Annotated in this window: 112 protein-coding genes and 4 tRNA genes (2 of these 116 cut by a window edge); 41 read left to right on the top strand and 75 right to left on the bottom strand. The window is 63.9% G+C overall.

All coding sequences use genetic code 11. The annotated features are described in order from the left end of the window. The 12 genes from nuoF to JJE66_RS17700 all read right to left on the bottom strand — a co-directional run. A protein-coding gene (gene nuoF / locus JJE66_RS17755; protein WP_200515602.1) for an NADH-quinone oxidoreductase subunit NuoF crosses the window boundary here: on the bottom strand, positions 1-937 show its 5' portion. The gene continues 389 nt to the left of window position 1, outside the view; the window shows 937 of its 1326 coding nt (coding positions 1-937); its start codon is at positions 935-937; the stop codon falls past the left edge of the window. Positions 938-952: 15 nt separating this feature from the next. After that, positions 953-1153 (bottom strand): hypothetical protein, encoded by a 201-nt coding sequence (locus JJE66_RS17750; protein ID WP_200515601.1) that lies wholly within the window; start codon positions 1151-1153, stop codon positions 953-955. Beyond that, entirely contained in the window at positions 1153-1764 is a 612-nt protein-coding gene (gene nuoE / locus JJE66_RS17745) for an NADH-quinone oxidoreductase subunit NuoE (protein ID WP_200515600.1), read from the bottom strand. The genes JJE66_RS17750 and nuoE overlap by 1 nt, the downstream gene beginning before the upstream one ends. A gap of 11 nt (positions 1765-1775) precedes the next feature. Beyond that, positions 1776-2738, bottom strand: a complete 963-nt coding sequence (locus JJE66_RS17740; RefSeq protein WP_200515599.1) for an FkbM family methyltransferase — start codon at positions 2736-2738, stop codon at positions 1776-1778. Beyond that, on the bottom strand, positions 2738-3934 hold the full coding sequence (locus JJE66_RS17735; RefSeq protein ID WP_200515598.1) for an NADH-quinone oxidoreductase subunit D: 1197 nt from the start codon (positions 3932-3934) through the stop codon (positions 2738-2740). Before JJE66_RS17735 ends, JJE66_RS17740 begins: the two co-directional genes overlap by 1 nt. A gap of 2 nt (positions 3935-3936) precedes the next feature. Then, on the bottom strand, positions 3937-4548 hold the full coding sequence (locus JJE66_RS17730) for an NADH-quinone oxidoreductase subunit C (protein WP_200515597.1): 612 nt from the start codon (positions 4546-4548) through the stop codon (positions 3937-3939). An 11-nt stretch (positions 4549-4559) separates the two neighbouring features. Continuing rightward, positions 4560-5141 carry an NADH-quinone oxidoreductase subunit B family protein gene (locus JJE66_RS17725; RefSeq protein WP_200518550.1) on the bottom strand — a complete coding sequence of 194 codons (582 nt, stop codon included), beginning with the start codon at positions 5139-5141 and terminating at the stop codon, positions 4560-4562. Further along, on the bottom strand, positions 5138-5503 hold the full coding sequence (locus JJE66_RS17720) for an NADH-quinone oxidoreductase subunit A (RefSeq protein WP_200515596.1): 366 nt from the start codon (positions 5501-5503) through the stop codon (positions 5138-5140). Before JJE66_RS17720 ends, JJE66_RS17725 begins: the two co-directional genes overlap by 4 nt. A 262-nt stretch (positions 5504-5765) precedes the next feature. After that, positions 5766-5972, bottom strand: a complete 207-nt coding sequence (locus tag JJE66_RS17715) for a hypothetical protein (RefSeq protein WP_200515595.1) — start codon at positions 5970-5972, stop codon at positions 5766-5768. Next, positions 5972-7108, bottom strand: coding sequence for a PepSY domain-containing protein (locus tag JJE66_RS17710; RefSeq protein ID WP_200515594.1), 1137 nt, complete (start codon positions 7106-7108; stop codon positions 5972-5974). The genes JJE66_RS17715 and JJE66_RS17710 overlap by 1 nt, the downstream gene beginning before the upstream one ends. A gap of 34 nt (positions 7109-7142) precedes the next feature. Then, positions 7143-9404 (bottom strand): TonB-dependent siderophore receptor, encoded by a 2262-nt coding sequence (locus JJE66_RS17705; protein ID WP_200515593.1) that lies wholly within the window; start codon positions 9402-9404, stop codon positions 7143-7145. A 184-nt stretch (positions 9405-9588) separates the two neighbouring features. After that, the gene (locus JJE66_RS17700; RefSeq protein WP_200515592.1) at positions 9589-10104 is read right to left on the bottom strand and encodes a MarR family winged helix-turn-helix transcriptional regulator; all 516 of its coding nucleotides are present in this window, start codon (positions 10102-10104) and stop codon (positions 9589-9591) included. A gap of 189 nt (positions 10105-10293) precedes the next feature. Here JJE66_RS17700 and JJE66_RS17695 point away from each other — a divergent pair, with 189 nt between their 5' ends. Next, a complete protein-coding gene (locus tag JJE66_RS17695) occupies positions 10294-11484 on the top strand; it encodes an aromatic ring-hydroxylating dioxygenase subunit alpha (protein WP_200515591.1) in 1191 nt (396 codons plus the stop codon). A 60-nt stretch (positions 11485-11544) separates the two neighbouring features. Further along, positions 11545-12837, top strand: a complete 1293-nt coding sequence (locus JJE66_RS17690; protein WP_200515590.1) for an MFS transporter — start codon at positions 11545-11547, stop codon at positions 12835-12837. Between the two features lie 5 nt (positions 12838-12842). Here the strand turns inward: JJE66_RS17690 and JJE66_RS17685 are convergent, their stop codons facing one another. Next, complete coding sequence (locus JJE66_RS17685) at positions 12843-13745, bottom strand: alpha/beta fold hydrolase (RefSeq protein WP_210349836.1); 903 nt, start codon at positions 13743-13745, stop codon at positions 12843-12845. A 215-nt stretch (positions 13746-13960) separates the two neighbouring features. On the opposite strand from JJE66_RS17685, the gene JJE66_RS17680 reads away from it, so the two are divergent. Next, complete coding sequence (locus tag JJE66_RS17680; RefSeq protein WP_200515589.1) at positions 13961-14164, top strand: hypothetical protein; 204 nt, start codon at positions 13961-13963, stop codon at positions 14162-14164. 109 nt (positions 14165-14273) lie between these two features. On the opposite strand, the gene JJE66_RS17675 is transcribed toward JJE66_RS17680, so the two are convergent. Then, on the bottom strand, positions 14274-16499 hold the full coding sequence (locus tag JJE66_RS17675; RefSeq protein ID WP_210349835.1) for a tetratricopeptide repeat protein: 2226 nt from the start codon (positions 16497-16499) through the stop codon (positions 14274-14276). A 200-nt stretch (positions 16500-16699) separates the two neighbouring features. Here JJE66_RS17675 and JJE66_RS17670 point away from each other — a divergent pair. From JJE66_RS17670 to pepT, 3 genes are all read left to right on the top strand, one after another. Then, a tRNA-Asp gene (locus tag JJE66_RS17670) sits at positions 16700-16776 on the top strand. Between the two features lie 234 nt (positions 16777-17010). After that, positions 17011-17310 carry an HU family DNA-binding protein gene (locus JJE66_RS17665; protein ID WP_200515588.1) on the top strand — a complete coding sequence of 100 codons (300 nt, stop codon included), beginning with the start codon at positions 17011-17013 and terminating at the stop codon, positions 17308-17310. A gap of 104 nt (positions 17311-17414) precedes the next feature. Next, positions 17415-18662 carry a peptidase T gene (pepT, locus tag JJE66_RS17660; protein WP_200515587.1) on the top strand — a complete coding sequence of 416 codons (1248 nt, stop codon included), beginning with the start codon at positions 17415-17417 and terminating at the stop codon, positions 18660-18662. 10 nt (positions 18663-18672) lie between these two features. Here the strand turns inward: pepT and JJE66_RS17655 are convergent, their stop codons facing one another. Next, positions 18673-19566 (bottom strand): hypothetical protein, encoded by an 894-nt coding sequence (locus tag JJE66_RS17655; RefSeq protein ID WP_200515586.1) that lies wholly within the window; start codon positions 19564-19566, stop codon positions 18673-18675. Positions 19567-19931: 365 nt separating this feature from the next. Between JJE66_RS17655 and JJE66_RS17650 the strand changes: the two genes are divergently transcribed. From JJE66_RS17650 to JJE66_RS17630, 5 genes are read left to right on the top strand one after another with little or no spacing between them, the layout of a single operon-like run. Beyond that, on the top strand, positions 19932-20297 hold the full coding sequence (locus JJE66_RS17650; RefSeq protein ID WP_200515585.1) for a hypothetical protein: 366 nt from the start codon (positions 19932-19934) through the stop codon (positions 20295-20297). Positions 20298-20353: 56 nt separating this feature from the next. Further along, entirely contained in the window at positions 20354-21628 is a 1275-nt protein-coding gene (gene ihpA / locus JJE66_RS17645; protein WP_200515584.1) for a divalent metal ion exporter subunit IhpA, read from the top strand. Continuing rightward, a complete protein-coding gene (gene ihpB / locus JJE66_RS17640) occupies positions 21625-22602 on the top strand; it encodes a divalent metal ion exporter adaptor subunit IhpB (protein ID WP_200515583.1) in 978 nt (325 codons plus the stop codon). The genes ihpA and ihpB overlap by 4 nt, the downstream gene beginning before the upstream one ends. Further along, positions 22595-25807, top strand: coding sequence for an efflux RND transporter permease subunit (locus tag JJE66_RS17635; protein WP_200515582.1), 3213 nt, complete (start codon positions 22595-22597; stop codon positions 25805-25807). The genes ihpB and JJE66_RS17635 overlap by 8 nt, the downstream gene beginning before the upstream one ends. A gap of 2 nt (positions 25808-25809) precedes the next feature. Further along, positions 25810-26784: a cation diffusion facilitator family transporter gene (locus JJE66_RS17630; protein ID WP_200515581.1), complete on the top strand. Its 975-nt coding sequence runs from the start codon at positions 25810-25812 to the stop codon at positions 26782-26784. 9 nt (positions 26785-26793) lie between these two features. Here JJE66_RS17630 and JJE66_RS17625 read toward each other — a convergent pair whose 3' ends face one another. The 10 genes from JJE66_RS17625 to JJE66_RS17580 form a co-directional block, all read right to left on the bottom strand. After that, on the bottom strand, positions 26794-27654 hold the full coding sequence (locus JJE66_RS17625; RefSeq protein ID WP_200515580.1) for a class I SAM-dependent methyltransferase: 861 nt from the start codon (positions 27652-27654) through the stop codon (positions 26794-26796). Between the two features lie 16 nt (positions 27655-27670). Next, a complete protein-coding gene (locus JJE66_RS17620; RefSeq protein ID WP_200515579.1) occupies positions 27671-29089 on the bottom strand; it encodes a cytochrome P450 in 1419 nt (472 codons plus the stop codon). Positions 29090-29694: 605 nt separating this feature from the next. Then, positions 29695-29997: a hypothetical protein gene (locus tag JJE66_RS17615; RefSeq protein ID WP_200515578.1), complete on the bottom strand. Its 303-nt coding sequence runs from the start codon at positions 29995-29997 to the stop codon at positions 29695-29697. Between the two features lie 73 nt (positions 29998-30070). Next, a tRNA-Val gene (locus tag JJE66_RS17610) sits at positions 30071-30147 on the bottom strand. Positions 30148-30207: 60 nt separating this feature from the next. Further along, a complete protein-coding gene (locus JJE66_RS17605) occupies positions 30208-30612 on the bottom strand; it encodes a GFA family protein (protein ID WP_200515577.1) in 405 nt (134 codons plus the stop codon). A 69-nt stretch (positions 30613-30681) separates the two neighbouring features. Next, positions 30682-33105: an endopeptidase La gene (lon, locus tag JJE66_RS17600; RefSeq protein ID WP_200515576.1), complete on the bottom strand. Its 2424-nt coding sequence runs from the start codon at positions 33103-33105 to the stop codon at positions 30682-30684. 320 nt (positions 33106-33425) lie between these two features. Next, a complete protein-coding gene (gene clpX, locus JJE66_RS17595; protein ID WP_200515575.1) occupies positions 33426-34697 on the bottom strand; it encodes an ATP-dependent Clp protease ATP-binding subunit ClpX in 1272 nt (423 codons plus the stop codon). Between the two features lie 462 nt (positions 34698-35159). After that, on the bottom strand, positions 35160-35792 hold the full coding sequence (locus JJE66_RS17590; RefSeq protein ID WP_200515574.1) for an ATP-dependent Clp protease proteolytic subunit: 633 nt from the start codon (positions 35790-35792) through the stop codon (positions 35160-35162). Positions 35793-36086: 294 nt separating this feature from the next. After that, positions 36087-37448 (bottom strand): trigger factor, encoded by a 1362-nt coding sequence (gene tig, locus JJE66_RS17585; RefSeq protein ID WP_200515573.1) that lies wholly within the window; start codon positions 37446-37448, stop codon positions 36087-36089. Positions 37449-37631: 183 nt separating this feature from the next. Further along, positions 37632-37716 (bottom strand) — tRNA-Leu (locus tag JJE66_RS17580). A 153-nt stretch (positions 37717-37869) separates the two neighbouring features. On the opposite strand from JJE66_RS17580, the gene JJE66_RS17575 reads away from it, so the two are divergent. Continuing rightward, positions 37870-39186, top strand: a complete 1317-nt coding sequence (locus JJE66_RS17575; RefSeq protein WP_200515572.1) for a multicopper oxidase family protein — start codon at positions 37870-37872, stop codon at positions 39184-39186. Positions 39187-39196: 10 nt separating this feature from the next. Here the strand turns inward: JJE66_RS17575 and JJE66_RS17570 are convergent, their stop codons facing one another. Genes JJE66_RS17570 through JJE66_RS17555 form a run of 4 tightly spaced genes read right to left on the bottom strand, consistent with a single transcriptional unit; the run spans position 39197 to position 41755 of the window. Continuing rightward, positions 39197-39484 (bottom strand): addiction module antidote protein, encoded by a 288-nt coding sequence (locus JJE66_RS17570; RefSeq protein WP_200515571.1) that lies wholly within the window; start codon positions 39482-39484, stop codon positions 39197-39199. A 1-nt stretch (position 39485) separates the two neighbouring features. Then, positions 39486-39782, bottom strand: coding sequence for a type II toxin-antitoxin system RelE/ParE family toxin (locus JJE66_RS17565; RefSeq protein ID WP_200515570.1), 297 nt, complete (start codon positions 39780-39782; stop codon positions 39486-39488). A 24-nt stretch (positions 39783-39806) separates the two neighbouring features. Next, entirely contained in the window at positions 39807-40256 is a 450-nt protein-coding gene (locus JJE66_RS17560) for a GNAT family N-acetyltransferase (RefSeq protein ID WP_200515569.1), read from the bottom strand. Further along, the gene (locus JJE66_RS17555; RefSeq protein WP_200515568.1) at positions 40256-41755 is read right to left on the bottom strand and encodes an NAD(P)H-hydrate dehydratase; all 1500 of its coding nucleotides are present in this window, start codon (positions 41753-41755) and stop codon (positions 40256-40258) included. The genes JJE66_RS17560 and JJE66_RS17555 overlap by 1 nt, the downstream gene beginning before the upstream one ends. Before the next feature lie 376 nt (positions 41756-42131). Here JJE66_RS17555 and JJE66_RS17550 point away from each other — a divergent pair, with 376 nt between their 5' ends. Further along, the gene (locus JJE66_RS17550; RefSeq protein WP_007603495.1) at positions 42132-42470 is read left to right on the top strand and encodes a P-II family nitrogen regulator; all 339 of its coding nucleotides are present in this window, start codon (positions 42132-42134) and stop codon (positions 42468-42470) included. A gap of 152 nt (positions 42471-42622) precedes the next feature. Beyond that, the gene (glnA, locus tag JJE66_RS17545; RefSeq protein WP_200515567.1) at positions 42623-44032 is read left to right on the top strand and encodes a type I glutamate--ammonia ligase; all 1410 of its coding nucleotides are present in this window, start codon (positions 42623-42625) and stop codon (positions 44030-44032) included. A gap of 114 nt (positions 44033-44146) precedes the next feature. On the opposite strand, the gene JJE66_RS17540 is transcribed toward glnA, so the two are convergent. From JJE66_RS17540 to JJE66_RS17515, 6 genes are all read right to left on the bottom strand, one after another. After that, complete coding sequence (locus tag JJE66_RS17540) at positions 44147-44683, bottom strand: REP-associated tyrosine transposase (protein ID WP_200515566.1); 537 nt, start codon at positions 44681-44683, stop codon at positions 44147-44149. Between the two features lie 69 nt (positions 44684-44752). Then, on the bottom strand, positions 44753-45514 hold the full coding sequence (locus tag JJE66_RS17535; RefSeq protein WP_200518537.1) for a slipin family protein: 762 nt from the start codon (positions 45512-45514) through the stop codon (positions 44753-44755). Then, complete coding sequence (locus JJE66_RS17530) at positions 45511-46884, bottom strand: nodulation protein NfeD (protein WP_246756605.1); 1374 nt, start codon at positions 46882-46884, stop codon at positions 45511-45513. The genes JJE66_RS17535 and JJE66_RS17530 overlap by 4 nt, the downstream gene beginning before the upstream one ends. Before the next feature lie 53 nt (positions 46885-46937). Beyond that, positions 46938-47090: a hypothetical protein gene (locus JJE66_RS17525; protein ID WP_200515564.1), complete on the bottom strand. Its 153-nt coding sequence runs from the start codon at positions 47088-47090 to the stop codon at positions 46938-46940. Between the two features lie 532 nt (positions 47091-47622). Further along, the gene (locus JJE66_RS17520; protein WP_200515563.1) at positions 47623-48492 is read right to left on the bottom strand and encodes an outer membrane protein; all 870 of its coding nucleotides are present in this window, start codon (positions 48490-48492) and stop codon (positions 47623-47625) included. 379 nt (positions 48493-48871) lie between these two features. Then, positions 48872-49645 (bottom strand): gamma-glutamyl-gamma-aminobutyrate hydrolase family protein, encoded by a 774-nt coding sequence (locus JJE66_RS17515; protein WP_200515562.1) that lies wholly within the window; start codon positions 49643-49645, stop codon positions 48872-48874. A 266-nt stretch (positions 49646-49911) separates the two neighbouring features. Between JJE66_RS17515 and JJE66_RS17510 the strand changes: the two genes are divergently transcribed. Then, positions 49912-51060 carry an AI-2E family transporter gene (locus JJE66_RS17510; RefSeq protein WP_200515561.1) on the top strand — a complete coding sequence of 383 codons (1149 nt, stop codon included), beginning with the start codon at positions 49912-49914 and terminating at the stop codon, positions 51058-51060. 61 nt (positions 51061-51121) lie between these two features. On the opposite strand, the gene JJE66_RS17505 is transcribed toward JJE66_RS17510, so the two are convergent. The 6 genes from JJE66_RS17505 to JJE66_RS17480 all read right to left on the bottom strand — a co-directional run bounded on the left by JJE66_RS17505 (position 51122) and on the right by JJE66_RS17480 (position 54805). Beyond that, entirely contained in the window at positions 51122-51418 is a 297-nt protein-coding gene (locus JJE66_RS17505) for an antibiotic biosynthesis monooxygenase (protein ID WP_063708861.1), read from the bottom strand. 98 nt (positions 51419-51516) lie between these two features. Then, positions 51517-51753 (bottom strand): hypothetical protein, encoded by a 237-nt coding sequence (locus JJE66_RS17500; RefSeq protein WP_200515560.1) that lies wholly within the window; start codon positions 51751-51753, stop codon positions 51517-51519. A gap of 56 nt (positions 51754-51809) precedes the next feature. Next, the gene (locus JJE66_RS17495; protein ID WP_200515559.1) at positions 51810-53042 is read right to left on the bottom strand and encodes a GGDEF domain-containing protein; all 1233 of its coding nucleotides are present in this window, start codon (positions 53040-53042) and stop codon (positions 51810-51812) included. 229 nt (positions 53043-53271) lie between these two features. Beyond that, positions 53272-53751 carry a 30S ribosomal protein S9 gene (rpsI, locus tag JJE66_RS17490; RefSeq protein WP_007611021.1) on the bottom strand — a complete coding sequence of 160 codons (480 nt, stop codon included), beginning with the start codon at positions 53749-53751 and terminating at the stop codon, positions 53272-53274. A gap of 2 nt (positions 53752-53753) precedes the next feature. Then, positions 53754-54218, bottom strand: coding sequence for a 50S ribosomal protein L13 (rplM, locus tag JJE66_RS17485; RefSeq protein ID WP_091965253.1), 465 nt, complete (start codon positions 54216-54218; stop codon positions 53754-53756). Positions 54219-54376: 158 nt separating this feature from the next. Further along, on the bottom strand, positions 54377-54805 hold the full coding sequence (locus tag JJE66_RS17480; RefSeq protein WP_200515558.1) for a PaaI family thioesterase: 429 nt from the start codon (positions 54803-54805) through the stop codon (positions 54377-54379). Positions 54806-54891: 86 nt separating this feature from the next. On the opposite strand from JJE66_RS17480, the gene JJE66_RS17475 reads away from it, so the two are divergent. From JJE66_RS17475 to JJE66_RS17460, 4 genes are all read left to right on the top strand, one after another. Continuing rightward, complete coding sequence (locus tag JJE66_RS17475; protein WP_200515557.1) at positions 54892-55716, top strand: enoyl-CoA hydratase; 825 nt, start codon at positions 54892-54894, stop codon at positions 55714-55716. A 16-nt stretch (positions 55717-55732) separates the two neighbouring features. Next, the gene (locus JJE66_RS17470; protein ID WP_200518535.1) at positions 55733-56317 is read left to right on the top strand and encodes a CoA-binding protein; all 585 of its coding nucleotides are present in this window, start codon (positions 55733-55735) and stop codon (positions 56315-56317) included. A 150-nt stretch (positions 56318-56467) separates the two neighbouring features. Beyond that, positions 56468-57748 carry an O-acetylhomoserine aminocarboxypropyltransferase gene (locus tag JJE66_RS17465; RefSeq protein WP_200515556.1) on the top strand — a complete coding sequence of 427 codons (1281 nt, stop codon included), beginning with the start codon at positions 56468-56470 and terminating at the stop codon, positions 57746-57748. A 120-nt stretch (positions 57749-57868) separates the two neighbouring features. After that, positions 57869-58213, top strand: a complete 345-nt coding sequence (locus JJE66_RS17460) for a hypothetical protein (RefSeq protein ID WP_200515555.1) — start codon at positions 57869-57871, stop codon at positions 58211-58213. 19 nt (positions 58214-58232) lie between these two features. On the opposite strand, the gene JJE66_RS17455 is transcribed toward JJE66_RS17460, so the two are convergent. After that, complete coding sequence (locus JJE66_RS17455) at positions 58233-59315, bottom strand: COX15/CtaA family protein (protein ID WP_200515554.1); 1083 nt, start codon at positions 59313-59315, stop codon at positions 58233-58235. A 108-nt stretch (positions 59316-59423) separates the two neighbouring features. Here JJE66_RS17455 and JJE66_RS17450 point away from each other — a divergent pair, with 108 nt between their 5' ends. Beyond that, a complete protein-coding gene (locus tag JJE66_RS17450; protein WP_200515553.1) occupies positions 59424-59645 on the top strand; it encodes a DUF2842 domain-containing protein in 222 nt (73 codons plus the stop codon). Here the strand turns inward: JJE66_RS17450 and JJE66_RS17445 are convergent. Further along, entirely contained in the window at positions 59635-60678 is a 1044-nt protein-coding gene (locus tag JJE66_RS17445) for a polysaccharide deacetylase family protein (protein WP_200518533.1), read from the bottom strand. The two genes, JJE66_RS17450 and JJE66_RS17445, sit on opposite strands and share 11 nt — an antisense overlap. Positions 60679-60806: 128 nt before the next feature. On the opposite strand from JJE66_RS17445, the gene JJE66_RS17440 reads away from it, so the two are divergent. Continuing rightward, the gene (locus JJE66_RS17440; protein ID WP_200515552.1) at positions 60807-61988 is read left to right on the top strand and encodes a GNAT family N-acetyltransferase; all 1182 of its coding nucleotides are present in this window, start codon (positions 60807-60809) and stop codon (positions 61986-61988) included. A 6-nt stretch (positions 61989-61994) separates the two neighbouring features. On the opposite strand, the gene JJE66_RS17435 is transcribed toward JJE66_RS17440, so the two are convergent. After that, positions 61995-64226, bottom strand: coding sequence for an exopolysaccharide transport family protein (locus tag JJE66_RS17435; protein WP_200515551.1), 2232 nt, complete (start codon positions 64224-64226; stop codon positions 61995-61997). Between the two features lie 202 nt (positions 64227-64428). Between JJE66_RS17435 and JJE66_RS17430 the strand changes: the two genes are divergently transcribed. The 3 genes from JJE66_RS17430 (at position 64429) to JJE66_RS17420 (ending at position 68655) form a co-directional block, all read left to right on the top strand. After that, entirely contained in the window at positions 64429-65562 is a 1134-nt protein-coding gene (locus tag JJE66_RS17430; protein WP_200515550.1) for a glycosyltransferase family 4 protein, read from the top strand. A gap of 119 nt (positions 65563-65681) precedes the next feature. Beyond that, positions 65682-67229 carry an undecaprenyl-phosphate glucose phosphotransferase gene (locus JJE66_RS17425; protein WP_200515549.1) on the top strand — a complete coding sequence of 516 codons (1548 nt, stop codon included), beginning with the start codon at positions 65682-65684 and terminating at the stop codon, positions 67227-67229. A 169-nt stretch (positions 67230-67398) separates the two neighbouring features. Continuing rightward, a complete protein-coding gene (locus JJE66_RS17420; RefSeq protein WP_200515548.1) occupies positions 67399-68655 on the top strand; it encodes an O-antigen ligase in 1257 nt (418 codons plus the stop codon). On the opposite strand, the gene JJE66_RS17415 is transcribed toward JJE66_RS17420, so the two are convergent. Continuing rightward, positions 68624-69100, bottom strand: a complete 477-nt coding sequence (locus JJE66_RS17415; protein WP_200518523.1) for a MarR family transcriptional regulator — start codon at positions 69098-69100, stop codon at positions 68624-68626. The two genes, JJE66_RS17420 and JJE66_RS17415, sit on opposite strands and share 32 nt — an antisense overlap. Positions 69101-69248: 148 nt before the next feature. On the opposite strand from JJE66_RS17415, the gene JJE66_RS17410 reads away from it, so the two are divergent. Continuing rightward, positions 69249-70445 carry an FAD-dependent monooxygenase gene (locus tag JJE66_RS17410; protein ID WP_200515547.1) on the top strand — a complete coding sequence of 399 codons (1197 nt, stop codon included), beginning with the start codon at positions 69249-69251 and terminating at the stop codon, positions 70443-70445. Between the two features lie 67 nt (positions 70446-70512). Here JJE66_RS17410 and JJE66_RS17405 read toward each other — a convergent pair whose 3' ends face one another. From JJE66_RS17405 to JJE66_RS17395, 3 genes are read right to left on the bottom strand one after another with little or no spacing between them, the layout of a single operon-like run. After that, on the bottom strand, positions 70513-71691 hold the full coding sequence (locus JJE66_RS17405) for a trans-acting enoyl reductase family protein (protein WP_200515546.1): 1179 nt from the start codon (positions 71689-71691) through the stop codon (positions 70513-70515). 15 nt (positions 71692-71706) lie between these two features. Then, positions 71707-72489, bottom strand: a complete 783-nt coding sequence (locus JJE66_RS17400) for a DUF169 domain-containing protein (RefSeq protein WP_200515545.1) — start codon at positions 72487-72489, stop codon at positions 71707-71709. A gap of 54 nt (positions 72490-72543) precedes the next feature. Continuing rightward, complete coding sequence (locus JJE66_RS17395; RefSeq protein WP_200515544.1) at positions 72544-73311, bottom strand: YdcF family protein; 768 nt, start codon at positions 73309-73311, stop codon at positions 72544-72546. A 215-nt stretch (positions 73312-73526) separates the two neighbouring features. On the opposite strand from JJE66_RS17395, the gene JJE66_RS17390 reads away from it, so the two are divergent. The 3 genes from JJE66_RS17390 (at position 73527) to JJE66_RS17380 (ending at position 75416) form a co-directional block, all read left to right on the top strand. Continuing rightward, on the top strand, positions 73527-74468 hold the full coding sequence (locus JJE66_RS17390; RefSeq protein WP_200515543.1) for an acetamidase/formamidase family protein: 942 nt from the start codon (positions 73527-73529) through the stop codon (positions 74466-74468). 201 nt (positions 74469-74669) lie between these two features. Continuing rightward, positions 74670-74867: a hypothetical protein gene (locus tag JJE66_RS17385; RefSeq protein ID WP_007603456.1), complete on the top strand. Its 198-nt coding sequence runs from the start codon at positions 74670-74672 to the stop codon at positions 74865-74867. Between the two features lie 72 nt (positions 74868-74939). Continuing rightward, positions 74940-75416: a GcrA family cell cycle regulator gene (locus JJE66_RS17380; protein ID WP_200515542.1), complete on the top strand. Its 477-nt coding sequence runs from the start codon at positions 74940-74942 to the stop codon at positions 75414-75416. A 285-nt stretch (positions 75417-75701) separates the two neighbouring features. Here the strand turns inward: JJE66_RS17380 and JJE66_RS17375 are convergent, their stop codons facing one another. After that, positions 75702-77231: a porin gene (locus JJE66_RS17375; protein ID WP_200515541.1), complete on the bottom strand. Its 1530-nt coding sequence runs from the start codon at positions 77229-77231 to the stop codon at positions 75702-75704. A 409-nt stretch (positions 77232-77640) separates the two neighbouring features. Here JJE66_RS17375 and JJE66_RS17370 point away from each other — a divergent pair, with 409 nt between their 5' ends. Next, the gene (locus JJE66_RS17370) at positions 77641-78147 is read left to right on the top strand and encodes a MarR family transcriptional regulator (protein ID WP_200515540.1); all 507 of its coding nucleotides are present in this window, start codon (positions 77641-77643) and stop codon (positions 78145-78147) included. Between the two features lie 48 nt (positions 78148-78195). On the opposite strand, the gene JJE66_RS17365 is transcribed toward JJE66_RS17370, so the two are convergent. The 3 genes from JJE66_RS17365 to JJE66_RS17355 all read right to left on the bottom strand — a co-directional run bounded on the left by JJE66_RS17365 (position 78196) and on the right by JJE66_RS17355 (position 81605). Next, positions 78196-79311 carry a dienelactone hydrolase gene (locus JJE66_RS17365; RefSeq protein WP_200515539.1) on the bottom strand — a complete coding sequence of 372 codons (1116 nt, stop codon included), beginning with the start codon at positions 79309-79311 and terminating at the stop codon, positions 78196-78198. A 276-nt stretch (positions 79312-79587) separates the two neighbouring features. After that, positions 79588-80559, bottom strand: coding sequence for an SDR family oxidoreductase (locus tag JJE66_RS17360; protein ID WP_200515538.1), 972 nt, complete (start codon positions 80557-80559; stop codon positions 79588-79590). 137 nt (positions 80560-80696) lie between these two features. Further along, positions 80697-81605, bottom strand: coding sequence for a dihydrodipicolinate synthase family protein (locus JJE66_RS17355; protein ID WP_200515537.1), 909 nt, complete (start codon positions 81603-81605; stop codon positions 80697-80699). Between the two features lie 327 nt (positions 81606-81932). On the opposite strand from JJE66_RS17355, the gene JJE66_RS17350 reads away from it, so the two are divergent. Next, entirely contained in the window at positions 81933-82172 is a 240-nt protein-coding gene (locus tag JJE66_RS17350) for a hypothetical protein (RefSeq protein ID WP_200515536.1), read from the top strand. A 136-nt stretch (positions 82173-82308) separates the two neighbouring features. On the opposite strand, the gene JJE66_RS17345 is transcribed toward JJE66_RS17350, so the two are convergent. Further along, positions 82309-83283 (bottom strand): alpha/beta fold hydrolase, encoded by a 975-nt coding sequence (locus JJE66_RS17345; RefSeq protein WP_200515535.1) that lies wholly within the window; start codon positions 83281-83283, stop codon positions 82309-82311. Between the two features lie 116 nt (positions 83284-83399). Between JJE66_RS17345 and JJE66_RS17340 the strand changes: the two genes are divergently transcribed. After that, the gene (locus tag JJE66_RS17340) at positions 83400-84029 is read left to right on the top strand and encodes a TetR/AcrR family transcriptional regulator (RefSeq protein ID WP_311979929.1); all 630 of its coding nucleotides are present in this window, start codon (positions 83400-83402) and stop codon (positions 84027-84029) included. A 515-nt stretch (positions 84030-84544) separates the two neighbouring features. On the opposite strand, the gene JJE66_RS17335 is transcribed toward JJE66_RS17340, so the two are convergent. The 7 genes from JJE66_RS17335 to JJE66_RS17305 all read right to left on the bottom strand — a co-directional run bounded on the left by JJE66_RS17335 (position 84545) and on the right by JJE66_RS17305 (position 89272). Further along, positions 84545-84622 (bottom strand) — tRNA-Pro (locus tag JJE66_RS17335). A gap of 107 nt (positions 84623-84729) precedes the next feature. Then, positions 84730-85314, bottom strand: a complete 585-nt coding sequence (locus JJE66_RS17330; protein ID WP_200515533.1) for a MerR family transcriptional regulator — start codon at positions 85312-85314, stop codon at positions 84730-84732. A 24-nt stretch (positions 85315-85338) separates the two neighbouring features. Then, a complete protein-coding gene (locus JJE66_RS17325) occupies positions 85339-85680 on the bottom strand; it encodes an integration host factor subunit alpha (protein WP_018456841.1) in 342 nt (113 codons plus the stop codon). Positions 85681-85813: 133 nt separating this feature from the next. Continuing rightward, complete coding sequence (locus JJE66_RS17320; protein ID WP_200515532.1) at positions 85814-86794, bottom strand: beta-ketoacyl-ACP synthase III; 981 nt, start codon at positions 86792-86794, stop codon at positions 85814-85816. Then, positions 86791-87852, bottom strand: coding sequence for a phosphate acyltransferase PlsX (gene plsX / locus JJE66_RS17315; protein WP_200515531.1), 1062 nt, complete (start codon positions 87850-87852; stop codon positions 86791-86793). The genes JJE66_RS17320 and plsX overlap by 4 nt, the downstream gene beginning before the upstream one ends. A gap of 296 nt (positions 87853-88148) precedes the next feature. Continuing rightward, positions 88149-88724, bottom strand: coding sequence for a DUF177 domain-containing protein (locus JJE66_RS17310; RefSeq protein ID WP_200515530.1), 576 nt, complete (start codon positions 88722-88724; stop codon positions 88149-88151). Continuing rightward, a complete protein-coding gene (locus JJE66_RS17305) occupies positions 88721-89272 on the bottom strand; it encodes a ubiquinol-cytochrome C chaperone family protein (protein WP_200515529.1) in 552 nt (183 codons plus the stop codon). Before JJE66_RS17305 ends, JJE66_RS17310 begins: the two co-directional genes overlap by 4 nt. Positions 89273-89370: 98 nt before the next feature. On the opposite strand from JJE66_RS17305, the gene JJE66_RS17300 reads away from it, so the two are divergent. Both JJE66_RS17300 and JJE66_RS17295 read left to right on the top strand, forming a co-directional pair. Next, complete coding sequence (locus tag JJE66_RS17300; protein ID WP_200515528.1) at positions 89371-89856, top strand: outer membrane protein assembly factor BamE; 486 nt, start codon at positions 89371-89373, stop codon at positions 89854-89856. Positions 89857-89979: 123 nt separating this feature from the next. Next, a complete protein-coding gene (locus JJE66_RS17295; protein WP_200515527.1) occupies positions 89980-90981 on the top strand; it encodes a tripartite tricarboxylate transporter substrate binding protein in 1002 nt (333 codons plus the stop codon). A gap of 314 nt (positions 90982-91295) precedes the next feature. On the opposite strand, the gene JJE66_RS17290 is transcribed toward JJE66_RS17295, so the two are convergent. From JJE66_RS17290 to JJE66_RS17235, 12 genes are all read right to left on the bottom strand, one after another. After that, positions 91296-93416, bottom strand: a complete 2121-nt coding sequence (locus JJE66_RS17290) for a sodium-translocating pyrophosphatase (protein WP_200515526.1) — start codon at positions 93414-93416, stop codon at positions 91296-91298. Between the two features lie 238 nt (positions 93417-93654). Next, the gene (thiL, locus tag JJE66_RS17285; RefSeq protein WP_200515525.1) at positions 93655-94653 is read right to left on the bottom strand and encodes a thiamine-phosphate kinase; all 999 of its coding nucleotides are present in this window, start codon (positions 94651-94653) and stop codon (positions 93655-93657) included. Between the two features lie 139 nt (positions 94654-94792). Continuing rightward, positions 94793-95290: a transcription antitermination factor NusB gene (gene nusB, locus JJE66_RS17280; RefSeq protein WP_200515524.1), complete on the bottom strand. Its 498-nt coding sequence runs from the start codon at positions 95288-95290 to the stop codon at positions 94793-94795. A gap of 3 nt (positions 95291-95293) precedes the next feature. Further along, entirely contained in the window at positions 95294-95785 is a 492-nt protein-coding gene (gene ribH / locus JJE66_RS17275) for a 6,7-dimethyl-8-ribityllumazine synthase (RefSeq protein ID WP_200515523.1), read from the bottom strand. 74 nt (positions 95786-95859) lie between these two features. Beyond that, positions 95860-96483 (bottom strand): riboflavin synthase, encoded by a 624-nt coding sequence (locus JJE66_RS17270; protein ID WP_200515522.1) that lies wholly within the window; start codon positions 96481-96483, stop codon positions 95860-95862. Between the two features lies 1 nt (position 96484). After that, positions 96485-97633, bottom strand: a complete 1149-nt coding sequence (gene ribD / locus JJE66_RS17265; RefSeq protein ID WP_200515521.1) for a bifunctional diaminohydroxyphosphoribosylaminopyrimidine deaminase/5-amino-6-(5-phosphoribosylamino)uracil reductase RibD — start codon at positions 97631-97633, stop codon at positions 96485-96487. Then, positions 97630-98112: a transcriptional regulator NrdR gene (gene nrdR / locus JJE66_RS17260; protein WP_200515520.1), complete on the bottom strand. Its 483-nt coding sequence runs from the start codon at positions 98110-98112 to the stop codon at positions 97630-97632. Before nrdR ends, ribD begins: the two co-directional genes overlap by 4 nt. 32 nt (positions 98113-98144) lie before the next feature. Continuing rightward, entirely contained in the window at positions 98145-99443 is a 1299-nt protein-coding gene (gene glyA / locus JJE66_RS17255; protein ID WP_200515519.1) for a serine hydroxymethyltransferase, read from the bottom strand. A 309-nt stretch (positions 99444-99752) separates the two neighbouring features. After that, positions 99753-99974, bottom strand: a complete 222-nt coding sequence (locus tag JJE66_RS17250; RefSeq protein ID WP_200515518.1) for a hypothetical protein — start codon at positions 99972-99974, stop codon at positions 99753-99755. A gap of 37 nt (positions 99975-100011) precedes the next feature. After that, positions 100012-100248, bottom strand: a complete 237-nt coding sequence (locus tag JJE66_RS17245) for a hypothetical protein (protein ID WP_200515517.1) — start codon at positions 100246-100248, stop codon at positions 100012-100014. 198 nt (positions 100249-100446) lie between these two features. Continuing rightward, positions 100447-100965 carry a transcriptional regulator LdtR gene (gene ldtR, locus JJE66_RS17240; protein ID WP_027529973.1) on the bottom strand — a complete coding sequence of 173 codons (519 nt, stop codon included), beginning with the start codon at positions 100963-100965 and terminating at the stop codon, positions 100447-100449. A gap of 490 nt (positions 100966-101455) precedes the next feature. Continuing rightward, positions 101456-101950: a DUF6163 family protein gene (locus JJE66_RS17235; protein ID WP_200515516.1), complete on the bottom strand. Its 495-nt coding sequence runs from the start codon at positions 101948-101950 to the stop codon at positions 101456-101458. A 139-nt stretch (positions 101951-102089) separates the two neighbouring features. Here JJE66_RS17235 and hemB point away from each other — a divergent pair, with 139 nt between their 5' ends. From hemB to JJE66_RS17215, 4 genes are all read left to right on the top strand, one after another. Next, positions 102090-103148, top strand: coding sequence for a porphobilinogen synthase (gene hemB / locus JJE66_RS17230; RefSeq protein WP_200515515.1), 1059 nt, complete (start codon positions 102090-102092; stop codon positions 103146-103148). 120 nt (positions 103149-103268) lie between these two features. Beyond that, the gene (locus JJE66_RS17225) at positions 103269-103820 is read left to right on the top strand and encodes an RDD family protein (protein ID WP_200515514.1); all 552 of its coding nucleotides are present in this window, start codon (positions 103269-103271) and stop codon (positions 103818-103820) included. Positions 103821-103939: 119 nt separating this feature from the next. Continuing rightward, the gene (locus tag JJE66_RS17220; protein ID WP_200515513.1) at positions 103940-104716 is read left to right on the top strand and encodes an arginyltransferase; all 777 of its coding nucleotides are present in this window, start codon (positions 103940-103942) and stop codon (positions 104714-104716) included. Positions 104717-104789: 73 nt separating this feature from the next. Then, positions 104790-105137: a hypothetical protein gene (locus tag JJE66_RS17215; protein ID WP_200515512.1), complete on the top strand. Its 348-nt coding sequence runs from the start codon at positions 104790-104792 to the stop codon at positions 105135-105137. Positions 105138-105141: 4 nt separating this feature from the next. Here JJE66_RS17215 and JJE66_RS17210 read toward each other — a convergent pair whose 3' ends face one another. Further along, on the bottom strand, positions 105142-106494 hold the full coding sequence (locus tag JJE66_RS17210; RefSeq protein WP_200515511.1) for an Nramp family divalent metal transporter: 1353 nt from the start codon (positions 106492-106494) through the stop codon (positions 105142-105144). A gap of 168 nt (positions 106495-106662) precedes the next feature. On the opposite strand from JJE66_RS17210, the gene JJE66_RS17205 reads away from it, so the two are divergent. Continuing rightward, the gene (locus JJE66_RS17205) at positions 106663-107907 is read left to right on the top strand and encodes an MFS transporter (protein WP_200515510.1); all 1245 of its coding nucleotides are present in this window, start codon (positions 106663-106665) and stop codon (positions 107905-107907) included. On the opposite strand, the gene JJE66_RS17200 is transcribed toward JJE66_RS17205, so the two are convergent. Beyond that, the gene (locus JJE66_RS17200) at positions 107904-109163 is read right to left on the bottom strand and encodes an adenylate/guanylate cyclase domain-containing protein (RefSeq protein ID WP_200515509.1); all 1260 of its coding nucleotides are present in this window, start codon (positions 109161-109163) and stop codon (positions 107904-107906) included. The two genes, JJE66_RS17205 and JJE66_RS17200, sit on opposite strands and share 4 nt — an antisense overlap. Positions 109164-109318: 155 nt before the next feature. Between JJE66_RS17200 and JJE66_RS17195 the strand changes: the two genes are divergently transcribed. After that, complete coding sequence (locus JJE66_RS17195) at positions 109319-110476, top strand: MFS transporter (protein WP_200515508.1); 1158 nt, start codon at positions 109319-109321, stop codon at positions 110474-110476. 31 nt (positions 110477-110507) lie between these two features. Next, positions 110508-110696, top strand: a complete 189-nt coding sequence (locus tag JJE66_RS17190; RefSeq protein WP_200515507.1) for a hypothetical protein — start codon at positions 110508-110510, stop codon at positions 110694-110696. A gap of 8 nt (positions 110697-110704) precedes the next feature. On the opposite strand, the gene JJE66_RS17185 is transcribed toward JJE66_RS17190, so the two are convergent. Beyond that, positions 110705-111547, bottom strand: coding sequence for an N-acyl homoserine lactonase family protein (locus JJE66_RS17185; protein WP_200515506.1), 843 nt, complete (start codon positions 111545-111547; stop codon positions 110705-110707). Positions 111548-111789: 242 nt separating this feature from the next. Here JJE66_RS17185 and JJE66_RS17180 point away from each other — a divergent pair, with 242 nt between their 5' ends. After that, a protein-coding gene (locus JJE66_RS17180; protein WP_200515505.1) for a chromate resistance protein ChrB domain-containing protein crosses the window boundary here: on the top strand, positions 111790-112090 show its 5' end (the start). 518 nt of this gene lie beyond the right edge of the window; 301 of the gene's 819 nt are visible here — the first part of the coding sequence; it begins with the start codon at positions 111790-111792; the stop codon falls past the right edge of the window.

The raw sequence follows: 112090 nt of genomic DNA, 5'->3' as shown, positions 1-112090 counted from the left end.
GCAGCTTGCTTAAGGAGTCGAAATCCATCGGTGTGTCGATGATCTGCTCGGCCGGCACCATGCGCACCGAGGAGCCGCCGGGGATCACGGCCTTGAGGTTGTCCCAGCCGCCGCGGATGCCGCCGCAATGCTTCTCGATCAGCTCACGGAACGGAATGCCCATGGCCTCTTCGACGTTGCAGGGACGCTCGACGTGACCGGAGATGCAGAACAGTTTGGTACCGACATTGTTCGGACGGCCGATGCCGGCAAACCAGGCCGCGCCGCGGCGCAGGATGTCGGGTGCGACCGCAATCGACTCGACGTTGTTGACGGTGGTCGGGCAGCCGAACAGGCCGACATTGGCCGGGAACGGCGGCTTCAGGCGCGGCTGGCCCTTCTTGCCTTCGAGGCTTTCGAGCAGCGCGGTTTCCTCGCCGCAGATATAGGCGCCGGCGCCGTGGGCGACGTAGATGTCGAACGGCCAGCCGTTGATATTGTCCTTGCCGACCAGCTTCGCCTCATAGGCCTGGTCGATCGCCGCCTGGAGATGCTCGCGCTCGCGGATGAACTCGCCGCGGACATAGATGTAGCAGGCATGCGCGTTCATCGCGCAGCTCGCGATCAGGCAGCCCTCGACCAGCAGATGCGGATCGTGCCGCATGATCTCGCGATCCTTGCAGGTGCCGGGCTCGGATTCGTCGGCGTTGACGACGAGATAGCTGGGACGACCGTCGGTCGATTCCTTCGGCATGAACGACCATTTCAGGCCGGTCGGGAAGCCGGCGCCGCCACGGCCGCGCAGACCGGAGGCCTTCATCTCGTTGATGATCCAGTCCCGGCCCTTGTCGATGATGGCCTTGGTGCCATCCCAGGCGCCGCGGCGCCGCGCCCCCTCGAGGCCCCAGTCATGGAGGCCGTAGAGGTTCTTGAAGATGCGGTCCTTGTCCTCGAGCATATCAGTGCTTTCCGATCAACGGTTGGCTTGCTTGTAGGCAAGCCCGGCGGCGCAGACGGCGAAGGTCAGCGCCCAGAGCAGGCTGGATTCCAGCGACGCGCTCAGGGTGAAGCGCTGCAGCAGGAAGATGAAGGCCGCCGCCGCAGCGGCATGCATGGCGATGTAGCCCCACTTCTTCACGGCCGCGTTCCCTCCAATCGTGGGGAGATCCCGCATCAGGAGGTCTCCTTCAGCGTGGTCGGTCCGCCGATCGGCGCCGAGAACTGGCGGCCGTTCTGCGGGCCGGGCTTGGGCGGGCTGCCCGACGCGAAGCCGTCGAGCACCTTGCCGAAGCTCTCCTTGGTCAGGTCCTCGTAGGTGTCCTTGCCGATCAACACCATCGGTGCATTCACGCACGCGCCGAGACACTCCACCTCTTCCCAGCTGAAATTGCCGTCCTTGGAGAGGTGGAACGGATCGTGGTGGATCCGGCTCTCGCAGACATGGATCAGATCTTCGGCACCGCGCAGGCGGCACGGCGTGGTGCCGCAGACCTGGACATGGGCCTTCTTGCCGACGGGTGCGAGCTGGAACATCGTGTAGAAGGTCGCGACCTCGAGCACACGGATGTAGGGCATGTCGAGCATGTCGGCGATGACGCGGATCGCGGCTTCCGAGACCCAGCCGTCGTGCTGCTCCTGCGCGCGCCACATGATGGCAATGACAGCGGAGGCCTGGCGTCCGGCCGGATATTTCGCGATCTGCTGCTTGGCGAATGCGAGGTTCTCGTCCGTGAACGCAAAGCTCGCGGGCTGGACTTCCTTCGGTGCTAATCGGCGGACGGACATCTCTTATTCTCTCACTGCATACGGCGCGCGTTTTTTGCATTCAGGGCATTGATCCTGTCGTGCCAGAATGCGCTTGCGGTGCCGAAAACGTTATAGCCGACGTGGGTCGAGACCTTGATGCGATCGAGGATCGACAGCTCGGTCACAGTCTCCAGCCGGTTGGTGCGGGGATCGAGCACGATCAGCTTCAGCGGGGTCTGTTCGAGGATGTAGCGCGACACCGCATGAGTGCGGTCGCTGCCGTGCTCCTCGCACATGATGACGCTGTCGGTCTGGAGTAGCCGGGCACCGCCCCTGATCGCCTCGATCTCGACGCCCTCGACGTCGAGCTTGATCAGGTACTTGCCGTTGCTTGCGACCTTGCCGTCGTCGATCAGGTTGTCGAGCGCGAGCACCGGAACCTCCTCCCCACCCGCCGTTTTATCGCCGGCGATGCTGAAGGCCTCGTGTTTGGTGCCGGACAGCCGCGCGGTGCCGCGGGTCGCGCCGATCGCGCATTTCATGGTCTCGAAGCGGCCACCGTTGACGCGCGCATTGTTGGCGAGCTTCGGATAGTTCTGCCCCGACGGCTCGATCGCGATCGACTTGTGCGAGCCGAACGGCTTGCTCGAGACCAGCACCGACCAATAGCCATAATTGGCGCCGCAATCGAGCAAGGTGTAATCGACGTCGATGGAGTGGGCGAACAGCAGCTCCAGTTCGTCTTCGTAGCTGTAGGAGCGGTTGAGCAGCTTGCTCCAGTAACCGTCGCCGTAAGGGAATTCGAACACGGCGTCCGGGTTGAGCTTGATCGCGATGTTGCGCTCAGGCAGCGTTTTCCGCAGCAGATTCGCGCAGGCGATGTAGCCCATATGCGAGAAGTGCGACGAGATCTTCGATCCCGTCACCAGCGCCAAGGCAGCCGTCCGCTCCCACAGGTTGGCCCCTTCAAGGGCCCCCGAGGCACGGTCAAACTGGATGGGCGCCTGCGCCATCACCGATCGACCTCTCCGAACACAATGTCGAGCGAGCCAAGGATCGCCGAGACGTCGGCGAGCAGGTGGCCACGGCAGATGTGGTCCATCGCCTGCAGATGCGCAAAGCCCGGCGCGCGGATCTTGCACTTGTAGGGCTTATTGGTGCCGTCGGAGATCAGATAGACGCCGAACTCGCCCTTGGGCGCCTCGACTGCGGCATAGACTTCGCCGGCCGGCACGTGGACGCCTTCGGTATAGAGCTTGAAGTGATGGATCAGCGCTTCCATCGAGCGCTTCATCTCGCCACGACGCGGCGGCGCGACCTTATTGTCCTCGACGACGACGGGGCCCTTCCCGTCGGCTGCGTTCAGCTTCTGGATGCACTGCCTCATGATGCGCACGGACTGGCGCATCTCTTCCATGCGGATCAGATAGCGGTCGTAGCAGTCGCCGTTCTTGCCGATCGGGATGTCGAAATCCATTTCGGCGTAGCATTCATAGGGCTGCGACTTGCGCAGGTCCCAGGCCGCGCCCGAGCCGCGCACCATCACGCCCGAGAAACCCCACTCCCAGGCTTCCTTCAGCGGCACCACGCCGATGTCGACGTTGCGCTGCTTGAAGATGCGGTTGGCGGTGAGCAGGCGGTCGAGGTCGTCCACCACTTTCAGGAACGGCTCGCACCAGGCGTCGATATCGTCGACCAGCTTCTGCGGCAGGTCCTGATGCACGCCGCCGACGCGGAAGAAAGCCGCATGCATGCGGCTGCCCGAGGCGCGCTCGTAGAACACCATCAGCTTCTCGCGCTCTTCGAAACCCCACAGCGGCGGGGTCAGCGCGCCGACGTCCATCGCCTGCGTGGTGACGTTGAGCAGATGCGACAGGATGCGGCCGATCTCGCAATAGAGCACGCGGATCAGCTGGCCGCGGCGCGGCACCTCGATGCCGAGCAGCTTCTCGGCGGCGAGGCAGAAGGCGTGCTCCTGGTTCATCGGCGCGACGTAGTCGAGCCGGTCGAAGTAAGGGATCGCCTGAAGATAGGTCTTCTGCTCGATCAGCTTCTCGGTGCCGCGGTGAAGCAGGCCGATATGCGGATCGACGCGGGCAACGACTTCGCCGTCAAGCTCCAGCACCAGACGCAGCACGCCGTGCGCGGCCGGATGCTGCGGACCAAAGTTGATGGTGAAGTTTCGGAGGTTCTCAGGTTGTTCATTCATGATCAGACCTTCGGCCCCGCCTTTTCATCGCCGGGCAGCGGATAGTCCGCGCCTTCCCATGGCGACAAGAAATCGAACTTGCGGAATTCCTGGTTGAGCCTGACGGGCTCGTACACCACCCGCTTCTCCTGATCGTCGTAGCGAACCTCGACGAAGCCCGTGAGCGGAAAGTCCTTGCGCAGCGGATGACCCTCGAAGCCGTAATCGGTGAGGATGCGGCGCATGTCGGGATGGCCGACGAAGAACACGCCGTAGAGGTCGTAGGCCTCGCGCTCGAACCAGTCGGCGCCCGGGAACACCTCGATCAGCGACGGCACTTGCGTGGTCTCGTCGGCTTGGGCCTTGAGCCGGATCCGCGCGTTCAGCGTCGGGGACAGCAAGTGATAGATCACGTCGAAGCGCTTTTCGCGCGACGGATAATCAGCGGCGGTGATGTCGGTGAAGTTGATAAAGCGGCAGTTCGGATCGTCACGGAGGTACTTGACCACCTCGACGATCTTGTTGGCCTCGACATCAACCGTGAGCTGGTTGAAGGCCACCGAATGACTGATGGCGGCGCCCGGAAGCGCGCTCACGATCGTCTGCCCCAGGGCGTCGAGCTTGGCGTCGTCCATGACGTAAAACCTTAGCGTTCGATGGTGCCGGTGCGGCGGATCTTCTTCTGCAGCAGCAAGATGCCGTAGAGCAGCGCTTCGGCCGTGGGTGGGCAGCCCGGCACGTAGATGTCGATCGGCACGATGCGGTCGCAGCCGCGCACGACCGAGTAGGAATAGTGATAATAGCCGCCGCCATTGGCGCAGGAGCCCATCGAGATGACGTAGCGCGGCTCCGGCATCTGGTCGTAGACCTTGCGCAGCGCAGGCGCCATCTTGTTGGTCAGGGTGCCGGCGACGATCATCACGTCGGACTGGCGCGGCGAGGCGCGCGGGGCGAAGCCGAAGCGCTCGACGTCGTAGCGCGGCATCGACACCTGCATCATCTCGACCGCGCAGCAGGCGAGACCGAAGGTCATCCACATCAAGGAGCCGGTGCGCGCCCAGGTGATGAGGTCGTCGGTCGCGGCCACGAAGAAACCCTTGTCGGACAGCTCGTGATTGACCTCGAGGAAGAACGGATCATTGGCTCCGACCGGCCTGCCGGTCGACGGATCCAAAATGCCATTGGGGGCCGGCGCTACGACCGGACCGCCGGATGGTGCAGGGTTCAATCCCATTCGAGTGCCCCTTTCTTCCATTCATAGGCGAAGCCCACCGTCAGCACGGCGAGGAACACCACCATGGACCAGAAGCCGGTCGCGCCAAGCTTGCCGAACGCCACTGCCCAGGGAAACAGAAACGCCACCTCGAGATCGAAGATGATGAAGAGGATGGCAACCAGATAGAAGCGGACGTCGAACTTCATGCGGGCGTCGTCGAAGGCGTTGAAGCCGCACTCATACGCGGACAGTTTTTCCGGGTCCGGCTGCTGGAACGCCACGATGAAGGGCGCGATCAGCAGCACCAGGCCGATGATGGCCGCTACCCCTATAAAGACGACGAGTGGAAGATAGTTCTGTAGAATGCCGCTCATTGACGAGCCCTTTTTCCCGCAGCCTCGGGACAGCCACGGATTCGTCCAGTTTGGAATTGTTCTGAGCCTTAGCGCAGTGCACCAATGGGCGCAAGACACGCTCTTTTCAGGCCCTTTGCTGCTCCCAGACCGGTGGAAATCCCGGAATCACCCCAAGCTGGTATGGAGCAGATCGGCAAACCCAGCAAGGGCAGCCCATCGGCCTCCCCACCGCAGGACGACGGCTCCGCGGGAGCATTTTCCCGAGGGGGCGGCCACAAGTCTAGGACGATTTTGCTTTCTTGCTGCGACGCAGCCAGACCCTGAAAACGACAAGCACGGGACAGCCCACCGTCACCCAGGCGACATATTGGCCGAGCGCGCCCCAGAGCAACGCAGCCAGCAGGCCGGTGATGGTCGCAGCCGCGAGCAGGATAGGTGCAGCAAAGACACGTATCCACAGATGCGCACGGTCAGAGGAGCCATGCATCACGACGGGACCGGGGCTCGTCTGGCGAATGTGTCAATGCGGTGAAGGGCCCGCTTCCGCCGCCGTGCCAGCCAGAGATAGAGGCCGCTGCCGATCACAACGATGGTGAGCCCATCGAGCGCTGCCCAGATCACCTTGAGCGGCATGCCGCCATAGTCGCCGAAATGCAGAGGCTGCGAGATCAACAGCGCCTGGAGATAGAGCGGCAGCGCCCGGCTGTCGGCGACCTCCCCGGTTTCACCGTCGAGCAGCACCGGCTGCAACAGCCGTGACGTCAGGGCCGTATCACCGCGCATAAAGGCGGCGAAATGGTGCGAGGACGTGAACGGCGTGCCCGGGAAGGCGATGAAGGCGACCTCCATCCCCGGCACCGCCTGCTTCGAACGCGCGACCACATCATCGAGCGAGGCGAGATGCGCAGGCGGCGGCTTGCCGGCATAAGGCGCAACCATGCTGGCGAGCTCGGTCGTCTTCCACTGGTTCAGCATCAGCTCGGCCCAGGTGTTGACGACGCCGGTCAATCCCACCACCAGCGCCCAGGCCACCGTCACGACCCCGATCAGATTGTGCCAGTCGAGCCAGCGGACTCGGCGCGCGGCGCTGTGACGAATGGTGGCAAAGCGCAGGCGGCGGTTGAACGGCCAGTACAGCACCACGCCGGAGATGATGGCGACCGCAAACAACAGCCCCATCGCGCCAAGGAACAGCTTTCCGGCTTGTCCGGCGAACATGTCGGTGTGCAGCTTCAGCACGATCAACATCGGCCCAACGCCGACCGGCCCGAGCAGCCTGGCTGAGACCGCGTCGAAGGCGCGGACGGTCGCGTTGTCGGGCGCACCGTCAGGGGCATTGTTGGTGAACGCCATGACGATCCCGGGCTCGTCCTTGTCCCAGGACAGATATTGCAGGACCCTGCCGGGATCGGCGGCGAGCGCGGCCTCGGCGACGACTTGGAGCGTCGCGCGCGCCGCGCTGGCATGAGCTTCGGGCTGAGGGGCGTAGCCGAGGCACTCATCGATCTCGTGATGAAAGATCAGCGGCAGGCCGGTCAGGCAGAGTAACAGCAGGAACAATGTCGAGATCAGGCTGGTCCAGGTGTGGACCACGGACCAGAGCCTGACCGTGCGCGCCTTCACAAGACCCTCCCCTCGCCGGAACTGACCTTTTGCCTCACCATTTGTAGGAGACGCTGGCGGTGACGCGGCGACGGTCGCCGTAGAAGCAGGATGACCCCGAGGCACAGCTCGCGACATAGATCTTGTCGGCCAGATTGATCACGTTGATGGCCGTGCGCCAGTTCTGCCATTCGTAGTGGACCGCGAGATCGCCGAGCACCACCGCGGGAACTTCCAGCGTATTGGCCGTGTCGGCCCAGGACGAACCGACATAACGCACGCCGCCCCCGAAACCGAATCCCTCCAGCGGTCCGTCCTTGAAGGTGTAATCCGCCCAGCCCGAGATCAGCATCTCGGGCGCATTGGTCGGCGTCTTGCCGATCAGCGACTGATCGAGGTCCTTGCTGGTGAAGAGATGATAGGCGGTGAAGGCGCCGATCAGCTTCAGCTCCTTGGTGGCGTTGGCGACCGCTTCGAGCTCGATGCCGCGCGAGGTCACTTCACCGGTCTGGTTCTGCAACAGGACATTCGACGGATCGGTGGTCGCCACGTTCTGGCGTTTCAGATCGAAAACTGAAGCCGTGAAATAGCCATCGAACCCCTTGGGCGCGACCTTCACGCCGATCTCGGCCTGCTTGCCGGTCTCCGGCAGGAACAGCTGGTTCTGCGCGTTGAGGCCGATGATCGGATTGTAGCTCGTCGCGTAGGAGACGTAGGGCGCAATGCCGTTGTCGAAATTGTAGATTAGCCCGGCACGCCCGCTGAACCTGCTGTCCTCACGGCTGGCGACATTTGCGCCGGTGTCGCGGGCAGCCTGCGTCGTCTCGACCCAATCATTGCGGCCGCTCAGCACCAGCGTGAAGTTGCCGAGCTTCATCTGATCCTGAAGATAAGTCCCGGCCTGCTTCTGCGTGATCAGGAAGTTACGGAACGGAGCGGTCGGCAGCGGAACCTCGGCTGCTCCATAGGAGGGATTGAGGACGTTGATCGAGGATACCCCGAACCCGAAGGCCTGATAATCGTCGATCTGATAGCCTTTCAAATCGACCCCGAACAGCATGGTGTGCCTCACCGGACCGGTGTTGAAGCGGTACTCCAGCTGGTTGTCGAGATCGGCCTGGCTGGCGGTGTTCTTCGCATACCAATTGTAGCGGCCAAGCGTGGCCGTGTTGACGTTGGTCCAGCCGCTGCCGACATAACCGCGATAGGTCAGATCAACATGCGCGAAGCGCGCATTCTGCCGGAACGTGAGGTCGTCGGTGAGATTGCGCTCGAACCGATAACCGAGCATCTCCTGCTCGCGCGTGAACTTGTCGACGCTGGGATCGCCGGCGAAGAAGCTGGTCGGGATCTTGCCGAACGGCGCGTTGGTCACCGTGCCCTGATAAGGCAGGAAGTTGATGCCGCGGGTGTCCTGCTTCGAGGCCGAGGCGAGTACGGTGAATGTCGTGTAGGCATCCGGCTTCCACGTGAACGACGGCGCGATGAAGTAATTATTGTCGGGCGTGAAGTTGACCTGGGTATTGCCGTTCTGGACCTGGCCGACGACACGATAGAACAGCTTGCCGTCCTGTTTGCCATCCTGGGGCTGTGTCGCGACGGGACCACCGACGTCGAAGCCGACATAGGCGTCGCCGAAATTGTTGACGCCGGTCTCGATGGTGCGGACCGGTTCGGTCGGCGGCATCTTGCTGATGACGTTGACGATGCCGCTCGGGCTCGATCCGCCATAGAGCACGGCCGACGGACCACGCAGCACCTCGACCCGCTCCATGTTCGGTGGCTGCAGCTTCCAGCTCGCATAAGACGTGTAGAACAGCTGCATGCCGTCGAGGAACAGTCCGATGTCGTCGGACTTGAAGCCGCGGATCAGCCACCAGTCGTTGCGGGTATCGGCGCCGAAGGTCCCGGCGCGCACGCCGGCGGTGTAACGCAGCACTTCGTCGAGCTTGTTCGGCTTCTGGTCGCGGATCTGCTCGGCGCCGATCACCGACACCGCCTGCGGCGTTTCCATAATCGGCGTGTTGGTCTTGGTGCCTGACGAGCTGCGACCGGCGACGTAGCCATGCACGGGACCACGCGGGTTCTCGACGGCGCCGACATTGCGTTGAGGCTGCGGTTTGCGGCTGTTGGCCGTCTGCACCTGGCTCTGCGCGCGACGCGGCGCGGGTGCGGCTGCACGGCGGCGTTGTTCCGGCGCCGCGACGTCGATTGGCGGCAAGCTCTGCGCGCCGCCCTGCATCGACGATTGCGCAAGTGAAATCTGCGGCATCAAAACCCAAGCGGACGCGGTCGCCAACACGGCCGACCGCAGCATTCCAAGACTGTTCAACGCGTCACCCCAATGTGCACTTGATCCGTCATGCCGCTGGTCCCAGGACGGCATGCGATTGGGAGACGCTTAGGGGAGCGCGCGCGATATCGCTAATTGAAAGGCTCTTAGAGAAACTCTTAGAGAGTCTCTTAGAAGCACTCCAACGTGTCCGGATATTTCCGAGCGATCAGCGCGGAGCCTTCTCAGCTTCGAGCATCGCTTCCGCAGCCGCGGTGAGACGATCGATCTGCGCGAGCAATTTTTCAAGTTCGTCGTTGCCCAATTGCTCGAGCAGCATCCGGTTGCGCTCCTGCGCGCCTTCGACGATCGCATCATGCGCGGCGAGCCCGGCCTGTGTCAGCGACACCAGCACCTCGCGGCTGTCTTTCGGATTTGCCGATTTCGCGATCAGCTTGCGCGAGACGAGCTCGGCCAGCGCGCGACTGATCTGTCCCTTGTCCTGGCCCACGGCTTCGGCAAGCCGGGCCACGCTCATCGGCGGCCGCCGGCCGAGCGAGGCGACCAGGCCGAACTCGACCGAGGACAATCCGGCGAGACGCTTGTAGCGCAGGATCGCGCCACGCTTGAGCAAATTGGCCAGCACGATCAGCCGCGACGACAGCATCACGGTGATCGGCGCCCGCGAGTGATTGTCGTCCGCGTCGGACGCTGCGCGCCCGTCCCTGCTCGATCTCTGGCTCATGGTCCACCTCTGCCAAGAAAGCCAAGACGTGCCAAGCCTCGGTAGCGTCTTGGTAGCGCAACCTCCCCAACCTGATCCGAATGCGACTGAGGGTACTTAGAAGATCGTTGACATTGTCATCGAATTATTTTTCATTGGATCAACATATGAAGACGACCGGGCCATCAAGGCTGCGGCGGGAGGAAGCTGATGACGATGACCCAGCGGGATCGCGACCTCGGCACGGCCTACGCGATGAAGCCGGCGCAGACGCGCACCGAGCTCACCTCGGTCGCGCGCGGCACGCCGATGGGCGAATTGCTCCGCCGCTATTGGCATCCGGTCGGGCTCGCCGGCGACGCCACCGACACGCCGAAAAAGGTGCGCGCGTTGGCCGAGGATTTGATCCTGTTCCGCGACAAACACGGCCGCGTCGGCCTGCTCCACGCCCGCTGCTGCCATCGCGGCACCACGCTCTACTATGGCAAGGTCGAGGAGGACGGCATTCGCTGCTGCTATCATGGCTGGAAATTCGACACCGAAGGCCATTGCCTGGAGCAGCCCTGCGAGCCCGACGGCGGCCAGTTCAAGGACAAGGTGCGCCAGCCCTGGTATCCGGTCGAGGAGCGCTACGGGCTGATCTTCGCCTATATGGGCCCGGCCGAGAAACGCCCGGTGCTGCCACGCTACGAGTGCCTCGAGAACATGGACGACGGCGAGTTCGTCGAGGCCGACGATTCCTCGATCGGCGGCGGCGGACCGGCGGTCATCCCCTGCAGCTGGCTCCAGCATTTCGAGAACGTGGTCGACCCCTACCACGTGCCGGTGCTGCACGGCTCGTTTTCGGGCCCGCAATTCACCAACCTGATGGCCTCGATGCCGGAGGTGACGTTCGACAAGACGCCGCGCGGCATCGCCGTGCGCTCGATCCGCAAGCAGGACGGCGGCAAGGTATTTTATCGTGTCACCGAAGCCGCCCTCCCCACTTTGCGCGTGGTGCCGAACCCCCGCGTCGCGCAGTTCGCCCGGGTCGAATCGATCGGCTGGACGCTGCCGATCGACGACACCTCATTCCGCATCTACGTCGCCGGCCGCGTGAAAAACTCCGGCGACATCGGCCGCATGCGCTCGAAGTTCAACGACAAGTTCTGGTGGGACATGACGGAGCAAGAGCACCAGCAATTTCCCGGCGATTACGAGGCCCAGGTCGGCCAAGGCCCGGTGACGGTGCATTCCGAGGAACATTTCGGCCAGAGCGACCGCGGAATCCTGATGATCCGGCGCATGCTGAGCGAGCAGATCGACGCGATGGAAGCGGGCCGCGACCCCGTCGGCATCTCATTCGACGCAAGCGCCGCGCCGGTCGAGTTCGAAGCGGGGAACTACATCAGGGAAGGCTGAGCTGCCAGCTCCAGCGAGAGCTGGACCCACAACGATAGCAAAGCCAAATTGGGGGAAGCGATGGTCGATGTGACGTCACAAATGTCGGTGCAAACGGCCGCCGCGGCAAAGCCCATGGCGCGGCGCTATTACGTGCTGGGCCTGCTCACTATCATCTACGCACTCAACTTCCTCGACCGTACGATCTTCAATGTGCTGATCGAGCCGATCAAGAAGGAGTTTTTGCTCAGCGACACCATGATGGGCCTGCTCGCGGGCTTCGGCTTCGCGCTGTTCTATTCCCTGCTCGGCATTCCCATCGCGCGCGTCGCCGACCGGCTCAACCGCCGCAACATCGTCGCCCTGGCGTTTGCGTTCTGGAGCGCGATGACGGCGCTGTGCGGCATGGCCTCGAGCGTCACCGCGCTGGCGTTCGCCAGGATCGGCGTCGGCATCGGTGAATCCGCGGGCTCGCCGGCCTCGCAGTCGATCGTCGCCGATCTCTTTGCCAAGAACGAGCGCCCGCGCGCACTCGGCATCTACGCCATCGGCACCTATCTCGGCGTCTTCCTCGGCTATTTCGTCGGCGGCACTATCAACCAGCACTATGGCTGGCGGGCGGCGTTCTATGTCGCGGGCGTGCCGGGCATCTTGCTCGCATTGATCCTGTGGCTGACGATCTCCGAGCCGAAGCGTGGCGCGATGCAGGAGAACTTCGTGCCCGAGCCGCTCGGGCCGACGCTGCGCTTCCTGGCCTCGCAGCAAAGCTTCATCATCGTGCTGATCGGCTTCTGCCTGACCACTTACACCAATTACGCGACCGCGGCTTGGATCCCGCCGTTCCTGGCGCGCGTGCACCATCTGTCGAGCGCCGAGATCGGCACCTATGCCGGCACCTTCAAAGGGCTCGCCGGCATGGCCGGCACCCTGTTCGGCGGCATCGTGGTGGCGCGAGTCAGCCGCCGCGACGACCGCTGGAAACTGTGGGCGCCGGCGATCACCTCGGGGCTTGCCGGCCCCGTCTTCGCCGTGTGCATGCTGACGCAGAATTTCACGATGATGGTCGCGATGCTGGCGCTGACCTCGTTTCTGGTCGGCTTCCATCTCGGCCCGATCTTCGCGATCGCGCAGACGGTGGCAAAGCCCAGCATGCGCGCGCTGGCCTCGGCGCTGATCGCGCTCACTGCGACCTGCTTCGGCCAGGGTGTCGGCCCGCTCGCCGTGGGCGTGGTCAACGACGCCCTCAAGGGCAGCTACGGCGCGGACGCCGTGCGCTATTCCCTGCTCTCGGCGGCGGTCACGACCACGCTCGGCGCTCTGTTGTTCGTCTGGGCGGCGCGGACCATCCGCACCGACATCGCACGAGCGAGCTAGGGCGCTCACGCATTCATGAACGCGAGCATGTCCGCAATCAGGCGCTCGCCATGCGTCAGCGGGAGCGGGTGCGGCGCGCCCTCGTAGACGGTCAGCTTGCTGCCCTTGATCAGTTTTGCGGTCTTGGCACCCGTCAATGGCAGCGGCGCGCTGGCATCCTTGTCGCCCTGAAGGATCAGGGTGGGGCGATCGATCCCGGCGGCAGCCGCTCGCAGATCCGCGAACGCCATGCTCTTGCGACAGGCCATTGCCACCGGCAGCGGCACGCTCAGCATCATCTGGCGAATCCAAGTCCGCGTGATCTCGGGCGTCTCGGGCAGGAAGAACGGCGCTTCGTTCGCTGAGATCCATTTGACGAAGTCGCGGGCGACAGCCGCCTGGTCAGTCTCGATCATGGCCTTCGGGAGCGCATCCGGATTGTCCTCGGTCTTGACAAGGAACGGCGTCGTCGGCGCGACCAGCACCAGCCTTGCGATGCGGTCCGATCCGTATCGTGCGAGATAGTTCACCGCCTCGACCGACCCCATGGAGAACCCGACCAGCGCAACATCGCGCAGGTCGCGCGCCTCGATCACCGAGGCGACGTCGTCGGTCAGGGTCTCCAGGTCATAACCTGCGGACGGCATCTCGGACCGGCCATGCCCGCGCCGGTCAAGCGCAACGCAACGAAAGCCTTTCGCAGTGAGAGCTTCAATCTGGCTGCCCCAGGTGGTGCCATCGAAGGTCCAGGCAGTCAGCAGCAGCACCGGTTTCCCGTTGCCCCAATCCTGCACGAACAGCCTTGTGCCGTCCTTCGCGGTCACATAGGGCGATCGTGCAATCTGCTGGGCCGCTGGCGCACTGGCGCCTGACACCGCCGCCAAGGCGGTTCCAAGCAACGTGGCTTCGAGGACGTTTCGACGGTTCATGGTGCTTCTCCCTTGCCGGATTGTTCGCGGCCGATGGAAGCAATCATGACGGAGCGATTTGGCCGCCGCGATTACGCGGCAGGTAAGACTGCTTAAGCCGAAACGGCCAAATGCCCAGATGAAACCATTTTGCGGAACCCGCGAAACGATCCGGAAACAGATGCTCCTTAAGACATCAACCGACAGACGGCGCCAAAGCCCGTCGGGAGGCTCTGATGAACCACTCAATTCACTCTGCAGATCGGGGTACCCACCTGAAGATCGTGGTGGTGGCGCTGGTGGCCGGCATAGTCGTGGCCGCCTTCGGGATCGCAGCTCGCACCAACGCCGATTACAGCCAGACCGCCCAGTCCACCCACGTGCTCAAGGCCGGCAAGCCGGTAGCGATCACGAGCGCGGGCACCTCTGAGATCCGCTAACAGCGGTAAAAAGGTCCGGTTTGAGACGAAACGGCCGCCTCGGGGCGGCCTTTATTTTTGGCAGAACCTGACGAGCCAGGATCTGAACAATTCGGGCCAAGCTCTTGAATCACTTGCCTTGCGCCGCGCAATAGTCGCGCCAGAACTGGCGATACGCCGCCTCCACATGGCGAGTATAGGTCGCGCCATTTCCCGCCGCCGAAGCCGCGATCCGGGCCGGCAGCTCCTCCCGCAGCGCTGCCAGCGCAGCCGGGGCCCCCGCAAACCGCTTGGCAATCGCGATATAGGTTTCGTCATCCGCCGCGACCCAGTCGTCGAGGCCGATCGCCCTGAGAATGCCGCCCGCCGCCCGCCCCGAAGTCGTGAGGCCGAGCTTGGCGATCACAGGCACGCCCATGTGAAGGGATTCCCAGGTGCCGGCGCCACCGTTCTGCGGGAACGGATCGAGCGAGATGTCGATCTCTGCGTATTCGGCGAGATGCGCGTCGCGCGGACTCGCCCCCAGGCAGACCACGCTGTCCGGGCTGACGCCATGCTCGACGAAACGGGCGACCAGGCCATCGCGGAGGCCGGCATCGTCGAGCGCACCGTGCTTGATGACGAGCTTCGATCCCGGCAGCTCGCACAGCAGCCTGGACCACACCGGCAGCACCTCGTTCGAGATCTTGTCGATCCGGTTGAAGCTGCCGAAGGTGACGTAGCCGTTGCGCAGCATCGGCAAGTCCGGCCGGTACAAGCCCGGCGCAGGCTCTGACATCGTCAGCATGCACGGCAGATCGTGGATCTTTTCGGCGAACTCAGGCCGCGCGGCTTTGGGAATCGCGACCGGGTCCGCAAAGATATAGTCGATGGTCTTCAGACCCGTGCCGGTCGGCGCGCCCCAGGCCGACACCTGGATCGGTGCGGGCTTGCGCGAGAACATCCCGAGGCGACTGCCGCCGGAGTGACCGGAGAGATCGACCAGGATGTCGATCCCGTCTTCCTCGATGCGATCCGTCAATTGTTCATCGGACAGCAACACCGCATCGACCCAGCGATCCGCGAACGAGCGGAACTCGTCGGTCATCTCATCCTGCAGCGGAGACGACGAATAGCAGACGACCTCGAAATTGGTGTGATCGCAATGCCGCAGCACCGGCATGAAGATGAAGCCGGCGGAGTGGCGCCTGAAATCGGCAGACACGTAACCCACCACCAGGCGCCTGTCGGGATCGAGCTCCCGCGGCCGAAGGGGTCGCTGCGGAATCCTGCCGCCGATATTGTCCCACCAGTATTTGCGCGCGGCCTGCAACATCGCGAAATCCGCGCCGGGCAGGAAGTCGAGCGCGAAGATCTTCCTGTTGATCGCATCCTCGAAGTCGGGCTTGAGCTCCAGCGCCCGGTCGAAATGCTCGATCGCGGTTGCGATCTCGCCGTGGCTGGCGAAACACGATCCCATCAGGCTGATCGCGATCTCCGATTTTGGACTCTGCTCGAGCAGCTTCTTGCAGGCCGCCATGGCCTGCGTCGGCTTGTTCAGGAGCAGACTGATGAGCGCCTTTTCGCGCAGCGCCAGTTCGAGCGTCGGAGCGATCGCGAGCGCCGCGTCGACGTCGCGTTCCGCCTGTTCGAGGCGCAGCAGCCGGATATGCAGCCGCGCCCGATGGGCCAGGACCTTGGCATTGCCCGGCCTCAGCGTCAGGGACGTATTCAGGGCGGTTTCCGCGGCCGCGTAATCGCGCATCTCCAGCAAGGCCATGCCCCGGCCGGCCAACGCCTCCTGATGCTTCGGTTGAAACGCCAGCGCGCGCTCGAAGCTTTGCGCGGCCTGCTCGGAGTGCCAGATCCGCAGCTCGACCATGCCGCGATTGCAATAGGCATCGGCATAGTCGGGCTTCAATCGGATGGCGCGCTCGTGCAGTTCGATCGCCTCCAGCGGCAGCGCCAGATGCATCAGCGTATTGCCGAGATTGGTCAGGGCCATCGGGAAATTCGGATTGAGCGCGATCCCCTTCTCCTGAATGGCCCGCGCATCGTCATAGCGCTTGAGGTCGAACAGCACCGTGCCGAGATCGCAATAGACGTTGGCCGCGCGCGGGCTCATCGCGATCGCGGCGCGCAGGACCCGCTCAGCCTCCTCAAGCCGCTTCGGATCGCCGCTGAGACAGACCCCGAGCAGATGCAGCGTGTCGAAATGATCCGGAAGCACCTCGAGGATCCGCCGGCACAGCGTTTCGACGTCGGCGAACCGCCCGTTGCCATAGGCCTGATGGGCCGCCGCCAGCGCGGCGTCCGCGTCCTTCTTGAATTTCTTCTGGAGCCTTGCGTTCTGGAAGGCGCGCGAGCCGACGGTCAAGCCAATTGTCCCCGGAAATTGCCTGTGGAGCTTGTAACATCATTGATTGATTCGAAGCCCCGAGGCAGCCGTCCCGGCCGTAGCGATACGGTCCTGCCCGGCTCGATCCGGCGTTTGGTCGCCGTGAACGCAACGTCCTTGACTTCACCATGTCCCCCCTTTAAGTCCCCCCTCGTTCCGCGCGGACACATACGCGTCACGCGGGAGTAGCTCAGTTGGTTAGAGCGCCGGCCTGTCACGCCGGAGGTCGCGGGTTCGAGCCCCGTCTCTCGCGCCATTTTTGGCAATATCTTCAAAAACTTAGCAACACATCCTCAGCCTCATCGACGGTATGGTGCCGCAGATCGCGCGAACGGCGCTAGCCAACGCGTGGATTCGCCTGACAAATCGCATGACAGTGCCCCTCGCCGGACGGCCGGCGTAGTCAGTCGCATCCCGAATCGTCTAGGCCTGCCGGAACTTGGCAGTTTGGGAGCCAGCAGGCTTCCGCGCGCCCCCGAGGAGACCAGACATGGCGAAGAAGGCAGCTGCTCCAGCCACGATCACGCTCAAGCACCTGGCAGCCGACATCGCGGAAAGCCAGGACCTCTCTAAGAAGCGCGCCGAGGCCGTCCTCACCGACATGGTCGACCTGATCGCCAGGCACCTCAAGAAGGGCGACCGCGTCCGTATCGTCGGTCTCGGCATCCTCCAGGTCCGCAAGCGCGCGGCCCGCACCGGGCGTAATCCGGCGACCGGCGAGCCGATCCACATCAAGGCGAGCAAGAAGGTCGCATTCCGCCCCGTCAAGGAACTGAAAGAGGCGATCTGACGCTACCTTTCGTAAAGCCTGATCCGCCCATGTCCGGCCGCAACCTGGCCCGCTTTTCTGCTATACTGCCCACTTCCCCCAAAGACCCGGCGGTTTGACCAGACATGTCCCTGACCTTCGCGCATACCGTGACCGAGCGCTTCTTGCGCTACGTCACTATCGACACCCAGTCCGATCCGAATTCCCCGGCCTCGCCGTCGACCGAGAAGCAGAAGGATCTCGGCCGCGTTCTCGTCACCGAGCTCAAGGCCATGGGCGTCACGGATGCCCATCTCGACGATTACGGCTACGTCTACGCAACGATCCCGGCCAATACACCTAAGAAGGTGCCGGTGATCTGCTTCTGCTCGCACATGGACACATCGCCCGACGTCACCGGCAAGAACGTCAAGCCGCAAGTGCTGAAGAACTATCGCGGCGGCGACATCACCTTGCCGGGCGATACGACTCAGGTGATCCGCTTCGCCGAGCACCCCGCGCTGAAGAACCAGATCGGCAACGACATCATCACCACCGACGGCACCACGCTGCTCGGGGCCGACAACAAGGCCGGTGTCGCCGAGATCATGGATGCCGCGCATTTCTTCATCAACAACCCCGATGTGAAGCACGGCACCGTCAAGATCCTGTTCACGCCCGACGAGGAGATCGGCCGCGGCGTCGACAATGTCGACATCAAGAAGCTAGGGGCCGATTTCGGTTACACCATGGACGGCGAGAGCGCGGGCAGCGTCGAGGACGAGACGTTCTCGGCCGACGGCGCCACCGTCGTCATCACCGGCGTCAGCGCCCATCCCGGCTATGCCAAGGGCAAGATGGAACACGCGATCAAGATCGCGGCTGCCATCGTCGAGCGTCTCCCCAAGGAAGGCTGTTCGCCGGAGACGACGTCGGGCAAGCAGGGATTCCTGCACCCGGTCGGCATTGAGGGCGCGCTGGAACAGGCGCGGCTCTCCTTCATCGTACGCGACTTCACCGAGGAGGGGCTGAAGGAGAAGGAAGTCCTGCTCGAGGGCATCGTCAAGGACGTGATGAAGGACTATCCGCGCTCGACCTACACGTTCGAGGTGCGCGAGCAGTACCGCAACATGAAGCAGGTGATCGACCGTCACCCTCACATCCTCGAATACGCCATCGAGGCGATCCGCCGCGCCGGCCTGCGCCCGATGCGCACCGCGATCCGCGGCGGCACCGACGGCTCCCGCCTCTCCTTCATGGGCCTGCCCTGCCCCAACATCTTCGCCGGCGAGCACGCATTTCACTCGCGGCTGGAGTGGGTCAGCCGGCAGGACATGGAGAAGGCGGTCCAGACCATCGTTCATCTGGCGATGATCTGGGAGGAGAACGCGTAAGCTTGGTCCGCTACGGCACCGGCATCGCGCGACGGCCGCGATGAAAGCGGTTCGAGCTCGCCATCCAGTTTGGCAGCGGCTCGCCATCGCGATGCCGGCCGCCGGCGACGGCCGCAGCCCAGGCGACGGCGGCACCGATCAGGGCCGCCGCCGCAACCGAGAATGCGACGATCACCGAATTACGCCGGGCGCGGCTGATTGCCGTCTGAGAGGCGGCGATCGACCCATCGACCCGACGCTCGGCATCCGGCGCAGACAGCCCCGTCAAGGCAACGACCTGTTGCACGAGATAGGCGCGATCATCGGTGCCGACGCCGCTATGGCTGGATGACGTCATCAGGATGCGCCCAGCTTCAGCACGGGCTTCCCGCATGTCGGTGTTGGCCGCCCGCCGGGGCGCGCGGAACAGCTTGTCGAGCTCGTAGCTCAATAGCGGCTCTGCGGAGCTCGCATTCCCGGCTGAGCTGCGCATCGGCGAGCGGTCGATCGCCGCAGCACCAATGATCGCCAGCAGCGCCGCGCCGATGAGCATGGCGAGCGCCCAGGACGTCAGCCCATGAAGCCCGTCGCGCCGCTCGCCGTCATCCTCGATCGTTGCCAGCGCAGGCGCCGGTCGTGCCGTCCGGCCGGCGATGTAGCCGCCGAAGCCGAAGCTGACGATCGCCTGGATGATCAGATAAAGCCCCGACAACAGCGCCAGCGCCGCCGATGCATCGCGCCAGGTCGGCGAGGCCGAGCTCACGCCAAGGCCGATCGCCACGCCAAAGCCGACAAGGATGAATGACATTGCGCCGGCTGCGAAAGCGCCAGCGATGATGGAGCTCCACTGGATGCTCCAGCGCTCCTCAGCGGCCATGAGACCGCCTTCCGTCACGTCTTCCTGCACGAAAGTCTCGATTGCCATCGCAGCTCCCTCAGCGCAGGCCGAAGAACGACAAAATCGCCATGATCACGACGATCAAGCCGATCAGATAGATCAGTCCGTCCATAATCCCATCCTCCTCAAAGGCTCCGGGGCGCTAATGAGGGGGACCGGCGAACGTTCCTAATTTCGGTGGTTCGCAGGGAACGAACCCGCGAGACCTGAATTGTCACTGCAAGTCCCAAGGATGAAGTTTGTGAGCACAAAGGCCTCAGCCGGTCAGCCCCGGGCTGGGGCCTTTTCCTCTTGGGCCCGTGCGACATCGAGTTCCCCACACGTAACAATGTTGCGGGTCGACACTGTTCCAGCCTCCGTGCTACCGCAGGCAGGTCAGATTGAGTAACCTCATGGTCGCAACCTACCGCCCTCTTAGCTTTTGGTCCGAGCGCAACTGGCGCGGGCTTGTGGCTGTGCTGGTGGCAAGCATGTACCTGCTGTCGGGCGCGCTGCACGGCGCGCACGATATCGACGTGACCAGCCCCGCGGGCGGCTCTGAGATCGCCGTGATGCTCGATGACGGCGGAGCGGGTCACAGTGACCACAAAGCCATCGGCGGTCATCACTGCCATGGCTGTTTCTCCATTGCTGTCACGCAGCTGGTGCAGTCTGAAGCCACGCGCGACATCGTTGCCGCGCCGGTCCCGCAGCGTGCGCCTGCGCTGATCGGCATCGCGCCCGATACCGACTCCCCGCCCCCCAAACATCTGACCTGAGCTGATCAGCCGGGCGCCACGCGCGCCCACGATGCTATTGTTCACAGGTCACCTTCATGTCTTGCAGACGAACGGCTGCGCGCCTCGCGTGCGCGATGGCGATTGTCGTCAGCCCCTGGCTGACACAGCACGCACACGCCCAGACCCTGACCATGCGCGCCGCGCTCACGCGGGCATTGGCCGCGAGCCCGCGCCTGACCGCGGCGGAGCGCGATGTCGGCATCGCCACGGGCCAGCGTATCCAGGCCGGCGCCCTCATCAATCCGGAACTGTCCTATGAGCAGGACAATTCGTTCGGGTCCGGCAGCTATCGCGGCATCAGATCGGCCGAGACCACGCTCCAGATCAGCCAGGCATTTGAATTGTTCGGCAAGCGCGACGCACGGATCGCCGCGGGCGCGGCCGGCATCGAAGTCGCGGCGATCCAGCGCAAGGCCATCAGGCTGGAGGTGTTGTCGGAGACCGCGATCGCCTTCCTCGGCGTGCTCGGCGCGCAGCGGCGCATCCAGATCCTCGACGAACAGATTACGGCGATCGACAAGCTGACGCCGCTGCTCCGCCGCCGCGTCGAGGCGGGCGCCTCCTCCACCGCCGAGACCGGCCGCGCCGAGGTTGCCTCCGCGCTGGTAAAGGCCGACCGCGAGCGCTTCAAGGCGACGCTGGCGAGCGCTCGGCGCGAGCTCGCGGTGCTGATGGGTGATCCCACTGCGAAATTCGGCGAGGTCTCCGGCAGGCTGGAGACGATGGGCAAGCCCCCGACATTCCAGTCGGTGGTCGCCGCGATCGATGCCAATCCGCAGCTGGTGCGCTGGACCGCTGTGTATGCCCAGCGCAATGCCGAGCTGTTGCTGGCGCGGCTCAGGCCCTATCCCGACGTGCGGATCGCCGCCGGCTGGCGCCATTTCAACGAGACCAATGACGATGCCGTGCGGCTCTCCGTCTCGGTGCCGATCCCCGTGTTCGATCAGAACCAGGGCAACATCCTCTCGGCGCAGGAAAGCCTCGCCAAGACCCGGGCGGAGCGCGAGGCCAACCGCAACACGCTGATCGTGGTCGCCGGCCGCGCCTACGACTCGCTCCAGGGCTCGCTGCGCGAGCTCGCAGTGCTGCGCGAGACCGCGATCCCCAAGGCGAGCGAAGCGGTGGAGGCGATCTCGCAGGGCTACGGCCAGGGCCGCTTCACCCTGCTCGAAGTGCTCGACGCCCGGGCGAGCGTGACGCAGGCGCGGCTGCGCGAGCAGGAGGCGCTTTCGAACTTCCATGCCGGGGTTGCCACCATCGAAGGCCTGGTCGGCAACCCATTTGCGCTGGCCCGGGAGAGCGCGCGATGAAGACATCCTCCGCCATCCTCGTCGCCATCGTTGCCGCCGCGCTTGGTGCTTACGGCTATTCCCTGCTCGCGCCGGCCAAGGTCGCGCCGACCGAACATGCCGCGGACAAAAAGCCGGAAAAGCCGAACGACCATGTCGAGCAGGACGAACATGGCGCCGACCGCATCCGCATCTCCGACGTCAAGCTTGCCGCCGCCGGCGTGACGCTGGCGGCAGCGGCGAGCGCCACTTTGACCGATACGCTGTCTTTCAACGGCATTTTGCGCGCCAACCAGGAAGCCGTGGTGCAGGTGACGCCACGCTTTCCGGGTCTGGCCAAATCGATCCAGAAGCGCATCGGCGACAACGTCGGCAAGGACGAACCGCTCGCCACCATCGAGAGCAATCAGAGCCTCACCGTCTACGAGCTGAAGGCCCCGATCGCCGGGACCATCATCGAACGGCAGATCTCGCTCGGCGAATACGCCTCCGAGCAGAAGCCGGCTTTCGTCGTCGCCGATCTCTCGACCATCTGGGTCGACCTGTCGATCTACCGGCAGGACCTCAAACGCGTTCGCATCGACGACGAGGTGCTGATCGATCCCGATGACGGCCGGGGCGAGATCAGGGGCACGATCTCCTATATGGCGCCGATCGGCAGCAGCGAGACCCAGACCGCGCTCGCCCGCGTGGTGCTGGCGAATCCCGACGGACGCTTACGACCTGGCCTGTTCGTCACGGCGCGGCTGATCCTCGCCGCCCGCAACGTCGCGGTCGCCGTACGCCGCAGCGCGATCCAGACATTGGAAAACAGGACCATCGTGTTCGTGCGCGAGGACAACGACAAGATCGAGGCGCGCCCGGTGGAGCTCGGAGAGGCCGATCCGCGTTTCGTGGAGGTCCGCGCGGGGCTCTCGGCAAACGAGCGCTACGTCGCCGAGAACAGCTTTGTCGTAAAGGCGGAAATGGGCAAGGGGGAGGCCGAGCATGATTGACGCGCTCCTCACCGCCTCGATCCGCCAGCGCTGGCTGGTGGTGCTGCTCGCGCTCGCGGCCGGTGCCTTCGGCGCCTGGAATTTCACACGCCTGCCGATCGACGCGGTGCCTGACGTCACCAACGTCCAGGTCCAGATCAACACGCGCGCGCCCGGCCTGTCGCCGCTGGAGGCTGAGCAGCGCATCACCTTCCCGATCGAGACCGCGATGGCGGGCTTGCCGAGGCTCGACTACACCCGCTCGATTTCGCGCTACGGACTGAGCCAGGTCACTGTCGTGTTCCAGGACGGCACCGACATTTATTTCGCGCGCCAGCTTGTGAATGAGCGCATTCAACAGGCACGCGACCAGCTGCCGGCCGGCGTCGAGGTCGCGATGGGACCGATCTCGACCGGTCTCGGCGAGATCTACGTCTACTCCGTCGAAGCCAAGGCCGGCGCCAAGTCGCCGACCGGCGCCGAATTCACGCCGACGGAGCTGCGCACCATCCAGGACTGGATCATCAAGCCGCAGCTGCGCACCATTCCCGGCGTGATCGAGGTCAACTCGATCGGCGGCTATGAGCGGCAATTCCACGTGCTGCCGGTCCCCGGCCGGCTGATGGCCTACAAGCTCGGCTTCCGCGACATCATGACGGCGCTGGCCGCCAACAATGCAAATGTCGGCGCCGGCTATATCGAGCGCAACGGCGAGCAATATCTCGTCCGCGCGCCCGGCCAGGTCGCTGATATCGAAGAGATTCGCGACATCGTGATCGGCTCACGCGGCGGCGTCCCGGTGCGCATCCGCGACGTCGCGGAGGTCCGGGAAGGCCAGGACCTGCGCAGTGGCGCGGCTTCGGCCAACGGCACGGAGACCGTGCTCGGTACTGCCATGCTGCTGATCGGCGAGAACAGCCGTACGGTGGCCCAGCGTGTGGCCACAAGGCTCAAGGAGATCGCGAAATCGCTGCCCGACGGCGTGGTCGCGCGCGCCGTCTACGACCGCACGCATCTGGTGGAAGCGACCATCCAGACCGTCGAAAGGAATCTCGTCGAGGGCGCAGCGCTGGTGATCGCGGTGCTGTTCCTGATCCTCGGTAACATCCGCGCGGCGCTCATCACGGCCTGCGTCATCCCACTCTCCATGCTGTTCACGATATCAGGCATGGTGGAGAGCAAGGTCAGCGCCAATTTGATGAGCCTCGGCGCGATCGACTTCGGCATCATCGTCGATGGCGCGGTCATCATCGTCGAGAACTGCCTGCGGCTGCTCGCTGCCGAGCAGCACCGGCGCGGACGACTCCTGACGCTCGACGAACGGCTCCAGACCATCCGCGCCGCAAGCAGCGAGGTCGTCAAGCCGAGCCTGTTCGGCACGCTCATCATTGCCGTGGTCTACCTGCCGGTCCTCACCCTGACCGGGACCGAAGGCAAGATGTTCACGCCGATGGCACTGACCGTGCTGATGGCGCTCGCGGGCGCGGCGCTACTGTCGATCACCTTCGTCCCCGCCGCAGTCGCTATTGTCGTCACCGGCAAGGTCTCGGAGAAGGAGAACGTCTTCATGCGCGCGGCCAAGCGCTTCTACGTGCCGCTGCTCGATCGCGCCATCCGCTACCGCCGCAGCGTCGCGCTCGGCGCCGTCCTGATCGTCGCCGGCAGCATCTTCGCCGCCACGCGCATGGGCGGCGAGTTCATCCCGAGCCTGGATGAAGGCGACATCACCATCGAGACCATCCGGATTCCCGGCACCAGCCTGACCCAGAGCATCGACATGCAGCTCCGGCTGGAGAAAGCAGTCAGGCAGGTGCCGGAGGTGACGACCATTTTCTCCAAGGTCGGCACCGCAGAAATCGCCAACGATCCGATGCCGCCGAACGTCGCCGACACCTATGTCACGCTGAGGCCGCGCGAGGAATGGCCCGATCCCCGAAAGCCGAAGAACGAGGTGATCGAGGAGATCGAACGCGCCGCCAACACCCTGCCCGGAACCGCCTATGGCATGACCCAGCCGATCCAGATGCGCTTCAACGAGCTCATCGCCGGCATCCGCAGCGACGTCGGCGTCAAGATTTTCGGCGACGATCTCGACGTGCTCGCCAATGTTGCCCAACAGGTCAACGGCGTCATTCGCGGCATCGAGGGCGCGGCCGACGTCAAGACCGAGCAGGTTGCGGGCCTGCCGATCCTCACCGTCAAGCTCGACCGCCAGGCGCTGTTGCGCTACGGGCTCAGCCTCAGCGAGGTACAAAATCTCGTCGAGATCGCGATCGGCGGCAAGCCGGCGGGAAAGCTGTTCGAGGGCGATCGCCGTTTTGACATCGTGGTCCGCCTGCCCGAAAGCCTGCGCGCCGACCCGGACGCGATCAAGTCGCTGCCGATCCCGCTTCCGCCGGGCGAGGATATCGCAGCCGTTACGAAGACTGCTTGGCCGGGTGCGCAAGGCATGGCGCTGCGTTACGTACCCCTCTCCTCCGTCGCAGCGATCGAGATCGCGCCGGGGCCCAATCAGATCAGCCGCGAGAACGGCAAGCGCCGCGTGGTGGTGATGACCAATGTCAGGGGCCGCGACCTGCGTTCCTTCGTCACTGAGGCCGAGGCCGCCGTCGCCGAGAAGGTCAAGCTGCCGCCGGGCTACTGGATTGGCTGGGGCGGCCAATTCGAGCAGCTGGTCTCCGCAACCAACCGGCTGAGCATCGTGGTGCCGGTGGCGCTCGCACTGGTGTTCCTGCTGCTGTTCATGGGGATGGGATCGGCGGCAGATGCGGCGCTGGTGTTCTCCGGCGTGCCGCTGGCGCTGACCGGCGGCGTCGCGGCGCTGCTGCTGCGCGGCATTCCCCTGTCCATCAGCGCTGGCGTCGGCTTCATCGCGCTCTCGGGCGTCGCCGTGCTCAACGGACTCGTCATCATTGCCTTCATCGAGCGGATGCGCAGCGAGGGGCACCCTGTTGCGGACGCCGTCCGCGAAGGCGCACTGACACGGCTGCGCCCGGTGCTGATGACCGCGCTGGTCGCCTCCCTCGGCTTCGTGCCGATGGCGCTTGCGACGGGCGCCGGCGCCGAGGTACAGCGGCCGCTCGCGACGGTCGTGATCGGCGGCATCATCTCCTCGACGGTGCTGACACTCTTGGTGCTGCCGGCGCTCTATTTGCTGTTCCGGCGTGACGGCGCGGGCGAAACGCCTACAATGGCGCCTGATTTGGCAGCGTCCGGGGAGCGCTAGATTTGGGCAACCACGACCATCACGGTCATCACCACCATGATCATGGCGATCACGCGCATGACCATGGTCATGACCACGGCCACGGCCACGCGCATGTCCATGCGCCCGCCAATTTCGGCAAGGCGTTCGCGATCGGCATCACGCTCAACACGGCGCTGGTCGCAGCCGAAGCGGTCTACGGCTATCTCGGCAACTCCACCGCGCTGCTTGCCGACGCCGGCCATAATCTCAGCGATGTGCTCGGCCTGGTCGTGGCCTGGGGCGCCTCGATCGCGGCGCGGCGCGCGCCGAGCGGCCGCTTCACCTACGGCTTTCGCGCCTCCACAATCCTGGCCGCGCTTGCCAACGCCGTATTCCTGCTGGTCGCAACCGGCGCGATCGGCTGGGAAGCTATTTTGCGCCTGCGCGAGCCGGAGCCGATTGCGGGCGTAACGGTGATGGTGGTCGCCAGCATCGGCATCCTCGTCAACGGTTTTACCGCCATGCTGTTCGCGAGCGGACGCAAGGACGACATCAACATCGAAGGCGCCTATTTGCACATGGCGGCCGACGCCGCGATCTCGCTCGGCGTCGTCGTCTCGGCGGCACTGATCATCTGGACCGGCTGGCTCTGGCTCGATCCCGTGACCAGCCTCGTCATTTGCGCGAGCATCCTCTGGAGCATGACCAGCCTGCTCCGCGGCTCCATCGACATGTCGATGGCCGCGGCCCCCAAGGGCACCGACCTTGCCGCTATCAGGACCTTCCTGCTGGCGCGTCCAGGCGTCTCGGCAATCCACGATCTCCACGTCTGGCCGATCTCCACCACCGAGACGGCGCTGACCTGCCATCTCGTGATGCCCGCGGGCACCGGTGATGCATTCCTGATGGAGACGGCGCGAATGCTGAAAGCGTCGTTCCGCATCGGCCACACCACGCTTCAGGTCGAGACCCATCCCGACAATGGCTGCGCGCTGGCGCCGGATGATGTGGTGTGAGGCTTGCGCCTACGCCGCCCTCGCCGTCACGATCCAGATCGCGCCCTGCAGCGCCACGCTCTGTCCTTCCAAGAACGGCGCGAGCGCCTCGCGGATCGAGGCCTTCGCGGCTTGGTACGTCTCCGGCGGATGGCCTTGCAGCGCACGGCTGGCCGGGCCGATCTGAAGCGAGCCGTCGACGGCGGCTTCGAGCCCGCCGCCGATGGCGATGTCCATGGCGAGATCATGCGGCTCCATCGCCACATCGACGAAGCCCGCGCGTTCGAGGATTCGCATCACGCGCTCCTCTGAAGCAAAGGCGAACGGGCCTGGCTCCTCCGGTCCGACCGGCGGCATTTTGGGCACGTGCTTGTAGACCGCCATCAGCGGCGCCATCATCCACGGATTCTCCTTCGGCTCGCGCCAGCAGGCGAAGGCGAGCCGTCCGGTCGGCTTCAGCGCACGGCGAAGGTTGCTGAAGGACACGATGGGATCGGCGAAGAACATCACGCCGAAGCGCGAGGCGAGCAGGTCGAAGCTTGCGGGCTCGAACGGATGCACCGTCGCATCCGCCAGCACGAAATCGAGCGGCAGTCCCTTTGGCGCCATCGCCCGCGCCTGCGACAGCATCGGATCGGAGACGTCGAGGCCGAGCGCGAAGCCGCTCGGCGCCACCGCTTTCGCGAACGCGACCGTGGTCGCGCCGGAGCCGCAGCCGACATCGATGACGCGCTCGCCTGGCTTCGGCCTGGCGCGGTCGATCAGGGCATCCGCGATCGGCCCGAGCAGCGTCTCCTGCGCCGCGTGGCGATCGGCCCAGCGTTGCCCGCTGGGGCCGTTCCAATAAGCGATCTGATCGGCATTCTCGGCGTGTCCGCTCGGCTGTTCCATCAAAACCTCTGTTTCGCTAAGCAGCCTGCTCGTTGCAATCGCGGGATGTCACGCGCATCGGCAGTCCATGAGCGGGTCGTAGCGTAATTTTCTGCAGCGGCCAAACTTTGGCGTCCGGCATCAACGCGATGTCGAAATGGTGCGTCAGCGCGGCGAGCACGATGGTCGCCTCCTGCAGCGCGAAGGAGGCGCCGATGCAGATGCGCGGCCCGACGCCGAACGGAAGATAGGCGAAGCGCGCGACCGCGCTGCGGTTTTGCGGCAAGAAACGCGACGGGTCGAACGCATCCGGGCGGTCCCACAGCAGGCGATGACGGTGCAGCACATAGGGGGCGATCACGATCAGCGCCCCCGGCTTCGCCTCGACGCCGCCAAGCGTGTCCGCGCACTTTGCCATCCGGCTCAGCGCGGCAATCGGCGGATAGAGCCGCAGCGCTTCCTCGACCACGGCCCGTGTCACCACGAGCCGGTCGGCCATCCCTTCCACCGGCCCCGTCAGCTCGCGCGCGGCCTCCTCCCGCACCCGGGCGCGCCAGTCGGACGCCTGCGACAACAGAAAGATCGACCACGCCAACGTATTCGCCGTGGTCTCATGGCCCGCCGACAGGAAAGTGAGGATGTTGGAGCGCACTTCGGGAAGCGACATCGATTGCCCGGTCGAGGGATCGAGTGCGCGCAACAGCAATGTCAGGAGATCGGAAGGCCCCTCGCCCGCCGGCAAGGACGCAAGTCGCCTCCACCGCGTAGCGATGAGCTGATCGATGACACCCTCGAAATAGCCCATGGTCCGGCGCAGACGGCGCTGCCCCGGCCGCGGCACGAATTGGGGCGCGCCAAGCAGGTCGAGCACGCCGATGCGTCCGATCACGGCGAAATAGGCATTCATCGCCTCGCGAAACTCGTCGTAATCGCCGGCGATGCCATCGGAGAAGATGGTGAGTGCGAGTACGTTCAGCGTGATGAGCGTCATCTCCGCCGCGATGTCGACGGTCGCGTTCGGTTCAAGGCGGCGCCACCTCTCCGCCAGACGATCGGCCGCTGCCAGCATCGCAGCCGTGAATGACGTTACCGTGCGCCGTGCAAACAGCGGCGCCAGCATCCGCCGTTGCGCCTCCCAGCGCGCGCCCTCGACGCTCAGAAGGCCGTCCGCGAGCCCGGTTGCGAGGATGCGCCGCTGGATCGGGTCCTTGCGATAATTGCCGGCATTGTCGACCAGCACGCGCTTGATGGCCACGGGATCGTGCACCAGGAACGCGTCCGCGAACGGCAGCTTCACCTTCGCGATCGGCTCGCGAAAGAACTCCGCGCTCCAGCATTCCAGAGGATTGCGCTTCAGCGTCGCGAGCAAGGCGAACAGCCGCAATCTCTGTTCCGGCGGTCGCGGCGCCGGCGGGCAATAACCCTGCGCAATGTCACCATCAGAGATACGAAGCATTGAATTGGCAACAAAGAATTGGGAAACAATCTCAGACAAGGCCTGAATTTCGCCGGAGTTCCAAACGGCGTCCAGCGGGATGTTGAAAATCGCCCGCCTTAGTAAGCTGGCACAAGTCGTAAGCTGGGACAAGTCGTTGGTCGGCGCCGCAGTCCGGCCACGACATCGATCCAGAGCGCCGCGCGACGCGGGGCCCGTGAAGATGCGTATCACCCGCTCTTCTGCGAAGGCGAACGCCCCGACTCCGCCGGCCCGACCGCCGACATTTCGGGTCGTCTCTAAATCCCTTTGACGAGGCGCGCCGGATTTCCGCCCATGCGACTCGACGTCCGCGATGACCAGACCGCCGGCCATGACGTGCACGTTGTCGCCGACCGCCTTGCCGGCGCTTTGCGCGTCGTCGCCCGGCCATGAATCGGAAATTCCGAACAACTGACGAACTCAAAATCCTCCCCACATGGGCGCGCCGCATACCAGAGCAAGAATTTCAAAGGTGTGCAGCTGAGCACTTCAAGGCCAAGAGATTCAAATTCGTCGAAGCGACCAATCAAATAAAAAGAGCCGCAATCCTGACGGAAGCGGCTCCCAGATCGCGCTATTAGGCATCATCTAGCCATCACGCGATACATAAGTGCGAGGCCGGCCCGAACGATAAGGTAGTCTGGGAAGTAGCTTTTCTGTGCCGTTCCCTTCCCAATAAGAAATCTTCGGACATTTCTTTTGGTGAAGATGTTCTCCTTAGGAATTTCAAAGCCATACGGTGCCTCCGCCGTCAAAAGCGGGTAGATGAGTTTTTGCTCGACGTCGCTCTCGTTTAGCAGTTCGGCAATCTGGGGCTTTACGAAGGCATGCTTTCCGCTCCTGCGAGCGCTTTCGATATTTAGAACACCGTCGCGGAGTGCTGTCACTCGAGCCGAGAATTCTGTGGCGGCTCTATGTTAGATTCTTTCGCAGGTCGGGCTTAGGCCGTTGGACGAATTCTGGTGGGCGGTCACGGATTCGAACCGCGGACCCTCTCGGTGTAAACGAGATGCTCTAACCAGCTGAGCTAACCGCCCTCGCCGCCTGTTTAGCCTTAGGGGCCCCGGAGGGGCAAGAGCCGATCCGATGACGGCGCCTCAATCCTGCGGCCTCCCCGGCAGCAGCGGCACCGCGTCGATCCATACCGCAGCCGACTGGCACCAGATCTGCCGCGCGGGCCGCAATTTGTCGCGCTGGCGGATCGAGCCCCAGCGGATGCCCCAATCGTCGGCCTGGTCACCCTCGCCGCTGGTGAACAGCGGGGAACCGCAATCGGCGCAGAAGTGCTGGAAGCGCATCCGACCGTTGTCGCCTCGCTTGCCGTAGATCTTGGGCGTGCCGGCGGTCAGCTTAACGTCGGCAGCGGTGCAGATCGCGGTAACCCGGAACGGCGATCCGCTCAGGGTCTGGCAGTCGCGGCAATGGCAGACCGATACCATCTCAGGGTCGATCTCGGCTTCAAAGGTGATCTGCCCACAATGACAGTGACCGTCGACCTGCATCGCATCCCCTTCCTCAAAACAAAAACGGCGCCCGAAGGCGCCGTTTTATCATCTTTTCGAATTGCGAGCTCAGTGAGCGGTCAGGCCGCCGGCGGCTTCGTCGCCGTCCGGCTTCACCGTCACCTTGGTGTCCTCTTCCCACACGATCGGCACCGGCTTCTTCACCAGCGCCTTGGCGACGACGTCGTCGAGACGGGAGACCGGGATGATCTCCATGCCGCCCTTGATCGCATCGGAAATCTCCGTGAGATCCTTGGCGTTGTCCTCGGGGATCAGCACCGTCTTGATGCCGCCGCGGGCAGCGGCGAGCAGCTTCTCCTTCAGACCGCCGATCGGCAGCACGCGGCCGCGCAGCGTGATCTCGCCGGTCATCGCAACATCATGGCGGACCGGAATGCCGGTCATAACCGAGATGATCGCGGTGGCCATCGCCACGCCCGCCGACGGACCGTCCTTCGGCGTCGCGCCTTCCGGCACGTGCACGTGGATGTCGCGGCGGTCGAATAGCGGCGGCTCGATGCCATAGACGATCGCGCGCGAGCGGACATAGGACGCCGCCGCCGAGATCGATTCCTTCATCACGTCGCGCAGGTTGCCCGTGACCGTCATCTTGCCCTTGCCGGGCATCATGACGCCTTCGATCGTCAGCAATTCGCCGCCGACGTCGGTCCAGGCCAGGCCGGTGACGATGCCGACCTGCGGCTCGCTTTCGATCTCGCCGTAGCGGTACTTCGGCACGCCGAGCAACTCTTCCAGCGTCTTCTCGGTGACCTTGACCGACTTCTTCTTGGAGATCATCAGCTCCTTCACCGCCTTGCGGGCGAGTGTGGACAGCTCGCGCTCCAGATTACGCACGCCCGCTTCGCGGGTGTAGCGGCGGATCAGCAACAGCAGCGCGTCGTCGTCGATCGAGAACTCCTTGGAGTCCAGACCGTGCTTGGACACCGCATTCGGGATCAGGTGCTTGCGCGCGATCTCGACCTTCTCGTTCTCGGTGTAGCCCGCGATCCGGATGATCTCCATGCGGTCCATCAGCGGGCCCGGAATATTGAGCGTATTCGCGGTCGTGATGAACATCACGTTGGACAGATCGTAGTCGACCTCGAGATAGTGGTCGTTGAAGGTCGCATTCTGTTCGGGGTCGAGGACCTCGAGCAGAGCGGAGGACGGATCGCCTCGGAAATCGGCGCCCATCTTGTCGATCTCGTCCAGCAGGAACAGCGGATTGGACGACTTCGCCTTGCGCATCGACTGGATGATCTTGCCCGGCATCGAGCCGATATAGGTGCGGCGATGACCGCGGATCTCGGCCTCGTCGCGCACGCCGCCGAGCGAGACGCGCACGAATTCCCGCCCCGTCGCCTTCGCGATCGACTTGCCGAGCGAGGTCTTGCCGACGCCGGGAGGCCCGACGAGGCACAAGATTGGCCCGGTCAGCTTGTTGGCACGCGACTGCACCGCGAGATACTCGACGATGCGTTCCTTGACCTTCTCGAGCCCGTAGTGATCGGCATCCAGAACCGCCTGCGCGGCTTCCAGATCCTTTTTCACCTTGGACTTCTTGTTCCACGGAATCGACAACAGCCAATCCAGATAGTTGCGCACGACGGTCGCTTCCGCCGACATCGGCGACATCTGGCGCAGCTTCTTCAGCTCATGCTGCGCCTTCTCGCGCGCCTCCTTGGAGAGCTTGGTCTTGGAGATCTTCTCTTCGAGATCGGCGAGCTCGTCGCGACCGTCGTCGTCGCCGAGTTCCTTCTGGATCGCCTTCATCTGCTCGTTGAGATAATACTCGCGCTGGGTCTTCTCCATCTGGCGCTTGACGCGCGAGCGGATGCGCTTCTCGACCTGCAGCACCGAGATCTCGCTCTCCATCAGGCCCAGCACCTTCTCCAGGCGCGTGGTGACGGACAGCGTCTCCAGGATGCCCTGGCGATCCGCGATCTTGACAGCGAGATGCGAGGCAACCGTGTCGGCGAGCTTGGCGAAATCGGTGATCGCCTGCACGACGCCGACGACCTCGGCCGAGATCTTCTTGTTGAGCTTCACATAGCTCTCGAAGTCGGACACGACCGAACGCGACAGCGCTTCCGCCTCGACCGACTTCGCATCGGTGTCGGCGAGCGCCACGGCGGTGGCTTCGTAATAGTCGGCGCGATCGGTGTATTTCTGCACGCGCGCACGCTCGAGCCCTTCGACCAGCACCTTCACGGTGCCGTCGGGAAGCTTCAAGAGCTGCAGCACGCTGGCAAGCGTCCCGGTCTCGTAAATGGCATCGGGCGCCGGATCATCGTCGGACGCGTTCTTCTGCGTCGCGAGCATGATCAGTGCGTCGTTCTTCATCACCTCCTCGAGCGCGCGGATTGACTTCTCGCGACCGACGAAGAGCGGAACGATCATGTGCGGGAAGACGACGATATCGCGCAGCGGCAACACGGGATAAGCGTGCGTCTCGCCATGAACGATGGTTGGCCGGGGTTTGGGATTAGTCATGGCCTTTTCCTTTTGCTTTGCCCCCTCGCACGCAGTCCGCTTCTCTCATGCGCAACCCCACAAGGTGCCGAGGTGATCCACAAACCGGTCTACCTTGCGAAGGTTGGACCGGGCTTGCCGGATCGGAACTGAGGCGAATCTTGAAGAGAATTCTCGCTCGCCGCCGACATTAGGTGGCTATCGACCCGGGGGGTGTCAAGTCATTGAAAAACGCGCGCCATCAGGCGCTTACGCACAGGGTAAGCGACGCAACACCGGCTGCGGAGGACATCCGCAGCCGCTACTTTCAAGGACGTTTGGAGCGTTCCAGCGCCGCAAAATCAGGCGCTGGCGTTCTCGACGGCACGATCGGACCGATCGGCGTAGATGTAGAGCGGACGCGCCGTTCCTTCCACCACTTCGCGGGAAATCACGACTTCTTCCACACCTTCGAGGCCCGGCAGGTCGAACATGGTCTCGAGCAGGATCGCCTCGAGGATCGAACGCAGACCACGCGCGCCGGTCTTGCGCTCGATCGCCCTGCGGGCGACCGCGCCGAGCGCCTCGTCGGCGAAGGTCAGCTCGATGTTCTCCATCTCGAACAGCCGCTGGTACTGTTTCACCAGCGCGTTCTTCGGCTCGGTCAGGATTTTCTTCAGCGAAGCCTCGTCCAGGTCCTCGAGCGTCGCCACAACCGGCAGGCGGCCGACGAACTCGGGGATGAGGCCGTACTTCAGGAGATCCTCAGGCTCGACGTGACGGAAGATCTCGCCGGTGCGGCGATCTTCCGGCGCCATCACCTGGGCGGCGAAACCGATCGAGGTCGACCGACCGCGCGCCGAGATGATCTTCTCGAGGCCGGCGAACGCACCGCCGCAGATGAACAGGATGTTGGTAGTGTCCACCTGCAGGAATTCCTGCTGCGGATGTTTGCGGCCGCCCTGCGGCGGGACCGAAGCCACGGTGCCTTCCATGATCTTCAGCAACGCCTGCTGCACGCCCTCGCCCGACACGTCGCGCGTGATCGAGGGATTGTCTGACTTGCGGCTGATCTTGTCGATTTCGTCGATGTAGACGATGCCGCGCTGGGCGCGCTCGACATTGTAGTCGGCGGCCTGGAGCAGCTTCAGGATGATGTTCTCGACGTCCTCACCGACATAGCCGGCTTCGGTCAGCGTGGTCGCATCCGCCATCGTGAACGGTACGTCCAGGATGCGGGCGAGCGTCTGCGCGAGCAGCGTCTTGCCCGAACCGGTCGGACCGATCAGCAGGATGTTCGACTTCGCGAGCTCGACGTCGTTGTGCTTGGTCTGATGGTTGAGGCGCTTGTAGTGGTTGTGCACCGCGACCGACAGGACCTTCTTCGCATGGCTCTGGCCGATGACGTAGTCGTCGAGAACCTTGCAGATTTCCTTCGGTGTCGGAATCCCGTCGCGCGACTTCACCAGCGAGGACTTGTTCTCCTCGCGGATGATGTCCATGCAGAGCTCGACGCACTCGTCGCAAATGAAGACCGTGGGACCCGCGATCAACTTGCGGACTTCGTGCTGGCTCTTGCCGCAGAACGAGCAATATAGCGTGTTCTTGGAGTCGCTCGTGCCGACCTTACTCATTCATGTCTCCGTCCGCGGTTCGATCCGTCCGCTCGATCGTCCCATCCCGATACGTTCGCGGGTAAGGGACTTAAATAGAGCAAATTCCGTACCAAAAAAGACCCTACGCGTTACATCCCCGTGCGAATCACGGCCTCTCGATTCTCCGCGATCATAGCCGATCAAGCGTAGCCAACCATGCTGTCACCCGACTATCAAGAATTCGCTAATCGGGGGGCCGCTGGCTACCCGTGACAATACCGTGATTTCACCCCTTCGCACGGGCGAAGTGACCGAAATCACCCCGGCGTTGCTGGATTGCCACGAAAAACAAGCACGAAAGCGGAACTTTCTGCCTGCCGCAGGGCGCAAAACTCGTCTTTTTGCGCCTCGCGAAGGACGCCGTTAACGTCAACGTCGCCCTGACGATCCCGAGGAATTCCAGGAGGAATCCCAGGGATCGATGTTGCAACCCCGGTCGCGTTACTGCGGCTTCGCCGCCGGCTCCTCGGCGCGCTTGTCGATGACCCGATCGACCAGACCGAATTCCTTGGCGTCGTTGGCCGTCAGGAACTTGTCGCGCTCCAGCGCGTCCTCAATCGACTTGTAGGTCTGTCCGGTGTGCTTCACGTAGATCTCGTTGAGCCGCTTCTTCAGGTTCAGGATTTCCTGGGCGTGCAGCATGATGTCGGTGGCCTGGCCCTGGAAACCGCCGGAGGGCTGATGCACCATGATGCGCGCGTTCGGCAGCGAGAAGCGCATGTCCTTTTCGCCGGCGGCGAGCAGCAGCGAACCCATCGACGCAGCCTGTCCCGTGCACAGGGTCGAGACCGGCGGACGGATGAACTGCATGGTGTCGTAGATCGCAAGGCCCGACGTGACCACGCCGCCGGGCGAGTTGATGTACATCGAGATTTCCTTCTTCGGATTTTCCGCTTCAAGGAACAGCAGCTGCGCGACGACCAGCGTCGACATGCCGTCCTCGACCGGCCCGGTCAGAAAGATGATGCGCTCCTTCAGAAGGCGCGAGAAAATGTCGTAGGCGCGCTCGCCACGGTTGGTCTGCTCGACCACCATGGGCACGAGGTTCATGTAGGTTTCAACCGGATCGCGCATGAGTCACCTAGGGTTTTTAGAGGCGGACATCGCCAGTCTTGGCTAGCCAGTTGGGCTGGATTTGCCGGAAGGCCGATGGACGTCCCGTGATGCAGGAAGTAGGTAGAGGTAGAACGCGTAGGTACCGACAGATATAGCCCAATTCGCGCCAGACAAGTGCGGAGCGAATTAAGGCTTAATCCGCTGAGCCCTTTGCGGCACTTGAAGCTGATTCTCGCGAAGAGGCCCAGCCGGCCATCTGGCTAGCTGGGCCTCTTCGCCCGTCATCGTTAATGGGAAGCTTTCTTAAAGCCTTCAGGCCGCGGTCTTTTCCGCCTCGTCGTCCTTGTAGAGGTCCTCGCGCGACACCTTCTTCTCGGTCACCTTGGCGAGTTCGAGGATGAAATCGACGACCTTGTCCTCGTAGATCGGTGCACGAAGCTGGGCCAGCGCCTGGGCATTGTTGCGATAATAGTCCCAGACTTCCTTCTCGCGGCCGGGCATCGAGCGGGCGCGCTCGATCACGGCGCGGCCGACCTCGTCGTCGGTCACGGTGATCTTGTTCTTCTCGCCGATCTCGGAGAGCACGAGGCCGAGACGCACGCGGCGGTCGGCGATCTTGCGGTACTCCTCCTTGGCGGCGTCTTCAGTGGTGTCCTCGTCGGCAAAGGTCTTGCCGGCGGAGTCCATCTCCGCCTTGACCGAGTTCCACATCAGATTGAACTCCTCGTCGACCAGCGAGGGCGGTGCTTCGAAGCGATGCGCCTCGTCGAGACGATCGAGCAGCGCGCGCTTGACGCGCTGGCGCGTGGCACCGGCGTACTCGGCAACCAGCCGCTCGCGCGCAGCCTCCTTCAGCTTGTCCAGCGATTCCAGGCCGAGCGTCTTGGCGAACTCGTCGTCGATGGTGAGATCCTGCGGCGCCTCGATCAGCGTCGCGGTGGTCTCGAACTCGGCCGGCTGGCCGGCGAGCTTCTCGCTCATGTAGTTCTTGGGGAACGACACTTTCAGCGTGCGCGTCTCGTTCGCGCCGATGCCGATGAGCTGCTCCTCGAACCCGGGAATGAAGGTGTTGGAGCCGATCGCGACCTGGATGCCCTCGCCGGCGCCGCCCTCGAAGGCTTCGCCGTTGATGGTGCCCTTGAAGTTGATGGTGACGCGGTCGCCGGAGGCAGCCTTTTCGCCCTCGGCCTTGGCGGCATAGCCGCGGTTGGTGTCGGCGATGCGCTTGATCGCCTCGTCGACATCCGAATCGGACACGTCGGCGACGGGCTTCTCGACCTGGAAGGTCTTGAAGTCGGCAAGCGCGATGGCGGGCACCACCTCGATCGCGACCGTGTAGGTCAGGTCCGACTTGCCGTTGAGCAGCTCCTCGACCTCGGCCTGCTCGGTCGGCATGGTGATCTTCGGCTCGGTCGCGAGCTTGAAGCCGCGCTCGGAGAACAACTGGGTGTTGGTGTCGCGGATGGTCTGGTCGATGGTCTCGGCCATCACCGAACGGCCATAGACCTTCTTCAGGTGGTTGACCGGCACCTTGCCGGGACGAAAGCCGTTGAGGCGGACCTTGTCCTTGAGGTCAACGAGCTTCGCGCCAGCCTTGGCGTCGAGATCAGACGCGGGAACGCTGATCTTGAACTCGTGCTTCAATCCTTCCGAGAGGGTTTCTGTGACCTGCATGGCGTCCAATCTTCTTCTCGTTCGGTCCCGGCACGCTCGCGCGTCGGGACGCTGTCATCAATCGGTCCGGCGCGCGAGGCCAAACGCCCCCTGCGCCGGTGGGTTCAATCAGAGCCAGATCCGTACGGAAAACATCCGCAAGGAGCCGGCTCTTCGGTAATCCGTGCAAACGCTGAAAGCGCTTGGTGCGGGCGGAGGGACTCGAACCCCCACAACTTTCGTCACTGGAACCTAAATCCAGCGCGTCTACCAGTTCCGCCACGCCCGCGTAAATTTGCATCAAGACCGGCCGCGATGCCGCGGGCGGCGGGCTTATAGCATGTGCCCGCCTGTTCGCAGCAAAAAAATGGCCTGATGGAGGCAGGCTTCAAGTAGGCACGACGGCTGGACTTATCCAGCGCGGCGTGGTCCGGATCGGACCATGAAACCGCGGATTTTCGACCCTAATCGGCGTGAGGTTTTGGCCGCACTTGGCGCCTCACTGAGGACCTCCGCGGCCGGGTTGATGGCCGGCGGCGCGGGCCCGCTGATGACCGCACAGGTCCTCCTTCAGGCCCGGCCGGCAACACTGGTTCTGCGACCGGCTCAGCCAATTACACCGGTCTGGGAGCTGGTCGCCGCAAGCCATATCGGGAACGTCCGTTTCAAGCGCGGCGACCGCTGCGAAGTGGTGTTTCGAAACGACCTGCCCGTTCCGCTTGCGCCAGTCTGGTACGGCCTCACTGGCGCGGCCTTCCCAGATCCGCTGCGGGGACGCGCACCCGTCGCCCCGGACTCGACTGAAACATCAATTATTTCAATACCAAACGCGGGAACTTTGCTGGCCGACTTCCGCCTCTTCGAAGACCGCCTGAGAGAGCCCGCGCGCCCGCTCCCGATCATCGCGACCGAGACACCTCCGGTCGCGGTCGATCGTGACGAGGTTCTCCTGATCGAGGAATGGCGCCTGAGGCCGGACGGCACCGCGCTTCCGCCCGGCCGGGACCCGACTGGGACAGCACCGCTCTACACGATTAACGGGGAGACTTCATTCGAACTCTCAGCCACCGCCGGCGAGCGGCTCCGGCTGCGCTTCATCAATGGCTCGCAACGTTCTGTTCTGGCGATCAAATTAGAGGATCACGCGGTCCAGGTGATGGCCCTCGACGGACAGCCGGCCGAGCCGTTCCCGGCGCGCAACGGCGCTCTGGTGCTGGCCCCCGGCGCGCGCGCCGACGCCTTTGTGGAAGCGGCCACATCGGCCGCACTCGTGCTGCATGACGGCAAGAAGGCGTGTCCGGTCGGGCGTCTCGTGGTCTCCGGGAAGCTGGAGCGGCGCACGCCGCTACCGGCGCCACAGCCGCTGCCTCCGAACGGCCTTCCCGAAAAACTCGACCTGAAAGGTGCCCTGCGGTTCGATGTCGCGCTTGACGCGAGGGACGCCGGTTGGACCCGGTCCGCCAATTTCTCCACCGTCTCCGCCCCGGCCTTCCGCGCCAAGACCGGCCGGACCGTCGTGCTGGCCCTGAAGAACCCCGCCACCGTCACTACAGTCTTCCACCTGCACGGCCATCACTTCCGCCTGCTCGACCGGCTCGACGACGGCTGGAAACCCTACTGGCTCGATACGCTCGCCATCGAACCCGGCCAGACCCAGCGCATCGCCTTCGCCGCGACCTCGGCGGGGCGATGGTTGATCGAATCCGTCGTGACGGATTGGGCCGCGCCGCGGCTGGTCAGGTGGTACGGGGTGGAATGAGGCGCGCCGACTAAGCGTGCGGCTTGGCCGTGAGTTCGATACCGAGCGCCCTCATCACGGCTATCGTGGTTTTAAGCGTCGGATTGCCGTTGGTGCTGAACGAGCGATAGAGCTGCTCGCGGGAAAGACCTGTCTCCTTGGCGATCAGCGTCATCCCCTTCGCTCGGGCCACGACGCCAAGCGCGTGCGCGATATAGGCGGCATCCTCGGTCTTGAAGGCTTCTTCCATGAACACAGCAATGGCCTCGTTGGACTGAAGGTCCTCGGCCGGATCGTAATTCGTCAGCTTCTCGCCCATCTCAATTGCTCCACATCTCGGCAAGACGGTTGGCTGCCTTGATGTCTTTCGCCTGCGTGCTCTTGTCGCCACCGCACAGCAAGACGATGATCGTGTTGCCCTGCTTCTGAAAGTAGATGCGATAGCCAGGACCGTGATGGATCCGCAGTTCGCTTATTCCATTGCCCACGGGCTCGACATCGCCTGGGTGTCCTTGAGCCAACCGATCCGATCGCGATGCAATCAGCGCTCGGGCACGCTCATCATGGAGACGCGATCGCCACTTCCGAAACGTTTCGGTCTGCTTGATCTCAACCACATGTAGTTTGTAGACTACAATTGATCACGAATCAAGTGGTCCGCGCGTCCAGACGTACCGGGCGTCGGGCTCCCCTTCCTCGTTCCGCGCTCCGTCAGTTTCCTCAGCCAGTGTGAACCCGCGCGCTTCATAGAATTGCCGCGCAGGCGCATTGCGCTGGAAGGTCCAGAGCTCCAACCGTTCGCAGACGCCTTTGGCGACGTTGAGAAGGTCGGTGCCGACGTTACGGCGCTGGGTTACCGGAAGCACATGGAGCTGCTCGAGCCAGCCGTCACGGAAGGCGATGATGCCGTTGAGCACATCCTCATCGAAATGTCCCCACACATGGCAGGTTGCAAAGATACGGTCGCGATAAAACCAGCGATCCTCGTCCGGCGTGTGCAGCCCGACGAGCCACGGCATTGCATGGTCAAACGCGATTCGGTGGACCTGCGCCGCCGCGCTCATGTCGGCGAGCGCGAGCAGCCTGAGCATCAGTACTCGATCCCGAGCGCGTTATAGATCCGCCGGTGCACGGCCGGCAGCGTCTCCGTCAGGTCCTCCGCGATCAGCCCGGGCCCTGCCTCGCTGCCCGACTCGCCGTGCATCCACACGCCGATGCTGGCGGCTTGGAATGCCGGCACGCCTTGCGCCAGGAGCCCTGCGATGATGCCGGCGAGCACGTCGCCGGCGCCGGCGGTGGCAAGCCAGGGCGGCGCGTTGGCGGCGATGGTGGCGCGGCCGTCGGGCGCGGCGATCGTGGTGTCCGGGCCCTTCAAGAGCACGACGGCGCCGGAGCGCTCGGCGGCGGCACGCACGCGCTCGAGCTTCGAGCGTCCCGGATATTTGTTGCTGAGGTCGGAGAATAGCCGCGGAAACTCGCCTTCATGCGGCGTCAGCACGACCCGCGCATCGGGCGAGGACTTGATCGTTTCAAACAGCCGCTCGGGATTTGCGGCAAAGCTCGTCAGCGCATCCGCGTCGAGCACGACGTGGCGCTGCGCTGTGACCGCGGTGTGAACGATATCGCAGGTGCGATCGCCCACGCCGGCGCCGGGACCGATCATGCAGGTATTGTAGCGCTTGTCGCCGAGGAGCTCGGCGAACTCGACGACGGTGTCGACGGGACGAACCATCACGGCCGTGAGCGCGGCCGCATTGATCGCGAGCGCATCGCGCGGGGTCGCCAGCGTCACCAGGCCCGCGCCGGCGCGCAACGCGCCGCGGGCGGCAAGTCGCGCAGCACCGGTCGCGGCCGCATCGCCGGAGACCGCCAGCACATGGCCTCGCGCGTATTTATGGCCGTCGATGCGCGGCACCGGAAAGGCATCGCCCCAGAAATCCGGATCGTTCTCGAAGGTCTGCGGCGCGATCTCGTCGAGCACCTGTGCGTCGATGCCGATGTCGGCGACGCGCACATGGCCGCAATGCATGCGGCCGGGCAGCAAGAGATGCGCCGGCTTCTTGCGGAAGAAGGTGACGGTTTCGGTGGCGTTGACTGCGATGCCGAGCACCGCCGCACTGGTGCCGTTGATGCCGCTCGGCAGGTCGACGGCCAGCACCGTGGCACCATTCGCATTGATCGCCTCGATCATCGCGCGCGCCTCGCCGTCGACGGAACGGCTAAGGCCCGCACCGAAGAGCGCATCGATGATCAGCGCAGGCCTTCCGATCGCCTGCGGATTGAACGGCAGCACCGGGTGCTTCCAGCCGCGCGCGGCGGAGGCCGCGTCGCCCTGAAGCTGGTCGCGCTCGCACATCAGGATCACCGAGACCTCGCGGCCCTGGGCGGCGAGCTCGGCGGCTGCGACAAAACCATCACCGCCATTGTTGCCGGGCCCGGCCACGATCAGAATCGGCCCCTCCTCCACCAGCGCGTTGGCGGCCTCCGCGACCGCCTGGCCCGCGCTCAGCATCAGCTTGAAACCGGGCGTGCCGGCCGCGATCGAGAGCTGGTCGGCCCGCTGCATTTCAGCGTTGGTCAGAACTTCCATGCCACTTCCCTGGTACAAACGCCTTTTCAAGAGGCATTTCCTGTGCCGTTCCGAAACACGAAACCTTGGTCTGCACAGCGATTGAACTGTTTGCCTATTCCGTAGTCTTCGCTATTTTGAGCAATCGGCTCCACCTATCAGAGATGCTCGTTAAAAGGCTGATAACGCTCCAATAATCAGGGCATTTGCAACTTGGCATAGACCCTGCTTTCGAGGAAGCCGCTTCGGTTCGTCGTGCTCGCTGGCATTATCAGGGTGTGGCCGGCCGTTGCCGGACCGGTCAGGGGTCGCGGCATGACGAAGACAAGATCGTGCGTGAGATAAGCGCATCCTGACGTAGACGTTGCTATTTGATCGAAAGGCCGGGAGGCGCGCAGTGAAGAAAATCGAAGCCATCATCAAGCCGTTCAAGCTCGACGAGGTGAAGGAAGCGCTTCAGGAAGTCGGCCTGCAGGGCATCACCGTGACCGAGGCCAAGGGTTTTGGTCGCCAGAAGGGTCATGCCGAGCTCTACCGCGGCGCAGAATACATTGTCGACTTCCTGCCCAAAGTGAAGATCGAGATCGTGATCGGCGACGACCTGGTCGAGCGTGCGATCGACGCGATCCGTCGCGCCGCGCAAACCGGGCGCATCGGCGACGGCAAGATTTTCGTCTCCAATATCGAAGAGGCGATCCGCATCCGAACCGGTGAATCCGGGCTGGACGCTATCTGAGCCGGGTGCTATCCCGCATTTTGCGACACTCTGACAAGAAATAAGGCTGCTTCGGCGGCCTGATTTCGTTTATGCGGTCGCGCAAAACTCGCCGAAAGCGAGAATAATTTTGCTCATCTGGAAACCGACCCGCAGAGCCAAAAGGGGTATGCATGAAGACCGCCAAAGACGTCCTGAAATCGATCAAGGACAACGACGTCAAATACGTCGACCTGCGCTTCACCGATCCGCGCGGCAAGTGGCAGCACGTGACGTTCGACGTCAGCATGATCGACGATGACATTTTCGCCGAAGGGACGATGTTCGACGGCTCCTCGATCGCCGGCTGGAAGGCGATCAACGAGTCCGACATGTGCCTGATGCCCGATCCGGTGACCGCGACGATCGACCCGTTCTTCGCCGAGACCACCATGGTCATCACCTGCGACGTGCTTGAGCCGACCACTGGCGAGCCCTACAACCGCGACCCCCGCGGCATCGCCAAGAAGGCGGAAGCCATGGTGAAGTCGATGGGCGTGGGCGACACCGTGTTCGTCGGCCCCGAAGCCGAGTTCTTCGTGTTCGACGACGTGCGCTACTCTTCCGGCCCCTACAACACCGGCTTCCGGCTCGACTCATCGGAGCTGCCGAGCAACACCGACACCGAATACGAAGGCGGCAATCTCGGCCACCGCATCCGCACCAAGGGCGGCTACTTCCCCGTGCCGCCGCAGGATTCGGTGCAGGACATGCGCTCGGAAATGCTCGGCGCCATGGCCAAGATGGGCGTCAAGGTCGAGAAGCATCACCACGAAGTCGCTTCCGCCCAGCACGAGCTCGGCATGAAGTTCGATACGCTCACCCTGATGGCCGACCATCTGCAGATCTACAAATACTGCATCCATCAGGTCGCGCATATCTACGGCAAGACTGCCACCTTCATGCCAAAGCCGGTCTATGGCGACAACGGTTCTGGCATGCACGTGCATCAGTCGATCTGGAAGGACGGCAAGCCGGTGTTCGCCGGCAACAAATACGCCGACCTGTCGGAGACCTGCCTCCACTACATCGGCGGCATCATCAAGCACGCCAAGGCGATCAACGCCTTTACCAACCCGTCGACCAACTCCTACAAGCGTCTGGTCCCGGGCTATGAGGCGCCCGTGCTGCTCGCCTATTCCGCGCGCAACCGCTCGGCCTCCTGCCGCATCCCCTACACCGCTTCGCCGAAGGCCAAGCGCGTCGAGGTGCGCTTCCCCGATCCGCTCGCCAATCCCTATCTCGGCTTCGCCGCGATGCTGATGGCCGGCCTCGACGGCATCAAGAACAAGATCGATCCGGGTCCGGCGATGGACAAGGACCTCTACGATCTGCCGAAGGAAGAGCTGAAGCAGATCCCGACCGTGTGCGGCAGCTTGCGCGAGGCGCTCGAAAACCTCGACAAGGACCGCGCCTTCCTCAAGGCCGGCGGCGTGTTCGACGACGATTTCATCGACGCCTATATCGAGCTGAAGATGACCGAAGTCGCCCGCTTCGAAATGACCCCGCACCCGGTCGAGTTCGACATGTACTATTCGGGCTGATCGGCTCGAATCTTATGCGACAAGCAAAAGGCGCTCCAAGAGGAGCGCCTTTTCGTTTTGGGCCAGTGCCGTAGGGCGGATTAGCCGAAGGCGTAATCCGCCAATCCTGCAAGGTCACGCGCGCTCGCCAAAGTCGCCGCCCACCTTGCTGCTGTCTCCAGCCCAATCTTCAGGGAATATTCCGGCCCGTACATCCCTGTGAAAAGACGAACACGGCCAATCCCGAACACGGGTGACATGTCCATGCTTCATGGGATTGATGTGACAATAGTCGACATGCCGCGCATAATCAGTCTCATCTCGGATGAGGTGCTCCCAAAACCGATGTTGCCAGATGCCGCGCTCGCCACGCGCAGCTTGAACGGCACTCAGTCGCTCATTCTTCGGCAGCGCCTTCGCAAAACGAGACTTTATTAGACGCCACCGCACGGAGAAATCGGCGTCCTCTGCTGGCAACGTCCAGACTGCATGGAGATGATCCGGCAGAACGACGAATGCATCGATCGCAAAAGGACAGTCCCGCCGCGTTGCGGCGACGGCCTCCCGCAGGATGGTGATATGGTCAGTGAGCAGCGTTTGCCGTCGATCGAGCAAATTGACCGTGAAGAACCAGCAACCGCCGGGAAGAAGCGCGCGACGGTAATTGGGCATTCGAGCAGTCTAGCATAAGAGGCGGATTACGCCTTCGGCTAATCCGCCCTACGGTCCCATGTCCCGCAATCACGTCGCATCCCGCCGCGGCATGAAATGATCGAGCAGGCCCGTTGGCAGCGGGAAGACGACGGTCGACGACCGTTCGCCCGCGATGTCGTGCAGCGCCGCGAAGTAACGCAGCTGCATCGCCTGCGGCTCCTGCGCGAGAATCCGGCCGGCCTCGACGAGCTTTTCGGCGGCCTGCTGCTCGCCCATTGCATTGATCACCTTGGCGCGCCGCAACCGTTCGGCCTCGGCCTGCTTGGCGATCGCGCGCACCATGGTCTCGTTGAGATCGACGTCCTTGATCTCGATCGAGGTGACCTTGATGCCCCAGACATCGGACTGCTTGTCGAGGATCTCCTGGATGTCGGCGTTCAGCCTGTCGCGTTCGCCGAGCATCTCGTCGAGTTCGTGCTTGCCGAGCACCGAGCGCAGTGTGGTTTGGGCGAGCTGGCTGGTCGCGGCCATGTAGTCGCCGACCTTGATGATGGCGCGCTCGGGATCGACAATGCGGAAGTAGAGAACGGCATTGACCTTGACCGAGACGTTGTCGCGGGAAATCACGTCCTGCGGCGGCACGACCTGCACCATCACCCGGAGATCGACCTTGACGAGCTGCTGTGCGACCGGGATCAGGACGACGAGGCCTGGCCCCTTCACTCCGGTAAAGCGGCCGAGCGTGAAAATCACGCCGCGCTCGTATTCCCTGAGGATGCGAACGGCCTGGGCGAGAAACAGGATGACGATCAGCGCAAGCGCCGCATAGATCGAATATTCAATCATCAGAGTTGACCTCCCTCGCCGCGCGCGGAATTCGGGCGCCGGACCACCAGCGTCAGATCGACGATATTGGCGACCTCGACGGTCTCTCCCGGCCCGAAGGTCTCCGCGCCGCGCGCCCGCCAGCGTTCGCCATGTGTAAAGACGTGACCTTCGGTCTCGTTCCAGTCGAGGACTTCGGCGGACAGGCCGCGCATGGCTTGCGCGCCGACCCATGCCGGACTGCTGCGGGCGCGCCGAAGCGCGCCCAGCACGACAAGAATAAAGCCCGTGAACATCGCCGCGACGACGGCGATGGCCGACCATGACAGCCGGTATCCCGGCGCTTCGACCCGCACCAGCATGAGCGCTCCCAGCACGAAGGCGATGACGCCACCGAGACCGATCACGACGGTCGGATTGAACGCCTCGATGGCAAGGAGCGTGATCCCGACCAGCATCAAGCCAAGGCCGGCATAGTTGATCGGCAGCAGGTTGAGGGCATAGAAGCCGAGCAGCAGGCAGATCGTTCCGACCACGCCTGGGGCAACGGCGCCAGGGGACACGAATTCGAAGATCAAGCCATAGATGCCGACCATCAGGAGGACAAACGCGACGTTGGGATCGGTGATCACTGCAAGGAATTGCGAGATCCATCCGGGATCGACGGCTTCGACGACGGCATCCTTCGTTGCCAAACGCAGCGTCTTGCCGCCTGCGACCTCCACCACGCGCCCATCGATTTGGCTGAGCAATTCGGCCGGATCGCGCGCGACGAAGTCGATGACGTTGGCCTGCAACGCGCCATTGGCGGACAGGGTAGCGGCTTCACGCACCGCCTTCTCGGCCCAATCGGCGTTGCGGCCGCGCAGTTCGGCGAGGCTGCGGATGAAGGCGACGGCATCATTTGTCACCTTGGCCGTCATTGCGTCCTTCGGCTCATCCTTCTTGTCTCTGCCGTCCTTGTCGGGGGTGCCGCTCGGCAGGCCCGGGAACGAACCGCCGATCTGCACCGGCGTCGCGGCACCGATATTGGTGCCAGGCGCCATCGCCGCGATATGGGTCGCATAGAGGATATAGGTCCCGGCGCTCGCCGCATGGGCGCCGGCGGGCGCGACGTAGCCAACGACAGGAACGGACGAGCCAAGCACATCCGCGATGATCTCGCGCATGCTCGAGTTGAGACCGCCGGGCGTGTTCATTCTCAGGATCACGACCTCGGCGCGCCGCGCGGCTGCCGTGGCCAAGGCGCTCTTCGCGTAGCTCGCCGACGCCGGTCCGATGGCTCCGTCGATCGTGACAGTAAGTGCAAGGCGGCCGTTCTCCTCCGCCGCACCGGGAAGGAGGCAGAGAGCAAGGGCGACGACGCCGATCGCCGCTATGAGGGCCGCTTTCATGATCCACACGGCAAGGGCTCCCTTACCAAACATAGGTGGTCGGTTCGCGAACCTCAATGCAGCAGCGTGCGTGGCCACCGCTGCAATTGTGCGATGCAATGGATGAGATCGAAGTGCATCCGCCGCGCCGTCAGCTGCACCGTCGCACCGTAGAGATTTACGTCGGGCTTCGGGGCCGTCGATTTTCGTTCTGCGTCTGACTCCATTTCGTTCTCAAGGAACGAATCGGAATCGTGAAAATCGGTGCACGCCAATCCTTGCTGATTGGTTTATCCTGCCCAGGATATCGCGAGCGTAATTCGTAAATGGGTGGAGCGACTTGTCGGCCGCACCTCGAAGAGCGAAGGCGGATGCGAACCCGCCATGCACGATCGTCTTCACTTGTCCGGAAAATTCACCCCGATCTCCGTCACGAGCCGAACCGCGCTTGGCGGTGTCGACGCTGAAGGCAACCTCAATTCGTCGATCCGCCGCCGTCGCGAAGAAGCATGAGGCCCTTGTACCTCCCGCGCTCCGCACCCGGCATCACGGCCTGCTTGCGTAGCGCTGCTTCAGGCTCCGTTCCGTATCGTCTGATGACACCGGCGAAGCGCAGGTGATCGGGCCCTCCAGCCGCGACGTGGCTTGAGCGAATGCGGGAGAGCAAGCAGGAGAATGACCGCAACAGTCAGGCTGCGCATCACTGATCGCAACAAGCCCCGGCAAAGCCGGGGTTTCAAGCCAGGACAGCCTTGATGGTCAGTACTTCGCAACCACCGGAGCAGCGCCGAACCTGTAATTGACGCCGACTCTCACCAGGTCGAGGTTGGAGTCGTTCATCGACTGGTTAAAGCGCTGCACGACAACAGGAGGACCAACAAAACCGGGCCCACTATTCTGAGTCAGGAAGCTGTTGTTATCCTGTAGCCAGATATGGAGGTACTCGAGCTTCACACTCCAATTGCCATTGAACGCATATTCAACACCGGCACCCGCCGCAGCGCCGACGGAAGTCTTGCTCGCCGAACCAACGTGGCAATCACCAAGACCGTTGCGAGGATCCACCACACACGCATCGCCGGGGAAAGCCCAGGTCTGCGTACGCGAGAATCGCGTATTTGCAACGGCAAGGCCGCCCGTCACGTACCACAAGGCGCGATTAGCCGTGTAGCCGACGCGCCCACGGAACGTCGCGAACCAATCATGGTGGATCTGGTCAAAGTCCTGAGCGCTGTTCGGAGCTATCGTAAAGAGGGCACTCGTGCGATTTTGATTCAAGGACATTCCCTGAATGTCGGCCTCGACGCCAAACACCCACGCTGTCGAATGCTGCCAATTATAGCCGACCTGGATGCCGCCAAATCCGCCGCTGCCGTTCGCCCCTCCGGTGCCTGCAAGCGCAGCCAATGTCTGCGCGGAGGCCACCGCAGCGCCATCAAAGAAGTTGCTGGAGACGTTGTTGTGCCCCCAGATCCCGCCGCCGTTGGCACCGATGTAGAAGCCGGTCCAGTTGAAGATGGGTGCAGGCGCCGCCGGAAGCGCTTTGACGGGCATATCCGCCGCGCTTGCCGGACTGAGGTTTCCAATCAGGATGGCCGACGCAATTGCCCAACCAAAACGCGCTTTCATGACAATCTCCCCAAGGACCGACACGATGCTGTGAACCCACGTTAATCGGACTCAACTGCTAATCGCATGCAAAACGACCTTGCTGGAGGTCCCATTGACGGATTTGCCGACAATTGTTGCTTGTTAGCAACAAAACGTGGAACCAAGGTTCCAATACCCGCTGAGCTTGCATAGGGAATGATGGGCAATGAAAGTTTGGTCATCGCCCATCAATTCCGCCACCACAAAATACTCTGCTTTTCCGAATTTTTGGCTTGGGAAACGGAGCTTCGTCTGGTCCCGGCAAGCCCGCGAAGCCGGCGTGATATGTGCCGCTCCGAAGCGTGGCCCCAATTCAGAGAGTCAGCTGAAAGGGCGATGCGGCGCGCAAGCTGCACGCCTACGCCGCCGCCCTCTGCTTCGCCACCAGCGCTTCGCCGAACGCCTCGAACAGCTTACGATTGATCGGATTGTGCTGCGGGTCGTATTCGGCGTGCCATTGCACGCCGAGCGCAAAGGTCGGAGCTTCCGCGATACGGATCGCCTCAATGGTGCCGTCCTCGGCGATGCCTTCGATCAGCACGCGCTTGCCGGGATCGAGGATGCCCTGCCCGTGCAGCGAATTGACCCTGATCTTCTCGCAGCCGAGCAGCCTCGCAAACGCGCCGCCCGGCGTGAGGTCGACGTCGTGGCGATCGGCGAAGATCACGGTCGGATCGGGATGGATCTCGCCGTTCTCAAGCCTCGGCATGCGGTGGTTCATGCGGCCCGGGATTTCGCGAATCTCGGGATGCAGCGACCCGCCGAAGGCGACGTTCATCTCCTGGAGGCCCCGGCAGATGCCAAAGATCGGGATGCCGCGCGAGACGCAGGCGACCGAGAGCGCCAGCGCGACCTCGTCGCGGTGGATGTCGTAGGGCTCGTGCTTCTCGCAGGGGTCGACATTGAAACGGGTCGGATGCACGTTGGCGCGGGCGCCGGTGAGCACGATGCCGTCGACGGCATCGAGCAGTGCGGCGACATCGGTGATGTCGGGCGAGCCCGCAAACATCACCGGCAAGCCGCCGGAGACCTCAGCCACGGCGCGCAAATTGCGCTCGCCGACCATCTGGACCTGAAATCGATTTTCGATGCGACTGGCGTTCCCAATCACGCCGACGACCGGCTTTCTCATCTCCCGTTCCGACCTCTCGTAAGAAGATTCTCCAAACATGCCCCCCGGATGGAACAAATTCAACAGAAGGGATCGCGGGACGGCAATGCTATTTTCGCGCAAAGGCGGGCCTCGGAGCCTCCGTGGCACTCTTGATGGCGCACCTGCGTACCCGCGGCGTTGGCCGCTGGTGGCCGCGGGCGCTTCAATCCGGCGCAGGGCCCCGGCTTGATCCCCAGTGAGATTTCACGAAAGAGTGCTCCGGCCCGCTCAGAAAAGGACAAGATGTGACCGTCTCCAGCGATGAACAGCCCAAAACCCGCTCCGATCTGGCTCGAGATACAGCCTGGTCGATTACGGTCGGCGGCATCGGGGTCGTGCTGTTCACCGCGGCGCTGGTCTTCACCTGGTATTTCGCGGCCACCCTGCTGCTGATCTTCACCGGCATGCTGCTCGGCGTCGGCCTCAACGCGCTGACCAATGCGCTCGGCCGCCGCGTACACCTGCCACATGCCCTGCGGCTTGCGATCGTCTGCATCGTGCTCGCCGTGATGCTTGCAGGCGTCGCCTATCTCGGCGGGGCCACCATCGCCGAGCAGGCCTCGATCCTCAGCAACACCATCAAGTCGCAGATCTCGCATGTCAGGTCCTTCCTCGAGAACCACGGCATCGACACCAGCGTCTTCGACCTCGGCAACGCAACGCCCGCCTCCTCCACCAGCGACACGGCCTCCACGCCCGCTCCAAACCAGGCCCCGCACGGCCCATTGCCGGGCGCCGGCGCGCTGGCCTCCAGCGGCGGGGCGATCGTGAGCCAGACCTTCAAGCTGCTGTTCGGCGCGATCAGCGCCGTCGGCAACATCTTCATCGTGCTATTCCTGGGGCTCGCCTTCGCTGCGCAGCCCAGCGTCTATCACGACGGACTGCTGTTTCTCGCGCCGGCTAAACATCGCGTCCGCGCGACGCTCATCATCGACCACATCGGTGAGACGCTGGAGCGCTGGCTGATCGCGCAGATTATTGTCATGCTCGCGGTTGGAATCGTGACCTGGATCGGGCTTGCCGTCATCGGCATCCCCGGCTCGTTTATCCTAGGGATTCAGGCCGGCCTGCTCGCCTTCATCCCAACCGTCGGCGCCATCATCGCGGGCGTCGTCGTGGTGCTGGCGAGCCTCGCCTCGGGCTGGATTCCGGCGCTATCGGCGCTGATCCTCTTCCTCGGCGTGCACGCAATGGAGAGCTACGTGCTGACGCCGATTCTCCAGCGCCAGGCGCTGGACATTCCGCCGGCCACGCTGTTCGCGTTCCAGATCCTGCTCGGCGTCGTCTTTGGAATCTGGGGCCTGGCGCTGGCACTGCCACTGGTCGCCATCGTCAAGGTCATGATCGACCATTTCAAGACGTATGAGGCGCCGCCCCTGGCAGAGGCGGCTTAGAGCATGATCCGGAAAACTGTGCAGCGGTTTTCCAAAAGATCATGCTCTCAAAATAAAACCCTCAGGTCGTCAGCACGGTCTCGGTGTGCTCGACTTCCGGAGGAGACGCAAAATACTGGCCGACGAGGCCACGCCATTCGGTGAAATTCTCAGAGCCGCGGAAATCAACGGTGTGATTTTCCAGTGTCGCCCATTTCACCATGAGCCGGTAACGCTGCGGCTTCTCGATCGACTTGTGCAGTTCGAAACCGTGAAAGCCCTTGGCGCGGCCGAAGGCCGCCTTGGCTTTGGCGACGGCCGCCTCAAAATCCTTCTCACTGCCCGGCTTGACGTCGATTTGCGCGATCTCGGTGATCATCGGTTCCTCCCTCTTGTTTAGTGGCCGTATCTACCGCAGCCGGGACCAAAGAAGAAGGCGCCGAAACGGCGCCCTGCCCGGCCGAAAATGCGGCGTCCTTAGGCGAACAACAGCACGGTCCCTGCCACGACGAGCGCGCAGCCGAGAAACAGCGCAATTGGCCAATAGCTGCGGCTCTGCGTGTAGCGCCCCTGGGCGCGACGCTCGGCGATCAGCGCCGTCTCGTATTCATCCGCAGTCGAAAACAGACAGGCGAAACCGCCGCGCGCCGAGGCCGCAGCGACTTCGAGTGACATCAGGGCGGCCTGCGGGTTCTGTCGGCGGGTCGATTCCATGGCCGCAATGGTAGGAACCGAATGGTAAACAGAGGATTACCGCGAGCCGCCTCGTCTCAGGCGGTCATCGGCTGGGTCTTGACGTCGGTCTTGGGCACACCGATCCGCGCGGCACTCTGGCGACGCCAATTCTCCAGCGACAGCGGCAGCTCCTCCGCCGCCTCGACGCGGTTACGGCCACCGCGCTTGGCCTGGTAGAGCGCCGTGTCGGCCGAAGCCAGCAGCACCTCGAGCTCGGTGCCGGCCGGACCGCCCGCGACGCCAATGCTGACGGTGGTATCGACCGCGCCGTCATCGACGACGACGCCGGAGGTCTCGAAAGCCTCGCGCACGCGCTCGGCAACCAGGACGCCCTCCTCGAGCGCGCAAGGCAGCAGCGCCGCAAACTCCTCGCCGCCGATGCGCCCCGACAGGTCCGAGATGCGCAGATTGTTGACGACGACGGTCGAGAACAGCTTCAGCATCTCGTCGCCGGCGGGATGGCCGAAGCGATCGTTGATCGACTTGAAGTGATCGATGTCGAAGATCATCACCGTGACCGGGCGGCCGCCCTTGGCCTCGCGCTCGATCATGCGCGCGCAAGCTTCCGAGAAGCCGCGACGGTTGAGCATGCCGGTCAGGGGATCGGTCGACGCGGCGGTGCGGTGGGCGGTGACGGTGCGCTCGGACACCAGCATAAAGATCACGAACACGGTGCCGACGGCATAGAGCACGAGCTCGACCGCGAACACCGTGACCCAGACGCTGCCGGAGAAGCCGGCATCGTGCGGGCGCAGGAAGCTGCCGAGCAGGATCGGCAGCATCAGCACGCAGCCGTGCATCACCGGCACGACGAGGGCCGGCCACCGCCGCTGCAGGCTCTTGCGCCGTTCGACCCAGAGCTCGCTCGCGGTCAGTGCCGCGTAGATCGAGACGATGCCGGCGCCGATGATCATGCGCAGCATGGACGCGGCGGGATCGAGCAGCGTCACCGTTGCGACCCAGGCGACCGCGCCGAGCACGAGGCCGGGCCAGTTCGGGTTGCGGCCGTGGAAGACGCGTGCCGCATTCCACACCATGCCGCAGGCGACGAAGCCGACCGCGTTCATGGCGAGATAGAGGTGCGGGCCGAGCTTGTCACCGGTCGCGGTCCACAGCGCGACCGATGCCGCACCGAGGAGATACGCCGTGCCCCACCATTTCAGCGCGGGGCTGTTCTCCTGCCTGCCGAAAAACACCATCATGGCGCCGAGCAGTGCGGCGATCATCGTGGCCACTAAATAGAGCGTGATGCTATCGAGCGACATCATGTCGGCCCCCTCTTGAACATAGCAGTTGCGCGATCGGCACATCCGATTTGCGCGCCCTTCCAGATGCGACGCTATGTCCGGCGAGTTCCATTCAGGTTTTCACGCGAGGCCAAGTTTTCGGGAAACTCGTCTTCAATTTGCGTACAAACGAACAGCAAAAAGGGCGCTGAAATCAGCGCCCTTTTGCATTTCATTGAAGCCGCTTTCGCAGCGAATGTGACCGAAGCGATTAACGCTTCGAGAACTGGAAGGACCGGCGGGCCTTGGCCTTGCCGTACTTCTTGCGCTCGACCACGCGGGAATCGCGGGTGAGGAAGCCGCCCTTCTTGAGCACGGTGCGCAGCTCAGGCTCGAAATAAGTGAGCGCCTTGGAGATGCCATGACGCACAGCACCGGCCTGACCGGACAGACCGCCACCGGCGACGGTGCAGATCACGTCATACTGGCCGGAACGCGCGGCCACGGAGAACGGCTGCTCGATCATCATGCGCAACACGGGACGGGCGAAATAGACCTCGACCTCGCGCGAGTTGACGGTGACCTTGCCGGCGCCCGGCTTGATCCAGACGCGGGCGACCGCGTCCTTGCGCTTGCCGGTGGCGTAGGCGCGGTTGAACTTGTCGACCTTCTTCTCGTGCTTGGGCGCGTCGGGCGCCGCCGCGGTCTTGAGCTGCGAGAGCTGGTCGAGCGACTGAATTGATTCGGCCATGATTATGCGGCCCTCGTGTTCTTGCGGTTCAACTTGGCGATGTCGATCTTCTCGGGCGTCTGGGCCTCGTGCGGATGATCGGCCCCGCCATAGACGCGGAGGTTGCCCATCTGCACGCGACCGAGCGGACCACGCGGGATCATGCGCTCGACGGCCTTCTCGAGCACGCGCTCGGGATGCTTGCCCTCGAGGATCTGGCGCGCGGTGCGCTCCTTGATGTGGCCGACATAGCCGGTGTGCTTGTAGTAGGTCTTCTGCTCGCGCTTGCGACCGGTGAGGACCGCGTGCTGCGCGTTGATGATGATGACGTTGTCGCCACAATCAACGTGCGGGGTGTAGGTCGGGAGGTGCTTGCCGCGCAGGCGCATGGCAACGATGGTAGCGAGACGGCCGACAACCAGACCCTTGGCGTCGATCAGTACCCACTTCTTCGTCACCTCAGCCGGCTTTGCCGAAAAGGTTTTCATATCGGAGTTTCCGTGGACGGGGAGACATCGGCGCGAACACCGCACCGGACTCCGCGGTTTCTAGAGAAGTGGCGCGCAACGGTCAATGCTCGATCGCTGAATTTAATTCAGCAAAATCAATATGTTATAAATATGGTGCGATATTACCTGCGAAAAGGTCAAACATTTGGAATGGAATAGGTCGATGTGACATGGGCGATTGGATCGGGCGAGGTCCCCGACAGCAGGTTCACCTCTCCGACCGCAAGGCGCTTGCCGAGCTTGAGCAGCCGCGCCTCCGCCAAAACGTCCTGCCCCGGCAGACCCTTGCGCAGGAAATTGATATTGAGATTGGTGGTCACCGCGAGCCCGATCGGCCCGATGGCCGAGAGAAGCACCACGTACATGGCGAAATCGGCCAGCGCCATCAACGTCGGGCCGGACACGGTTCCACCCGGCCGCAGCATCTTCTCGCCGTAGCGCTGGCGCAAAAGGCAGGTCTGGCCATCCGCGCTCTCGATCGTGATGTCGTCGCCGCTGAAGGCCTGGGGAAACTCGTCGCGGAGAAACTGCTCCAGCTCCGCCACGTTCATTTTCGCTAACGCCATGCTGTTCCCCACCCTCGCTTCACGTCGCCTGTTACATTAGGTTATCTGCATCATCCAAACGTAATAATCCAACCGGAAACGCCTCGATGTCCGCCCAGGCCGCCCGCGCCCCCTCCCCGCAACCCCCAATTCTGCTGCGCGAAATGGTCGGCCCCATCGCGGTGCTGACCCTCAACCGGCCGGCCGCGCGCAACAGCCTCACGGTGGCGATGATCGCAAGCCTGCATGCCGAGCTCAATGAGATCCGTGACGACAGGGCCGTTCGTGGTGTCGTGCTGGCGGCCAGCGGTCCTGCCTTCTCGGCAGGTCACGACATGAAGGAGCTGACCGCACGCCGCAGCGATCCCGATCGCGGCCGCGCCTTCTTCGCCGACACCATGAACGCCTGCAGCGCCATGATGCAGGCGATCGTGCATCTGCCGAAGCCCGTGGTCGCCTCCGTCCAGGGCATTGCGACCGCGGCCGGCTGCCAACTCGTGGCGAGCTGCGATCTCGCGATCGCATCGGAGGCTGCAAGCTTCGCCACGCCCGGCGTCGACATCGGCCTGTTCTGCTCGACGCCGATGGTGGCCCTGTCGCGCAACGTGCCGCGCAAGCAGGCGATGGAGATGCTGCTCACGGGTGAGCCGGTCCCGGCCGCGCGTGCCCGCGAGATCGGCCTCGTCAATCGGGTGGTCGCCGCCGGCACCGAGCGCGACGCCGCAATCGCGCTGGCCGAACAGGTCGCGCTGAAATCGGCCTACACCGTCAAGCTCGGCAAGGAAGCGTTCTACCGCCAGGCCGAGATGAGCCTTGCCGATGCCTATCGCTATGCGGCACAGGTGATGACCGAGAACATGATGGCCCGCGACGCCGAAGAAGGCATTGGCGCCTTCATCGAGAAGCGAACGCCGACATGGCGGGATGAGTAACAAGAAACGACGAGCCATGAACCACGACGCCTATCCCGACAATTACATCCGCAGCATCCTCAACAGCGTGAAGTCGATCGCGATGATCGGCGCCTCGCCGGTCAATGTACGGCCGAGCTATTTCGCGTTCAAATATCTGGCGCAGCGCGGCTACGACATGATCCCGGTTAATCCAGGTCATGTCGGCAAGGACCTGCTCGGCAAGCCCTTCGTCGCCTCGCTCTCCGACATCGGCCGTCCCATCGACATGATCGACATTTTTCGCAACTCCAGCCACATCATGCCCGTGGTCGAAGAGGCGCTCTCGCTCGATCCGCTGCCGAAGGTCATCTGGATGCAGCTCGGCGCGCGCGATGACGCCGCAGCGGTGAAAGCGGAATCGGTCGGCATCAAGGTCGTGATGAACCGCTGCCCCAAGATCGAATATGGCCGGCTCTCGTCGGAGATTTCCTGGATGGGCGTCAATTCGCGCACGCTCAGTTCCAAGCGGGCGCCGGCGCCGACGCAGGGCATGCGGCTATCCCTCAATCGGACGAGTGTCACTGGTGGCGACACCGCGGCCTCCGATCGCGCCGCCAAAAACAAGAGCGAGCAAAGCTGACGCCATTGCGAAGCATCCATTTCGCGAACGCGACATTGCGTAGCAAGATCGTTGCCAAGTTCATTGCCATGTGAAGCGGCGGCTTGACGGCAGGCGCGGCGCCGATCAGCATGCCGCGCGATTTCAGACCACAAGAACAGGACGCCCTCAATGAGCGATCGCCTTCCGGGATTTTCAACGCTTGCCGTGCATGCCGGTGCACAGCCCGATCCCACCACCGGTGCGCGCGCTACCCCGATTTATCAAACGACATCCTTCGTCTTCAACGATGCCGACCACGCAGCCTCGTTGTTCGGCCTGCAGGCATTCGGCAACATCTATACGCGCATCGGCAATCCCACCAACGCGGTGCTGGAAGAGCGCGTCGCCGCACTCGAGGGCGGCACCGCCGCACTCGCTGTCGCCTCGGGCCATGCCGCCCAGGTCGTGGTGTTGCAACAACTTCTCCAGCCCGGCGACGAGTTCATCGCCGCGCGAAAACTTTACGGCGGCTCGATCAACCAGTTCACGCATGCGTTCAAGAGCTTTGGCTGGAACGTGGTGTGGGCCGACCCCGATGACGTGGCGAGCTTCGAGCACGCGGTGACGGCGCGCACGAAAGCGATCTTCATCGAATCCATCGCCAATCCCGCCGGCAGCATCACCGACATCGAGGCGATCTCGACGGTGGCGCGCAAGGCGGGCGTGCCGCTGATCGTCGACAACACGCTGGCCTCGCCCTATCTGATCCGTCCGATCGACCACGGCGCCGACATCGTCGTGCACTCGCTGACAAAGTTCCTCGGCGGTCACGGCAATTCGCTCGGCGGCATCATCGTCGATGCCGGCACGTTCGATTGGTCGACCGGCGGCAAATATCCGATGCTGTCGGAGCCGCGACCGGAATATCACGGCATCCGCCTCCAGGAGACCTTTGGCAATTTCGCGTTCGCCATCGCCTGCCGCGTGCTGGGCTTGCGCGACCTCGGGCCGGCGCTGTCGCCGTTCAACGCCTTCATGATCCTCACCGGCATCGAGACGCTGCCGCTGCGCATGCAGAAGCACTGCGACAACGCCAAGGCGGTCGCCGAATTCCTCGCCGGCCATCCCGCGGTGTCCACGGTGAACTATGCCGGCTTGGCAAGCGACAAGTACAACCAGCTCGCGCGCAAATATGCGCCGAAGGGCGCGGGCGCCGTCTTCACCTTCAGCCTGAAGGGCGGCTACGATGCCGGCGTCAACCTGGTGTCGAAATTGCAGCTGTTCTCGCATCTGGCCAATGTCGGCGACACCCGCTCGCTCGTCATCCACCCGGCCTCGACCACGCACAGCCAGCTCGATGACGCCGCCAAGATCAAGTCCGGCGCCGGCCCCGACGTGGTGCGGCTCTCGATCGGCATCGAGGACAAGGAAGACCTGATCGCGGATCTGGAGCAGGCGCTGAGTGCATAGTCTTCCAAGCCGTTCCGGAGCACACAAAAGCGCGCCCCGGAACGGGCCGCAGTTAACAGTCGTTAACCATACCTGCCCCATACATCGTCTTTGGATCGCCCCTTTGATTCGGAGCCGACGATGCTGCGTTGGATGGTGCCTGCCCTTGCGGCGATACTGACGCTCTCAAGCGCGCTGGCCGCGGATCTTCCGGCGACGCCGAAGCGGCGGGCTGCCGCGCCGCCACAGGAGCCGCCAAAGGTCTACGTCGAGACCGATCCGGATGCACTGATCTCGCCGGCCTATGGCGTCGGCAGCTACATCCGCAACCTACCGGGCACGCCGCTGCTGCCCGGCTCGCATACGCTGCCGGGCTATTACGGTCGCCCCTGGGACTATGATTATCAGGGCTCATACTACGGCGGGAAACAGGTCGATTATTTCTGGCGACTGCCCTATTCGTGCGGCATCTACGGCTATTGCTGATCAGCCGGGCTGATGGTGATCAGCCGACCTGACTGACCGGAACCGCGCGCGGCTGCATCTCAGCTGATTGCCGAGAAGCGAGCCGTTCCGCCTGCATCACCGCAAGCGTGAGCACGACGATCGCAACCGCCTGGTGCGAGAGCGCGATATCGATTGGCACCTGGTTGAGCAGCGTGAGGATGCCGAGCACGGCCTGCAGACTCACGGCCGCCAACAGCCAGAGCGCGCCACCCGCCGCCGAGCCTGCGCGCGAGCGCACCGCGTCGAACGCATGCAGCACCGCCAGTGTGAACAGCAGATAAGCCGTCATGCGGTGCTCGAACTGGACTGTCAGCACATTGTCGAACATGTTGCGCCACCACGGCGTCTCGAACCACAGCCGCTCCCCAGACGGAATGAACGCGCCGTCGATCTGCGGCCAGGTGTTGTAGGCGCGTCCGGCGCGCAAGCCCGCGACCAGTGCACCGAAATAGATCTGCACGAAGGTCACGATCACGAGCAGCGCGCTCGTGAACCGCAGTCGTGCCGAGATCGTAATCTGCGGCCGTTCGCCGAGCCGCCGCACCGTCCAGACGATACCGGCGAAGATCAGCAGTGCCAGCACCAGATGCGTTGCCAGCCGATATTGCGACACTTCGACCCGTTCAGAGAGTCCCGAGGCTACCATCCACCAGCCGACCGCGCCCTGGACGCCGCCGAGCGCGAACAGCAGCCACAGCCGCCGCTTCAGCTCGCCGGACAGGCCGCCACGCCACAGGAAGAACAGGAACGGCAGCAAATAGGCAACGCCGATGAAGCGGCCGAGCAGCCGGTGGCTCCATTCCCACCAGAAGATCTGCTTGAACTCGGAGAGCGACATCCCGGCATTGAGTTCGCGATATTGCGGGATCTTCTTGTAGGCCTCGAACGCGTCGGTCCACTGCGCGTCCGACAGCGGCGGCACGCTGCCGGTGACCGGTTTCCACTCGACGATCGACAGGCCGGATTCCGTCAGCCGCGTCGCGCCGCCGACCAGCACCATCAACGCGATCAGGGCGGCCACGGAGATCAGCCACCAGCGCACGGCGCGATGCGGGTTGGTCGGGGCGGAATTCGTCGTCATTTCAGGGGCAAACAAGCCTTGTATCTAAGCTACTTGAACCGGACTGCGTGCCCCTTATAGTCCCCAACTCCCGCAGCGCAAGTTACGCGAAAGCCGCAATATCCCGCCATGACGATCCGCACCCGCAAGTTCCTCGGCGCCATTCTGCTCCTCGTGCTGGCCACGGTCTGGGCCCTGCTCGGCATGGCGGCGGCACAGATGCCGTGGATTGCCGAGTCCGGCTGGCGGCAGGCGATCTATTACGTGGTGGTCGGCATGGGCTGGGTGTTGCCGGCGATGCCGATCGTGAGCTGGATGCAGCGGCCCGATCGCGCAAAATCTAATTTGTAACGCCGCCCGTCGGTTTCACCGGCGCAAAGGCAATGCCGGACACCAGCACCCGCATCACGCGCAGCGAGCGCACCCGTCCGTCCCAGGAAATCCGCGGCAGCGCGCGCAGATTGGTGCGGCCTTCCGCATCCACGATCCCCGGAATGGTCGATACCGCGCTGGCAAATCCAGCCTCCTCCGCCATCACGACGTGGCTGCGCCGGAACGAGGCGCGATCGCCGAACGGAAACGCCAGATGCCGGATCTCGCGACGGAAGGATGCTTCCGCCACCGCCTTGCCCATCGTCATCTCGCGCAGCGCGGCCGCGTCCTTCATGTTGGCGAGAACGGGATAGTTCACGGTCGCGCTGCCGATCGTGACCAGCGGATCGGCAGCTAACTTGGACAGATCATCCCAATCCATCGACGCCTCGCGCGACAGTGCCGTAAGGTCGATGCGGTAGCGCGTGCAGAGATCGGCGATCGCGGCTGACAGATCCGCCGGCGGCAGCGAGCGCAGCCAGCCCTCGACGAACGAAAACAGCACTTGCTTCTCGGCATTGCCCGTAACGGTGAAACGCTGCTCCTTGTCGCCCATCATCAGGCTGATGCGGCTTTCGCGCGCGATCACCTGCTCGAGCCCGAGCCACCACGCCTCTCCGACGCCATCGGGAAAGGCGGTGGGAACGTACAACGTGAACGGCACGGCGTGACGCGCCAACACCGGATAGGCGAAGCTGATGAGGTCCTTGGCCGCGCCGTCGAAGGTGAGCGCCACGAAGCGCCGCTTCTCGGGCAGCGTCACCGCGCGCCGGCAGACCTCGTCCATGCCGAGAAAGTCATAGTTCCAGCGCTTCAGCGCACGAATGGTACGATCGAGAAATTGCGGCGTGATTTCGTTTTCGCGCAGCGGCTGGAACGCCCCATTCCGCCGCGGCCGCACGCGCTCGAATCGCAGCACCGCGCCGGCGCCACGGCTGCGCAGCAAGGGCTGGCCGGTGAACCAGGCCAACTCGAGCCGCAACCGCTGCAGCCATCTGTCGTCGGATGCCAATATCCCACCTTCGCGTTCGCCGGCGGCCGTTCCCTCAGCTATTGTCATTACCCTTTGTTGACATTTGTTTGCAAAGGTCGGCCACAGGCCGAAATACGTATTTTTCGTTTTCTCGACAGGTTTCGCGAATGACCATGGCTGCGGCGATACAAAGCCGGACGGCAGAATCGCCCGCGCAGTCGAAGGCGAGCCGCGTCGCGCATATCGACATCGTCAGCGACCTCGCCGAGGCCGAGCCGGTCTGGCGCGCGCTCGAGGAGCCCGGCCACCTCTCGACGCCCTATCAGCGGTTCGATCTCCTGGCCTCATGGCAGCGATCGGTTGGAGAACGCGAAGGCGCCCGCCCCTTCGTCGTGATCGCCCGCGACGCCGAACAGCGGCCACTCGTGCTGCTTCCTCTCACGCTGCGCCAGGGTCACGGCGTACGCACGGCTTGCTTCATGGGCGGCAAGCACACGACCTTCAACATGGGGCTATGGAACGCCGAGTTCGCGGCACAGACGGTCGCCGCCGATCTCGAGGCGCTGGTCGCTCCGCTGCGCGATGAGGTCGACGTGCTCGCGCTGACGCAACAGCCGAAGCGCTGGAACGACCAGCAGAATCCGTTTGCGCTGCTGCCGCGGCAGGGCGCGATCAATGGCTGCCCGCTGCTGGTGATGGAGCCAGGCGGCCCGCCCGCGTCCCGGATCAGCAATTCCTTCCGCCGCCGGCTGAAGAGCAAGGAGAAGAAACTCCAGGCGCTCGCCGGCTATCGCTATCACCTTGCCACAACCGACGCGGACGTCATTCGCCTGCTCGACTGGTTCTTCCGCATCAAGCCGGCGCGGATGGCCGAGCAGAAACTGCCGAACGTCTTTGCCGAGCCGGGTGTCGAGCAGTTCATCCGCGGCGCCTGCCTGTCGCCGCGCGGCGAAGGCCGTATCATCGATATCCATGCGCTCGAATGCGGCGACGAGGTGATCGCAATCTTCGCCGGTGTCGCCGACGGCCAGCGCTTCTCGATGATGTTCAACACCTACACGATGTCGGAGCACGCCCGCTACAGCCCGGGCCTGATCCTGATGCGCTACATCATCGACCGCTACGCCGAGCGCGGCTACCGCTCGCTCGACCTCGGCATCGGCTCGGACGACTACAAGCGCATGTTCTGCAAGGACGACGAGGACATCTTCGACAGTTTCGTGCCCCTGACCTCGCGCGGCAAGCTCGTCGCCATGGCGATGTCCTCGGTCAATCGCGGCAAGCGGCTGGTGAAGCAGAACCAGATGCTGTTCGACCTGGCGCGACGGTTGCGCCAAGCGTTCGGCTAAAGCAGCCTACGCCGCCACCACGCGTGGCGCTTCTACCGCATCCGACGGCTGCACCGGCCGGCTCAGCATCGTCACCTCGCCGAAGCCGACGGCCCGAAGCTGCTCGCACATCAGCGTGCGCGCATCTGCCTCCATCGACGCATCTGGCACCACGATGGCGCGGGCATTGGTCGTCAGGAGTTCGGCGGGCAAGTCCTCGGCGCTGCCGGCGTCGATCAGCACGTGATCATACGCCCGCAGCAAAGCATCAATTGCGAGCGTCACCCGCGGCGACTGCAGCAGGCTGCGGTCGAAGCCGGAACGGCCGGCCATGACCAGATGCAGCCGCGAGAGCCTGTCGCGGGTGATGACCTGCGCGAACGACGCCTGCCCTTGCATCAGCTCGGCAAGGCCGGGCGCCGAGGCGTCGACGGAGACGGCGGCAATCGTCGGCGAGGATGCGGCGAGATCGACCACGACGACGCGAGCGTCGCGCGCCAAATGACGGGCAAGCGTCAATGCCGACAGCGTGATGGCATCGCCCGATGCGGTGCCGAGCACCGTGACCTTCTTTGCGCCCCCCGCGCGCAGGCTATCGGCCAGCTGCCCGATCTCGGCGAAATCGCTGACGCCAACATCCGCCGTCATCTCCGGCTGGAGCGGCGCAGGCTCTTCCACGACCGGCTCGACAGCTGGCTCTTGACGAACCGGAGCTTGCGACTGAGTTTGCGCCGGGATGAGCGCGGCAACGGCCCTTGGCGCGGTCTGGCGCAGCAGCTCACCGGTGACGACGAGACCAGACGAGAGCAGCAGCGTCGCCAGCGTCGCGATCAGCACGATCGGCAGCTTCTTCGGATAGGCCGGCGTGTTGGAGACGATGGCGCGCGAGATGATGCGGCCCTCAGCGGGCGCGGAATCGATGCTCTCCCGGGTGCTGGCCTCGCGATATTTCCCAAGATACGTCTCGAGCAGGTCGCGCTGCGCCTTGGCTTCGCGTTCGAGCGCGCGGAGCTGGACGTCCTGGCCGTTGGTCGAGGTCGCCTGCTTCTTCAGCTGCTCGAGGCTCGCGGTCAGCCCGTCGACCCGGCCGGCGGCAATCCGCGCATCGCTTTCGAGCGAGCGCGAAATCTTGGCCGCTTCGTCGCGAATTTGACCGTCGAGGTCGCCAAGTTGGGCCTTTAATTCCTTGATCCGCGGATGGTTGCCGAGCAGCGTGGATGACTGTTCTGCGAGCTGTGCTCGCAGCGTCACGCGCTGTTCGGACAGGCGCCGCATCAGCTCGGAGTTCACCACTTCGGACGCCTCGATCGGCTTGCCGCTCTGGAGCATCTCGCGAATCAGCCGGGCCTTGGACTCGGCGTCAGCCTTCATCGAGCGGGCATTGTTGAGCTGGGTGTTGACCTCGCCCATCTGCTGGTTCGACAGCGTGGTGTTGTTGGTGCCGACGAAGAGCGACGATTTGGAACGGAAGTCCTCGACCTTGGCTTCGGCGTCGGAAACCTTCTTGCGCAGATTCTCGATCTCGCCCGAGAGCCATTGGCTGGCGTTGCGCGCCTGGTCCTGGCGCGCGTTCTGCTGCAGCACGAGGTAGCCGTCGGCGATAGAATTGGCAACGCGCACGGCAAGCTCGGGATCCTGCGATTGGAACTCGACGACGATCACCCGCGACTTATCGACGGCATAGGCCTGGAGCCGATCGTAATAGGCGTCAAGCACGCGCTCTTCCGGCGTCATCGAGAATGGATCACGACCGATACCGACCATCGCCACGAGAGATTTCAGCGGCGAGATGCCTTGCAGCACCGGATCGAACTCGGGCCGCTCCGCAAGCTTGTTCTTCTTGATGATCTCGCGCGCGAGGTCGCGTGACAGCACGAGTTGCACCTGGCTGGTGACGGCCTCGGGATCGAGCGCCTGCCGTTCCTCGGTGCTGCGGTCGCTGCTCGGCCGCAGGAAGACGTTCTCGCGACCGTCGATCAGGATGCGCGATTCGGACTTGTAGCGCGGCGTGATGAGATTGACGATTGCGACGGACGCAACCAGCGCCAGCACCGTCGGCACGACGATCCAGCCGCGCTTGCGCGCGAGCGCGCCGCCGAGCGCATGCAGATCGATGTCACCGGAATCGGCTGGCGCCTGCCTCGCAGCAATCGACGCGGGCTTCGCCTCGACTCTTGGCTTGGCCTCAAGCTTGGCCTTCGAAACGGCCCGCTCGACGACGGCCTTCTCCTTGCCGGCACGCCAGAACGCTAAACGCATCGAACACTCCCGCAGGGCAACGCCACTCATCTACCTCAATGGCCGCGATTACACTCCATTAAGGTTGCCGCTGGGTTAATCACGACGTCTCGCGAGCAGTGCATGTGCGCTCGTCACCGTTTGTTAACCACGAGGGTCCTTAATCCATCTCGATATTTCGAGAACTTTGTTCGGCATTCGCCGTCGAGCGCTGGTTTAGATCATGCCCCCCTCTCCCGACCAGCCGCTTCGCATCCTGCACGCCGTACGCGCTCCCGTGGGCGGCATCATTCGCCATATCCTCGACCTCGCCAATGGCCAGGTCGATCGCGGCCACCATGTCGGCATTCTCGCCGATAGCCTCACCGGCGGCGATCGCGCGGACAAGGCGCTGGCCGAGCTCGCGCCGCGGCTGAAGCTCGGCGTACACCGGCTGGCCATCCGCCGCGAACCCTCACCAGAAGACTTTCTGGTGTGGCTGCGGATGCGGCGCCTGATCGCCTGGCTCAAGCCCGACGTCATGCACGGCCACGGCGCCAAGGCCGGCGCCTTCGTCCGAATGCGGCGCCGCTCGGACGACGCCATTCGAATCTACACACCGCATGGCGGGTCGCTGCACTATCCCCGCAACACCCTGAAGGGCGAGTTTTACGCGCGGCTCGAGCGCACGCTGATGGATGCGACGGACCTGTTCCTGTTCGAAAGCGCCTTTGCCCGCGACACCTATCAGCGCATCGTCGGCACGCCCAAGGGCGTCGTGCATTGCGTCTTCAACGGGGTCACACCGGAAGAATTCGAGCCCGTTCTCATTGCCGACGACGCCACCGACCTCGCTTATGTCGGCGAATTCAGGCACATCAAGGGCGCCGACCTCCTGGTCGATGCCGTGGCGCGGCTGCACGAGAACGGCAGGAAAGTCACGCTGACGCTCGGCGGCGACGGCGAGGAGACGGCGGCGCTAAAGGCGCAGGTCGAGCGGCTCGGCCTCACCGGCGCGATCCGCTTCATCGGTCACGTCAAGGCGCGCTACGGCTTTTCCAAGGGACGGCTGCTGGTGGTTCCCTCGCGCGGCGATTCGATGCCCTATGTGGTGATCGAGGCGGGCGCGGCCGGCATCCCCATGATCGCGGCTCGCGTCGGCGGCATCCCCGAGATCTTCGGAGCCGAGAGCCCGGCCCTGTTCGCGGCCAGCAACGCCGAAGCCATGGCTGAGGCGATCGTGGCCGCGCTCGATCACGCGGCGGCGACCGCGCAGCGTGCCGCTTCCTTGCGCGAACGCATCTCGGCGCATTTCTCCCAGCAGGCGATGGTCGACGGCGTGCTCGCGGGTTATCGCGACGCATTTACCAATCACTAACCATCCTCAAGACCGCTTTAGAGAATCTTCCGATTTGTCCGATAATCGAACTGCCGGGGGATGCTTGCCCGGGAGCGCAAAGCCGCGCCCGCGGGTCTTTGGAATGGACGTGGACGCCCGTGGAACCGCTCAACGCACGCTCGATGCTCGATGCCGCGACCAGCGCCGCGGCTAGGCCTGCTGAGACAGCTTTCGTCGAACGCCGTCGCCGGCTGACGCCGGCCGCACTCGATGTGGTCAACCAGAAAGTCGCACGTGCCTATTCGCCGATCGTGATCGCCGGCTTTGCGCGCGCGATCGATTTCGCGCTGCAGAGCGTGATCGGCATCGCCGTCTATGTCAGCTACGTCATGCCGCTCATAGGCTTCAGCTGGATCTACCCCGCGGAGATCCTCGCCGTCGCGGTTGCTGCGGTGGTCTGCTTTCAGGCCGCAGACATCTATCAGGTGCAACTGTTCCGCGGGCAGCTCCGGCAAATGACGCGGATGATCTCGTCCTGGTCGTTCGTCTTCCTGCTGTTCATCGGCGTGTCCTTCTTCGCGAAGTTCGGCAGCGACATGTCGCGGCTCTGGCTCGCCGCCTTCTACTTCCTCGGCCTCGCTGCGCTGGTCGCCGAGCGCCTTATCTTGCGCTCACTGGTGCGCAGCTGGGCGCGCCAGGGCCGGCTCGATCGCCGCACCATCATCGTCGGCTCCGACAGCAACGGCGAGCAACTGGTCGAGGCGCTGAAGGCGCAGGAGGATTCCGATATCCACGTGCTCGGCGTGTTCGACGACCGCAACGACAGCCGCGCGCTCGACACCTGCGCCGGCGCGCCCAAGCTTGGCAAGGTCGACGACATCGTCGAATTCGCCCGCCGCACCCGGGTCGATCTGGTGCTGTTCGCGTTGCCGATCTCGGCGGAGACGCGCATCCTGGAGATGCTGAAGAAGCTTTGGGTGCTGCCAGTCGACATCCGCCTCTCCGCGCATACCAACAAGCTGCGCTTCCGTCCCCGGTCCTATTCCTATCTCGGCAAGGTGCCGACGCTCGATGTGTTCGAGGCGCCGATCACCGACTGGGATCTGGTCATGAAATGGCTGTTCGACCGCGTCGTCGGCAGCCTCGCGCTGCTCGCAGCCCTCCCGGTGATGGCGCTGGTGGCGCTGGCGGTGAGGCTCGACAGTCCCGGCCCGGTCCTGTTTCGCCAGAAGCGATTTGGCTTCAACAATGAGCGTATCGACGTCTACAAATTCCGCTCGATGTATCATCATCAAGCCGACCCGACCGCCTCAAAGGTTGTGACCAAGAACGATCCGCGCGTCACCCGCGTCGGCCGCTTCATCCGCAAGACCAGCCTCGACGAGCTGCCGCAGCTGTTCAATGTGGTCTTCTCCGGCAATCTCTCACTCGTCGGTCCGCGCCCGCATGCGGTGCAGGGCAAGCTCCAGAGCCGCCTGTTCGACGAGGCCGTCGACGGCTATTTCGCCCGCCACCGCGTCAAACCCGGCATCACCGGCTGGGCCCAGATCAACGGCTGGCGCGGCGAGATCGACAATGAAGAAAAGATCCAGAAGCGCGTCGAGTTCGACCTCTATTACATCGAGAACTGGTCGGTGCTGTTCGATCTCGTCATTCTCCTGAAGACGCCGGTCTCGCTGCTAACCAAGAACGAGAACGCGTATTGAGTTGATCGCGTCAAAAAGCGCGCTGTCATCGCCCGGCTTAACCGGGCGATCCAGTAAACGCCGGCGGCGAACGTCGCCATCGACAGCGCGGAGTACTGGATACCCCGCCTTCGCGGGGCATGACAGCGGAAGTTGTGTGTACGAGTAGTGTAAAGCGTATGAGCGCGTGATGGCGTATGCGGCGACAGCCGGAGAGATGACAGTAGCCGTACCGGCTGCGCCCGGCGTGCTGGCCCTCCAGCGCGCGCTGGTGTGGCTGGTCGGCGCGTCCGGCGCGATCGTCTTCATCGAGCCGAGCCCCTACGAGATCGTGACGCTGCTCGCCACCGTCGCGTTTTTCGCCACCGGCCTGCGGCTGAAGCTCGTGCTGATGCCGCTGGTGCTGGCGCTGGTCCTGCTCAATGTCGGCTACACCATCAGCGCGATTCCGCTACTCGACCAATCCGAGGTCGCGAGCTGGATCGCGACCTCCTGGTATATGGCGGTGACCGTGGTGTTCTTCGCCATGGTCACCTCCGAAGACACGGCGGCGCGGCTCGACATGCTGCGCCGCGGCCTCGTGGTCGGCGCGATCGTCGCCTCGCTTTCGGCCATCGCCGGCTATTTCAACCTCGTTCCCGGCGGCCACGACCTCCTGACGCTCTACGAGCGCGCACGCGGCACGTTCAAGGACCCGAACGTGCTCGGCGCCTTCCTGATCCTGCCGGCGCTGTTTGCGCTCCAGAGCGTCGTCTCGGACAAGCTCCTCAAGGCGTCCCGCAACGTCATCGCCTTCGGCATCATGTCGCTGGCGATCCTGCTCGCCTTCTCCCGCGCCGCCTGGGGTGGACTGGTCCTGACCTCCGCCTTCATGCTGGTGCTGATGGTCCTGACCAGCCGCACCAACGCGCAGCGCTCGCGCATCATCATCATGTCCATCGTCGCTGTGGTGCTGGGGCTGGCACTTATCGCGGTGCTGCTGTCGTTCGATTCCATCGCCGAGATGTTCAAGCAGCGCGCGAGCTTCGACCAGAGCTATGACGAGGGCCGTTTTGGTCGGTTCGGCCGTCACATCCTCGGGGCGGAGATGGCGCTCGATCTGCCGTTCGGCATCGGGCCGCTGCAATTCCACCGCTTCTTCCCCGAGGACACCCACAATTCCTATCTGAACGCCTTCATGTCCGGGGGCTGGCTCTCCGGCGCGTGCTATCCGGCGCTGGTCTTCACCACCGTGATCATGGGATTTCGCCACATCTTCGTCCGCGTACCCTGGCAGCGCGCTTATCTCGCGGTGTTCTCGGCCTTCGTCGGCACCGTCGGCGAGAGCTTCGTGATCGACACCGATCACTGGCGCCACTTCTGGATGATGCTGGGCGCGATGTGGGGCATGATCGCGGCCGCGCAGATCTATAAGATCAAGTCTTCCGACGAAGCTTCTTCAGCTTGAGATCGGGTCGCTTTTCCGGCGGCGTATCGAGCAGGCCCTTCAGCGCCGCGGTCGCAGCGAGCACACCCTTGTAGCCCTCATTGGCGAAGCGCAGCAGCAGCCGCAGCTCCTCGTCGGAATAGGCATTGAACACCTTCTCCATCGCCTGCTGCATCGGCACGTAGAGCTGGCCGATCTTCATAGCCGTCTCCGGCACGACGCCAATGTAGACCTTGCGGCGATCGGTCTCGTCCCGCTCGCGGCGCACGAGTCCGGCCTTCTCGAGCCGATCAACCACACCAGTGATGGCGCCAGTCGTCAGCCCCGTGACCTCCGCGAGCCGGCCAGCAGTGACGCGGCCCTCGAGGTACAGGATGTCCATGCATTCGAGGTCGGAATTGGCAATTCCGGCAACGTTGGCAACGGTCTGACCGTAGAGCACGCCCTGCGCCGACGACCGCCGCATCGCCTCTTCCAATTCCCCCAACAACGCCGCGCGCGCCTTTGTCCTTGACAAGGCTCACCTCATATCTTAGCCAGAATATATCTTAGTAACTAAGAGATTTAGCAACCGTAATTCCTCCTAGCATTACGGAAACGTCGGGAGCAAGCCAATGCCTCATCGTCCCCGCAAGGCCCTGATCATCGGCGCCGGCATCGCCGGCCCCGTCACCGCGATCTTGCTGCGCCGCGCCGGCATCGAATCCGCGATCTACGAAGCCTGGCCCTACTCCAAGGGCATCGGCGGTGGCCTCCAGATCGCGCCGAACGGCATGCATGTGATGGACGAGATCGGGCTTGCGGACGAACTGATCAGCCGTGGTTCTGTCGCGGAGTCCTTCGACTTCTATTCGCAGGAGGGCCGACGCCTTGGCTCGATCAATCGCGACATGGCGCAGCGCTTCGGCCAGCCCGCGGTCAATGTCTGCCGCGCCACGCTGAACGAGATGCTGATCGACAAGGCCTGGTGCGCCTGCGTCTCGCTCTATTTCGACAAGCGCCTGATCAAGATCGAGGACCGCGGCGACCAGCCGATCATCGCCTATTTCGCCGACGGCACCACCGCCGAGGGCGACTTCCTGATCGGCGCCGACGGGGTGCATTCGATCACGCGGCGCCAGGTGGTGCCGGACGGCCCAACACCGTTCAACACCGGCCTGATCGGCTTCGGCGGTTTCGTGCCGCGCGCCGTCCTCGACAACCGGGCGATCGGCCGGCATGTCGAGACGACATTCGGGCAGAGCGGCTTCTTCGGCTACGGCTATTGCAGCCCGGATCCGAAGGACGGCGTGATGTGGTGGAGCACGCAGCCGGCGCACGGCATGGATGCTGCGATGTTCCGCGCGCTCGACGAACGGACGCTGAAGCAGCATCTGCGCGGTTTCCATCACGGCTGGCACGACCCGATCCCTGACATCATCGAGGCGGCCGAGAACATCGTGATTACCGACACCCTCGACGTCGCGACCCTGCCGACCTGGTCACGCAAGCGCTCGCTGCTGATCGGCGATGCCGCGCATGCGACCAGCCCCCATGCCGGACAGGGCGCTTCGCTCGCCCTCGAAGACGCGATGCGGCTCGCCCGGCTGATGCAGGAGGGCCAGGAGCTCGGCGCCACCTTCCAGGCCTTCGAGGCCGAGCGGCGCCCGCGCGCGGAGAAGATCGTCGCCATCGCCCGCCGCAACGGCAACAACAAACGCGAATTCAGCGCCACCGGCGCGTGGATGCGCAATCAGATGATGAAATGGCTGCTGCCGCTGGGCTCCAAGAGCATGGAGTTCATGTACGCGTATGATGCGCGGGCGGTGTAGTCACAATCCCGGTGTCATGGCCCGCCTTCGCGGGGCATGACACCGCAATTGTGGTGCGCAAGTACTTCTACCCCTCCACCCCGAACGTGAGCCCGGCATGGTCCTGCAACCGCTTGATCAGCTTGTGCTGCATCGCTGCACCTGGCGTCCAGATCCCTCCGGGCACGTCGGTCGCATCGCGCAATAGGCAGATCGCGCTTTCGGCGATCATCTTCGAGGTCGAACCATAACCGGGATCGCGGTCGCCCTTCACGAAGGTACGGACCTGGTGGCCATCCGGCGCAATCGCGACGAAGAGCAGATCATAGAGGCCGTTCTCGCGCTCTTCCTTCGAAGGCCCCTCACCCGGCTTGGGGCCGGCCTGCGTGGCCATGCGGTTGTTGGCCGCCACGATCTGCTTCGCCAGCGCCTCGCCCTCTTCGCCGGGGCCGGTGATCTGCATCTCGTCGTAGACGAACTCACGCCCGTAGGGAAAGCCCAGCAGCATGTTGGAGCGGTGGACATTGCGGGTGTTAATGTTCGCCATGAAGAACGGCGTCAGCCAGGTCTGAAGATCCTCATCGAAGATCGGCTTATTGCCCGGCGGCTGCTTCGGCCCCTGGAAGTCGGGCGTGAGTGCAAAGGGATCGCGTAGCAGCGCCAGCAGGCTCGGATCCTTTGACGCCGCCTCGAAGATCGCCCGTCCGCTTGCAGCCGTGCCGCCAGAGAACGTGCCGCGCATCTCGCGCACCCGCCCCTTCACACGCGGTGCCGGCGAGCCGAACACGCGCTTGGCCTCCTGCTGGACGGTGAAGGCACCAAGCTCGAACGGGATCGAGTCATAGCCGCAGGAGAACATGATGCGCGCGCCCGATTCTTGCGCGGTGGCGAGATGGGCATCGATCATGCGACGCATCCACGGCACCTCGCCACACAGATCGAAATAATCGGTCCCCGTGGCCGCGCACTCCGCAATCAGTTCGTTGCCGTAGAGCAAATACGGACCGACCGTCGTGATCACCGACATCGTCCGCTCCACCATCGCCTTCAGCGACGCAGCATCGGCGGCGTCGGCCACGATCAGCGGCGTATCCGCCGGCGCGCCGATCGCGTCGCGCACGGATTTCAGCTTGTCGAGGCTGCGCCCCGCCATCGCCCATTTCAGCGACTTGTCGTTCTTGTAGTGCGCCGCAAGATATTCGGCGACGAGTTGACCGGTGAAACCGGTCGCGCCGTAGACGACGATGTCGAATTTCGCAGAGCCCATGGTCGACCTTTGTTTCTACTTCTTCGCGTAACTCACGCCCATGCCGGCACGGACGTCGCTTTGAATTCCATAGGGCGGGATCGGATAGCGCAGGCCGTTCCTGGCCAGCGCCTTCATGCCCTCGATTGCCTTGGCGAGATGATGGGGCTTCAGCGCCATCAGCATCTCCTCGTCCGGCACGCCGCCATAGCGCCGTTCGGCATAGCATGGCAAGGACAGGCTGGGCTCGCCGGTCTTGAGCGCCCGTCCCCAGGAATCCGCGCAAGCGGTCTCCCCCACCACGCCCCATTCGAACTTCTTGTAGCCGGTATATTGCAGGCCGTTGATCAGGATGATCATCTGCCCGGGCGTCGCGTAGACGAGACAGATGTCGGGCGGATCGAGGCGGCCGCTCGCAAGCGGGCTGACCGCGAGCGCCTGATATTGTCCGAATGGAACCACGTCGAGCGCCTCCTGACGCTTGCGCGCATCCTCCGCGGTGCCGTGCCAGACGCCGACATAGTTCTCGCCGGCAAGCCATTTTTCGTCCTGCGGGCTAAGCCCAATCACCGCGCGGCACTGCGCGCCGACGAGATCGTCGCCGGTGATGCCAACGGTCCATCCGAGTCGTGAGGCCATGCTGACGATCTGGTCGGTGGTATGCACCGCATTCGGCCGCCGGATCTTCGGGATCGCCTCCATGTCGGCGACGCGCGCGAACAGCTTCATGCCGATCACCGTCGTCTTCAGCCGCAGCAGGCTGTTGAGATCGGCCGCGAGGCCGGCAAGATCGATCGTCTCGGCACTCTGCTGTTGCATGGCGTCCTCCAGGCCGGCGGTCACGCACCGCTCATCTTCGTGTTGTCGTCGTTTCTAGTCCTTCGCTGGTCCCGGAAGCAACTCGCCGGTCCTGCCCATCAGGCGATAAGCCACGAGCCCGATCCACTCACGCAGGGCCACGTCGGTACGGCCAAGACCGTCCATGCCGACATTGGTGAAAGAGAACAGATCGTCGCGGCCGCCCATCCGCCAATCCACAGGATAGGCCTCGACGTCAAATCCGGCCTTGCGGAATATTCCCATCGAGCGGGGCATGTGGAAGGCCGATGTGACCAGAAGCCAGCGCTCGCCCGGTTTCGGAATCACCAGCTGCCTCGTGAAGATCGCATTCTCCCAGGTGTTGCGCGAATTCCGCTCCAGGATCAGACGTTCCCTCGGTATGCCGAGATTTTCCAGGATCGGTGCAGAGTAATCGGCTTCCCTGGCGTCGGTCGAGACCAGGTTTGCAGAGCCTCCAGTGAAGACGATACGCGCATTGGGATAGCGGCCTGCGAGTTCGGCCGAGGCGAACAAGCGATCGGCCGCATGCGGCACGACCGGCGTGTGATGTGCCGCCGACAGGTCGGTATCGACGGAGCCGCCAAGCACGACGATGCCGTCGGGTGCGCCGCGCGACGGATCCCACGGAGGAAAGCGCGACTCCAGCGGATAGAGCAGCAGATTGCCGAGCGGCGAAAAGGCCGCGAGCGCGAGCAGGACCAGCGTGGCCGCGGCCAGTTTCCGGCCGAGCCCGGCGAAGCGCGTTGCCATCAGCACGACCGAGATGACCCCGAGCTCGACCAGAAGATTGATCGGCAGCACTGCGGTGCCAAGCGTCTTGGAAAGAACGAAAAGCAGGAAAACCTCGCTGAAATGACCGGGCCTGTGACACGCGGGCTTGACCCGCCCGCTTATCTCCAGAAATCTTCTTGGAAGAGGATCGATTGCGGGGTCAAGCCCGGCCAAGGGAAGTTCTCTGATAAAGTTCTCATGACAGGTTCTGCTGCCTCTCGATGAAATCGACCGGACACCGTGAAATGATCCATCATCACCTGCATGCAAGCCCCGAAACCTGCCATTGGGGCTTCTTCGAAGCCAGGCTCAAGCCGGTCCTTAACGTCGCAAGCGGCGATGAGGTCACGATCGACACAATCAGCGGCGGACCCGAAGTGCTCCCGGATCGCAACCAGTTTCACGTTCCGCCCGAAATGTTCGAGGTGCATGCGAAATCCGAGCGGATGGTGCCCGGCCACATCCTCACCGGGCCAATCGCCGTCGACGGCGCCGAACCCGGCGACGTGCTGGAAATCGAGATCCTCGACGTCGAGCTTCGGCAGGATTGGGGCTGGAATCTGATCAAGCCGCTGTCCGGCACCCTGCCCGATGATTTCCACGAGACCCGACTCCTCAACATCCCGCTGGACCGGACGCGGATGGTCGGCCGCATGCCCTGGGGCCTCGACCTGCCGTTAAAACCGTTCTTCGGCGTGATGGGCGTTTCGCCGCCGCCGGCCTGGGGCCGCATCTCCTCGCTCGTTCCACGTGCCATGGGCGGCAATCTCGACAACAAGGAGCTCCGCGCCGGCGCGACATTGTATCTGCCGGTGTTCGTCCCGGGTGCGATGTTCTCCTGCGGCGACGGCCATGCCGTACAGGGCGACGGCGAGGTCTGCGTTACCGCGATCGAGACCGCGCTGCAGGGCCGCTTCCGCCTGACGCTGCGCAAGGACCTCAGGTTCGACTATCCGCGCGCGGAGACGCCGACCCACTACATCACCATGGCGATGGATCCGGACCTCGACCAATGCGTGGTGCGGGCGCTACGCGACATGATCGCGCTACTCGGCGAGACGCGAAACCTGTCGCGCGAGGACGCCTATACGCTGTGCAGTCTTGCGGCCGATTTGCGGGTGACCCAGACCGTCAACGGCTCCAAGGGCATCCATTGCATGATCGAAAAGGCGATCGTGCACGGCTGAGTTCGGCTCGCACCTCCTGACCTGTCAACGCTCCGCCGCTGCTTGGTCTCCCGCGCAGCGCGCCGGGGCATGCCTGATTTCTGTTGCGATTCCAATAGGCTGAGCTGCGACCTCGGTCAGCATTTGACTTCCACTCCAGAACCTAAATAGAGTCTTAATCGTTACTTTTATGTACCTGAGTATGAGGTTAGCGTTCGGACCATGGCCACCGAAAAAGCCGAGACTGACCGCATTCCCGTAACCTTGGCGCTCTCAACCATCACCTATCTGGAAAAACTGGTGAGACAGGGCACCCACGGCACCAGCGTTCCCGGCGTCGCGCGTACCTTGATCGAGGAAGGCATCCGTCTCGCCATTAAGGACGGGCTTTTGTCGATTCGCGACAATGGCAGGACGTGAGCGCGCGCCGAACGTGAGGCGGACGGATCTCGAGAGGCGGATGGCCGACATCTGCAACCTGGGATCGCTACTATGCCTGTTCTCTCACCAACTTGGACTGACGAACGAATTGAACTTCTGAAGCAGCACTTCGAGGCCGGCCTGTCCTGCCGCGAGATCGCCGCCGACATCGGCGTCAGCCGCAACGCCGTGATCGGCAAGCTGTCCCGACTGAATCTCACGCGCGGCCGCTCGGTCGACGAACGCAAGCTCCAGGACAGGAATTCCGCGCCGCGCGCGCCGCGAGCGGTGCCCCGGCTGCAATTCGAAATGCTCGCCACGATCTACGGCGAAGCGGACGCGCCTGTGGCGACCGGGCTGATCGACGAGGCCAATCGCTGCTCGCTGATGGAGCTCGGCGAAAACCACTGCCGCTGGCCGATCTCGACGCCGGGGACTGAGGAGTTCTGCTTCTGCGGCAATGCCGTTCACGACGGACAGCCCTATTGCGCCGGCCACAGCCGCCTTGCCTACCGGCCGAACTCCCGCGCGCGAGTCATGCGCGGCTGAAAGCCAGCCGTACCTTGCTCCGCAACGAAAAACCTCCGGCAGGGCACTACCGGAGGCTTCTGGAGGCTTAGCGTGAAGCTAAGAGCCGTGATTTTTCGAAACCGGCTGGGATCTATATAGCTGATTAACTCAGGTAAGTAAATAAGTTTGGTGGCAATCGAGTCGCATAGCTCGTCTTCGCTGCTCGCGGAGGTTATTCTGATTTTCAAAATCCATGTTCTATGCAGAAAAAAGCCCCGGCGGTATCCCGCCGGGGCTTCGTCAGATCGTCAGAAGACCTAAAGCTTACCAGTTGCGCTGGGCGCGCAGCAGCAGGCTGTAGGTGTCCTGGTCCTTCAGCTCGTAAGTCGCCGCGGGCTTGGCAACCGACGTCAGCGCCGGCGTCGTGATCGCGCCCGAGTACTTCTGGTCCAGGTGGCTGTAGACGAAGTCAGCCGAGAAGGTCAGACCCTTCACCGGGGTCCAGCGGGTGATGACGCCGACCTGGCCGATGTTGAAGTCCGGGTTGCAGGTGCCGGTCAGCGTCGCGAACGAAGCGCTGCCGCAGATCAGGCCCTTGGCCGTACCGCTGTAGTTGACAGCAGCCCATGCACCGTAGAGCGCCGTGTTCCAGTACGGATTCCAGTTGTGGGTGTAGGCACCGCGGAAGCCGTAGGTCTTGGTCAGCTCGAGGCCGCCACCCGGCGCGAACACCGCATCAGACACGCCGGCGAAGCCGATGCTCTGATACGCGGTGCCGGAGCCGCCGAACATCGAGTAGCTGGTCGCTGCCAGCGACTGGAAGTTATAGCGGCTCGCGCCGTCAGTGTAGACGCCCGAGACGTTGATCACGTCGCCTGCACCGGTCGGAATGTTCTTGATCGACAAGGCCAACTGGACGGCCCAGCCCCACTTGTCTTCAGGGTGACCGGTGACTTCGGTCGCGCCGTAGTAGCCGACGTGGTTGTCGTGTGCGGCAACCGAAGCCTGGAACAGACCCCAGGCCTGGTCGACGCGGACCATGCCGACGAGATCGGGAGATCGGGTGCCGCCGATATCGTTCGAGCCGTAGGCACCGCCAAGCACGCCCGTAGTGCTCATGCCGCTGCTGTTCCAGATGCTGGTCGTGAAGAACTGAGTCTGGTCCTGCGCCGAGATCGCGGCCGTCACGCCCTGGCCGAAATCGGCCGTGTAGGTGAACTGGGCGACGCCGTTGGTCGAGCCGCTGCCGCCAACAAGTTGGTCGAAGTTGTTGCCGGGGTAGTTGACCCAAGGCGCGTCGAACTGCGACACGGCCTTACCCATGGTGAAGCCGGCAAACTGGATGAAGGCATAGTAGACACCGAGCGAACCGCCCGAAATCGTGCCCGAGCTTGCGTTGTTCGGCGCAGAGACCCCTGTGCTTCCGAGCTGCGAGTAAACGGTCGCGCCCGGCGCCGTGCCGCTTCCCGTATAGTTATCGGTCGTCCAGGTGAAGACCGCGTCGAAGTAGGTGCGGACCACGCCGTATTCTGTCGCGGTGCGCGTGTCGATGTTGAGATCTTCGCGAGCGCGCATCGTGTAGTAGTTGTTCAAGCGGTTGTTGGCCGCGGACACGCCGCTGTACTGTGCGCTGTAGTTGCCGCCGGCATTGAGCGCGACTTCCGCACGCAGATAGCCGCCGAGCTTGATGCAGGTGTCGCTGCCCGGGATGTAGTAGAAACCCGCGCCGTAGAGCGAGCAGATCCTCACGTATTCGACCGCCTTGGCCTTGACCGGAAGATCAGCCGCCTGAGCTCCACCGACGGCGATCAGACCCGCCGCAGTGCCGAGCAAAAGGCTCTTCACCATTTTCATTTAAAATCTCCAAGTTGCTCATTTTGCGGAGACCGGACCGTGAGGCCCCCCAAATCCCCGTCTCTTCAAATCCGCTCGGCCGCTTCGCGCTTTCGGACGCACCCGCTAGAGACGCGAGGGACGTGAGCGGACCACCTGCAACGGGACGATCGAGAACCCCCCACCGTCACGGATCAATATGCCTGCGCCGTTATCTTAATCAAAATAGTTTATTAGATCAGCTTTACGGTTTCGCTAACTCTGTGTCCGCAGCGCCACAGGTCGTCGGAGGCCAAAATGCTGACCTTCTCATATTTGTAGTTTCCGTGACAAAATTACCCTGCTCTGCACTTGCGTCAGGGCAGACTTGCGTGGACTATGCCCGCCGCGAACACCGGCCAGAGAGAAATCAGCCCGCGGGAGTGACGCTGTGTCAGCGACAAGGAAAGAAGGGGCGCGCCTCCGCTCCATCGGCAATCTCGATATCATCAGGCGATTCACCTGGGAGATATCGTCGATCAACATGCATCTGGAGGAGCTGCGTCAGTTCTGGGCCAGAACCCTCGGCATCAGCGGACCGCAATGGCTGATCCTGATGGCCATTTCCGACCTCGACAAGGACGACGGCGTGCCGGTCAACGTGGTCTCCAAGCTGCTTCACGTCGATCCGTCCTTCGTCACCACCCAGTCCAAGCTGCTGGAGAAGAAGGGCCTGCTGCGTCGTCGCCCCTCGCCGACCGACGCCCGCGTAGTGCGGCTGTCACTGGTGGAAAAGACGCAGAAGCACATCGCGAGCCTCAACGAGCAGTACAAGACGATTCGCGAATTCGTCTTCCAGGAGTTCAACGAGAACGAGCTGACGGAATTCACCACCAAGCTCGCGACGCTGAAGACCCGGCTCGAGAAGGCCTGCGTCAGGATCTCCCTCGACTACTGAGACGAGAAATACTGAGGCGCGAGACGTTTCCGAGGCAGGGGCCGCCGTTCAGATCCGCCTGCCGGCGGCACCGAGTCGCGATTCCAGCCAGTCGAAGATGTATTCGTTCGCGAGGCTCGGATTATCGGCATGGGCCTGCGCTGCGCCAGTTTCCGCCGCGGTGAATACTTTCAGCACGATGTCAGAGCTGCCGAGCCGGGATTGCTGCACGATCTGACGTGCCCGGTCGGCCTTGAGCCAGCCGTCCTCGCCGATCGTGATCAGCACCGGACATTCGGCGATCGAGGCCATCAGCGGCGCATGCGGCACCGGGACGATGCTGAGGTCGCTCATCGCGAAGCGGCTGGCAAAGAACGACCGCTCGTGCAGGTCCCACAGGCCGCCATCGCAGACGGCTGCGGCGAGACGCGGCTCCTGAGCCACGGCACGCGCTACGAACGAAGACCCCCACCCGTCCGCCACGATCGCAACGCGATCGAAATCGACGTCGCCGCGCAGCTCCAGATAATCCATGACGCTGCCGATCGAGCTCTCGAGATCGCGACGCTGCAACAGCACGTCTGCGTAATCGTCACGCTCGTCGCCGAGCAGATCGAGCGCCAGCATCGCGAAGCCGCGCTCGCGTGCATGCGGCGCGAGCTTGACCAGGAATTCCTCTTTGCGATGTCCGGGCTCGCCGATGCAGATCACCGTCGGCGCTCGTCCTTTCACCCCCGGCGCGGGCAGGAAATAGCCTTGCAGCGCGTGTCCTTTGACCCAAGGGATCGTCACGACTTCGCCGGCCGGCCCGCGCGCCGTGAGGAAGCGCCGGGCGCATTCCTGCATCGCAAGCACCGCGACCCAGCGGCGCTCATCGGCCGGATCGAGCGGCATTGCGGCCGCACCGTAGTAGTTCATCGCACGCAGCCAGTTGCGCTGCGCAGTCACCATGTGGCCTTCCGCGAACGCGGCCTCGGCACGGTGCCGATTGACCCGCGCCAGCTTCTTCCACTCGCGGTGCCATGACTGCTCGTCGCCGCGCTTGAGCTGCCGGGCGATCATCAGGCATTCGGCGATGGTCGCGCCACCCTCCTGGGCCGCGGTGAGCAGCCGCGTGAATTCAGCGGAGATATCCTCTCTCTCCGGGCAGAGGATGAAATCGTCGGAGAGGCATGCGGGTATCATCGGAGCTACGCTTAATGATGGCGTTACCCCTGATTGACTAAACTATTTTGGTTCACCAACCAAGCTGCCGTATTTCGAATGAGACGCGTTCGAGATCACCATCGCTTGAACGCACGGTGATGTTGCATACGTAACATTCCAATTCCTCATGAGGCGGCGAACATTGGCAAGAGGCGGCACGGAAATGACCTCGGTAAATGACCGGCGCGCCTCTTGCCATGATGATTATCATACCTACGTGTACGCGCGATCGTTGACGGTCTCAGCCAGACAAACTCAACCAAGCCGCCAGCCGACCTCCTGGGTAAAACTGTCATAGAAGGCACGGTCATAGGCCTGCTCGGGCGCCGCGCGCACGCGCTCATCGAGCAGCCTGGCGTCCTCGCCAACCAGGATGCGCCAGCGCTCCGCCTTCACGCCGTCGAGAATGATTCTGGCGGCTTGCGTCGCCGTCGTCGGCGCGTCCTCGAGGAAGCTGCGTGCGCGCTCGGCAAAGGCCGCCTGGATGGCGTCATCCGACATCTTGTCAGCATCTGGCACGCCGGCGGCGACCATCCGCTTGCGGGTCAGCACGACCTCGTCGGCGTTGAGGCGCTCCGATCCGTCGGCGCCCTGCACCTTGCGTGAGTTGGTGACGATCGAGGTGCCGATATGACCGGGCATCACCACCGAGCATTTGACATGCGGGGCGTGCAAGCGGAGGTCGTTGACGAGCGCTTCGGTAAAACCTTTCACCGCGAACTTCGCGGAGCTGTAGGCGGTGTGCGCCTGGTTCATTCCGATCGAGGCCCAGAAACCGTTGACGCTCGCAGTGTTGATGATGTGGGCTTCATCGGCCTTGACCAGCATGGGCAGGAAAGTGCGGACGCCGAGATAGACGCCGCCCCAGCAGATGTTGAAGGTGCGCTCCCACTGCTCGCGCGTGTTGGTGAACAGGCTGCCGCCGCCACCGATGCCGGCATTGTTGAACAGCAGATGGATCTTGTCCGTCTGCTGCTGTTCGGCCAGCTCGTCGCGAAAACGCTTGAGATGATCCTCGATCGAGACGTCGGCGACATGGGTGGTGACGCGCAGGCCCTGCGGCAGCTTCTCGACCTCGCAGAGCCGCTTGGTCTCGGCCATGGCGGCCTCCGAGACGTCGCACATCGCGACATTGCAGCCCTCGGCAACGAGCTGCCGGGCGAGCTCCCGCCCCATGCCCGTGCCGCCACCGGTGATGACGGCGATCTTTCCGGCAAATTCCTTCATGGGACTTCAGCTCTCCCCTTATCGGTCTGTTTCTTCGTGTGCGCCCATCGGGCTGCTCGCAAAATGTAGCAGCGCCGCATCCGCAGGTAAAAGCGGATCGGCGCTGCATGCCCAAATCGGTTATTTCGGCGGGCGAACTATTCCGCCGCTTCGACGCGTTGCCCGTTCAACGCACCGAGCGCCTCCAGCGCCTTGCGGATCGCGGCCTGCTGCGCCGGCGAGGCCTCCGGCATCGGTGCGCGGGGATAGGTCCTGGGCAGGCCCTGAAGGGTCTGTGCGTAGCGCGTGCAGGCCGGCAGATTGTCGGCGATGACGGCGTTCCACAGCGTCAGCAGCTTCTTGTGCAGCTCGAGCGCGCGCGGATGATCGCCTGCCTTCACTGCGTCCCAGAGCGCGACGGAGGCGTGCGGCGCGGCGGTCAGGATCGCGGCGATCGAGCCGTGTGCACCGAGCGTGTAGGATGGATACATCAGGGCATCGACGGCGCTGTAGATCAGCTTGTCCGGCGCCATCATCATGAGATCAGCGAACAGCTTGAGATCGCCCGCGCTCTGCTTGACGCCGACGACCAGCGGCACCTCGGTCATGATCCGCGTCAGCAATGCCGGCGACAGATAGGACCACGGCACGACGTTGTAGATGATGATCGGCATGCCGGTCTCATCCGCCATAGCGCGAAAATGCGCCACCATCGCCTCGTCATCCGGCTTGAACAGATAGTGCACCGGGGTGACCTGGAGCGCTGCGACATTCATGTCGCGCACGAGCTTGCCGCGGCGAATCGCATCGCGCGTGGAGTCCACGATGATGCCGGCGATGACGGGGATGCGTCCGTTCACCGCCTCCACCGTCGCTTCCATCAGGTCGCGATATTCCTCGTGGTCGAGCGTGTGGCCCTCGCCGGTCGAGCCGCCGGCGGCAACGCCATGCGCGCCGGCGCCGATCATCCAGTCGACCTGCGGCGCCACGAGCTTATAGTCGATTTCGCCGTCCTTCCGGAACGGCGTCGTCATCGGCGGGATCACGCCGGTCGGTCGTGCCTTCATGGTCTGCCCTCGCGTTTCCTTGGTCCTGCGGCGGCCCCGCTCTTTTGGCGAGTATCGCTCACGGTTTTCAGGCTATCGGCTAACCGGGCCTTGTGAAGAGGTGGTCGGCGCGACGCTGCCCCCACAATCCAACATTCCTGCGCTCATCTCTTGTGAGTTCCCCGTAGTTGTCCGGCTTCGGGTTTGGGGGAAATTTTTTACAATCCGAATCATCAAATGGAAGGACGCTGGGGCGAGCGGGCCCGGGCCGCGTGTCGTTTCCGACACAGGCTATGGCACTCGGCTTGCATCCTCCTCGTGGTCGAAACCACCAATGAGGTGACTGGAATGTTCATAACCGTCGTTGCCGTGCTCTGCCGGCTTGGCGCCGCTGCCTCTGGCACCTGTGTCGAGGAGATCGTGACCGACAGCAATATGACGCCCGATATGTCGATGATGGCGTGTGCGGTCGGTGCACAGGCTCCGCTGGCAAAATGGATGGGCGAGCATCCGATCTATCACAACAACTGGCGCCTCGACCGCTACAAATGCGTGCCGGGCCACTACGAGATCAAGGGCCACGCCTAAGGCCCCGCAAAACTACGGATATCGAGGAGACGCCCCGGGGGCCGCCTTGTCCTTCCGTGCGGGCACCATCAGCGCCAAGTCTCGCACAAGTCTCGCACGAGGCAGCGCGCTTTGCGACAACGATCACGCTCTTTCCCTAAGCCACCGCGCGTAAAATGATTGCACGCGCCCGCCGCCCTTCCGGCGTCGGCATCAGTGCATAATTGTGCGGCTGGTCACGCAACAGATGCAGCTCGACCGGCACGCCCGCCGCCCTCGCCCGCGCGGCGAGATCGACGCTGTCGGGATAGAGCAGATCGCGCGTGCCTGAAAAGATCGTCATCGGCGCAAGCGAACGGAAAGCGCCGTTCAGCGGGCTGACGAAGGGATGGCTGACGTCAAGCTCGCCAGCGTAGAGCCGCCCCGCCTCAATGATCCCCGGAATGTCCTGGATCGGATCGCGCGCTGCGATCTCGATCTGCTCCGGACGACTGACCGTCGCATCGGCCGCAGGCGAAATCAGCACCAGGCGGTTCGGTTGCCGATGGCCGTGGTCACGCAGCCACTGGCAGGCGGCAAGCGCAAGGCCCGCACCGGCCGAATTGCCGACCACCGTGACCTTTGCCGATCCGGCATCTTCCAGCAGCATCCGCAACAGCTCGGCCGTCCTCGGCACGACGTCCTTCGCCGTCGCGCGCGGCGCCAGCGGATAGATCGGCACGACGCAGACGACGCGCGCCTTGCGCGTCATCTGCCCGACGAAGCGCCAATGCGCCGGCACGATCTCGTTGATGTAGCCGCCACCGTGCAGGAACATGACGTGGTTGCAGCCCTCAAAGTCCGACGATGGCGCCGTGTAATAGACCGGCCAGCCGCCCATCTTCGTCAGCGTCGCCTCGACGCCGCGACCCAGGTTTGGCGGCTCGAACGAAGCCGGCTGCAAGGCGAGCTTTTGGACATGAGCCTGTACGGCCTCTGCTGATGCCAGCTGTTCCTTGTACGGAAGCAGCCCGAGCAGAAGGTTGAAGGCGCGGCTCTGCAAGCTCGGCGCGGGATCGCGCGGCGCCCGCGCACCGAACGCGCAGCCGCCCGGACAGAACTGCAAGGCCGACACGATCCTGGCAACGCCCATCGTCACATCCCCGCCTGGTTCTCTCGACGTTTGCGACGCTTGCCGACCCGCCGCCATTGATGGATATAATGCGAGCATTCACTCGCTTTTCCTACTCACATTCAGATCACAAGGCCGTGGCCCGCAAACCGCCCACAACACCCCGGAAAAATGCCTCGCAGGAGCGATCCCGCGCCACCGTCGACGCACTGGTCGAGGCAACCGCTCGCATTCTGGTCAAGGAAGGCTTCGAGAAGACCAGCACCAACAGGATCGCCGAAATCGCCGGCGTCAGCGTCGGCTCGCTCTATCAGTATTTTCCGGGCAAGGAGGCGCTGGTCGCCGCCGTGATCGAGCGTCACAACGAGGAGATCATGCGGCTGGTCCGCGCCGCGATCCTCGAAGTCGCGGACATGCCGATCGAGAAGGCCGTGCACCGCCTCGTCACCGTCGCGATCGAAGCGCACCGCATCAACCCCAAACTGCATCGGGTCCTCGCCGAGCAGATCCCGCGCGCCGGAAAGCTCGACGTCGAAGCCTTCAACCGCGAGGTCCACACGCTCGTGCGCAGCTATCTCGAGCGCCACCGCAAGGAGATGCGCAAGATCGACCTCGATGTCGGAACCTTCATCTGCGTCAGCGCGATCGAGGCGGTCGCGCACAACATGGTGCTGAACCAGGCGGAAATGCTGCCGGAGAAGGTGGTGAAGACGCTGGTGGACGAGACGACACGGATGGTAGTGGGGTATTTGCGACCATCCGCTTAGCGTTCGTTGTGGGGCACAGGCTGAACGGCTCCAATCCGAACGTCGACAAATTGCGGTCGTCCGTCAGCGCGACGACCGCACGCGCTCCCGTTACAGAATCGTCGCACTTCAAGAACGCGTGCGTAAGCCGTTCGAGGGCTTGAACCGGACGCAGAAGCCCCATCTATCCTGGCAAGCGAAATACCTGAGAAAGTCAGCTGATGCAGTCACCAGAATGGAAGGGAATCGCCGTTGCCGCGACGGTTGCGCTTCTGTCAGTGTCCCTGTTGGCGGCCGATGCGATCCTGGACCTCAGCCCCAGCGCGTTGGCCAAACGCCTAGAGAGCATGGAAGCCTCTGTTGTGGACGCGATGGGGCAGCATCAGCTCGCCTTCGCCGTTCGGACGTGGAGCCGTGGCAAGACGCCTCCGGAGCAGCAGTGTCCGCGCAGCTCGTGCTAACCTAACGGCCACCGGCACAGCAGGGCGCTCGCCAATCCGTGGATCGCGCGCCGGCATTTCCATCTCTTGAGAAAATGGTCGGAGCGAGAGGATTTGAACCTCCGACCCCTAGTCTCCCAGACTAGTGCGCTAACCGGGCTGCGCCACGCTCCGAACGTCGTTCCATTAGCTAGGATCGCCGCTTTGCGCAAGGCGAGCCACACCATTTTGGTGTCTTCACTGAAAGGCCCCGGAACTGCCCACCAAGCTGAGGGAATGCCCTAGCCGTCCTTCAGCACCTGATCCAGCATCTCCCGGCAGGCAACGAGGTCGGCGAGCACCCGTCCCAGGCGCTCGCGATCCAGCGCGCTCGGGCCGGCGGGCGCGGCTTGGGTGCCGCCCTTGCGGAAGGTGGTGAGGATGTCCTCGTCGTCGACCTCCGTGAAGCGGAAGTCGATGCCTTCCTCTTCGTCGCCCTGGTAGTCGTCCTCATCGGCATCCGTGACGCCCTTGATGGGCGCCGGCGGCTCGTCATCCGGCTCCATCAGGCTCGCCCCGATGGCGTCCTCGATCGCCCCGAACGAGACCGCGGCCGAGCCGTCGGCAAGGCCCTGCACCGATTTGACGCCGTGCTCCTTCAGGATCCGCTGTACCCCGCGAATGGTGTAGCCCTCCCCGTAGAGCAGGCGGCGGATGCCCTTGAGCAGGTCGACGTCGTCGGGACGGTAATAGCGGCGGCCGCCGCTGCGCTTCATCGGCTTGATCTGGGAGAATCGGGTCTCCCAGAACCGCAGCACGTGCTGCGGAATGTCGAGTTCCTGCGCTACTTCGCTGATGGTTCGGAACGCATCCGGCGCCTTGTCCAAATGCCAAATCCTTCGCGCAGGCGGTTACGCCTCGGGTTGAGCCTTGCTGGCATCGCCATTGGTGCGGTGCTGGGCGTTGATCCGCTGTTTCAGGATCGCCGACGGCTTGAACACCATCACCCGGCGCGGCGAGATCGGCACCTCGGTGCCGGTTTTCGGGTTGCGGCCGATGCGCTGACCCTTCTTTCGCACCATGAAAGACCCGAACGAGGACAATTTCACCGTCTCGCCCTTCTCAAGGCAGTCGGTGATCTCCTTCAGCACCAGTTCCACGAAGGCGGACGATTCCGTACGCGACAGGCCCACCTTCTGGTAGACGGCCTCGCAGAGATCAACACGCGTTACGGTTTTACTTTGATCGGTCATCGCCCTGCCCCACATCACGGCGAACAATTGTTGTCTGAAATTAGGAGGTTACAATACGGCGGTCAACAGCACTCATCAATGCAGACGCATCGATAATCAGCGTGAATTCCGGCAAAATTTTATCGACTGTGGCTTACCAGCGCACGAGTGCGGAGCCCCAGGTGAAGCCGCCGCCCATCGCCTCCAGCAGAACCATGTCACCGCGCTTGATGCGGCCGTCCTTGCGCGCCACCGACAGCGCCAGGGGTATAGAGGCGGCCGAGGTGTTGCCGTGACGGTCGACGGTCAGCACCACCTTCTGCGGTGCGATATGAAGTTTGTGCGCGGAAGCGTCGATGATTCGCTTGTTGGCCTGGTGCGGCACGAACCAGTCGATGCTTTCGGCATTGATGCCGGTCGCCTCGAAGGCATCGACGATGACATCGGTGATCATGCCCACCGCATGCTTGAAGACCTCGCGGCCCTCCATGCGCAGATGGCCGACCGTCTGGGTCGAGGACGGCCCGCCGTCGACGAACAGCTTTGCCTTGTGACGGCCGTCGGAGCGCAGATGCGTGGTCACCACGCCGCGGTCGGTCGCGGCGTTGCCCGGCTGCGCCTCGGGCTCCAGCACGACAGCGCCGGCGCCATCGCCGAACAGCACGCAGGTGCCGCGATCGTTCCAGTCGAGGATCCGCGAGAAGGTCTCGGCGCCGATCACCAGCGCACGCTTGAAGGCGCCGGTGCGCAGGAAATTATCGGCGGTCGCAAGCGCGAACACGAAGCCCGAGCACACCGCCTGGAGGTCGAAAGCCGCGCCGTGATTGATGCCGAGCCCGTGCTGCACGGCGACCGCGGTCGCAGGGAACGTGTTGTCCGGCGTCGAGGTCGCGAGCACGATTAGATCGATCGACTGGGCGTCCACGCCGGCGTCGGTGAGCGCGGCCTGCGCCGCCTTGATCGCCAGATGCGACGTGAACTCGCCCTCGGCCGCGATGTGCCGCTCGCGAATGCCGGTCCGCTGCACGATCCACTCATCGGACGTGTCGATACGCGCCGCCAATTGGGCATTGGTCACCACCTGCTCCGGCAGATAGGAGCCGCAGCCCAGCACGACCGAACGAATTTTGGTCACGAAACATCCTCCGGCGCGGTTGGCACGGAACTGAGCGCACCCCCATCGCGGTTCAGCATCTGGTTGATCTTGTTCAGAAGATCGAACTTGGCCATCTCATAACCAACATCGATCGCATAGGCAAAGCCTTCGGCGTTGATTCCGCCATGACTCTTGACCACAAGCCCGTTCAGCCCGAGCAGCACGCCGCCGTTCGACTTGTTCGGGTCCATCTTGTCGCGCAGCGCCTGGAAGGCATTGCGGGCAAAGAGATAACCGAGCCTGGACAGCCAGCTCCGCTGAATCTCGTTGCGGAGCAAGTCCGCCATCTGGCGCGCGGTTCCCTCGGCAGCCTTGAGCGCGATGTTACCCGCGTAACCCTCGGTCACGATCACATCAGCCAGCCCCTTGCCGATGCCATCCCCCTCGACGAAGCCGATATAGTCGAGTTCCGGCAGGTTTTTCGCGCGCAGCGTCTCGCCGGCCTCGCGGATCTCCTCGTGTCCCTTGATCTCTTCGGTTCCGATATTGAGCAGGCCGACCGTCGGGCGCTTCGTGTCGAACACCACGCTGGCCATGGCCGCGCCCATCACTGCTAGCGCCACCAGATGGCGCGCATCGCCGCCGATCGTGGCGCCGAGATCGAGCACGACGGAAGAGCCGCGCGCGGTCGGCCACACTGCGGTGATCGCGGGGCGGTCGATGCCGGGCAGTGTGCGCAGATGGAAGCGCGCCATCGCCATCAGAGCGCCGGTATTGCCGGCGGAAACGGCAACATCCGCCTCCCCCTTCTTCACCGCGTCGATCGCCAGCCACATCGAGGAGGTCTTGCGGCCGCGGCGCAGCGCCTGGCTCGGCTTGTCCTCTCCGCTGACGGCAATTTCGGTATGGATGATTCGGGAGGCAGCCTTGAGCCTGGGGTGGCGCTCGAGCTCGGGCTCGATCCTGGCGCGATCCCCCACCAACAGGAACTCGGTCTCGGGATGCCTGCCGAGGGAGATGGCCGCGCCTGGAATGACGACAGCGGCGCCGACGTCGCCGCCCATGGCGTCAAGCGCGATACGAACCTTGCTCGGCATCAAAATCCCGGAAACCTGGTCTGGCGCGGTCGTCAATCAGCGGGCCGCGAAATGGATTCGCCATGGACATGGCGATCGGTCAAGCGCCACGCCGCGCCCGGACCGGCGCGGACAATAGCGTTTTGTTATCCCGAAACAACCTCTTGCCCCCAGTCTTTTGGATTGAGGGCGCCCCACGGGCGGAACGACCGAACTTACAATAAACCTAAACGAATCAAATAGATATACTGACCTCTCAAACCGCCCCCGCAAACACCTCACTTCCATCGCGAAGTGGTCTTACGGGGAATGCCCAGCTATTTGTCTTTCTTCTTGCCCTGCCTGTTGTCCTGGAGCGCCTTCAGCGCCGCGAATGGATGATCCTCGGGGCCCAGCGCAGTGATTTCCGGCTCGAATACCACCCCCGGCTTGCGCGGATAGGGATCGATCGCGAGAAACAGCGCGTCGGTGGCAATCCGGCCGAGGTCGATGATCCCGTTGACGATGGCCTCTGGCGGATCTGCGACCTGCGGCGGTTGCTCGTTGTCCTCGCCCTCCTCGATCAGGTCAGCCAGCCGCCGTACCTCGGCCTCAGGTGCAAAGGTCAGGTCGATGTCCTCGTCGATCTCACTCTCGATTGGATCGAGCGTGACCACACAGGTCTGGCCGACCCGGGCCCGGACATGACCCGTGACCTGGACCCGGCCGCCACTCTTCGGCACGACGTCGAAGCCGGCATGGGCCGAGAGGACGTCGCGCAGGCCCGCGGCAGCGGCCATAGCCTGGCGCTCAGCCGCCGAGGCCTCGAGCTCACGGTGCAGGCCGGTATCGGGAATCTGCATCACCACCACGGGCGAGCGCCAGGGATCGGGTCCGGTCGTCGGTCGGTTCATGATGTCTCATCCTCCCGAAGCGGTGCGGGAAACGTGAAAGATCCAAGCAGAAGCGCGGGATCGCCGGTCTGGCCGAAGTCCGCATTCGCGGCCTCGGCATAAGCGGCCAACCGCCGCGCCTGATCGATCCCGGCACCATTCAAGATATTCTTGCAGATCGCCTGCGCCAGCGCCTCGGCGCCTGTCTCGATCGCCTGGTCGTAGGCCTGGACGCGGCCGTAAAAGGCCTCGCCGAAGGCCTGCATCCGCTTCGGGACGGTCTGGTCGCCGACGCCCATCTCTCGCAGATTATCGTCCATGTCCTCGCAGAAGCGGTCGAACAGGGCCTGCGACAGGTCCACGCCGCCGTGGGCCGTCCGTAAGCGCCGCAGCAACAGCCAGAGGTGCAGCAGCAACAGGTCGAAACGGCCATTAACCGTATCGGGCACGCCCAAGTCCCGGTAAAATATGGGTTCTCGCGCCTGCGTCACGATCATGCCATAGATGGCCTCAATGGTGCCGGCCGGGGCTAGCCGGGGTTTCCTGAAGTGATTGAACGGCCAAAGCATTGTGGTTTCCGCAAGCGGGCGCGCGCGAGTTGCATTAAGACGCCCAGCCCGGTACTTCAGCGCCTCGCGCGACGCAAGGGGACGGAATCAGTTCCGCTATGACGATAACGAACCAGACCAGCCTGCGCGCGAACAAGCGGCGCGGCCTTTATGCACGCTGGCGCGGCTTGCGCATGCTCGCGGCCGTGGCTCTGGTCGGTGGCACCCTTGCGGGATGCACCGGCGAGCAATTCCAGAAGGGTTACATTCTGCCGCCCGGCGCGCTGGAGCAGATTCCGATCGGCGCGAGCCAGGACCAGGTGCTGATCGTGATGGGCACGCCCTCCACCGTCGCGACGCTGGACGGCGAGGTGTTCTATTACATCTCGCAGCGCTCCGAGCGCATGGTTGCCTTCATGAACCAGAAGGTCGTCGACCAGCGCGTGATCGCGGTCTATTTCGACAAGAATCGGCGCGTGCGCCGGCTTGCGAATTACGGCCTTCAGGACGGCAAGATCTTCGACTCCATCAGCCGGACCACGCCGACGTCGGGTCAGGAGATGAGCTACCTCGCGCCGCTGTTCAAGCTGCTCAGTTTTAACTGAGAGCCTGAGCCAGGCCTGCGGCGTCGTGCCGCCCTTCGCACGGCGCTTACCGTCGCGCGCGGCTTGCCGTTGTGCGCCGGGTTCCCTACGCTCTCTGCAAAACAAAAGCAGGGGATTGGATTCGTGCCCAACAAAATTCTGTCTCGCCGTCGCGTTCTCGCAGGTGCCGCCGGTCTGTCGGCCGCTTCCATCCTGCCGCGATCGAGCCTTGCGGACTGGAAGCCGACCGAGAACATCCGCATCATTGTGCCGGCTGCGGCGGGCGGCTCGACCGACGTGATGGGCCGGCTGCTCGCCGCCCACCTCCAATCCGCCTGGGGCCAGACGGCAGTCGTGGAGAATCGCTCAGGCGGCGGCGGCACCATCGGAACGGCGGAAGTGGTGCGCTCCAAGCCCGACGGACATACCATCCTGATCGGCAACCCCGGTCCGAACGCGATCGCCTACAGCATATTCAAGAAGCTCACTTACAAGCCGGACCAGCTCCAACCGGTCTCCAACATGATCCGGATTCCGAACATCGTGTCGGCGCACCCGAAGACCGGCATCAAGTCGGTCGCCGAGCTGATTGCCCATCTCAAGGCCAATCCGGACAAGCTCAGCTACGCCTCTTCCGGCGTCGGCCAGAGCCCTCACCTCACCGGCGCCTGGTTCCTCCAGCTCACCGGGTTGAAGATGACGCACATCCCGTTCCGCGGCGCCGGGCCTGCGCTCCAGGCCGCACTCGCCGGCGACATCCAGATCCTGTTCGACAACCTCTATCCGAGCCTGCCACAGGTGCAGAACGGCACGCTCAACGGTCTCTGCGTCACCACGACCGAGCGCAGCGACCTCGCGCCGAACCTGCCGACCATGCGTGAGTGTGCGCCGGAGCTGGCGAATTTCGACGTGTCCTCCTGGTTCTCCGTCTTCCTGCCGAAGGGCGTCCCCGCACCCGTGCTCGAAGCACTCAATCTCCAGGTCAAGGCGATGCTGGAGCGCGACGACATGAAAAAGCAGATCGTCGCCATGGGCGCCCGCGCCGACTACGGCACGCCCCAGCAGTTCTCCGACTTCGTGGACGCCGAGACGAAGAAGTTCGCCGGCATCATCCAGAAGGAAGGGCTGCAGATGGACGTGCAGTAGGCGCCGCGAGAGCGCTGCTCCCCGCCTAGCCGGTCCCATGTGCTGCGATGGTGGCATCGTGCCGGTGTTTTGCCCGACGTGTCAAACGGTCTCTCAGGTGCAAGGCATCACGCCGGCAGTGAGCGGCTACTGTGCATGGGGTTGTTTTCGATATTTTTTGTCGCGAAGGCATCGATCGCTTCGCGGAGCTTGTCATCAGGCCGGCCTTTGCGTGGACCCGCTGGCTCACGCATGGCGGGCAAGAACCTCGAGCCCACCAAACAAAAACCCCGCGGCTCGCGCCGCGGGGTTTTGTCTTGCATCGTTGACGTCGCTCAGTGCGCGAGAACCGCCAGCAGCAACAACGCCACGATGTTGGTGATCTTGATCATCGGGTTCACCGCGGGACCGGCCGTGTCCTTGTAGGGATCGCCGACGGTGTCGCCGGTCACGGCCGCCTTGTGGGCATCACTGCCCTTGCCGCCGTAGTGGCCGTCCTCGATGTACTTCTTGGCGTTGTCCCAGGCGCCGCCGCCCGAGGTCATGGAGATCGCGACGAACAGGCCGGTCACGATCACGCCGAGCAGCATGGCACCGACGGCCGAGAACGCCGCCGACTTGCCGGCCGCACCACCGCCTGCGATGGCGTAGATCAGGAAGTAGACGACGATCGGCGACAGCACCGGAAGCAGCGAGGGGATGATCATCTCCTTGATCGCTGCCTTGGTCAGCAGGTCGACCGCCTTGCCGTAGTCCGGCTTGTCGGTGCCCTGCATGATGCCCGGCTTCTCGCGGAATTGCCGGCGCACCTCCTCGACGATGGCGCTGGCCGCGCGCCCCACCGCCGTCATGCCCATCGCGCCGAACAGGTACGGCAGCAGGCCGCCGAACAGCAGGCCAACAACCACGTAGGGGTTGTTGAGCGAGAAGTCCGGATTGACGCCAGCGAAGTACGTATGATGCGCGGAGTCGGCGATGAAGAACTTGAGGTCCTGGTTGTAGGCCGCAAACAGCACGAGAGCACCGAGACCGGCGGAGCCGATCGCATAGCCCTTGGTCACCGCCTTGGTGGTGTTGCCGACCGCATCGAGTGCGTCGGTCGACTTGCGCACCTCCTTCGGCAGGCCCGCCATCTCGGCGATGCCGCCGGCGTTGTCGGTCACCGGACCGAAGGCGTCGAGCGCGACGACCATGCCGGCCAGCGCCAGCATGGTTGCGGTCGCGATCGCGATGCCGAACAGGCCGGCGAGGCTGTAGGTGACGAGGATGCCGGCGATGATCACGATCGCGGGCAGCGCGGTCGCCTCCATCGAGATCGCCAGACCCTGGATCACGTTGGTACCGTGGCCGGTCACTGACGCTGCCGCAATCGACTTCACCGGACGATAGTCGGTACCGGTGTAGTACTCGGTGATCCAGATGATCAGCGCGGTGACGACGAGGCCGACGATACCGCATTCGAACAGCGCCATGCCGGTGAAGTCGACGCCATCGAGCTTGCCGAAGCCGATCAGGAAGTAGATCACCCCGGCGATGCCGACCAGCGACAGGACGCCGGTTGCGATCAGGCCCTTGTAGAGCGCGCCCATGATCGACTGGCTCGGCCCGAGCTTCACGAAGAACGTGCCGATGATCGAGGTGATGATGCAGATGCCGCCGATCGCGAGCGGCAGCGTCATCATGTTCGAGAGGATCGGTGTCTTGGCGAAGAAGATCGCCGCGAGCACCATGGTGGCGACCGCGGTCACCGCGTAGGTCTCGAACAGGTCGGCGGCCATGCCGGCGCAGTCGCCCACGTTGTCGCCGACGTTGTCGGCGATGGTGGCCGGGTTGCGCGGATCGTCCTCGGGAATGCCGGCCTCGACCTTGCCGACGAGGTCGCCGCCGACGTCCGCACCCTTGGTGAAGATGCCGCCGCCGAGACGGGCGAAGATCGAGATCAGCGAGGCGCCGAAACCGAGCGCCACCATGGCGTCCACCACCGTGCGGCTATCCGGTGCAAGCTTCAACGAGTGCACCAGGAAGCCGAAATAGAGGGTGACGCCGAGCAGCGCGAGACCCGCCACCAGCATGCCGGTGATCGCGCCCGCCTTGAAGGCGAGTTCGAGGCCGCCGGCGAGCGAGGTCGTCGCGGCCTGGGCGGTGCGCACATTGGCGCGGACCGAGACGTTCATGCCGATGAAACCGGCCGCCCCCGACAGGATGGCGCCGATGGCAAAACCGATCGCGACATAAAGACCGAGGAAATAGGCAAGCAGCACGAAGATGACGATGCCGACGAGACCGATCGTGGTGTATTGCCGCCGCAGATAGGCCTGCGCGCCTTCGCGCACCGCTGCTGCGATCTCCTGCATGCGCGGTGACCCCGCATCCGCGCTCAAAACCGAAGACGTCGCCCAAATCGCGTAGACGACGGAAAGCACTCCGCAGAGCACTATCAACCATAAAGCTGTCATGTGATTTTTTGCCTCAGATCCTTGATGGACGTACCCCCGGCGCCTTTTGTTGTCCGTCTTGCGGTGCGGCGCCTTGATTTCGAACAAGGCCGCCCCCTTGCCCGAAGGGGCGGCCCTGGCCGGTCGCAAGCTTGCCAAAATCAAATTGAGGGTGCAACGCCGGATGAGGCCGAAAAAGCCGATCTCGGCAGGTATTTGGGCTGATCTGACGAACTTGGCCGCTGGTTCGGCGCAATTTCTAGAAGTGGCTATAGGACAGCCGCTTCAAGACCAGTTCCTGGCCCAGCCCATCCAGAAAGCACGGCGGCTCATGCCCGGCGACGATCGTGCCGATCGCCGTGACGGCAAGGCCCACCGCCTGCCCGGCGGCAATCAGCGCATCGCTCTGTGCTGGCGGTACCGTGCACAGCACTTCGTAGTCGTCGCCGCCGGCAAGCAGCGTCTCAACGCAAATAGCGCTGCGCGCGACCAGGCCGGCCGCCGCAGCCGAGAGGGGTACGCTGGCCACGTTGACCGTGGCCGAGACGCCGGACGCCGCACAGAGTTTGGTCAGATCACCGGCGAGCCCGTCGGAGACATCCATCGCTGCCGTCGCATGGTCGCGCACGGCCTGCGTCAGCACGTTGCGCGGCTGCGGCACGCGATAGCGCGAGACCAGCATCTCCCGCGCAGCCGGATCGGCCGCGAGCGCCGTGGCGACCGCGCCGCCCGTGAGCAGGTCGAGGCCGAGCGCGGCATCGCCGATCGTCCCCGTCACCAGGATGCGATCGCCCGGTTTTGCGCCGGTGCGGCCGACCATCTGTCCCTTCGGCACGCGGCCGAAGGCGGTGATCGAGATCATCTGCGGTCCTGGCGTCGACACGGTGTCGCCGCCGAGCAGCGGGCACCCGAAGCTCTTTGCGTCCTCGCCGAGCGCATCCGCAAACGGCCTGAGCCAGGCATCCTCCCTGCTGCGCAGCGCCAATGTCAGCACGAAACCGGCAGGCGCAGCACCCTTGGCGGCAAGATCGGACAGATTCACCCGTAGCGCCTTCCGCGCAATGGTGTCGGAGGGATCAGTGGAAAGATAATGCACGCCCTGCACCACGGCGTCGGTGGTGACGACGATGTCGTCGCCGGATGACGACAGGATCGCGGCGTCGTCGACCAGCCCGAACGCACCGGGATCAGTCGCCAGCGGCTTGAAATAGCGCGCGATGAGGGAGTCTTCGGCGGAAGGGTTTTGTGCGTTGGTCATCGGCGCTAGCCCCACACTCCACTGTCATCGCCCGGCTTGACCGGGCGATCCAGTACGCCGAGACGCCCGAAATCAATTACCGCTGCCGCGGCGTACTGGATCACCCGCCTTCGCGGGTGATGACAGCGGAACGTATGAGTTACCCTCGCCCGAACTCGTCACCGCGAAACTGGCGGCCGATCTGGTCGAGCACGGCGTTGACCATGCCGGTCTCCTCGCGGTCGACGAAGGCATTGGCAACGTCGACATATTCGGAGATTACGACGCGGCCCGGCACGTCCTTGCGGTGCTCCAATTCATAGGCCCCTGCCCGCAACACCGCGCGCAAGATTGTCTCGATCCGCTTCAGCGGCCAGCCCGTCGACAACGCCTCGTCAATCAGGGGGTCGAGCTTCTTCTGGTCGCGGACGACGCCGGAGACGACGTCGCGGAAGAACGCGGCTTCCGCTGGCAGGTAAGTGTCGCCTTCGACCTCGTTACCGAGCCAATGGCTCTCGAACTCCGCAAAGATGTCGTTGATGCCGGCACCGGCGATGTCCATCTGATACAGCGCCTGGACGGCTGCGAGCCGTGCCGCACCGCGCCGGTTCGCCTTCTTCTCCGTAAGCCCCGCCGGCTTTTTGCTGTTGTCAGCCATCGCTCAGGCCCGCGCCATGCAGCGTTTGATGCGCAACATCGCGAGTGCGGCGCGCGCGGCGTCGCCGCCCTTGTTGAGCTCGCTGGCGCGCGCCCGCGCCCAGGCCTGGTCCTCATTGTTGACGGTGAGGATGCCGTTGCCGAGCGGCAGCTTTCGCGAAACCGCGAGATCCATCAGCGCGCGCGAGGATTCCTGCGAGACGATCTCGAAATGAATGGTGTCGCCGCGGATCACGCAGCCGAGCGCCACGACCGCGTCATAGGGCTTGCCATTCGCCGCAGCCGCATCGACCGCGATGGCGACCGCAGCCGGGATTTCCAGCGCGCCGGGAACCGTGATGACGTCATGGGTCAGGCCGGCCGCCTTCAGCTCAGTCACCGCGCCGTCCAGAAGCGCGTCCTGGAGATCGTCGTAGAACCGCGCCTCGACAATCAGCGCACGCGCGCCGGAAATGTCGGTCTGGTCCTTCAGGGGTGCGCGCCGCGCGTCTGCCATCGTCTCAATCCGTCTATTCTGGGTCGGCCGTTATGTAGACGCCGTGAGCCTGCAAGCCAAGTTTAAAGAGGCCGTCACTTCATTTCCGTCAGCCGCGCCGCGTAGCGGGCCATCAAATCGACCTCGATATTGACCTCAGTGCCCGTCTTCCAGCCGCCGATCGTCGTGACCGTCAGCGTGTGCGGGATGATCAGCACCGAAAAGGTCACGTCCTTCACCGTATTAACCGTCAGCGAAACGCCGTCGAGCGTGATCGAGCCCTTGGTGGCGATGAACCGCGCCAGCTCCCGCGTGGTGGAGAGTTCGAACCGCGCCATCTCGGGCAGGTCCTCGCGGCTGACGCTGGTTGCGATGCCGTCGGCATGGCCCGCGACGATATGGCCACCGAGCTCGTCGCCGATCTTGAGCGCTCGCTCGAGATTGAGCTTCGTGCCCAGCTTCCAGTGCTTCGCCGTCGTCAGCGCCAGCGTCTCGGCGGCGGCATGGACGTCGAACCAAGTCCCGCTACTCGGGTCTTTACTTCCTTCGACGCCCGAAGCGACGACAGTCAGGCAGACGCCGTTGCAGGCGATGGAGGCGCCGTCGGCGATGGTGGCCTGATCGTAGCGGCAGGCGATGCGCAGCCGGTGCAACTGCCCCTGCGCCACAGGCGTGAAGCTGACGATCTCGCCGATATCGGTGACAATGCCGGTGAACATGTTAGGCGCGCTCGTAGATGGTGAGAGTATCGTGATCGAATGTCTCGCTAGCATGAACCTTGTAGGCCTGCGACTGCGTGATTTTCGACAGGGGCAATGCATCGAGCGCATCCACGCCGCCAGAACCCACCTCTTCCGTTCCGCGGAACAGCCAGATCTCGTCGACGAGGTCGGCGGAAACGAAAGACGCCGCAACACGGCTGCCGCCTTCGACCATCAGCCGCGTGATGCCCTTCTCGGCCAGGGCATGCAGCACAGCCGGAAGATCGAGCCCGGATGCACTGTTCCGCGGCATGCGCATGATTTGCGTGCCGGCAGCGCCAAGGCGGGTCGCGGCGGCCGCTTCGGCCAGCTCCGAGCCGATCACCCAAAGCGGCGTCTCGCGCGCAGAGCGCACGAGCTGGCTCGATGCGGGGATGCGCAGGCTCCGGTCGAGCACCACGCGCACCGGCGAGCGCGCCGCCATGCCCGGCAGGCGGCAATTGAGCTGCGGATCGTCCGCCAGCACCGTGCCGATGCCGACCAGGATGGCATCGCTCGAGGCGCGCAGGAGATGCACACGGTTGCGCACGGCCTCGCCGGTGATCGCGAGCGGCTTGCCGCCGGCGGCGGCGATCTTGCCATCGGGCGAGACCGCGAGCTTCAGGATGACGTGCGGACGGTGATCGCGGATGCGACGGAAATGCCCGGCGTGGTCGAACGCGGCCTCCGCCGCGCATAGGCCCACATCCACATTGATGCCGGCAGCGCGCAAGCGCGCATGGCCCTGCCCCGCCACCTCCGGATTGGGATCCTCGATCGCCGCCACCACCCGTTCGATGCCCGCCGCGATCACCGCGTCGGCGCAGGGCGGCGACTTGCCGAAGTGCGAGCAGGGTTCGAGCGTGACATAGAGCGTGGCGCCGCGCGCCGCCTGGCCCGCCCGTCGTAACGCTTCAGGCTCGGCATGCGGCCGCCCACCAGGTTGAGTCCAGCCGCGGCCGAGGATGACACCGTCCTTGACGATGACGGCGCCCACTGCCGGGTTCGGCCAGGTGCGCCCCTGCCCGCGCCGGCCGAGCGAAAGGGCAAGCTGCATGAAGCGGCGATCGGCGTCCTTGGTCTCTCGGATCTTCTGCGCGAACTGATCTTCCAGGATGCGGAAGATCATTTGCGGATCGCGGCGAGCCGCGCTTCCTCCTCACCAGAGAGTTCGCCAAGCACGTCGGCGAAATCCTTGGCCTCGCGGAAATTGCGGTAGACCGAGGCAAAGCGCACATAGGCGACGTCGTCGAGCGTGCGCAGATGCTCCATCACGGTCTCGCCGATCACCTCGGAGGAGATTTCGGCCTCGCCCCCGGTCTCGAGCTCGCGCACGATGGTGGAGACCATCTTCTCCACCCGCTCCGGTTCGACCTGCCGCTTGCGCAAGCTGATCGACACCGAGCGCATCAACTTGTCGCGGTCGAACGGCACACGGCGGCCGTTGCGCTTGATCACGGTGAGTTCGCGCAGTTGCACGCGCTCGAAGGTGGTGAAGCGGAAATTGCAGGCGACGCACACGCGCCGCCTGCGAATGACGGCAGAATCCTCGGTCGGACGCGAGTCCTTTACCTGCGTATCGAGACTGTTGCAGTTCGGGCAGCGCATCCGTTTGCCTTGTTCCTTTGAGACTTGGCCTCTTACTGATAGATCGGGAAGCGGTCGGTGAGCGCCTTGACCCGTTCCTTGATCGCGGCCTCGACCAGCGGCGCCTTGCCGTCGGAGGACTGCGCGATCGCGTTCAGGACCTCGGCGATCATGCCGCCGACCTGCTGGAATTCGGCAACGCCAAAGCCGCGGGTCGTCGCCGCCGGCGTACCCAAGCGAATACCGGAGGTGACGAACGGTGACTCAGGGTCGTACGGAATGCCGTTCTTGTTGCAGGTGATCGCCGCGCGGACCAGCGCCTTCTCCGAGGCGTTGCCCTTCAGACCCTTCGGACGCAAATCGACCAGCATCAGATGATTGTCGGTGCCGCCGGAGACGATGTCGAGGCCGTGGCCCTTCAGCGTCTCGGCCAGCGCCTTGGCGTTCTCGACGACGTTCTTCGCATAGATCTTGAAGTCCGGCCGCAGCGCCTCGGCAAAAGCGACCGCCTTTGCCGCGATCACGTGCATCAACGGGCCGCCCTGCAGGCCCGGGAAGATCGCCGAGTTGAATTTCTTGGTCAGCGTCTCGTCATTCCAGAGCATCAAGCCGCCGCGCGGGCCACGCAGCGATTTGTGCGTCGTCGTCGTCGTGATGTGAGCATGCGGCACCGGCGAAGCATGAACGCCGCCGGCGACGAGGCCTGCGAAGTGCGCCATGTCGACCAGAAGGTACGCGCCAACCGAGTCCGCGATCTCGCGGAAACGCTTGAAATCCCAGGCGCGCGAATAGGCCGAGCCGCCGGCGACGATCAGCTTCGGCTTGACCTCTTCGGCCTGCTTGGCGACCGCGTCCATGTCGATGATCTGGTCTTCGCGGCGCACGGTGTAGTGCGCGGCCTTGAACCACTTGCCGCTCATGTTGACGGGCGAGCCGTGAGTGAGATGGCCGCCGGCCGCGAGATCGAGGCCCATGAAGGTGTCGCCGGGCTGGAGCAGCGCCAGGAACACCGCCTGGTTCATCTGGCTGCCGGAGTTCGGCTGCACATTGGCGAAGTTGGCGCCGAACAGCTTCTTGGCGCGATCGATCGCGAGGTTCTCGGCGACGTCGACCCACTCACAACCACCGTAATAGCGCGCGCCCGGATAACCCTCCGCGTATTTGTTGGTCATCACCGAACCCTGCGCTTCCAGCACGGCACGGCTGACGATGTTCTCGGAGGCGATCAGCTCAACCTCATGGCGCTGACGGCCGAGCTCGCCCTTGATGGCGGCGGCGATTTCCGGGTCAGCCTCGACGAGCGAGGCGGTGAAAAACGAATCGGGCGCGGAGGCGGTTTTGGCGAAGGTCATCTTGCGAATATCTCCACCGCCGCAGCCTTTTGGCGGGCTACGGACGGGTCTGGTGTGGCGATCGGAAGCGGCGAGCGCGATCTACCACATCGCCCGCCCCCGGCCAAGTAGTTGCGGGTCGGACACGGGAATTATGCCAGATATGGTGGGGTCGCAGGGACTTCGAGGCCCGCAAGCCTACGGGACTGCCCGGCTCAGCCGCGGATCGGCACTCCGTTAACGACCGTAGGGGGTGATTTCTGGGATCTCAGGATGGGCCCGCCCATCGGGCTCCCGGTAGAGCCTGTCGGGCGCCGCCCTCCGCCCCGTCTACAGGCCGGTATACCCTGCCTTCACGGGATCAACGCTGCCATCGAGCTGACGCAGATAGGTCAGGCCGCAAACCGTCAACCGGTGGGGGTCATTCTCTCCAGCTTCCATCAGGGTGTTGAGGTAGTTCGTCACCTTGGCCCGCGCCTCCGCGCTCGCCGCGGACGTGCGATTGGCGAGCAGGTCATAGGTCTGCATGATGCGGTCAATGGCGGCTTCCATGGCACCCTCTGGTTCGTCGATGTTTTGGGAGTTTCGATCAAGCAACCGCACGTGCCTCGGACTGGGCCTCGAACCTGGCGATGGCCTTGTTGGCGAGCCTGATCTTGTTGAATTCGCCGTGCTGGAGCAGCTTGATGATGATCTCAAGCAGGCGCTCATTAGTGACGAGCGTGTCGGGGATCGCGCCGGAGCGGCGCAGGTAGTTCGCAGCGATGGCGTAAGCGTCGCTCACGAGCTCGACGCTCATAGCCTGCAACCCGCGTTCGACCAGCATCGCATCCTCCGATCCGGAGAGATAACCGCGAGGAAGGGAACTGGTTCCGTTCGGGAGGTTGATTTTTTCGCAATCGCGAGACGACAAAACGCACCGGTCCGGGACAATCCGGGCCGGCGCGCTTGGGGAAGTCAGGCACGTTCAGGAAAGGCTTGCCGGTCTTGTAGTGGGCCGGCTTGGCCAAATCCCTTGGAAAGCTCAGAGCCGATACAGGATCTGGTCGGTCCAGAACCGCTCGAGGCGGTGCAGCGACTTGTTAAGGGTCGAAAACTCCTCGCCAGAGATGCCGCCGACCTGTTCCACGGTCTTGACGTGCTTCTGGTAGAGACTGTCGACGATGCGGCGGACTTCCTGGCCCTGCGGCGTCAGGCGGATGCGCACCGAGCGACGGTCAACGCGCGAGCGCTGATGATCGAGGAAGCCGAGCTCGACGAGCTTCTTCAGATTGTAGGAGACGTTGGAGCCGAGATAGTAACCGCGCGTGCGCAGTTCGCCCGCGGTCAGCTCCTTGTCGCCGATGTTATAGAGCAGGAGCGCCTGCACGGAATTGATGTCGGCGCGGCCACGACGATCGAACTCGTCCTTGATCACGTCGAGGAGACGGCGATGCAGCCGCTCCACCAGAGTCAATGCTTCCAGATAGAGCGACTGCACCGAACCCTGCGGGCCGGAAACGCGCTCTGCGGTATCTGCCGCAGTTGCGACGGCTTTCATCATGACACTTCCCCTGTTGTCGTTTTTATCGACACTTATTCGACGAAACTTGTGTCCCGTCTGATAGGTGCAACTTAAGGGGGGCGTTTGAAGATCGGCTTAAATAAGAGAATAAAGAGATCATGAATTTAAGACAGTGAATTGCGGATTAAGCCTGTGCCACAAGGGCTTTTCGCAACCGTCTGTTGACCGTCGCAAGGTCCTGTTCACCCTCCGTCCGCACCTTCTGTCGCATTCCAGAACAGCCCCGCCCCGTTTCGAAACGCACGCGTAAGAGCTGTGGCGGATCGCGCTAGGTCAACGAAAAGTTACCTTGAATTTTACGCAACCAGCGGTCAACCAAGCGCATACAACTCCGCTCCCGTGTCCCGGAAAGCCAGAGCACAGGTTGTAAAAAGAGTGGGCCCCGGCTCTGCAACGCATCACGCCGCAAGTGCGGCGCGCTGCATTGCGTCCGGGGTACGAGAGCAATTTGCACTGTTGACTGCGATCGCTATGGCGGCCGTTCGCGCGCGGCCATCCAGGCGAGCGCGAGATAGGCCGCGAGCATGAAGGCCTCGACGCCGACCACGGTCAGGCTGCCGCCATAGATGCCCGGGAACATCAGCTCGATCACCGCCATCGACACCACCGTCGTGAGCCACACCACCGCGCCCCAGGGCGTGGCGAGCCACAGGCCGACGGCGGCGACGAGCTCGATCACCGCAAAGTAGATGGTCGAGGCCTGCCAGGCCATTGACTGATTCTCGAACGCCTCGTCCTCGCCGCCAACGAAGCCCGTCACCTGCGCCCAGTGATAGAGGCCCTTGAGGATCGACAGCAGCGCCATCACCCGCAGGAACAGCACCAGCCGGCGCGTCCAGACATTGTCGTCGGATTCCGGGCGCTCCGACGAGATCGCCGCCACCGACATTGCGTTGTCTCTGGCATTGTCTCGGACGGCGTCCCTGGCGTCGCGGGCCGCATCGCGGGTGGAGATCTCGGACATGGCCCCCTTCTGGCTGTTTCGCCCCGCAAAATCAATCCGCAGCCCAAGTCGCTCCAATTCTGCCCTTGCGGGAGGTCAAGCCGCGGTGACGGGAACCATGCGAGCTGGTATAAGAATAATTCCAGCCGGAGAAAGAGTGATGGCGATCAAATACGGACGTCCGATCGAATTGCGCGAGGTTTCGCGCCGGGATGGCGCGAGCGCCTCCCCTGCCCTCGATCTGACCGTCCGCCCGCGCCGCAACCGCAAGGCCGAATGGGCCCGGCGCATGGTGCGCGAGAACGTGCTCACCACCGATGATCTGATCTGGCCGCTGTTCCTGATCGACGGCAACAACAAGCGCGAGCAGATCGCCTCGATGCCGGGCGTCGATCGCCTCAGTGTCGATCAGGCTGTGCGCGAGGCCGAGCGCGCTATGAAGCTGACGATCCCCTGCCTCGCGCTGTTTCCCTACACCGACCCGTCCTTGCGCGATGAAGAGGGCTCGGAAGCGACCAACCCGAACAATCTGGTCTGCCAGGCGGTGCGCGCGATCAAGAAGGAGTTTCCCGATCTCGGCATCCTCTGCGACGTCGCGCTCGACCCCTTCACCAGCCACGGCCATGACGGCCTGATCGTGGACGGCAAAATCCTGAATGACGAGACGGTTGCGGTGCTGGTGCGTCAGGCGCTGGTGCAGGCCGAAGCCGGCTGCGACATCATCGCGCCCTCGGACATGATGGACGGCCGCGTCGCCGCGATCCGCGAGGGGCTGGATCATTCCGGCCTGCTCGACGTACAGATCATGGCCTACGCGGCGAAATACGCCTCCGCCTTCTACGGCCCGTTTCGCGACGCGATCGGCTCGGCCAAGACGCTGACCGGCGACAAGCGCACCTACCAGATGGACAGCGCCAACACCGACGAGGCGCTGCGTGAGGTCGAGCTCGACATCTCCGAGGGCGCCGACATGGTGATGGTGAAGCCCGGCATGCCCTATCTCGACGTGGTCCGCCGCGTGAAGGATACCTTTGCGATGCCGACCTTCGCCTACCAGGTCTCCGGCGAATACGCGATGATCGCAGCTGCTGCCAACAACGGCTGGCTCGACGGCGAACGCGCGATGATGGAAAGCCTGCTCGCCTTCAAGCGCGCCGGCGCCGATGGCGTGCTCAGCTATTTCGCACCCAAGGCGGCGGAGAAGCTGCGAGCGCAGTAATCGTGCGCGTCCGCCCCCGAATCGCCGGAATATTTCGGCTTGTTGACGCCCGCGCGCCCTTGGCACGGGGATGACCTGTTCCCATGTCCTGCCACGGGAGTTTTCTCCTGGGAGGCGGACATGTCGTATTCGGACTCGGGCAATTCAGGTTCCCAAGGCGGCGCATGGCGAAGTGACGGCGCGGCTCACGCCTATGATCCCTATTTGCACCCTGAGCTGTTCCGCGGTGTCGCGACGCGGCGGGTGTTCGCGTTCCTGATCGACATGGTCGTGATCTCCGTCCCCGTCATCCTCGGCTACATCTTCATTGCGGTGTTCGGGGTGGTGACGCTCGGCATCGGCTGGGCGCTGTTTTGGCTGGCCTGGCCGGCCTCCGTGATCTGGGCCATCGTTTATTACGGCGCCTGCATCGGCGGTCCCTCGTCTGCGACGATAGGAATGCGGGTGATGGATCTGGAGTTGCGCACTTGGTACGGCGCACCCGGTTATTTCGTCCTGGGCGCCACTCATGCCGTGCTGTTCTGGGTCACGGTGTCGTTCCTGTCGCCCTTCGTCGTGCTGGTCGGCCTGTTCAACGGCCGCCGGCGCCTGCTGCACGATTTCGTGCTGGGGACGATCGTGATCAACAATTCCGTTCGGTCGCCAGTGCCTCAGGCGGCAAGGACTTACTGATCAAGGACCTATCAACCAGGATCGACTAAGCTGACGGATCTGACCTGCCCAGCAGACCGATTGACCGGGGGCTTTGGTAGCGCGATGCTGATACCCACTTCGGAGGCCCACGACGTCCCTTGACCCAGCACTCGCGCGACACCCCGCAATTTTATCTCACGGCGCCCTCGCCCTGCCCGTATCTGCCGGGCCGGCATGAGCGCAAGGTGTTTACGCACCTCGTGGGAGAGCGCGCCGGCGACCTCAACGACCTCCTGACCCATGGCGGCTTCCGCCGCAGCCAATCGATCGCCTACCGGCCGGCCTGTGATCAGTGCCGGGCCTGCGTCTCGGTCCGGGTGGTTGCCAACGAATTCCGTCCGTCCCGCAACTTCCGCAAGGTGATGGCGCGCAATTCCGACATCATCGGCGAGCAACGCAGCGCGGTACCGACCTCCGAGCAATATTCGGTGTTCCGCGCCTATCTCGATGCCCGCCACCGCCATGGCGGCATGGCCGACATGACCGTGCTCGACTATGCCATGATGGTCGAGGACAGCCACGTCGAGACCCGCATCATCGAGTACCGCAAGCGCGGCGTCGACAGCGGCATCACCGGCCGCGGCGAGGAACTGATCGCAGTCGCGCTCACCGACGTGCTCAGCGACGGCCTCTCGATGGTCTACTCGTTCTTCGAGCCGGGCCAGGTCAGCCGCTCGATGGGCACCTTCATGATCCTCGACCACATCGCCCGCGCCCGCCGGCAAGGGCTGCCTTACGTCTATCTCGGCTACTGGATCGAAGGCTCCAAGAAGATGGACTACAAGGCCCGCTTCCTGCCGCAGCAGCGCCTCGCGCCCTCAGGCTGGCTGCGCATCGATGCGCAGGGCGACGCTGCGTCGGAGCCGCAGGATTAGAGAATACGCGAGTCTGTCTCGCATCGAAGTCGCTGCCATGTCTGAAGGCGTGAGTGGGATACGGAGGGTATCCTTGTCCAGCCAAAACTACGATTTGATCGCAAGAGCAATCACCGAACGACTTCAGGTGCTCTGCTTCTATCAGGGGTACCCGCGCGCAATCTGTCCAGCCTTATTGGGGCATTCGAACGGCGCGGAATATACACTCGCGTTTCAATTCGCTGGCGGTTCGAGCAAGGGCCTTCCACACGCAGGCGAGTGGAAATGCCTAAAGGTCGCTGAGATGAGCAACATCGAGCTTCGTGCCGGAGAATGGTACGCTGGTTCAAGCCACAGTGCGCGTCAGCAATGCGTGAAAGACGTAGATCTGGACGTGAACCCGTTCAGCCCCTACGATCCGCGACGTCGCCGCATGCATTGATCATTCACCCGAACAGCGTATCCGCCAGCAGCTTCAGGTTCAGAACCACGATCACGCCTGCGACGATCCAGGCGATCGCCGCGACGGAAACCGGTATCGCGAACTGGCCCATCTTGCGGCGGTCGGAGACGAAACGAACCAGCGGGATCACGGCAAAGGGCAACTGCATCGACAGCGCGACCTGGCTGAACACCAGCAGATCCGCGGTGCCGCGCTCGCCATAGATCGCGGTGACGAGGATCACCGGAATGATAGCGATGCCGCGCGTCAGCAGCCGCCGCGCCCAGCTCGGCAGGCGCAGGTCGAGAAAGCCTTCCATCACGATCTGGCCGGCGAGCGTCGCCGTCACCGTGGAGTTGAGGCCCGAGGCAAGCAGCGCGATGGCAAACAGCGTCGACGCGATGCCGAGGCCGAGCAGCGGGGAGAGCAGCTCGAAGGCCTGACCGATCTCGGCCACATCGGAATGGCCGCTCGTGTGGAAGGTCGCGGCCGCCACGACGAGGATCGCGGCGTTGACGAACAGCGCGAGCATCAGCGCAACAGTCGAATCCGTCGTCGCCCATTTGATCGCCTCGCGGCGGCCCTCGTCATTGCGTTCATAGGCGCGCGTCTGCACGATCGAGGAGTGCAGATAGAGATTATGCGGCATCACGGTCGCCCCGATGATGCCGATCGCGATGTAGAGCATCTCGGGATTGGTGAAGACCTCGGTCTTCGGCACGAATCCCCTCAGCATCTCGGCAACCGGCGGCGCTGCCGCGGCAAGCTGGACCGTGAAGCAGACTGCGATCACGACCAGCAGCGCCATGACGAAGGCTTCGAGGAAACGGAAGCCGCGGTTCATCAGGATGAGAAGCAGGAAGGCGTCCAGCGCTGCGATCAGCGCGCCACCGACCAGGGGAATGCCGAACAGCAGTTTTAGCGCGATCGCGGTGCCGATCACCTCCGCAAGGTCGCAGGCGATGATTGCGGCCTCGCAGGCAAGCCAGAGCAGGAAGTTTACCGCAGGCGAATAGGTCGCGCGGCAGGCCTGCGCGAGATCGCGGTCGGTGACGATGCCGAGCCTTGCTGCCAGCGACTGCAGCAGGATCGCCATCAAATTCGAGAGCAGGATGACCGAGAGCAGCGTGTAGCCGAACTTCGACCCGCCGGCGAGGTCGGTCGCCCAATTGCCGGGGTCCATGTAGCCGACCGAGATCATGTAGCCGGGACCGACGAAGGCCAGCAGCCGCCGCCACCACGCCCCTGCCGCCGGGATGGCCACCGTGGCGTTCACCTCGGCCAGGCTCTTGGGGGTCGGCGCGTCAGCGCGCCAGCCGGCGGTGTCGGGGATCAGATCAGGCGATCGGGCATCCATGCTGGCACAATACCGGAGTCGAGTCTTATTGCAACTCATTTGCAACTGCATCTGGCCGTATCGGTTCCCTTCGCGGCCCGGAGGCGGTCGGGCCTGTCGGGAAGCGGGTGGGTTTGGCCCCCTCGGAAGCGAATACTGGCGGCAATCCGACTTTGCAGGAAATGAGCCATGTCAAATCCGCCCCGCCTTCCTGACACCTTCAACCGCCTCGCCTGGTCCAATCTCGCGGCGCAGTCGGCCGAGCAGGTCGCGCTGGCCGCGGCCCCCATCGTCGCCGTGCTGACGCTGGGCGTGGCGGAAGGCCAGACCGGCCTGCTCCAGACCGCCCTCACATTGCCGTTCGTCCTGTTCGCGATTCCCGCCGGGCTGCTTGCCGACCGCATCTCCCGGCGCTCGCTGATGGCGGGTGCCGAGGCGCTGCGCGCTGCGGCGCTGGCGGCAATCGTGCTCTTGCTCGCACTCGGGGCGCTCAATCTGTCGCTGCTGGCGCTGCTCGGCTTCACGGCCGTGTGCGGCACCGTCGTCTACAGCGTGGCCGCGCCAGCGCTGGTGCCCTCGCTCGTGAGCACGGAGCTGCTGCCGGCTGCGAATGCCCGGATCGAGCTTGCGCGCACCATCGCCTTTGCCAGCGGCCCTGCGCTCGGCGGCGCGCTCGTCGGCTGGTGGGGCGCGAGCCCGGCGTTCGGCTTTGCCGCCGCGCTCTCGGCCACCGCCGTGGTGCTGCTCTCCGGCATCTATGAGCCCGCACGTGCGCCCTCGCCACGCCGCCATCCGTTCCAGGACATCCGTGAGGGCGCGGCCTTCGTATTTCACCATCCGCTGCTGCGGCCGGTGTTCATCACGCAATTCATCTTCAACACCGGCTGGTTCCTGCAGATCGCGGTGTTCGTGCCCTACGCGGTGCGCCATCTCGGCCTGACCGCCGCCGGCGTCGGCACCGTGCTGACGATGTACGGCGTCGGCATGGTGATCGGCGCGCTGTTCGCCACGCGCGTGATGAAGCGCATCGCCTTCGGCACCGTGGTCGGGCTCGGCCCGGTCACCGGCTTCGTCGCCGCATTGGTGATGGCGCTGACGGTGCTGGTGCCATCGCCCTGGCTGGCAGGCTTCAGCTTCTTCCTGCTCGGCGTCGGGCCGATCCTGTGGGTGATCTCGACCACGACCTTGCGCCAGTCGGTGACGCCGCCGCGTTTGCTGGGCCGGGTCTCCGCCATCAACATCATGAGCTATGGCGCCCGCCCGCTCGGCTCGGCGCTGGGCGCGATCGTCGGCGGCTTCTGGAGTGCGGAAGCGTGTCTGTATCTCGCCGCTGCCGTGTTCAGCGTGCAAGCGCTGGTGATCTGGCTGTCCCCGGCCGTGGCGCTGGATCGGCAGCCGGCCATGGTGGGAGATGAAGCGACGGCGCGGTGCTAATTCGCCAGATACCGCTCGTAGCTCCCCGTCACCGGCTCGCTCGCGTCGACTTCGGGATCGAGCGTGTAGAGATCCTGCGCGCGGCCGATGCCGCGCAGCGCGTAGCGGCCGGTGGAGACGAGATAGCGCCGGCCGGCGGCATCGAGGCCCTTGTAGAACTCCGCCGATGCCAAGAGCTCGCGATCGACCGAACGGCTCATCGAGGCGATGCGACTGACCTCGTTGACGGTCGGCCCGACCACCGTGAAATCGAGCCGGTCCTCGCTGCCGATATTGCCGTAAAAGACCTCGCCGACATGCAGGCCGATATAGGCCGAGGTCGTCGGCCGGCCGTTGGCCTCCCGCCGCACGTTCAGCGCCGCGACGTTCTTGCGAGACAAGTGCTCGGCGCGCAGCGCTGCGCGGCGCGCATCCGCCATATCCTCGCCCCAGAACATCGCGAGCACGCCATCGCCGATCAGCTTCAACACGTCGCCGCCGGCATCGTGGATCGCGTCGATCACGGCCTGGGCGTAATCGTTGAGGAACGGGATGATCTCGTCGGGACCAATGCTCTCGCTGATTGCAGTCGAACCGCGCAAATCCGAATACCACAGCACGGCGTTGATGCGCTCGGTGACGCCGCGCGAGATGCGCCCGCGCAGCACCTGTTCGGAGGCATCGCGTCCGAGATAGACCCGGCCGAGCGTGCGCACGATGTCGACCTGTTGGGCCGATTTCACCGCGAGGCCCAGCACCGGCACGAGATCGCGCAGCGCGGCGAGCTCCGGTTCGCTAAATCCCGCCTCCCGCCGCGTCGTCCAGTTGGAGTAGAGACAGTCCATCTGACCGAGCGCGCCGGTCTCGCCGAAGCGATGCACGAAGGCGAGATAATGCCGGTGCCCGTTTTCGGCGAGCTCGCCGAGCTGTGAAAAATCCAGCGAGGGAGCATCGGCAAGATCGACCAGCATCTCGTCATGGCCGTGCTCGAGCATGTGGAAGAAGGTCGAACGCTGCCAGTTTTTGGCCGCATCCCCCTCCGCGGTCGAGCCGTATTCGATGACGTCGCTCTCGTTACTCGGCACGTCGCTCCAGCGAAAGCCGCGCCCCTCATAGATCGGATGCAACGTATCAATCAGCACGAGCGCGCGAGAGAGTTCCAGTCCTTCGGCGCGGCAGCGCTCGCAGAAGCCGCGCAGCAGCTCGTTTTCAGGCAGGCCGGTGAGCCCCTGGCCGGTCAGCCAGTTCATCAGCGCAAGGCGCGAGGTTATTTGCATACGCCATTATGGCGTGCATTCGTGACGAGCGAAAGGCCGAGCACAACCAAGGCTCCCGCCCGCAGCAGGTCGAATATGTCGCGGACGCTGTTGACGCGCTCTCGCCTCGGGCCGCAAATGCAAATGATGACTCCGCCGATCAGAAATACAGAGACATGAGCCAGCGCCAGCTTCCCATCATCCTGGCGCTCGGCACGACGCAGACCCTGGCCTGGGCTTCCAGCTATTATTTGCCGGCCCTGCTTGCGGATCCAATGGCGCACGACCTCGGTATCTCCACCAACTGGATCTTTGGCGCGTTCTCGGCCTCGCTCGTGATCTCCGCAATGCTGGGGCCGCGTATCGGCCGGCAGATCGATCTCGTCGGCGGGCGGCAGGTGCTGTCGGCCTCGAACCTGACCATTGCCGCCGGCCTCGTGCTGCTCGGGGTCTCGCAGTCAGTGGCCGTGATGGCGTTCGCCTGGCTCTTGCTCGGCCTCGGCATGGCGATGGGGCTTTACGACGCCGCCTTCGCTGCGCTGGGCCGCATCTACGGCACCGAGGCGCGCAGGCCTATTACCGGAATCACGCTGATGGCGGGCTTCGCCTCGACGGTCGGCTGGCCCCTGACCGCCTGGGGGCTTGCCCATATCGGCTGGCGCGACACGTGTTTCGCCTGGGCCGCCGCCAACATCCTGATCGGCCTGCCTCTCAATTTCTTCATGCTGCCGGCGATCAAGGGCGCCAAGCAAGCTGCGGCAACGGCGGAGAGGCCGCACGTGCCGCTCGACCGCACCATGATCCTGCTCGCCTTCGTCTTCGCCGCAGTCTGGACCGTCACCGGCGCCATGGCCGTGCATTTCCCGCGCATCCTGGAGGCAACAGGCGCAACGCATGTCGAGGCGATCGCGGCCGGCGCGCTGATCGGACCGGCGCAGGTGGTCGCGCGCATCCTCGAAGCGGGCTTTCTGAGCCGCTTCCATCCGCTGTGGTCGACCCGGCTTGCCTGCCTTACCCACCCGATCGGAGCCGCCGTCATCGCCATCTTCGGCGCGCCTGCCGCGATCGCCTTTGCGCTGCTGCACGGCTCCGGCAACGGCATTTTGACGATTGCCCGGGGAACGTTGCCGCTGTCGATCTTCGGCCCGAAAGACTTTGGTTATCGCCTCGGCATCATCGGCGCACCGGCGCGAATGGCGCAGGCGGTGGCGCCGCTGGCCTTCGGCCTGCTCATCGAAATCATGGGAACCAGGGTGCTGATGGTCTCGTCCGCTCTCAGCCTCTCAGCGCTGGCCGCACTGTTCCTGATCCGCGCCGAGAAGCGGCCGGATTGACCGCGCCGGCGGTTTCGCGCACAAGCGCAGCATGACCGACGACAAAAGCCCGCCCCGCACGTTCAAAGGCCTCCTGCGCTGGGCCATGACGCCGCCGCAGGCCTGGGGCGTCTACCTCCTTGCCATCCTGCTGGTGTGGCTGCTCTCGTTCTATGCGGGCACGCTGAAGCCGAAGAACACGCCCAACGCGAGCCCGCCGGTCACCGCGCCGAAAAGCTGATCCGAACCTCAATCGTAGAACTCCGGCGACATCTTCTGGCCGTCGCGCTGAGCCTTGTCGTGGTTGATCCACAGCTGCGCCTTCTCCTTGGTCAGCGTATCGGCGATCTTCTGCATCGAGGCCACAGTCTGTTCCTTGTTGGCATTGATGCTGGGCACGCGGCGGTTGTCCCAATTATCCCTGAAATGAACGGCATCGCCGGAGAGCACCACCGCGCCGGTCTTCGGCAGCTTCACCAGCAGCGACTGATGTCCTGGCGTGTGGCCGGGCGTCGAGAGGATGGTGATGCTGCCGTCGCCGAACATGTCCTTGTCGCCCGACAATAGCTCGACGGGATGCGCGGGCTTGAAGCGCGGCTCGTTATTGGCACCCGGCCAATCATATTCGGCCTTCTGCAAGTAGAGCGTCGCCTGCGGGAACATCTCGACATTGCCGATGTGATCGGGATGCGTGTGCGAGATGCCCACTGCCTTGATATCGGCGGGCTTGACGCCGATCTGCTCGAGCTGCGCAGCGAGCGTCTTCGGCCGCCTCCAGGTCACGGCCTTGGGATCGGCAGGCGCAAGTCCGTTCGGCATCGCGGCGACCGCGTCGGGGATACCGGTGTCCCACAGGAACCAGCGTTGCTTGTGCTTGATGAGATAGCAGGTGTCGACGAAGTCCATCGACTGACCTTCGTTCACCCCGGGTGACCAGCGCGCGATATCACCGGCGACGCCCTCGCCGCAATTGAGGATGTAGAGCTTTTCGACACCCGATTTTTCCGACTGAGCGACCGCGGTGTAACCGGACAGTGTCAATGCGGCGACGGCGAGAGCGAGCGTGATCCTGGACATGATCTTGGGTGTCATCTGGTCCCTCCTTGAGCGCCTGCCTGCTGCGACCGAGGATCAACCCCGAGCTCGCCGCACAATTCCGCCTCCACACACTATAGGGCGCAGCGGCATATCTTTCTAACGTTCGATGCCAATGAAACCGGCGATTGACAGGGGGCCGCGATTTCGATGTAATCAGCGGCATGGGGATCGAGCGATCTCCCCACGAGGCGACATGCCCAAGAATCGCGTCCCGTTCGATTTTTCGAGGACGCATCATGTCAACTTTCACGACCATATCATCCGACAAATTGGCGCGCCTGATCGGCACAGCCAATGCTCCCGTCCTGATCGATGTACGGACCGATGAGGATTTTGCCGCCGACCGGCGGTTGATCCCCGGCTCCATCAAGCTCAGCCACGAGTCCGTTGCGGAATGGGGCGGCGACTTCGCCGGCCGCCGGGCCATTGTCTCGTGCTTCCGCGGCGAGAAGCTCGCGCAGGGCACGGCGGCCTGGCTCCGCCAGCTCGGCGCCGAGGCTGAAACGCTGGAAGGCGGCTTCGAGGGCTGGAAGGCGG

Origin of the sequence: Bradyrhizobium diazoefficiens (assembly GCF_016612535.1) — a bacterium.
Classification (GTDB): domain Bacteria; phylum Pseudomonadota; class Alphaproteobacteria; order Rhizobiales; family Xanthobacteraceae; genus Bradyrhizobium; species Bradyrhizobium diazoefficiens_C.
This window is presented reverse-complemented; position numbering and strand designations above follow the sequence as displayed.

What these genes read in the sequence shown, in the direction of transcription:
- JJE66_RS17750 (WP_200515601.1), bottom strand. Translation starts at nt 1,153, where the DNA reads ATGCGGGATCTCCCCACGATTGGAGGGAACGCGGCCGTGAAGAAGTGG.
- nuoE (WP_200515600.1), bottom strand. Translation starts at nt 1,764, where the DNA reads ATGTCCGTCCGCCGATTAGCACCGAAGGAAGTCCAGCCCGCGAGCTTT.
- JJE66_RS17740 (WP_200515599.1), bottom strand. Translation starts at nt 2,738, where the DNA reads ATGGCGCAGGCGCCCATCCAGTTTGACCGTGCCTCGGGGGCCCTTGAA.
- JJE66_RS17735 (WP_200515598.1), bottom strand. Translation starts at nt 3,934, where the DNA reads ATGAATGAACAACCTGAGAACCTCCGAAACTTCACCATCAACTTTGGT.
- JJE66_RS17730 (WP_200515597.1), bottom strand. Translation starts at nt 4,548, where the DNA reads ATGGACGACGCCAAGCTCGACGCCCTGGGGCAGACGATCGTGAGCGCG.
- JJE66_RS17720 (WP_200515596.1), bottom strand. Translation starts at nt 5,503, where the DNA reads ATGAGCGGCATTCTACAGAACTATCTTCCACTCGTCGTCTTTATAGGG.
- JJE66_RS17715 (WP_200515595.1), bottom strand. Translation starts at nt 5,972, where the DNA reads ATGCATGGCTCCTCTGACCGTGCGCATCTGTGGATACGTGTCTTTGCT.
- JJE66_RS17705 (WP_200515593.1), bottom strand. Translation starts at nt 9,404, where the DNA reads ATGCTGCGGTCGGCCGTGTTGGCGACCGCGTCCGCTTGGGTTTTGATG.
- JJE66_RS17700 (WP_200515592.1), bottom strand. Translation starts at nt 10,104, where the DNA reads ATGAGCCAGAGATCGAGCAGGGACGGGCGCGCAGCGTCCGACGCGGAC.
- JJE66_RS17695 (WP_200515591.1), top strand. Translation starts at nt 10,294, where the DNA reads ATGACGATGACCCAGCGGGATCGCGACCTCGGCACGGCCTACGCGATG.
- JJE66_RS17690 (WP_200515590.1), top strand. Translation starts at nt 11,545, where the DNA reads ATGGTCGATGTGACGTCACAAATGTCGGTGCAAACGGCCGCCGCGGCA.
- JJE66_RS17685 (WP_210349836.1), bottom strand. Translation starts at nt 13,745, where the DNA reads ATGAACCGTCGAAACGTCCTCGAAGCCACGTTGCTTGGAACCGCCTTG.
- JJE66_RS17680 (WP_200515589.1), top strand. Translation starts at nt 13,961, where the DNA reads ATGAACCACTCAATTCACTCTGCAGATCGGGGTACCCACCTGAAGATC.
- JJE66_RS17665 (WP_200515588.1), top strand. Translation starts at nt 17,011, where the DNA reads ATGGCGAAGAAGGCAGCTGCTCCAGCCACGATCACGCTCAAGCACCTG.
- pepT (WP_200515587.1), top strand. Translation starts at nt 17,415, where the DNA reads ATGTCCCTGACCTTCGCGCATACCGTGACCGAGCGCTTCTTGCGCTAC.
- JJE66_RS17655 (WP_200515586.1), bottom strand. Translation starts at nt 19,566, where the DNA reads ATGGCAATCGAGACTTTCGTGCAGGAAGACGTGACGGAAGGCGGTCTC.
- JJE66_RS17650 (WP_200515585.1), top strand. Translation starts at nt 19,932, where the DNA reads ATGGTCGCAACCTACCGCCCTCTTAGCTTTTGGTCCGAGCGCAACTGG.
- ihpA (WP_200515584.1), top strand. Translation starts at nt 20,354, where the DNA reads ATGTCTTGCAGACGAACGGCTGCGCGCCTCGCGTGCGCGATGGCGATT.
- ihpB (WP_200515583.1), top strand. Translation starts at nt 21,625, where the DNA reads ATGAAGACATCCTCCGCCATCCTCGTCGCCATCGTTGCCGCCGCGCTT.
- JJE66_RS17635 (WP_200515582.1), top strand. Translation starts at nt 22,595, where the DNA reads ATGATTGACGCGCTCCTCACCGCCTCGATCCGCCAGCGCTGGCTGGTG.
- JJE66_RS17625 (WP_200515580.1), bottom strand. Translation starts at nt 27,654, where the DNA reads ATGGAACAGCCGAGCGGACACGCCGAGAATGCCGATCAGATCGCTTAT.
- JJE66_RS17620 (WP_200515579.1), bottom strand. Translation starts at nt 29,089, where the DNA reads ATGCTTCGTATCTCTGATGGTGACATTGCGCAGGGTTATTGCCCGCCG.
- JJE66_RS17605 (WP_200515577.1), bottom strand. Translation starts at nt 30,612, where the DNA reads ATGCAGGTCGACGGTCACTGTCATTGTGGGCAGATCACCTTTGAAGCC.
- lon (WP_200515576.1), bottom strand. Translation starts at nt 33,105, where the DNA reads ATGACTAATCCCAAACCCCGGCCAACCATCGTTCATGGCGAGACGCAC.
- clpX (WP_200515575.1), bottom strand. Translation starts at nt 34,697, where the DNA reads ATGAGTAAGGTCGGCACGAGCGACTCCAAGAACACGCTATATTGCTCG.
- JJE66_RS17590 (WP_200515574.1), bottom strand. Translation starts at nt 35,792, where the DNA reads ATGCGCGATCCGGTTGAAACCTACATGAACCTCGTGCCCATGGTGGTC.
- tig (WP_200515573.1), bottom strand. Translation starts at nt 37,448, where the DNA reads ATGCAGGTCACAGAAACCCTCTCGGAAGGATTGAAGCACGAGTTCAAG.
- JJE66_RS17575 (WP_200515572.1), top strand. Translation starts at nt 37,870, where the DNA reads ATGAAACCGCGGATTTTCGACCCTAATCGGCGTGAGGTTTTGGCCGCA.
- JJE66_RS17570 (WP_200515571.1), bottom strand. Translation starts at nt 39,484, where the DNA reads ATGGGCGAGAAGCTGACGAATTACGATCCGGCCGAGGACCTTCAGTCC.
- JJE66_RS17560 (WP_200515569.1), bottom strand. Translation starts at nt 40,256, where the DNA reads ATGCTCAGGCTGCTCGCGCTCGCCGACATGAGCGCGGCGGCGCAGGTC.
- JJE66_RS17555 (WP_200515568.1), bottom strand. Translation starts at nt 41,755, where the DNA reads ATGGAAGTTCTGACCAACGCTGAAATGCAGCGGGCCGACCAGCTCTCG.
- glnA (WP_200515567.1), top strand. Translation starts at nt 42,623, where the DNA reads ATGAAGACCGCCAAAGACGTCCTGAAATCGATCAAGGACAACGACGTC.
- JJE66_RS17540 (WP_200515566.1), bottom strand. Translation starts at nt 44,683, where the DNA reads ATGCCCAATTACCGTCGCGCGCTTCTTCCCGGCGGTTGCTGGTTCTTC.
- JJE66_RS17530 (WP_246756605.1), bottom strand. Translation starts at nt 46,884, where the DNA reads ATGAAAGCGGCCCTCATAGCGGCGATCGGCGTCGTCGCCCTTGCTCTC.
- JJE66_RS17525 (WP_200515564.1), bottom strand. Translation starts at nt 47,090, where the DNA reads ATGGAGTCAGACGCAGAACGAAAATCGACGGCCCCGAAGCCCGACGTA.
- JJE66_RS17520 (WP_200515563.1), bottom strand. Translation starts at nt 48,492, where the DNA reads ATGAAAGCGCGTTTTGGTTGGGCAATTGCGTCGGCCATCCTGATTGGA.
- JJE66_RS17515 (WP_200515562.1), bottom strand. Translation starts at nt 49,645, where the DNA reads ATGAGAAAGCCGGTCGTCGGCGTGATTGGGAACGCCAGTCGCATCGAA.
- JJE66_RS17505 (WP_063708861.1), bottom strand. Translation starts at nt 51,418, where the DNA reads ATGATCACCGAGATCGCGCAAATCGACGTCAAGCCGGGCAGTGAGAAG.
- JJE66_RS17500 (WP_200515560.1), bottom strand. Translation starts at nt 51,753, where the DNA reads ATGGAATCGACCCGCCGACAGAACCCGCAGGCCGCCCTGATGTCACTC.
- JJE66_RS17495 (WP_200515559.1), bottom strand. Translation starts at nt 53,042, where the DNA reads ATGATGTCGCTCGATAGCATCACGCTCTATTTAGTGGCCACGATGATC.
- rpsI (WP_007611021.1), bottom strand. Translation starts at nt 53,751, where the DNA reads ATGGCCGAATCAATTCAGTCGCTCGACCAGCTCTCGCAGCTCAAGACC.
- rplM (WP_091965253.1), bottom strand. Translation starts at nt 54,218, where the DNA reads ATGAAAACCTTTTCGGCAAAGCCGGCTGAGGTGACGAAGAAGTGGGTA.
- JJE66_RS17480 (WP_200515558.1), bottom strand. Translation starts at nt 54,805, where the DNA reads ATGGCGTTAGCGAAAATGAACGTGGCGGAGCTGGAGCAGTTTCTCCGC.
- JJE66_RS17475 (WP_200515557.1), top strand. Translation starts at nt 54,892, where the DNA reads ATGTCCGCCCAGGCCGCCCGCGCCCCCTCCCCGCAACCCCCAATTCTG.
- JJE66_RS17470 (WP_200518535.1), top strand. Translation starts at nt 55,733, where the DNA reads ATGAACCACGACGCCTATCCCGACAATTACATCCGCAGCATCCTCAAC.
- JJE66_RS17465 (WP_200515556.1), top strand. Translation starts at nt 56,468, where the DNA reads ATGAGCGATCGCCTTCCGGGATTTTCAACGCTTGCCGTGCATGCCGGT.
- JJE66_RS17460 (WP_200515555.1), top strand. Translation starts at nt 57,869, where the DNA reads ATGCTGCGTTGGATGGTGCCTGCCCTTGCGGCGATACTGACGCTCTCA.
- JJE66_RS17455 (WP_200515554.1), bottom strand. Translation starts at nt 59,315, where the DNA reads ATGACGACGAATTCCGCCCCGACCAACCCGCATCGCGCCGTGCGCTGG.
- JJE66_RS17450 (WP_200515553.1), top strand. Translation starts at nt 59,424, where the DNA reads ATGACGATCCGCACCCGCAAGTTCCTCGGCGCCATTCTGCTCCTCGTG.
- JJE66_RS17440 (WP_200515552.1), top strand. Translation starts at nt 60,807, where the DNA reads ATGACCATGGCTGCGGCGATACAAAGCCGGACGGCAGAATCGCCCGCG.
- JJE66_RS17435 (WP_200515551.1), bottom strand. Translation starts at nt 64,226, where the DNA reads ATGCGTTTAGCGTTCTGGCGTGCCGGCAAGGAGAAGGCCGTCGTCGAG.
- JJE66_RS17430 (WP_200515550.1), top strand. Translation starts at nt 64,429, where the DNA reads ATGCCCCCCTCTCCCGACCAGCCGCTTCGCATCCTGCACGCCGTACGC.
- JJE66_RS17420 (WP_200515548.1), top strand. Translation starts at nt 67,399, where the DNA reads ATGGCGTATGCGGCGACAGCCGGAGAGATGACAGTAGCCGTACCGGCT.
- JJE66_RS17415 (WP_200518523.1), bottom strand. Translation starts at nt 69,100, where the DNA reads ATGCGGCGGTCGTCGGCGCAGGGCGTGCTCTACGGTCAGACCGTTGCC.
- JJE66_RS17410 (WP_200515547.1), top strand. Translation starts at nt 69,249, where the DNA reads ATGCCTCATCGTCCCCGCAAGGCCCTGATCATCGGCGCCGGCATCGCC.
- JJE66_RS17405 (WP_200515546.1), bottom strand. Translation starts at nt 71,691, where the DNA reads ATGGGCTCTGCGAAATTCGACATCGTCGTCTACGGCGCGACCGGTTTC.
- JJE66_RS17400 (WP_200515545.1), bottom strand. Translation starts at nt 72,489, where the DNA reads ATGCAACAGCAGAGTGCCGAGACGATCGATCTTGCCGGCCTCGCGGCC.
- JJE66_RS17390 (WP_200515543.1), top strand. Translation starts at nt 73,527, where the DNA reads ATGATCCATCATCACCTGCATGCAAGCCCCGAAACCTGCCATTGGGGC.
- JJE66_RS17385 (WP_007603456.1), top strand. Translation starts at nt 74,670, where the DNA reads ATGGCCACCGAAAAAGCCGAGACTGACCGCATTCCCGTAACCTTGGCG.
- JJE66_RS17380 (WP_200515542.1), top strand. Translation starts at nt 74,940, where the DNA reads ATGCCTGTTCTCTCACCAACTTGGACTGACGAACGAATTGAACTTCTG.
- JJE66_RS17375 (WP_200515541.1), bottom strand. Translation starts at nt 77,231, where the DNA reads ATGAAAATGGTGAAGAGCCTTTTGCTCGGCACTGCGGCGGGTCTGATC.
- JJE66_RS17365 (WP_200515539.1), bottom strand. Translation starts at nt 79,311, where the DNA reads ATGATACCCGCATGCCTCTCCGACGATTTCATCCTCTGCCCGGAGAGA.
- JJE66_RS17360 (WP_200515538.1), bottom strand. Translation starts at nt 80,559, where the DNA reads ATGAAGGAATTTGCCGGAAAGATCGCCGTCATCACCGGTGGCGGCACG.
- JJE66_RS17355 (WP_200515537.1), bottom strand. Translation starts at nt 81,605, where the DNA reads ATGAAGGCACGACCGACCGGCGTGATCCCGCCGATGACGACGCCGTTC.
- JJE66_RS17350 (WP_200515536.1), top strand. Translation starts at nt 81,933, where the DNA reads ATGTTCATAACCGTCGTTGCCGTGCTCTGCCGGCTTGGCGCCGCTGCC.
- JJE66_RS17345 (WP_200515535.1), bottom strand. Translation starts at nt 83,283, where the DNA reads ATGGGCGTTGCCAGGATCGTGTCGGCCTTGCAGTTCTGTCCGGGCGGC.
- JJE66_RS17325 (WP_018456841.1), bottom strand. Translation starts at nt 85,680, where the DNA reads ATGACCGATCAAAGTAAAACCGTAACGCGTGTTGATCTCTGCGAGGCC.
- plsX (WP_200515531.1), bottom strand. Translation starts at nt 87,852, where the DNA reads ATGCCGAGCAAGGTTCGTATCGCGCTTGACGCCATGGGCGGCGACGTC.
- JJE66_RS17310 (WP_200515530.1), bottom strand. Translation starts at nt 88,724, where the DNA reads ATGAACCGACCGACGACCGGACCCGATCCCTGGCGCTCGCCCGTGGTG.
- JJE66_RS17305 (WP_200515529.1), bottom strand. Translation starts at nt 89,272, where the DNA reads ATGCTTTGGCCGTTCAATCACTTCAGGAAACCCCGGCTAGCCCCGGCC.
- JJE66_RS17300 (WP_200515528.1), top strand. Translation starts at nt 89,371, where the DNA reads ATGACGATAACGAACCAGACCAGCCTGCGCGCGAACAAGCGGCGCGGC.
- JJE66_RS17290 (WP_200515526.1), bottom strand. Translation starts at nt 93,416, where the DNA reads ATGACAGCTTTATGGTTGATAGTGCTCTGCGGAGTGCTTTCCGTCGTC.
- thiL (WP_200515525.1), bottom strand. Translation starts at nt 94,653, where the DNA reads ATGACCAACGCACAAAACCCTTCCGCCGAAGACTCCCTCATCGCGCGC.
- nusB (WP_200515524.1), bottom strand. Translation starts at nt 95,290, where the DNA reads ATGGCTGACAACAGCAAAAAGCCGGCGGGGCTTACGGAGAAGAAGGCG.
- ribH (WP_200515523.1), bottom strand. Translation starts at nt 95,785, where the DNA reads ATGGCAGACGCGCGGCGCGCACCCCTGAAGGACCAGACCGACATTTCC.
- JJE66_RS17270 (WP_200515522.1), bottom strand. Translation starts at nt 96,483, where the DNA reads ATGTTCACCGGCATTGTCACCGATATCGGCGAGATCGTCAGCTTCACG.
- ribD (WP_200515521.1), bottom strand. Translation starts at nt 97,633, where the DNA reads ATGATCTTCCGCATCCTGGAAGATCAGTTCGCGCAGAAGATCCGAGAG.
- nrdR (WP_200515520.1), bottom strand. Translation starts at nt 98,112, where the DNA reads ATGCGCTGCCCGAACTGCAACAGTCTCGATACGCAGGTAAAGGACTCG.
- glyA (WP_200515519.1), bottom strand. Translation starts at nt 99,443, where the DNA reads ATGACCTTCGCCAAAACCGCCTCCGCGCCCGATTCGTTTTTCACCGCC.
- JJE66_RS17250 (WP_200515518.1), bottom strand. Translation starts at nt 99,974, where the DNA reads ATGGAAGCCGCCATTGACCGCATCATGCAGACCTATGACCTGCTCGCC.
- JJE66_RS17245 (WP_200515517.1), bottom strand. Translation starts at nt 100,248, where the DNA reads ATGCTGGTCGAACGCGGGTTGCAGGCTATGAGCGTCGAGCTCGTGAGC.
- ldtR (WP_027529973.1), bottom strand. Translation starts at nt 100,965, where the DNA reads ATGATGAAAGCCGTCGCAACTGCGGCAGATACCGCAGAGCGCGTTTCC.
- JJE66_RS17235 (WP_200515516.1), bottom strand. Translation starts at nt 101,950, where the DNA reads ATGTCCGAGATCTCCACCCGCGATGCGGCCCGCGACGCCAGGGACGCC.
- hemB (WP_200515515.1), top strand. Translation starts at nt 102,090, where the DNA reads ATGGCGATCAAATACGGACGTCCGATCGAATTGCGCGAGGTTTCGCGC.
- JJE66_RS17225 (WP_200515514.1), top strand. Translation starts at nt 103,269, where the DNA reads ATGTCGTATTCGGACTCGGGCAATTCAGGTTCCCAAGGCGGCGCATGG.
- JJE66_RS17210 (WP_200515511.1), bottom strand. Translation starts at nt 106,494, where the DNA reads ATGGATGCCCGATCGCCTGATCTGATCCCCGACACCGCCGGCTGGCGC.
- JJE66_RS17205 (WP_200515510.1), top strand. Translation starts at nt 106,663, where the DNA reads ATGTCAAATCCGCCCCGCCTTCCTGACACCTTCAACCGCCTCGCCTGG.
- JJE66_RS17200 (WP_200515509.1), bottom strand. Translation starts at nt 109,163, where the DNA reads ATGCAAATAACCTCGCGCCTTGCGCTGATGAACTGGCTGACCGGCCAG.
- JJE66_RS17195 (WP_200515508.1), top strand. Translation starts at nt 109,319, where the DNA reads ATGAGCCAGCGCCAGCTTCCCATCATCCTGGCGCTCGGCACGACGCAG.
- JJE66_RS17190 (WP_200515507.1), top strand. Translation starts at nt 110,508, where the DNA reads ATGACCGACGACAAAAGCCCGCCCCGCACGTTCAAAGGCCTCCTGCGC.
- JJE66_RS17185 (WP_200515506.1), bottom strand. Translation starts at nt 111,547, where the DNA reads ATGACACCCAAGATCATGTCCAGGATCACGCTCGCTCTCGCCGTCGCC.